115 protein-coding genes and 1 tRNA gene (2 of these 116 running past the window's edge) are annotated in these 112941 nt (G+C 62.8%); 50 read left to right on the top strand and 66 right to left on the bottom strand.

From position 1 onward, the window contains the following. On the top strand, positions 1-144 hold the final stretch of the coding sequence (locus tag GC127_RS13680; protein ID WP_081507963.1) for a MurR/RpiR family transcriptional regulator. The gene continues 711 nt to the left of window position 1, outside the view; the window shows 144 of its 855 coding nt (coding positions 712-855); the start codon falls outside the window, past its left edge; it ends in the stop codon at positions 142-144. Positions 145-505: 361 nt separating this feature from the next. On the opposite strand, the gene GC127_RS13675 is transcribed toward GC127_RS13680, so the two are convergent. Continuing rightward, complete coding sequence (locus GC127_RS13675) at positions 506-1507, bottom strand: AraC family transcriptional regulator (protein ID WP_151978618.1); 1002 nt, start codon at positions 1505-1507, stop codon at positions 506-508. Positions 1508-1693: 186 nt separating this feature from the next. Here GC127_RS13675 and GC127_RS13670 point away from each other — a divergent pair, with 186 nt between their 5' ends. From GC127_RS13670 to GC127_RS13655, 4 genes are all read left to right on the top strand, one after another. Beyond that, positions 1694-2152, top strand: coding sequence for a (2Fe-2S)-binding protein (locus tag GC127_RS13670; protein WP_037297125.1), 459 nt, complete (start codon positions 1694-1696; stop codon positions 2150-2152). Between the two features lie 3 nt (positions 2153-2155). Continuing rightward, a complete protein-coding gene (locus tag GC127_RS13665) occupies positions 2156-4399 on the top strand; it encodes a xanthine dehydrogenase family protein molybdopterin-binding subunit (protein ID WP_151978616.1) in 2244 nt (747 codons plus the stop codon). Between the two features lie 123 nt (positions 4400-4522). Then, positions 4523-5152, top strand: a complete 630-nt coding sequence (locus GC127_RS13660) for an isochorismatase family cysteine hydrolase (protein ID WP_151978614.1) — start codon at positions 4523-4525, stop codon at positions 5150-5152. A 553-nt stretch (positions 5153-5705) separates the two neighbouring features. Further along, positions 5706-7100 carry an MATE family efflux transporter gene (locus GC127_RS13655; protein WP_151978613.1) on the top strand — a complete coding sequence of 465 codons (1395 nt, stop codon included), beginning with the start codon at positions 5706-5708 and terminating at the stop codon, positions 7098-7100. 416 nt (positions 7101-7516) lie between these two features. On the opposite strand, the gene GC127_RS13650 is transcribed toward GC127_RS13655, so the two are convergent. Both GC127_RS13650 and GC127_RS13645 read right to left on the bottom strand, forming a co-directional pair. Next, a tRNA-Leu gene (locus GC127_RS13650) sits at positions 7517-7602 on the bottom strand. Positions 7603-7672: 70 nt separating this feature from the next. After that, positions 7673-8152 carry an Lrp/AsnC family transcriptional regulator gene (locus tag GC127_RS13645; RefSeq protein ID WP_037273900.1) on the bottom strand — a complete coding sequence of 160 codons (480 nt, stop codon included), beginning with the start codon at positions 8150-8152 and terminating at the stop codon, positions 7673-7675. A gap of 104 nt (positions 8153-8256) precedes the next feature. On the opposite strand from GC127_RS13645, the gene putA reads away from it, so the two are divergent. After that, on the top strand, positions 8257-11688 hold the full coding sequence (putA, locus tag GC127_RS13640) for a bifunctional proline dehydrogenase/L-glutamate gamma-semialdehyde dehydrogenase PutA (protein ID WP_151978611.1): 3432 nt from the start codon (positions 8257-8259) through the stop codon (positions 11686-11688). 12 nt (positions 11689-11700) lie between these two features. Here the strand turns inward: putA and GC127_RS13635 are convergent, their stop codons facing one another. Then, positions 11701-12297 (bottom strand): LysE family translocator, encoded by a 597-nt coding sequence (locus GC127_RS13635; protein WP_368074229.1) that lies wholly within the window; start codon positions 12295-12297, stop codon positions 11701-11703. Positions 12298-12428: 131 nt separating this feature from the next. On the opposite strand from GC127_RS13635, the gene GC127_RS13630 reads away from it, so the two are divergent. Together GC127_RS13630 and GC127_RS13625 are read left to right on the top strand one after the other, a co-directional pair. After that, the gene (locus GC127_RS13630) at positions 12429-13175 is read left to right on the top strand and encodes a rhomboid family intramembrane serine protease (RefSeq protein ID WP_151978607.1); all 747 of its coding nucleotides are present in this window, start codon (positions 12429-12431) and stop codon (positions 13173-13175) included. Further along, positions 13172-13540, top strand: a complete 369-nt coding sequence (locus tag GC127_RS13625; protein WP_151978606.1) for a GFA family protein — start codon at positions 13172-13174, stop codon at positions 13538-13540. Before GC127_RS13630 ends, GC127_RS13625 begins: the two co-directional genes overlap by 4 nt. Positions 13541-13549: 9 nt before the next feature. Here the strand turns inward: GC127_RS13625 and GC127_RS13620 are convergent, their stop codons facing one another. The 3 genes from GC127_RS13620 to GC127_RS13610 all read right to left on the bottom strand — a co-directional run bounded on the left by GC127_RS13620 (position 13550) and on the right by GC127_RS13610 (position 17151). Continuing rightward, entirely contained in the window at positions 13550-13915 is a 366-nt protein-coding gene (locus tag GC127_RS13620; RefSeq protein WP_008279957.1) for a hypothetical protein, read from the bottom strand. A 78-nt stretch (positions 13916-13993) separates the two neighbouring features. After that, complete coding sequence (locus GC127_RS13615) at positions 13994-14779, bottom strand: inositol monophosphatase family protein (protein WP_037297120.1); 786 nt, start codon at positions 14777-14779, stop codon at positions 13994-13996. A 65-nt stretch (positions 14780-14844) separates the two neighbouring features. Next, on the bottom strand, positions 14845-17151 hold the full coding sequence (locus GC127_RS13610) for a DNA topoisomerase IV subunit A (protein WP_008279955.1): 2307 nt from the start codon (positions 17149-17151) through the stop codon (positions 14845-14847). Positions 17152-17308: 157 nt separating this feature from the next. Here GC127_RS13610 and GC127_RS13605 point away from each other — a divergent pair, with 157 nt between their 5' ends. The 6 genes from GC127_RS13605 (at position 17309) to GC127_RS13580 (ending at position 21522) form a co-directional block, all read left to right on the top strand. Next, entirely contained in the window at positions 17309-17929 is a 621-nt protein-coding gene (locus GC127_RS13605) for an SH3 domain-containing protein (RefSeq protein WP_151978604.1), read from the top strand. A gap of 39 nt (positions 17930-17968) precedes the next feature. Continuing rightward, positions 17969-18799, top strand: a complete 831-nt coding sequence (locus GC127_RS13600; RefSeq protein ID WP_151978602.1) for an SDR family oxidoreductase — start codon at positions 17969-17971, stop codon at positions 18797-18799. An 89-nt stretch (positions 18800-18888) separates the two neighbouring features. Next, a complete protein-coding gene (locus tag GC127_RS13595; protein ID WP_008279952.1) occupies positions 18889-19095 on the top strand; it encodes a twin transmembrane helix small protein in 207 nt (68 codons plus the stop codon). Positions 19096-19098: 3 nt separating this feature from the next. Beyond that, positions 19099-19671 carry a cob(I)yrinic acid a,c-diamide adenosyltransferase gene (locus tag GC127_RS13590; RefSeq protein WP_151978600.1) on the top strand — a complete coding sequence of 191 codons (573 nt, stop codon included), beginning with the start codon at positions 19099-19101 and terminating at the stop codon, positions 19669-19671. Positions 19672-19837: 166 nt separating this feature from the next. After that, positions 19838-20596: an electron transfer flavoprotein subunit beta/FixA family protein gene (locus GC127_RS13585; RefSeq protein ID WP_008279950.1), complete on the top strand. Its 759-nt coding sequence runs from the start codon at positions 19838-19840 to the stop codon at positions 20594-20596. Then, positions 20596-21522 (top strand): electron transfer flavoprotein subunit alpha/FixB family protein, encoded by a 927-nt coding sequence (locus GC127_RS13580; RefSeq protein WP_037297306.1) that lies wholly within the window; start codon positions 20596-20598, stop codon positions 21520-21522. The genes GC127_RS13585 and GC127_RS13580 overlap by 1 nt, the downstream gene beginning before the upstream one ends. A 48-nt stretch (positions 21523-21570) precedes the next feature. On the opposite strand, the gene GC127_RS13575 is transcribed toward GC127_RS13580, so the two are convergent. After that, complete coding sequence (locus tag GC127_RS13575; protein WP_008279948.1) at positions 21571-22404, bottom strand: DUF6473 family protein; 834 nt, start codon at positions 22402-22404, stop codon at positions 21571-21573. Between the two features lie 160 nt (positions 22405-22564). On the opposite strand from GC127_RS13575, the gene GC127_RS13570 reads away from it, so the two are divergent. Next, positions 22565-23440: a 3-hydroxybutyryl-CoA dehydrogenase gene (locus GC127_RS13570; RefSeq protein ID WP_008279947.1), complete on the top strand. Its 876-nt coding sequence runs from the start codon at positions 22565-22567 to the stop codon at positions 23438-23440. A 3-nt stretch (positions 23441-23443) separates the two neighbouring features. Here the strand turns inward: GC127_RS13570 and GC127_RS13565 are convergent, their stop codons facing one another. The 7 genes from GC127_RS13565 to GC127_RS13535 are packed head-to-tail and all read right to left on the bottom strand — an operon-like array spanning position 23444 to position 28876. Then, positions 23444-24325 carry a lysophospholipid acyltransferase family protein gene (locus tag GC127_RS13565; protein ID WP_037297304.1) on the bottom strand — a complete coding sequence of 294 codons (882 nt, stop codon included), beginning with the start codon at positions 24323-24325 and terminating at the stop codon, positions 23444-23446. Positions 24326-24379: 54 nt separating this feature from the next. Beyond that, the gene (locus GC127_RS13560) at positions 24380-24655 is read right to left on the bottom strand and encodes an HPr family phosphocarrier protein (protein ID WP_008279945.1); all 276 of its coding nucleotides are present in this window, start codon (positions 24653-24655) and stop codon (positions 24380-24382) included. Between the two features lie 16 nt (positions 24656-24671). Continuing rightward, positions 24672-25064 carry a PTS sugar transporter subunit IIA gene (locus GC127_RS13555; protein WP_151978598.1) on the bottom strand — a complete coding sequence of 131 codons (393 nt, stop codon included), beginning with the start codon at positions 25062-25064 and terminating at the stop codon, positions 24672-24674. A 14-nt stretch (positions 25065-25078) separates the two neighbouring features. Beyond that, positions 25079-26008: an RNase adapter RapZ gene (rapZ, locus tag GC127_RS13550; protein WP_008279943.1), complete on the bottom strand. Its 930-nt coding sequence runs from the start codon at positions 26006-26008 to the stop codon at positions 25079-25081. 12 nt (positions 26009-26020) lie between these two features. Continuing rightward, on the bottom strand, positions 26021-26458 hold the full coding sequence (locus GC127_RS13545) for an HPr kinase/phosphorylase (protein WP_151978596.1): 438 nt from the start codon (positions 26456-26458) through the stop codon (positions 26021-26023). Positions 26459-26462: 4 nt separating this feature from the next. Further along, complete coding sequence (locus GC127_RS13540; RefSeq protein ID WP_008279941.1) at positions 26463-28175, bottom strand: sensor histidine kinase; 1713 nt, start codon at positions 28173-28175, stop codon at positions 26463-26465. Beyond that, a complete protein-coding gene (locus GC127_RS13535) occupies positions 28175-28876 on the bottom strand; it encodes a response regulator transcription factor (RefSeq protein WP_037273860.1) in 702 nt (233 codons plus the stop codon). The genes GC127_RS13540 and GC127_RS13535 overlap by 1 nt, the downstream gene beginning before the upstream one ends. A gap of 370 nt (positions 28877-29246) precedes the next feature. On the opposite strand from GC127_RS13535, the gene GC127_RS13530 reads away from it, so the two are divergent. From GC127_RS13530 to GC127_RS13510, 5 genes are all read left to right on the top strand, one after another. Further along, a complete protein-coding gene (locus tag GC127_RS13530) occupies positions 29247-30845 on the top strand; it encodes a phosphoenolpyruvate carboxykinase (RefSeq protein ID WP_151978594.1) in 1599 nt (532 codons plus the stop codon). Positions 30846-30996: 151 nt separating this feature from the next. Further along, positions 30997-31458, top strand: a complete 462-nt coding sequence (locus tag GC127_RS13525) for a RidA family protein (protein WP_008279938.1) — start codon at positions 30997-30999, stop codon at positions 31456-31458. Beyond that, complete coding sequence (locus GC127_RS13520; RefSeq protein WP_151978592.1) at positions 31455-32222, top strand: glycerophosphodiester phosphodiesterase family protein; 768 nt, start codon at positions 31455-31457, stop codon at positions 32220-32222. Before GC127_RS13525 ends, GC127_RS13520 begins: the two co-directional genes overlap by 4 nt. Positions 32223-32277: 55 nt before the next feature. Continuing rightward, positions 32278-33462, top strand: coding sequence for a GNAT family N-acetyltransferase (locus GC127_RS13515; protein WP_151978590.1), 1185 nt, complete (start codon positions 32278-32280; stop codon positions 33460-33462). Beyond that, complete coding sequence (locus tag GC127_RS13510; RefSeq protein WP_008279934.1) at positions 33459-33755, top strand: 4a-hydroxytetrahydrobiopterin dehydratase; 297 nt, start codon at positions 33459-33461, stop codon at positions 33753-33755. Before GC127_RS13515 ends, GC127_RS13510 begins: the two co-directional genes overlap by 4 nt. A 67-nt stretch (positions 33756-33822) precedes the next feature. Here GC127_RS13510 and GC127_RS13505 read toward each other — a convergent pair whose 3' ends face one another. Genes GC127_RS13505 through GC127_RS13485 form a run of 5 tightly spaced genes read right to left on the bottom strand, consistent with a single transcriptional unit; the run spans position 33823 to position 36885 of the window. Further along, positions 33823-34203, bottom strand: a complete 381-nt coding sequence (locus GC127_RS13505) for a hypothetical protein (RefSeq protein ID WP_008279933.1) — start codon at positions 34201-34203, stop codon at positions 33823-33825. Positions 34204-34216: 13 nt separating this feature from the next. Continuing rightward, complete coding sequence (gene flgM / locus GC127_RS13500) at positions 34217-34519, bottom strand: flagellar biosynthesis anti-sigma factor FlgM (protein WP_008279932.1); 303 nt, start codon at positions 34517-34519, stop codon at positions 34217-34219. 60 nt (positions 34520-34579) lie between these two features. Then, positions 34580-35278: a flagellar basal body P-ring formation chaperone FlgA gene (gene flgA, locus GC127_RS13495; protein ID WP_151978588.1), complete on the bottom strand. Its 699-nt coding sequence runs from the start codon at positions 35276-35278 to the stop codon at positions 34580-34582. Further along, positions 35275-36363 carry a flagellar assembly protein T N-terminal domain-containing protein gene (locus GC127_RS13490; protein WP_008279930.1) on the bottom strand — a complete coding sequence of 363 codons (1089 nt, stop codon included), beginning with the start codon at positions 36361-36363 and terminating at the stop codon, positions 35275-35277. The genes flgA and GC127_RS13490 overlap by 4 nt, the downstream gene beginning before the upstream one ends. 3 nt (positions 36364-36366) lie before the next feature. Next, entirely contained in the window at positions 36367-36885 is a 519-nt protein-coding gene (locus GC127_RS13485) for an LPP20 family lipoprotein (RefSeq protein WP_008279929.1), read from the bottom strand. 161 nt (positions 36886-37046) lie between these two features. Here GC127_RS13485 and flhA point away from each other — a divergent pair, with 161 nt between their 5' ends. Genes flhA through GC127_RS13470 form a run of 3 tightly spaced genes read left to right on the top strand, consistent with a single transcriptional unit; the run spans position 37047 to position 41040 of the window. Beyond that, positions 37047-39197, top strand: a complete 2151-nt coding sequence (flhA, locus tag GC127_RS13480) for a flagellar biosynthesis protein FlhA (RefSeq protein ID WP_151978586.1) — start codon at positions 37047-37049, stop codon at positions 39195-39197. Between the two features lie 11 nt (positions 39198-39208). Further along, complete coding sequence (locus GC127_RS13475) at positions 39209-40315, top strand: hypothetical protein (RefSeq protein WP_151978584.1); 1107 nt, start codon at positions 39209-39211, stop codon at positions 40313-40315. Then, complete coding sequence (locus GC127_RS13470; RefSeq protein WP_081507941.1) at positions 40312-41040, top strand: sigma-70 family RNA polymerase sigma factor; 729 nt, start codon at positions 40312-40314, stop codon at positions 41038-41040. Before GC127_RS13475 ends, GC127_RS13470 begins: the two co-directional genes overlap by 4 nt. Before the next feature lie 22 nt (positions 41041-41062). Here GC127_RS13470 and GC127_RS13465 read toward each other — a convergent pair whose 3' ends face one another. The 4 genes from GC127_RS13465 to GC127_RS13450 are packed head-to-tail and all read right to left on the bottom strand — an operon-like array spanning position 41063 to position 45736. Beyond that, on the bottom strand, positions 41063-42067 hold the full coding sequence (locus GC127_RS13465) for a Hint domain-containing protein (protein WP_199861252.1): 1005 nt from the start codon (positions 42065-42067) through the stop codon (positions 41063-41065). 53 nt (positions 42068-42120) lie between these two features. Beyond that, positions 42121-43746: a flagellar filament capping protein FliD gene (fliD, locus tag GC127_RS13460; protein ID WP_151978580.1), complete on the bottom strand. Its 1626-nt coding sequence runs from the start codon at positions 43744-43746 to the stop codon at positions 42121-42123. Between the two features lie 59 nt (positions 43747-43805). After that, the gene (locus tag GC127_RS13455) at positions 43806-44957 is read right to left on the bottom strand and encodes a flagellar motor protein MotB (protein WP_151978578.1); all 1152 of its coding nucleotides are present in this window, start codon (positions 44955-44957) and stop codon (positions 43806-43808) included. A 17-nt stretch (positions 44958-44974) separates the two neighbouring features. Next, positions 44975-45736 (bottom strand): motility protein A, encoded by a 762-nt coding sequence (locus tag GC127_RS13450; protein WP_008279922.1) that lies wholly within the window; start codon positions 45734-45736, stop codon positions 44975-44977. Between the two features lie 249 nt (positions 45737-45985). On the opposite strand from GC127_RS13450, the gene GC127_RS13445 reads away from it, so the two are divergent. Continuing rightward, positions 45986-47464: a flagellin gene (locus tag GC127_RS13445; RefSeq protein ID WP_081507937.1), complete on the top strand. Its 1479-nt coding sequence runs from the start codon at positions 45986-45988 to the stop codon at positions 47462-47464. A 184-nt stretch (positions 47465-47648) separates the two neighbouring features. Further along, positions 47649-48971 carry an RNA polymerase factor sigma-54 gene (rpoN, locus tag GC127_RS13440; protein ID WP_151978576.1) on the top strand — a complete coding sequence of 441 codons (1323 nt, stop codon included), beginning with the start codon at positions 47649-47651 and terminating at the stop codon, positions 48969-48971. A gap of 15 nt (positions 48972-48986) precedes the next feature. Here the strand turns inward: rpoN and GC127_RS13435 are convergent, their stop codons facing one another. Both GC127_RS13435 and GC127_RS13430 read right to left on the bottom strand, forming a co-directional pair. Beyond that, positions 48987-49685 (bottom strand): PDZ domain-containing protein, encoded by a 699-nt coding sequence (locus GC127_RS13435; RefSeq protein ID WP_151978574.1) that lies wholly within the window; start codon positions 49683-49685, stop codon positions 48987-48989. 12 nt (positions 49686-49697) lie between these two features. Beyond that, a complete protein-coding gene (locus GC127_RS13430; protein WP_151978572.1) occupies positions 49698-50390 on the bottom strand; it encodes a hypothetical protein in 693 nt (230 codons plus the stop codon). A gap of 162 nt (positions 50391-50552) precedes the next feature. Here GC127_RS13430 and GC127_RS13425 point away from each other — a divergent pair, with 162 nt between their 5' ends. The 3 genes from GC127_RS13425 to GC127_RS13415 all read left to right on the top strand — a co-directional run bounded on the left by GC127_RS13425 (position 50553) and on the right by GC127_RS13415 (position 54480). Continuing rightward, positions 50553-51119 (top strand): hypothetical protein, encoded by a 567-nt coding sequence (locus GC127_RS13425; protein WP_151978570.1) that lies wholly within the window; start codon positions 50553-50555, stop codon positions 51117-51119. 229 nt (positions 51120-51348) lie between these two features. After that, positions 51349-51843, top strand: a complete 495-nt coding sequence (locus tag GC127_RS13420; RefSeq protein WP_081507932.1) for a hypothetical protein — start codon at positions 51349-51351, stop codon at positions 51841-51843. Between the two features lie 3 nt (positions 51844-51846). After that, positions 51847-54480, top strand: a complete 2634-nt coding sequence (locus tag GC127_RS13415) for an ATP-binding protein (protein WP_151978568.1) — start codon at positions 51847-51849, stop codon at positions 54478-54480. Here GC127_RS13415 and GC127_RS13410 read toward each other — a convergent pair. From GC127_RS13410 to GC127_RS13365, 10 genes are all read right to left on the bottom strand, one after another. After that, on the bottom strand, positions 54466-55536 hold the full coding sequence (locus tag GC127_RS13410) for a sigma-54-dependent Fis family transcriptional regulator (protein ID WP_081507930.1): 1071 nt from the start codon (positions 55534-55536) through the stop codon (positions 54466-54468). The two genes, GC127_RS13415 and GC127_RS13410, sit on opposite strands and share 15 nt — an antisense overlap. 130 nt (positions 55537-55666) lie before the next feature. Next, positions 55667-56443: a transglycosylase SLT domain-containing protein gene (locus GC127_RS13405; RefSeq protein ID WP_151978566.1), complete on the bottom strand. Its 777-nt coding sequence runs from the start codon at positions 56441-56443 to the stop codon at positions 55667-55669. A gap of 50 nt (positions 56444-56493) precedes the next feature. After that, the gene (flgL, locus tag GC127_RS13400) at positions 56494-57732 is read right to left on the bottom strand and encodes a flagellar hook-associated protein FlgL (RefSeq protein ID WP_081507928.1); all 1239 of its coding nucleotides are present in this window, start codon (positions 57730-57732) and stop codon (positions 56494-56496) included. A gap of 8 nt (positions 57733-57740) precedes the next feature. Next, positions 57741-61748 (bottom strand): flagellar basal body rod C-terminal domain-containing protein, encoded by a 4008-nt coding sequence (locus GC127_RS22850; RefSeq protein ID WP_199861251.1) that lies wholly within the window; start codon positions 61746-61748, stop codon positions 57741-57743. A gap of 3 nt (positions 61749-61751) precedes the next feature. Next, a complete protein-coding gene (locus tag GC127_RS13390) occupies positions 61752-62078 on the bottom strand; it encodes a rod-binding protein (protein WP_081507926.1) in 327 nt (108 codons plus the stop codon). A 13-nt stretch (positions 62079-62091) separates the two neighbouring features. Further along, positions 62092-63204: a flagellar basal body P-ring protein FlgI gene (locus GC127_RS13385; RefSeq protein WP_037297111.1), complete on the bottom strand. Its 1113-nt coding sequence runs from the start codon at positions 63202-63204 to the stop codon at positions 62092-62094. Positions 63205-63215: 11 nt separating this feature from the next. Further along, positions 63216-63878, bottom strand: a complete 663-nt coding sequence (locus tag GC127_RS13380) for a flagellar basal body L-ring protein FlgH (protein ID WP_232279161.1) — start codon at positions 63876-63878, stop codon at positions 63216-63218. Positions 63879-63889: 11 nt separating this feature from the next. After that, on the bottom strand, positions 63890-64678 hold the full coding sequence (gene flgG, locus GC127_RS13375) for a flagellar basal-body rod protein FlgG (protein ID WP_008279913.1): 789 nt from the start codon (positions 64676-64678) through the stop codon (positions 63890-63892). A 127-nt stretch (positions 64679-64805) separates the two neighbouring features. After that, complete coding sequence (locus GC127_RS13370) at positions 64806-65441, bottom strand: hypothetical protein (protein ID WP_151978564.1); 636 nt, start codon at positions 65439-65441, stop codon at positions 64806-64808. After that, the gene (locus GC127_RS13365; RefSeq protein ID WP_050775728.1) at positions 65442-65819 is read right to left on the bottom strand and encodes a hypothetical protein; all 378 of its coding nucleotides are present in this window, start codon (positions 65817-65819) and stop codon (positions 65442-65444) included. 119 nt (positions 65820-65938) lie between these two features. On the opposite strand from GC127_RS13365, the gene GC127_RS13360 reads away from it, so the two are divergent. Then, positions 65939-66439 carry a hypothetical protein gene (locus GC127_RS13360; RefSeq protein WP_151978562.1) on the top strand — a complete coding sequence of 167 codons (501 nt, stop codon included), beginning with the start codon at positions 65939-65941 and terminating at the stop codon, positions 66437-66439. Between the two features lie 55 nt (positions 66440-66494). Further along, positions 66495-66641 (top strand): hypothetical protein, encoded by a 147-nt coding sequence (locus GC127_RS22845; protein ID WP_008279909.1) that lies wholly within the window; start codon positions 66495-66497, stop codon positions 66639-66641. An 18-nt stretch (positions 66642-66659) separates the two neighbouring features. Here the strand turns inward: GC127_RS22845 and GC127_RS13355 are convergent, their stop codons facing one another. The 11 genes from GC127_RS13355 to GC127_RS13305 all read right to left on the bottom strand — a co-directional run bounded on the left by GC127_RS13355 (position 66660) and on the right by GC127_RS13305 (position 78018). Then, on the bottom strand, positions 66660-66881 hold the full coding sequence (locus tag GC127_RS13355) for a hypothetical protein (protein WP_151978560.1): 222 nt from the start codon (positions 66879-66881) through the stop codon (positions 66660-66662). Further along, positions 66881-67210, bottom strand: coding sequence for a hypothetical protein (locus tag GC127_RS13350; protein WP_081507919.1), 330 nt, complete (start codon positions 67208-67210; stop codon positions 66881-66883). The genes GC127_RS13355 and GC127_RS13350 overlap by 1 nt, the downstream gene beginning before the upstream one ends. Beyond that, the gene (locus GC127_RS13345; RefSeq protein ID WP_008279906.1) at positions 67207-67605 is read right to left on the bottom strand and encodes a flagellar export chaperone FliS; all 399 of its coding nucleotides are present in this window, start codon (positions 67603-67605) and stop codon (positions 67207-67209) included. Before GC127_RS13345 ends, GC127_RS13350 begins: the two co-directional genes overlap by 4 nt. A 96-nt stretch (positions 67606-67701) precedes the next feature. Next, complete coding sequence (locus tag GC127_RS13340) at positions 67702-71439, bottom strand: chemotaxis protein CheW (protein ID WP_151978558.1); 3738 nt, start codon at positions 71437-71439, stop codon at positions 67702-67704. 34 nt (positions 71440-71473) lie between these two features. Beyond that, a complete protein-coding gene (locus GC127_RS13335) occupies positions 71474-71878 on the bottom strand; it encodes a response regulator (RefSeq protein WP_037273780.1) in 405 nt (134 codons plus the stop codon). A gap of 67 nt (positions 71879-71945) precedes the next feature. Further along, positions 71946-73751, bottom strand: coding sequence for a methyl-accepting chemotaxis protein (locus GC127_RS13330; RefSeq protein WP_199861250.1), 1806 nt, complete (start codon positions 73749-73751; stop codon positions 71946-71948). Between the two features lie 147 nt (positions 73752-73898). Then, positions 73899-74420, bottom strand: coding sequence for a chemotaxis protein CheW (locus GC127_RS13325; RefSeq protein WP_081507917.1), 522 nt, complete (start codon positions 74418-74420; stop codon positions 73899-73901). A gap of 2 nt (positions 74421-74422) precedes the next feature. Beyond that, a complete protein-coding gene (cheB, locus tag GC127_RS13320; protein WP_254700102.1) occupies positions 74423-75550 on the bottom strand; it encodes a chemotaxis-specific protein-glutamate methyltransferase CheB in 1128 nt (375 codons plus the stop codon). Then, positions 75550-76359, bottom strand: a complete 810-nt coding sequence (locus tag GC127_RS13315; protein ID WP_008279899.1) for a protein-glutamate O-methyltransferase CheR — start codon at positions 76357-76359, stop codon at positions 75550-75552. The genes cheB and GC127_RS13315 overlap by 1 nt, the downstream gene beginning before the upstream one ends. Further along, positions 76359-77570 (bottom strand): chemotaxis protein CheA, encoded by a 1212-nt coding sequence (locus tag GC127_RS13310; protein ID WP_008279898.1) that lies wholly within the window; start codon positions 77568-77570, stop codon positions 76359-76361. Before GC127_RS13310 ends, GC127_RS13315 begins: the two co-directional genes overlap by 1 nt. Positions 77571-77709: 139 nt before the next feature. Continuing rightward, a complete protein-coding gene (locus GC127_RS13305; RefSeq protein WP_008279897.1) occupies positions 77710-78018 on the bottom strand; it encodes a hypothetical protein in 309 nt (102 codons plus the stop codon). A gap of 364 nt (positions 78019-78382) precedes the next feature. Here GC127_RS13305 and GC127_RS13300 point away from each other — a divergent pair, with 364 nt between their 5' ends. From GC127_RS13300 to GC127_RS13270, 7 genes are read left to right on the top strand one after another with little or no spacing between them, the layout of a single operon-like run. After that, positions 78383-79519, top strand: a complete 1137-nt coding sequence (locus GC127_RS13300; protein ID WP_008279896.1) for a sigma-54-dependent Fis family transcriptional regulator — start codon at positions 78383-78385, stop codon at positions 79517-79519. Between the two features lie 12 nt (positions 79520-79531). Then, positions 79532-79858 (top strand): flagellar hook-basal body complex protein FliE, encoded by a 327-nt coding sequence (gene fliE / locus GC127_RS13295; RefSeq protein ID WP_008279895.1) that lies wholly within the window; start codon positions 79532-79534, stop codon positions 79856-79858. A 31-nt stretch (positions 79859-79889) separates the two neighbouring features. Continuing rightward, positions 79890-81584 carry a flagellar basal-body MS-ring/collar protein FliF gene (gene fliF, locus GC127_RS13290; protein ID WP_081507915.1) on the top strand — a complete coding sequence of 565 codons (1695 nt, stop codon included), beginning with the start codon at positions 79890-79892 and terminating at the stop codon, positions 81582-81584. Beyond that, positions 81581-82618 carry a flagellar motor switch protein FliG gene (fliG, locus tag GC127_RS13285; protein ID WP_081507914.1) on the top strand — a complete coding sequence of 346 codons (1038 nt, stop codon included), beginning with the start codon at positions 81581-81583 and terminating at the stop codon, positions 82616-82618. Before fliF ends, fliG begins: the two co-directional genes overlap by 4 nt. A gap of 4 nt (positions 82619-82622) precedes the next feature. Further along, positions 82623-83414, top strand: a complete 792-nt coding sequence (locus GC127_RS13280; RefSeq protein ID WP_008279892.1) for a FliH/SctL family protein — start codon at positions 82623-82625, stop codon at positions 83412-83414. After that, entirely contained in the window at positions 83411-84745 is a 1335-nt protein-coding gene (locus tag GC127_RS13275) for a FliI/YscN family ATPase (protein WP_008279891.1), read from the top strand. Before GC127_RS13280 ends, GC127_RS13275 begins: the two co-directional genes overlap by 4 nt. Further along, a complete protein-coding gene (locus GC127_RS13270; protein WP_151978552.1) occupies positions 84742-85158 on the top strand; it encodes a hypothetical protein in 417 nt (138 codons plus the stop codon). The genes GC127_RS13275 and GC127_RS13270 overlap by 4 nt, the downstream gene beginning before the upstream one ends. 13 nt (positions 85159-85171) lie before the next feature. Here the strand turns inward: GC127_RS13270 and GC127_RS13265 are convergent, their stop codons facing one another. Next, complete coding sequence (locus GC127_RS13265) at positions 85172-86035, bottom strand: helix-turn-helix domain-containing protein (protein ID WP_008279889.1); 864 nt, start codon at positions 86033-86035, stop codon at positions 85172-85174. 108 nt (positions 86036-86143) lie between these two features. Here GC127_RS13265 and GC127_RS13260 point away from each other — a divergent pair, with 108 nt between their 5' ends. Further along, complete coding sequence (locus tag GC127_RS13260) at positions 86144-87109, top strand: fatty acid desaturase (RefSeq protein ID WP_151978550.1); 966 nt, start codon at positions 86144-86146, stop codon at positions 87107-87109. Positions 87110-87122: 13 nt separating this feature from the next. Here GC127_RS13260 and GC127_RS13255 read toward each other — a convergent pair whose 3' ends face one another. Then, a complete protein-coding gene (locus tag GC127_RS13255; protein ID WP_151978548.1) occupies positions 87123-88547 on the bottom strand; it encodes an FAD-binding oxidoreductase in 1425 nt (474 codons plus the stop codon). Positions 88548-88674: 127 nt separating this feature from the next. On the opposite strand from GC127_RS13255, the gene GC127_RS13250 reads away from it, so the two are divergent. The 3 genes from GC127_RS13250 to GC127_RS13240 are packed head-to-tail and all read left to right on the top strand — an operon-like array spanning position 88675 to position 90214. After that, positions 88675-89127, top strand: a complete 453-nt coding sequence (locus tag GC127_RS13250; RefSeq protein WP_008279885.1) for a DUF3429 domain-containing protein — start codon at positions 88675-88677, stop codon at positions 89125-89127. After that, a complete protein-coding gene (rnhA, locus tag GC127_RS13245; RefSeq protein WP_008279884.1) occupies positions 89127-89594 on the top strand; it encodes a ribonuclease HI in 468 nt (155 codons plus the stop codon). Before GC127_RS13250 ends, rnhA begins: the two co-directional genes overlap by 1 nt. Beyond that, positions 89591-90214 carry a trimeric intracellular cation channel family protein gene (locus tag GC127_RS13240; RefSeq protein WP_008279883.1) on the top strand — a complete coding sequence of 208 codons (624 nt, stop codon included), beginning with the start codon at positions 89591-89593 and terminating at the stop codon, positions 90212-90214. Before rnhA ends, GC127_RS13240 begins: the two co-directional genes overlap by 4 nt. A 3-nt stretch (positions 90215-90217) precedes the next feature. On the opposite strand, the gene GC127_RS13235 is transcribed toward GC127_RS13240, so the two are convergent. From GC127_RS13235 to def (GC127_RS13215), 5 genes are read right to left on the bottom strand one after another with little or no spacing between them, the layout of a single operon-like run. Continuing rightward, positions 90218-90457 (bottom strand): GlsB/YeaQ/YmgE family stress response membrane protein, encoded by a 240-nt coding sequence (locus GC127_RS13235; RefSeq protein WP_008279882.1) that lies wholly within the window; start codon positions 90455-90457, stop codon positions 90218-90220. A gap of 3 nt (positions 90458-90460) precedes the next feature. Beyond that, entirely contained in the window at positions 90461-90703 is a 243-nt protein-coding gene (locus GC127_RS13230) for a hypothetical protein (protein WP_008279881.1), read from the bottom strand. 4 nt (positions 90704-90707) lie between these two features. Beyond that, complete coding sequence (fmt, locus tag GC127_RS13225) at positions 90708-91616, bottom strand: methionyl-tRNA formyltransferase (protein WP_151978546.1); 909 nt, start codon at positions 91614-91616, stop codon at positions 90708-90710. 58 nt (positions 91617-91674) lie between these two features. Next, a complete protein-coding gene (def, locus tag GC127_RS13220; RefSeq protein ID WP_151978544.1) occupies positions 91675-92169 on the bottom strand; it encodes a peptide deformylase in 495 nt (164 codons plus the stop codon). Positions 92170-92172: 3 nt separating this feature from the next. Then, on the bottom strand, positions 92173-92691 hold the full coding sequence (def, locus tag GC127_RS13215) for a peptide deformylase (protein ID WP_008279878.1): 519 nt from the start codon (positions 92689-92691) through the stop codon (positions 92173-92175). 98 nt (positions 92692-92789) lie between these two features. Between def (GC127_RS13215) and GC127_RS13210 the strand changes: the two genes are divergently transcribed. The 3 genes from GC127_RS13210 (at position 92790) to GC127_RS13200 (ending at position 96140) form a co-directional block, all read left to right on the top strand. Further along, entirely contained in the window at positions 92790-93959 is a 1170-nt protein-coding gene (locus GC127_RS13210) for a MalY/PatB family protein (protein WP_151978542.1), read from the top strand. A 19-nt stretch (positions 93960-93978) separates the two neighbouring features. Next, positions 93979-94992: an NAD-dependent epimerase/dehydratase family protein gene (locus GC127_RS13205; protein WP_151978540.1), complete on the top strand. Its 1014-nt coding sequence runs from the start codon at positions 93979-93981 to the stop codon at positions 94990-94992. A 104-nt stretch (positions 94993-95096) separates the two neighbouring features. Then, positions 95097-96140 carry a patatin-like phospholipase family protein gene (locus GC127_RS13200; protein ID WP_008279875.1) on the top strand — a complete coding sequence of 348 codons (1044 nt, stop codon included), beginning with the start codon at positions 95097-95099 and terminating at the stop codon, positions 96138-96140. A 21-nt stretch (positions 96141-96161) separates the two neighbouring features. Here GC127_RS13200 and GC127_RS13195 read toward each other — a convergent pair whose 3' ends face one another. From GC127_RS13195 to denD, 8 genes are read right to left on the bottom strand one after another with little or no spacing between them, the layout of a single operon-like run. Continuing rightward, on the bottom strand, positions 96162-96929 hold the full coding sequence (locus GC127_RS13195) for a hydroxypyruvate isomerase family protein (protein ID WP_151978538.1): 768 nt from the start codon (positions 96927-96929) through the stop codon (positions 96162-96164). After that, positions 96929-97573 (bottom strand): 3-oxo-tetronate 4-phosphate decarboxylase, encoded by a 645-nt coding sequence (gene otnC, locus GC127_RS13190; protein WP_151978536.1) that lies wholly within the window; start codon positions 97571-97573, stop codon positions 96929-96931. Before otnC ends, GC127_RS13195 begins: the two co-directional genes overlap by 1 nt. Further along, positions 97570-98811: a 3-oxo-tetronate kinase gene (gene otnK / locus GC127_RS13185; protein WP_151978534.1), complete on the bottom strand. Its 1242-nt coding sequence runs from the start codon at positions 98809-98811 to the stop codon at positions 97570-97572. Before otnK ends, otnC begins: the two co-directional genes overlap by 4 nt. Beyond that, entirely contained in the window at positions 98811-99701 is an 891-nt protein-coding gene (gene ltnD / locus GC127_RS13180) for an L-threonate dehydrogenase (protein WP_151978532.1), read from the bottom strand. Before ltnD ends, otnK begins: the two co-directional genes overlap by 1 nt. Next, the gene (locus tag GC127_RS13175) at positions 99698-100984 is read right to left on the bottom strand and encodes a TRAP transporter large permease (protein WP_008279869.1); all 1287 of its coding nucleotides are present in this window, start codon (positions 100982-100984) and stop codon (positions 99698-99700) included. Before GC127_RS13175 ends, ltnD begins: the two co-directional genes overlap by 4 nt. Next, positions 100981-101481: a TRAP transporter small permease gene (locus GC127_RS13170; RefSeq protein WP_151978530.1), complete on the bottom strand. Its 501-nt coding sequence runs from the start codon at positions 101479-101481 to the stop codon at positions 100981-100983. Before GC127_RS13170 ends, GC127_RS13175 begins: the two co-directional genes overlap by 4 nt. 60 nt (positions 101482-101541) lie before the next feature. Next, positions 101542-102510 (bottom strand): TRAP transporter substrate-binding protein, encoded by a 969-nt coding sequence (locus GC127_RS13165; RefSeq protein ID WP_008279866.1) that lies wholly within the window; start codon positions 102508-102510, stop codon positions 101542-101544. A 56-nt stretch (positions 102511-102566) separates the two neighbouring features. Continuing rightward, entirely contained in the window at positions 102567-103550 is a 984-nt protein-coding gene (gene denD / locus GC127_RS13160; RefSeq protein WP_151978528.1) for a D-erythronate dehydrogenase, read from the bottom strand. Between the two features lie 470 nt (positions 103551-104020). Between denD and GC127_RS13155 the strand changes: the two genes are divergently transcribed. After that, entirely contained in the window at positions 104021-105046 is a 1026-nt protein-coding gene (locus GC127_RS13155) for a LacI family DNA-binding transcriptional regulator (protein WP_151978526.1), read from the top strand. Between the two features lie 64 nt (positions 105047-105110). Next, positions 105111-106433, top strand: a complete 1323-nt coding sequence (locus GC127_RS13150; protein ID WP_008279862.1) for an AarF/ABC1/UbiB kinase family protein — start codon at positions 105111-105113, stop codon at positions 106431-106433. A 9-nt stretch (positions 106434-106442) separates the two neighbouring features. Here GC127_RS13150 and GC127_RS13145 read toward each other — a convergent pair whose 3' ends face one another. Further along, a complete protein-coding gene (locus GC127_RS13145; protein WP_254700101.1) occupies positions 106443-107936 on the bottom strand; it encodes a S8 family serine peptidase in 1494 nt (497 codons plus the stop codon). A 99-nt stretch (positions 107937-108035) separates the two neighbouring features. Between GC127_RS13145 and GC127_RS13140 the strand changes: the two genes are divergently transcribed. Beyond that, the gene (locus tag GC127_RS13140; RefSeq protein ID WP_151978524.1) at positions 108036-108542 is read left to right on the top strand and encodes an RNA polymerase sigma factor; all 507 of its coding nucleotides are present in this window, start codon (positions 108036-108038) and stop codon (positions 108540-108542) included. A 27-nt stretch (positions 108543-108569) separates the two neighbouring features. After that, positions 108570-109304, top strand: coding sequence for an anti-sigma factor (locus tag GC127_RS13135; RefSeq protein WP_081507894.1), 735 nt, complete (start codon positions 108570-108572; stop codon positions 109302-109304). A 24-nt stretch (positions 109305-109328) separates the two neighbouring features. On the opposite strand, the gene GC127_RS13130 is transcribed toward GC127_RS13135, so the two are convergent. Next, on the bottom strand, positions 109329-110216 hold the full coding sequence (locus tag GC127_RS13130) for a LysR family transcriptional regulator (protein WP_008279858.1): 888 nt from the start codon (positions 110214-110216) through the stop codon (positions 109329-109331). Positions 110217-110343: 127 nt separating this feature from the next. Between GC127_RS13130 and GC127_RS13125 the strand changes: the two genes are divergently transcribed. Together GC127_RS13125 and GC127_RS13120 are read left to right on the top strand one after the other, a co-directional pair. Next, positions 110344-110940, top strand: a complete 597-nt coding sequence (locus tag GC127_RS13125; RefSeq protein ID WP_037297273.1) for an amino acid synthesis family protein — start codon at positions 110344-110346, stop codon at positions 110938-110940. Then, complete coding sequence (locus tag GC127_RS13120; RefSeq protein ID WP_151978522.1) at positions 110941-111735, top strand: alpha/beta fold hydrolase; 795 nt, start codon at positions 110941-110943, stop codon at positions 111733-111735. 2 nt (positions 111736-111737) lie between these two features. On the opposite strand, the gene GC127_RS13115 is transcribed toward GC127_RS13120, so the two are convergent. Continuing rightward, positions 111738-112253, bottom strand: coding sequence for a GNAT family N-acetyltransferase (locus tag GC127_RS13115; protein ID WP_151978520.1), 516 nt, complete (start codon positions 112251-112253; stop codon positions 111738-111740). A gap of 53 nt (positions 112254-112306) precedes the next feature. Further along, positions 112307-112941, bottom strand: partial view of an acryloyl-CoA reductase gene (acuI, locus tag GC127_RS13110; protein ID WP_008279854.1) — the 3' portion only. 358 nt of this gene lie beyond the right edge of the window; only the last 635 of its 993 coding nucleotides appear in the window; its start codon lies off the right edge, out of view; its stop codon occupies positions 112307-112309.

Raw genomic sequence — 112941 nt, 5'->3', positions numbered from 1 at the left:
TACTTTCCGTCAGCCATCGCTGTGCAACTTGTCGCAGAAATTCTATTGGCGGCCTGTGCCGCAGCCAGCGGTGACGCCTCACGGCATCGGCTACGGCAATTGGATGAGATCCGACGCTCCAGCGGTGCCTATCTCGACGAGTAGTGCAACGACCAGTCTCGGTACTGCTCTCCGGTCGAATTCCGTTTCGATCCTGATCCGCATTTCATCGTCAGTTGGCTCAGGAACCACGCGAGCACGCGTTGCACGACCAGATCAAGGCTGCGCCAAGCTCGAACCGTCAGGTTCGCGCATCAGACCTGTGTCGCGTCACCGGGCAAGCCGCTTGTGGCGCTCGGGTCATCAAGGTCATTCGGCAAGGCTCGACCTTTGAAGGCAAATAATGGGAAATAAAGTCTGATGGTTACGCAGCATGTCAATGTTGCACTGCCTCGCCCCAGAGACGCGATTGCGCCATCAAATCGATCACCGGCGGCGGCCTTGCTTAATGTCACCAAACCCGTGTTCACCCACGGCGTCTTGCCTGACGAAAGGCACCGGGTGCCTGGCCTGTCCACCGCCGGAAGCTTCTCGAAAAGCTACTGGCATCGCGGTAGGCCAATACAAGTGCGATCGCGTCAACGCCAAGGGTTGTCTTGGTCAGATACCTAATCGCAATATCCTGTCGTGTCGCATCTAACTCTGCTTGAAAAGACGTCTTTTCCTGCCGCAGGCGGCGTTGCAGCGTGCTGCGGCTGATCCCAAGAGAGATGGCAACGTCTTCGGCACCTGTGCGCCCAGAGAGCATCAGATCGGCCAATGCTGCCCGCACCCGCGCGGCGGCGGGCAAAGGATCATTCTGGGCCGCCAGTTGAAGCTTCAGGTCAGCCTCTACATCCGCCCAAAGGGCGGGGTTTTCGGAAATGAACCGGCGCTTCGCGTCCTCAGGCGAAAAGGTGACAAAGGTTGTAGCCGACCGCTCGGGCATGATCCCCAGATGGCTCGCGATCTGTCGCCTTTCCTCTTCTGAGCCGTCGAACCCCGCCGCAACCGGGCAAACAAAATGAGCGGTGGCCCCCCGAATGTTTTCCAGCATGCAGACAAGCTGCAAGGCACCAAGGCTGGGTGGCATCGGACTATGGATATCGACGCTGTCATACTCTGCGCGCAAGAGCTGGCCATCCTTGAACACCTGCATCCGGGTCGGACCCAGCAGGGACTTGAATTGTGCCAGGCGCGTCAGGCCAGTTTCCAGGTTTGGGGCACAGGAAAGGGTGAAAAAAACCGGGATCACCGGACCCCGGGAAATCGCGACCCCCAGGTAAGGGACGAAATCGCGACGGGGCGAGAGGCGTGCAATGGTGTTCCAGGCCTCGAAATACTGGCCAGCCGTCACGCGCAATTCGCTGCGGTCCTGCGCAAGTTTGGCCAGACCTGCCGTCTCGAGCATCACTTGCGGATCGATGCCAAGGATCCGGCAAGACACGTCGGTTCCCATGAAAAGGGAATAGGTCTGTGGGCTGTCCATCGGCTTGGTCCTTGAGGAGTTGGCCATTTATGCCACGGGGGAAAGACCAAGACCATATCCGCAGGGCCGTCTGACCCGATTTGCCAGTGATTGACCACATCTGCATGTCGCTCTTGCTAAGTGCTGGATTTACACTCTCAGGGCGCGCGGTGTCACGCCACGTCCACGAACCGATTGGAGTGAAACATGCTACTCACGGTGAACGGTAAAAGTCATGATGTTGATTTACCATCTGACATGCCCCTTCTTTGGGTTTTGCGGGACGGGCTGAACGTAACGAGTGTGAAGTACGGATGTGGCATCGCGCTCTGCGGTGCTTGTACGGTCCATATTGGCGGCGATGCCGTGCGCTCCTGTCAGGTGTCCTTGGGCGATGTCTGGGCAGACGTCACAACGATCGAGGGGCTGGGAAGGCCCGGCGCTCTGCATGCGGTGCAGGTGGCGTGGATCGCGCATCAGGTGGCGCAATGCGGGTACTGCCAATCCGGCCAGATCATGCAGGCCGCCGATCTTCTGGCCCGCAATCCCGAGCCATCCGATGACGATATCGACGCCGCGATGTCGGGCAACCTGTGCCGCTGCGGGACCTACCCGCGCATCCGCGCCGCTGTCCACGCCGCGGCCAGCGCGATGCGGGAAGTGTGAGGGATGGGCCGCGCCAGAACCATCGCCCGCCGCAGCTTCCTGATCGGGTCCGCCGCCATTCTGGGCGGGGTCGCTTTCGGGGCCTATTTCGTGTCTCGCCCGATCGCTAATCCTTTGCTTGACGGTCTGGCACAGGGCGAGGCCGCATTGACCCCTTTCGTCAAGATCACACCGCAAGGCATCACGTTGATCGTGCCGCGCGCCGATGTGGGCCAAGGCATCGCCTCGACCCAAGCCATGCTGATCGCCGAGGAGTTGGACATCGACCCGGCCACCGCCACGCTCGACCCCGGCCAGCCACATCAGGCCTATTTCAACGGCGTCATCGTGGGTGAAAGCATGCCCTTCCCGGCATGGGAGCATGGGGCGGTGGCCAACACTATGCGCGACGTGATGAGGAACGTCGAACGCCTGACCGGCTCTCAGTTCACCGGCGGTTCGTCATCGGTCGCCGATCTGCACGAAACCCTGCGCCTCGCTGGTGCCACTGCCCGCGAAACTCTCAAAGCCGCCGCATCGGCGCGCACGGGCGTGCAGCGCGCCGACCTTCGGACCAAGGCCGGGCAAGTTGTTTTGCCAGACGGCACCCGCATTCCCTACACTGCTCTTGCCGGCGAGGCGGCGGCCATCGCGCCTGTCACCGATGTAACGCTGCGCCCTGCCTCCGACTGGACGCGCTTGGGCAAACCCTATCAGCGCCTCGACATCGTTGCGAAATCAACCGGCACGCAGGATTATGGCATCGACGTGGTGCTGCCCGGCATGCTGCACGCCACTGTGCGCGCGAACCCGGGGCGTGGTGGGGCCATGGCGGGTTATAACGCCGATGCAGCGCTTGCGACGCAGGGCGTGCGCGCGGTCGTTGCGGTAAACGAGGGGCTGGCGGTCATTGCCGACAACACTTGGTTCGCGTTTCAGGCGGCGCAGGCGCTAGAGGTCGATTGGCTGCCCCCCGACCATCCCGCCAGTTCCGCCGAGATGTGGCAGGCGTTGTCAGCTGCCCGCACGGACGCGTTTCGCAACAGCCGCCTGCGCGACGACGGCGATGTCGAGGCGGCGCTCGCCGGGGCCACCGTGATCGAGGCGGAATACCGCACGCCCTTCCTCGCCCATGCCGCGCTCGAGCCGCTTAGCGCCACGGTGCTGGTCGAGGCGCAGAGCGTGCAGATCTGGACTGCAACGCAGATCCCCGGCGTGGTGCGCGATGCGGCGGTGGCGCTGACCGGCCTCGATCCGTCGCAGGTCACACTTCATGCCCTGCCCGCAGGCGGCAGTTTCGGTCGCAGGCTCGACCATGACTATGTGGTGCAGGCGATCCAGATCGCCGCAACCATGCCCGGCACGCCGATCAAGACCACCTGGAGCCGAGAGGAGGACATGACCCATGACTATCCCCGCCCCCTGCACATGGCCGTTGGCCGGGGCGCGGTGGGGAATGGCCGGGTGCTGGCCTATGATCTCGACAGCGTCAGCCCCTCGCTCATCTCGTCCTGGTTCGGGCGCATCTCCAGCGTGCCGCCGGGGCCCGACACGATGCTGGTCTGGGGGGCCTTCGACCAACCCTATGCCATCCCCAACTATCGCGTCACCGGCTATGCCGCGCCGCAGATGATACCGGTCGGGTCGTGGCGCTCGCCCGGGGCCTGCTCCAATACCTTCTTTCACGAAAGTTTCCTGTCCGAATTGATCCATGCCGCCGGTGCCGACCCCTTGGAGGAGCGCCTGCGCCTGATCGCCGACCCTGATAGCCGCCGCGTGCTCGAGGCGGTGGGCGAGATGGCGAACTGGGCGGGCGCTGACATCGGGCCGGGGCGCGGGCGCGGCATCGCCTTTGCCCATACCCACGGCGTGCCCGTGGCCGAGGTTCTTGACGTGACGCTGACCGAGCGGGGCATCCGCATCGACGAGGTCTGGATCGCCGCCGATTGCGGCACCGTCTTCGACCCCGCGAACGCCGAGGCGCAATTGACCGGGGCCGCGATCTTTGGCCTTGGCCATGCGATGAACTGCGAACTGACCTACGAAAACCACGCCGTGCAGCAGACCAATTTCGATGCCTTCGAGGGAATGCGCCTACACCAGACGCCGCGCTTCCACACGCAGCTTTTGGGGCGCGCCGAGCGGGTGCGCGGTTTGGGCGAGCCCGCGACCGCGCCCGCCGCCCCTGTCCTCGCCGATGCAATCTTTGCCGCGACGGGCCGACGCCTGCGCGAAATGCCGTTCAGCAAATTCATCAGGTTCGCATGAGAGCGCTCATGCCCTTGAAGCGGCACCTGCATGCTTGCTGCGCATTCTGGCGGCCCCAACCCTTATCCCAGATCAAATAACGCGCGGGACAGTCCCGCCTGACGCGAACGAAAAGGAAAACCCATGGACGAAACCATCTATCCCCAAGGCCGCACAGCGCTTCTTTGCGTCGATCCCTATAACGATTTCCTCGCCGAGGATGGCAAGATGTGGCCCGCCCTCAGCGAGGTCTCGAAAGCCGTTGATCTGCATGCCAACCTGATCAAGATCCGCGCGGCTGTGCGAGAGGCCGGACATCCGATCTTCATCCTGCCCCATCACCGCCACCGCGCCGGCGATTTCGAGGGGTGGGCACACCTGACGCCGTTTCAGGCGGCGGCGCATGACCACCAGATGTTCGCCGAGGGGAGCAGGGGCGGAGACTGGTATGAGGGATTCGGCCCCGACCACGGCGACATTGTCGTCAAGGAACACTGGGGCGCCTCCAGCTTTGCCAATACCGACCTTGATGTGCAGCTGCGCCAACGCGGGATCACCCATGTCATCTTTATCGGGGCGATCGCCAATACCTGCACCGAAGCGTCAGCCCGATATGCGGCCGAACTTGGCTATCATGTGACCCTTGTTCGCGACGCAACGGCGGCCTTGTCCCCGGATGCGCTGCATGCCGCGCATGAGATCAACGGCCCAACCTATGCCCACGCCATTCTCACCACGGCAGAGGTGGTGGGGAAACTGCGTTCACGGGCATAGACATCATCCGCTTTGATGAGGCTGGCTAGATAGCGGACCTTGTGGTGATGATCCGCCCGATAGCTGCCATCATAAGGCTGGGCGAAGACGCCGCGCGCCGCAGGGCAACCGCGAACCAAGCTGCTCAAGACCAGAGCGCCGAATAGGGTGTTTGAACCGTCGAGATTGCGAGCGTTTCACGAGGCCATGAATGGATTGTTTGGCAAGATATGCTTGGTGATCCTCTTGGTGATCAAAGCGCGCAATCCGACGAAAGACTTTGTTTTCTTCAAAGGACTTACCCATGACAAACAGAAATCTTTGCGCTCACCAGGACAAGCTCGGGTATGTACCCTCGGCCGATTTGGAGCGGCGAAACCAACACTCTCGATCTTCACACCATCGGAGCCCTTCTCTATATCAGCCTTGGCCAGTCAGGCCTTGTCCGATAGGCTTGGGCTGCTTCATTTGCCTATTTCAGATCACGTTTGAATAGTGTTCTGATGGGGCACGGAACTTAGCATCTGGAACGGCTCATTTTCGGGCGGCGATCCATCAATCAATCGGAAGCCCAATGGCCGAAGCACGCGCGGTTTTTCTAGAGGGGAACCTCTTTCGTCATATCACGGTGATGGCGCTGACCTCGTCGGTGGGTCTGATGGCGGTTTTCGCAGTCGATTTCATCGACATGGTCTTTATCGCGATGCTGGGCAACGCGGAACTGGCGGCGGCGGTGGGCTACGCGGGCGCGATCCTGTTCTTCACCACCTCCTTTGGCATCGGCATGGCGATTGCGGCGGGCGCACTGGTGGCCCGGGCGCTGGGACAGGGCGACGCCGAGTTGGCCCGCGCGCAGGCGGCGGCAGCGCTTGTCTGGGGGGTGGTTTTTGGCGCGGTCTTCGCGGCAACGGTCTGGCTGAACCTTGCGGGACTGGCGGCGCTGATGGGGGCTACGGGCGAGACGCTGGATCTCGCGGTGCATTACCTGCAAATCATCGTGCCCAGCCTGCCCTTTCTGATCGTCGGCATGGTGGGCGGTGCGATCCTGCGCGCCCATGGCGACGCACGCCGCGCGATGATGGCGACGATCTGGGGGGCGCTGGTCAATGCGGTGCTGGACCCGATCCTGATCTTTGGCCTTGGGCTCGACCTGACAGGTGCTGCACTGGCCAGCGTGGCAGCGCGGCTGGTGATCGCGGGCACTGCGCTGATCCCGATCTTTCGCCATCACGGTGGGCTGGTGCGGCCCGGTCTACCAGAGATGTCCATCGCCTTCGTACCGATCGTGACCATCGCAGCCCCGGCGATCCTGACCCAATTGGCGACGCCTGTGGGACAGGCCGTCGTCACCCGCGCCATGGCCAGCTTCGGCGAGGCGGCGGTTGCAGGCATGGCCATCGTGGGCCGGATGACGCCGGTGGCCTTCGGCGTGATCTTTGCGCTGTCGGGTGCCATCGGGCCGGTGATCGGCCAGAACTTTGGCGCGGGGCGGATGGACCGGGTCCGGCAGGCCTACCGCGATGGGCTGCTCTTCTGCGCCCTCTTCACCCTTGCGATGACGGCGCTGCTTTTTGCCTTGCGCGGGCCCATCATTGCGCTTTTCGGGGCTGAGGGGGTGACGCGCGACCTGATCCTCCTGTTCTGCGGACCGTTGGCGCTGGCGTTTTTCTTCAACGGGGTGATCTTTGTCTCGAACGCGGCCTTCAACAACATGGGTCACCCGTTCCGCTCTACCTGGATCAACTGGGGGCGGCACACGCTGGGCACCGTGCCCATTGTTCTTGCCGGCGGTGCGCTGTTTGGCGCGTCGGGGGTGCTGATCGGGCAAGCGGTGGGCGGCGTGATCTTTGCCGGTGTTGCGGCGCTGATGGTGCGGCGGATGATGGACGGCAAGGCAGGTGCGCCGCCCTCGGAAAAGCCGTTCGACCGGCAGGCGCGGCTGATGAGCCTGATGCACAGGCGCCGGTGACTCTGCGCGGCGGCCTTTTCGATGTGGTAACCGGGGTTGACCATCCGTTATAGGTATGTCGGCGAAAATGGCCCAGCCGATGCCGCACAGCGCGTCCCAAGACCGATCCCAGTCAGTCCAATCGCCCCCTGCCACCCGGCAGATTACCTGTTGCCAGACAGCTGCATTCCACCCGTCCCACGCGGGACAGCGCGCTCGCGACCATCAAGCCTATGTTTTCGCTAAGCAGGCGTGCATTTGAATTTGGCACCCTCTGCCCGCCAACCGAAATGCCCGCAACGCTGCACAGGCGGCTGGCGCGGTGCGTGCCTAGAACGGGGCGTAAAGCCGCGCGCAGAAGGTGCTTACATTGGGGTATGAGCAGAGAAAGCATGGGCGGCTTTATCCACGCAAAACAACGGCCTATGTTATGATCATGGTGCCCGCGGCCGGACTCGAACCGGCACGGCCATACGGCCGGGAGATTTTAAGTCTCATGTGTCTACCATTCCACCACGCGGGCACGAGGGGCGCGGGCGGACAATATCCGCTTTGACGGAGGTGTAAAGCCATAGCCGGGGCTACGCCACGGATCAGATCACATCCGAGAGCGCATTTTCCTTGACCGCCTGCATCGCCACATAGGTCGAGGTATTGGCCAGATGCGGCAGGGTCGAGATATGTTCGGCAAGCACCCGGCGATAATCAGCCATGCTTTGCGTGCGAATTTTCATAAGGTAGTCGAAATTGCCTGCAATGAGATGCACTTGCTCGATCTCGGGGATCTTTGACACGGCGGCGTTGAATTCTGCCAAGGCCGCTTCTCGGGTGTCGTGCAGGCGCACTTCGACAAAGCTCACGTGGTCGAGGCCGAGGCGGATAGGATCAAAAAGCGCGCGGTAGCCGGTGATGACGCCATCGCGCTCGAGCCGCCTGAGCCGCGCTTGGGTGGGGGATTTCGACAGACCGATCTCGCGCGCCAGCTCGGTGACGCTGATCCGGCCGTCCCCTGCCAGAACTCGCAGAATCGCCCGGTCAAAGCGGTCGAGGTCAAGCTGTTCGTTTTGATCCATCATATGCTCCAAATTCAAACCATCCGACCTGAGATTTCATTCTAATCAGGAAAAGTCACTGGTTCAATGATGCTATGATATGCTATCCAACCATGGGGATCCGCATGCCATACGACACCGATATCCGCCGCGCCATCGAGTTTGCCACCTATGCAGATGAGAGCGAGACATTGGCACGCCTGACCGCTGCCGCAAACCTCTCTGAGGCAGACCGGGCGCGGATCTGCGCGCGCGGTGCCGCGCTTGTTCGGTCCATCCGCGGGCAATCGAGCCCGGGGCTGATGGAGGTCTTTCTGGCGGAATATGGTCTCTCGACAGATGAGGGCATCGCGCTCATGTGTCTGGCAGAGGCGCTTTTGCGCGTGCCCGATGCCGACACGATCGACGCGCTGATCGAGGACAAGATCGCGCCTTCGGACTGGGGCAAGCATATGGGGCATTCCACCTCGCCGCTGGTCAATGCCTCGACCTGGGCGTTGATGCTGACCGGCAAGGTGCTCAAGGACGAAAAGCCCGGCCCCGTGGGCCATCTGCGCGGGGCCATCAAGCGGCTGGGCGAGCCGGTGATCCGCACTGCCGTGGGCCGCGCGATGAAGGAGATGGGCCGCCAATTCGTGTTGGGCGAGACCATTCAAGGGGCCATGGACCGCGCGGCGGGGATGGAAAAGAAGGGCTACAGCTATTCCTATGACATGCTGGGTGAGGCGGCGCGTACTGATGCGGATGCCACCCGCTATCACCTCAGCTATTCGCGCGCCATCACGGCGATTGCCAATGCCTGCACGCAGGCCGACATTCGCAGCAACCCCGGCATTTCTGTAAAGCTCTCGGCGCTGCATCCGCGCTATGAGGTGGCGCAGCGCGAACAGGTCATGGCGGTTCTGGTGCCGCGTCTGCGCAGCCTCGCGCTCTTGGCGAAATCAGCCAAGATGGGGCTGAACATCGACGCCGAAGAGGCCGATCGCCTGTCGCTCTCGCTGGATGTGATCGAGACCGTTCTGGAAGAGCCCGCGCTTGCCGGATGGGACGGGTTTGGTGTGGTGGTGCAGGCCTATGGCCAACGCGCGACCCACGTGATCGACTTTCTCTATGATCTGGCCACGCGGCTTGACCGCAAGATCATGGTGCGTCTGGTCAAGGGCGCCTATTGGGATACTGAAATCAAGCGCGCGCAGGTGGCGGGGATCGACGGGTTTCCGGTCTTTACCTCCAAGGCCGCAACCGATGTGAGCTATATCGCCAATGCGCGCAAGCTTTTGTCGATGACCGACCGCATCTATCCGCAATTCGCCACTCATAACGCCCATACCGCCGCCGCCATCCTTGATATGGGCAGCGACAAGGGCGCGTTTGAGTTTCAGCGCCTGCATGGCATGGGCGAGGCGCTGCATGACATCATCCTCAAGGCAGAGGGCACGCGGTGCCGGATTTATGCCCCAGTGGGCGCGCATCGCGATCTCTTGGCCTATCTGGTGCGGCGACTGCTGGAAAACGGGGCGAATTCCAGCTTTGTGAACCAGATCGTCAACGAAGACGTGGCCCCCGAAGAGGTCGCCCGCGATCCTTTTGTGGCGGTGAACGATCCGCAGCCGCACCTGCCCAAAGGCCCGGACCTGTTTCAGCCCGAGCGGCCCAATTCGCGCGGCTTTGATCTGCGCCATCAACCGACGCTGGACCGGATTGAGGCGGCGCGCGCGCCCTTTGCGCAGCATCGCTGGGAAGCGGCACCGCTGATCGCGGGCACGGCTGCACCGCAAACCCCCGAAACGGTCGAGAACCCGGCAGATCCCGCAGACATGCCGGGCACCGTAGCCTGGGCCAGCAAGGCCGACATCGAGGCGGCGCTGGCCGCCGCAGCGCCATGGAACGCACCCGCCAACGCCCGAGGCGTGATCCTGAACCGCGTGGCGGACCTCTATGAGGAAAATTACGGCGAGATTTTCGCGCTCCTGGCCCGTGAGGCCGGGAAATCCATCCCAGATGCCGTGGCCGAATTGCGTGAGGCGGTGGATTTTCTGCGCTACTACGCTGCCAATGCCCCCGAAGAGGCCCCTGTCGGCACCTTCACCTGTATCAGCCCGTGGAATTTCCCTCTGGCCATTTTTACAGGCCAGATCGCGGCAGCACTGGCCGCTGGCAATGCCGTGTTGTCGAAACCTGCCGAGCAGACGCCGCTCATCGCGCATTTGGCCGTGGGCCTCATGCACAAGGCGGGCGTGCCTGCCACGGCGCTGCAACTGTTGCCCGGTGCGGGCGATGTGGGGGCAGCACTTACCTCTGACGCGCGTGTGGGCGGTGTGGCCTTTACCGGCTCGACCGAAACCGCGCTGAAAATCCGCGCGGCCATGGCCAAGCATCTGGCCCCCGGTGCGCCGCTCATCGCGGAAACCGGCGGCATGAACGCGATGATCGTAGACAGCACCGCGCTGCCCGAACAGGCCGTGCAGGCGATTGTCGAAAGCGCGTTTCAATCGGCCGGTCAACGCTGTTCGGCGCTGCGCTGCCTTTATGTGCAAGACGACATCGCGCCGCATTTCCTAGAGATGCTGACCGGCGCGATGGATGCGCTGAGCGTTGGCACCCCTTGGCATTTGAGCACCGATTGCGGGCCGGTGATTGACGAAGAGGCGCGCGCCGGAATTGCCGCGCATATCCAGACCGCGCGCGCCGAAGGGCGGCTGTTGCACGAGCTGAAAACCCCTAACGCAGGCACCTATATTGCCCCCACGCTGATCAAGGTTGGCGGGATCGGCGAGATTGAGCGCGAAATCTTTGGGCCCGTCCTGCATGTGGCCACGTTCAAATCCGGCGATCTTGACCGGGTGATCGGCGCGATCAACGCCACCGGCTATGGTCTGACCTTTGGCCTGATGACGCGGATCGACGACCGCGTGCAGCATGTGACCGAGGCGGTGCATGCGGGCAATATCTATGTCAACCGCAACCAGATCGGCGCCATCGTCGGCAGCCAACCCTTTGGTGGCGAAGGCATGTCGGGCACCGGGCCCAAGGCCGGCGGGCCGCATTACCTTACCCGCTTTACCGCGCACGCAGCGCCGGAACAGGGCGAAAAGTGGACCGAGGCCATGTCGGCCAATGCCGCGCAAAAGGCGCTTGATGCGGCCAATGCCGCCGCCCGCACGCCACGCGCCGCCCTTGTTCTACCGGGGCCGACGGGGGAATCTAACCGCCTGACCAGCCATGTCCGCCCTGCACTTCTTTGCATGGGGCCGGGGGCAGATCTGGCGGCGGCGCAGGCCCGCGCGGTTGAGGGGCTGGGCGGGGTGGCGGTGATCGCCACGGGCCGCGTTGACCCAGAGGCGCTTGTGACCATGGGCGGCCTCTCGGGCGTGATCTGGTGGGGATGCGAAAGCGAGGCGCGCGCCTATGCCGGGGCCATGGCGCGGCGCGCAGGTCCGATCCTGCCGCTTATCACCGGGTTGCCCGATACCGGCCATGCGCTCCACGAACGGCATGTCTGCGTGGATACCACCGCGGCGGGGGGCAATGCGGCGCTTTTGAGCGGGATGTCCTGAGCCTCGGGTGGATCAGGACAAAAGCATCCACAGGGCCACGGCCCCCAGGGTCACGCCGAAAGCTGTATTCAGTGCCCGCGCGCTTCCAGCGCGGGCAAAAAGCTGGCCCAATCTCGCGCCCATCATGGTCCACAGGGTAAAGGCCACCAGGTTGTTAAGCGTAAAAATCGTGGTTATACCCAGAACCAACACCGTCCGGTTGGTGTCCGAAACGCTCAGGAATTGTGTGAACATCAACGCGATGATCACATAGGCCTTGGGGTTGAGGAGCAAGAGCACCGCCCCATCCCGAAACGAGGCCGGGCGTGGCTCGATCGCGCTGTCGCGGGCCCCGGCACGCAGTAAACCCCAAGCGATCCAGAAAACGTAAAGTGCACCCGCGAGTTTGAGCAAGACGAAGACCCCCGGCGCAGCCTCAAGCGCGCCGATAAAGCCGAAACCTATGGCGGCGGTCACCAGCCATGTGGCGATGTGATACCCAAAGCTTGCCGGAAACGTCGCCCTCATCCCAAAGCGCGCGCCATTGGCGGCGAAAAAGAGATTGCCGGGACCGGGACTATAGGCCAGCGGCAAAAGAAAAAGCACAAGCGCAAATGCGAGCTGGGTCATCGTCATCTCCTATGGATGGGACAACTTTGCGCACCGTTCCCGATATTGGGCGACCCGGTTCTTGCGCAAATCGTGGCCGCGGGTGCAATCACCGGCTTTCCGTCCCCCGTGATCCGCGCTAGCTTTCGCGCATGTTTCCGATCCGCGATCATAATCCTTCGGGGCGCACACCCTATGTCACCTACGGGCTGATTGCGCTCAACGTGGTGATATTCTTGGCCTATTGGCCGCTTTTCTCAGATGAGCGGGCGCTCAATGTCTTTTTCTACGACTGGGCGATGATCCCCGCCAAAGTCACGCAAATCGGTGACTTCACCGGGCTTTTGACCTCGATGTTCCTGCACGGCGGGGTGCTGCACCTAGCGGGCAACATGCTGTTTCTGTGGATATTTGGCGACAATATGGAGGACCGGATGGGGCATTTGCCCTATCTTGTTTTCTACATTGCCACTGGCGTTGTGGCGGGGCTGGCACAGATCTTGGATAGTCCGGGGTCGATGGTGCCAACCGTCGGGGCCTCTGGGGCGATTGCCGGGGTGATGGGGGGCTATCTCTTGCTTTTTCCGCGCGCGCGGGTCGATATCTTGCTGATCTTCATCGTCTTTTTCCGTGTCATCACGATCCCGGCGGCGATTTTGTTGGTGCTGTGGTTTGCCATTCAGGTGATGGCTGGCCTCGGCAGCGATCCCGATATGGGCGGGGTCGCCTATTGGGCGCATGCGGGCGGCTTCGTGGCGGGCGTCCTTCTGACCCTGCCGATATTTATGCGGCTGGGCGGCCCGCTTTTCTGGCGGGCGACAGCAGGCACCCCGCCCAATCCAGAGGCTGATTACCGCTTTCGCCGCAGTTCTATTCCAGCCGTGAGGAAACGCCGATGAATACCCCCCTCAAAGTGACCTGCCACTGTGGCGCGGTTGAGCTACGCGTGACGCTCTCGAACGGGCTCGAGACTGCGCGGCGGTGCGATTGCTCGTTTTGCCGCAGGCGTGGGGCAGCGGCGGTTTCGGCCCCCTTGGACAAGGTCGAGGTGGTTCGGGGTGCGGATAATCTGACGCTTTATCAATGGGGCACAGACACGGCCAAGCACTATTTCTGCAAGACGTGCGGGATCTACACGCATCATCAGCGGCGCTCGGACCCGAATGAATATGGCGTCAATCTTGGGGCTATTGAAGGCGTCAATCCGCGTGATCTGGACCCGATCGGTTGGGTGGACGGGGTCAACCATCCATCAGATCGCTGACCCGGCGCATCAGGGGGCCGACAAAACCCATATGCCATCCATGAGGCAGCGTTTGGTCCGCAGCCCGCGGGCGGGCTCTGCTCCCTTGGGCCTGAAGCGATGCGCAAGCGTGACACAAGCGCCCTCCACCGAGATGATCCGCACCACACCATCAGCGCGCGTGTTGGGGTTTTTCCAACTCACCTCATCGCCGACTTTTCCGCGCCCTTCCGAATAAAGACTGGCCGCACTGCGCATCATGATGTTGACATCGCCTTGCACCATTCCAGAGCGATCCAAATCGCGGAGAATGGCATTAGCCGAAGCTGGGGCTGCCCCCATGAAGACCATGACACCAATGGCAACAGCGTGCGCGAAATTTCTTTTGTGGATCATGGATCGCCTTCCCCGAGTTGTTACACCAATGCTGGAAAGGTAGGTGGCACCCCTCAGGGCGTCAACACAAAGCCCGCCTCAGCCCCGGATCACGCCCGCGAACTTGTCAAAGATCGCCTCGTTGCCGCAGATCACTTCGCCATCGGCCAGAATATTGCCACCAGAGCGCAGCGGTTCGACAAAGCCGCCCGCTTCGCGCACGATGATCACCCCTGCGGCCAGATCCCACGCGTTCAATCGCCGCTCCCAGAACCCCTCATAGCGCCCTGCGGCGACATAGGCCATGTCGAGCGCCGCTGATCCCCAGCGGCGCACACCCGCGCAGGTGGGCATCAGCCGTGCCAAATCCTGCAAGGTTTCGGGCAGGTCGGCCCGCCCGCCAAAAGGCAGGCCCGTGGCAAAAATCGACTCGATCATCTTGCTGCGCCCCGAGACACGCAAGCGGCTCTCGTTCATCCAGGCACCTGCACCTTTTTCGGCAAAGAACGCCTCGTCCTTGCTGGCGTCATAAATGACACCTGCCACGACCTCGCCCTTGTGTTCGAGGGCAATGGAGACGGCCCAATGCGGCAGGCCGTGCAGAAAATTGGTGGTGCCATCCAGCGGGTCGACAATCCAGCGGCGGGTGGGGTCCTGCCCCTCTTCCTCGCCGCCCTCTTCGGCCAGCCAGCCATAGGTCGGGCGCGCGCCCATCAACTCGGTCTTGAGGATCTTTTCCGCAGCAATATCGGCGCGGCTGACGAAATCGCCCGCGCCCTTCATGCTGACCTGAAGGTTCTCGACCTCGCGGAAATCCTTGGCCAGTGCCCGCCCCGCTTTGCGCGCGGCCTTGAGCATGACGTTGAGATTGGCACTACCTACCATGGGACGGGCTCCTTTTGGGTCAGGCCGGGGCTATACGCCGCGCATCCGCAACAGACAAGGCCCGATCAGGTAAAGCGGTTGTCACGCGGAAAGCCGCGCGGGGCCATGCGCCCTGATCCAGCGCGCTTGCCCAACCATTCCTCAAGATTGCTTTCCGTGCGGGTGCGCCCTGCGGGATCGCGCCAAGTCAGACCGGCCGCGAGATCAAAGGTGGTGGCATCGGACAACCCACCGTCCTTGTATTTCTGAAGCCGCACGCCCTTGCCGCGCCCAAGTTCGGGCAATTCATCCAGAGCAAACACCAGCACCTTGCGATTATCCCCAACACAGGCGACGTGATCGCCCGTCACCGGGCGGCAGACCAAGGCGCGCGCCGGTTCTTTGAGGTTCAGCACCTGCTTGCCGCTGCGGGTCTGGGCGATCACCTCTTCCTCGGGCACGATAAAACCGTCGCCCGCGTCAGAGGCGACCAGCAATTTACGCCCCGGTTTATGGATAAGCAGATCGACGATGCCCGCCTCATTGGGCAGATCGACCATCAGGCGCAGCGGTTCGCCCATACCGCGCCCGCCGGGCAGGTTTGATGCGCTCAGCGTATAAAAGCGGCCATTGCTGCCAAAGACCAGAATCCGGTCGGTCGTCTCGGCATGGAACATGAAGCGGGGGCCATCGCCATCCTTGAACTTCAACTCGCGGCTCAGATCGAGATGCCCGGTCATGGCCCTGATCCAGCCCATTTGGCTGCACACCACCGTGATCGGTTCACGGTCGATCATCGCCTCAAGCGGCACGTCTTCGACGCTGCCCGCCTCGGCGAATTGCGTGCGGCGCGCGCCGATGGGATGGGTCTTGCCAAAGGTCTTTTTGACCTCTTTCAACTGATCGGCCACCGCCGCCCATTGCAGGGATACATCGTCGAGCAGATCCTCAAGCCCCGCACGTTCCGCCATCAATGTGTCGCGCTCTGCGCGCAACTCCATCTCTTCCAGACGGCGAAGGCTGCGCAGCCGCATGTTCAGGATTGCCTCGGCCTGCACCTCGGTCAGCCCGGCCTCTGCGGTGGGTGGGGGCGGTACATAGTCCGCCTCAGACATCGCACGCGGCACGGTGCGGCCCCAATCCTCGCGCATCAGCGCCGCCTTGGGATCCTCGTCGTAGCGGATGATGTCGATCACCCGGTCGAGGTTGAGGAAGGCGATAATCAGCCCTTCCAGCACCTCCAGCCGGTGGTCGATCTTTTCCATCCGGTGCACAGAGCGGCGCAACAGCACCTGCTGCCGGAAATCAAGGAAGGCGCGCAGCACCTCTTTCAGCGAGCAGACCTTGGGCGTTACACCATCAATCAAGACGTTCATATTGAGCGAGAACCGCACTTCCAATTCGGAGTTGCGATACATCATGCCCATCAACACCTCGGGGTCGACATTCTTGGATCGTGGTTCCAGAACCAGACGCACGTCATCGGCGCTCTCGTCGCGGACATCGGCAAGGATCGGCACCTTGCGGGTCTGGATCAGTTCGGCAATCCGCTCGATCAGCTTGGATTTCTGCACCTGATAGGGAATTTCGGTCACGACAATCTGCCATTGACCGCGCCCCAGATCCTCCAACTCCCATTTGCAGCGCAGACGGAACGCACCGCGCCCGGTTAGATAGGCCTGTGCGATGCTCTCGGGCGGCTCGACGATGACACCGCCGGTGGGGAAATCAGGGCCGGGGATATACTGCAGTAGCGTGTCGTCGCGGGCATCGGGCGACTTGATCAGATGCAGGCAGGCATCAATCAATTCCGCAATGTTATGCGGCGGAATATTGGTCGCCATGCCGACGGCAATGCCCGAAGAGCCATTGGCCAGCAGGTTCGGAAAAGACGCCGGAAGCACGACCGGCTCGCGCAGGGTGCCGTCGTAATTGTCACGGAAATCCACGGCATCTTCGGCCAGACCATCCAGCAGCGCCTCGGCAAAGGCGGTCATCCGCGCCTCGGTATATCGGCTTGCGGCGGGATTATCGCCGTCGATATTGCCGAAATTGCCCTGCCCATCCACCAGCGGATAGCGCACCGCGAAATCCTGTGCGAGACGCGCCATCGCATCGTAAATCGCCGCGTCACCATGCGGGTGATAGTTGCCCATCACGTCGCCGGAAATCTTGGCGGATTTGCGGAATCCCCCCGAACTGGACAGGCGCAACTCGCGCATCGCGTAGAGAATGCGGCGATGAACTGGCTTCAACCCATCCCGCGCATCGGGCAGCGCGCGGTGCATGATGGTCGAAAGCGCATAGGTCAAATAGCGCTCGCCAATCGCACGGCGGAGCGGCTCTGACACAGCCTCGGGCTGCATATTGGGGTCGTCCAACAAATCACTCATGGATATGGTGATAGCCCTGCCACCCTGCGGCGTAAAGCATCCAGAGGCCACAGGTTTCAATCTTTTCCGATTTCCCCTCATGCGACGGCACGAATCGGATATACTGGATGCGCTGCCAAGCACTTTAATCTGTCGTATGGTACTGGGGGGATGCGCAATGTGGCGCTTTATTCTTGTGAGCTTTGCTTTTCTGGGATGCTCTTTTTATGAATTGAGCGGCGGGGCTGATTATCGCCCGTCGGCCAATTCCATTCAGGCGCGTGCCCTTCTTGACAATCACCGGCCGCAGGCCCGGCCCTTGCGTGTGAATGTGATCGAACTGGCGCAGGATGGCACACCCCGGCAGGATGCCGAGGTCACGCGCACCATCACCTCGCTGCATGATCTGGGCCTCAGCATGGGTGATAAAGTGGTGCTGACGCTGGCCTCTGCCGAAGGGGACGCAACACCTGATCCCATTTCCCTCAACCTGCCGACCGTGCGTGTGGCAACGCCCACCGCCCTGCCCGACACCCCAGAGGTGGCCCAGCCCGTGCAAGCGGTTGCGCTGGACGGTGAGACGCTGGCCGCGGCCTCAGACCTGCGCCGGGTTTCGGGAAATTCGGTCAATCTACGCACCGGGCCCGGCACTGGTTTTGGTCGCGTGGCCAGCCTGAAGCGCGGCACCGAAGTGATCGTGCTGCGCGACCCCGGTGAAGGCTGGATCAAGCTGCGCGTGGTCGAGACCGGGCGCATCGGCTGGATGGCAGAGACGCTGCTTACGCTGGCCTCTGACTAACTCTTGCATCGCGGCGCGGCGCACGCCACAAGGTCGGGCATGACGCAACGCTCCATCCTGATCACCGGCTGTTCTTCGGGCATCGGCTATAACGCAGCCCACGGGTTGCGCGCGCGCGGCTGGCGGGTGTTTGCCGCCTGCCGGCAACAAGCCGATTGCGAACGGCTGCGCGCGGAAGGGTTCGACAGCCCACGCATCGACTATGCCGATGAGGCCAATATTGAGCAGGGCGTGGCCGAGGTTCTGGACGCCACCGGTGGGCGGCTGGATGCGCTGTTCAACAATGGGGCCTATGCCTGTCCGGGGTTGGTCGAGGATTTGCCGCGCGACGCCCTGCGCGAGATTTTCGAAAGCAACTTTTTTGGCTGGCATGACCTGACACGACAGGTGATCCCGGCCATGCGCGCGCAGGGGCATGGCCGTATCGTGCAATGCTCGTCGGTATTGGGTCTGGTCACACTCGGCTGGCGCGGGGCCTACGTGAGCACCAAATTCGCCCTTGAGGGGCTGACCGATACGCTGCGGATCGAAATGCGCGACAGTGGCATTCATGTCTGCCTGATCGAGCCCGGTCCCGTGACCACAAAAATCCGCGAGAATGCCCGCGCGCCATTTGAACGCTGGATTGACTGGGAAAGCGCGCATCGCATGGCCGAATATCGCGACAAGTTGCGCCCGCGTCTTTACGGCCCCTACGCCAAAGACAATTTCGAACTGCCCCCCGAGGCGGTCACCAAGAAACTGATCCATGCGCTCGAAGCGCCCCGCCCAAAGGCGCGGTATTACGTGACCACGCCCACTTACCTCATGGGCACGCTGCGCCGCATTCTGCCCACGCGCCTGCTGGATTGGGTGATCTCGAAAGCGTGACGGGCGCGCGCCCGCGTCATATTTTCCCTTTCGCTTTTCGCCCCGCGCCGCCTAGATGTGCCCCAGCACCAACCCCGAAAGGACACCTTATGCTGCAAGACCCGCTTTTCATCCTCATGGCCGTGGGCTGTATTGCGGTGGCGGTGATCCTGATCCGAGGCATTTCCACCTTTGGCAAAGAAGGCGTGGAGAATGCGAAACGATCGAACAAATTCATGCAGTGGCGGTTGATCGCGCAATTCATAGCGATCATCCTCATCCTAATTTTCGTATATTTCCGCAGGCAGGGAGGATAATCCATGGTCGTTCTCAACAAAATCTACACGCGCACCGGCGATGCAGGGGAAACAGCACTGGGCAATGGCACCCGGGTGGCCAAACATTCGGCCCGTGTGACAGCCTATGGCACGGTGGATGAGGTCAACGCGACCGTGGGTCTTGCCCGGCTCTATGCCAAGGACGAAACCGACGATGCGCTGGCACGCATCCAGAATGACCTGTTTGATTTGGGGGCTGATCTCTGCCGTCCGGATATGGAGCGTGACAAGGATGCCGAATATCCGCCCCTGCGCATGGCCTCCAGCCAAGTTGACCGGCTGGAAGCCGAGATTGACGCCATGAACAAGCATCTGAAGCCGCTGCGCAGCTTCATCCTGCCCGGTGGATCGCCCTTGGCCGCGCATCTGCATCTATGCCGCACCGTGTCACGCCGGGCAGAGCGCCTGACGGTAGAGTTGTCGGCGCTGGAGAACGTCAACGAATCGGCGCTCAAATATCTGAACCGTTTGAGCGACTGGTTCTTTGTCGCCTCTCGCATGGCCAATGACAGCGGGAAAGCGGATGTTCTTTGGGTTCCCGGTGCCAATCGCTGAAACACTCTGGCAACATTCTTGCGCTGAAAACCTGAAACGCGACGTCGCCGGACGATAACGTGACGATTTTGCCCTGTTTCCCGTGCGGCTGAGCCGGTATCAACGCGCTGGAGAGATTATCCGGGGGGCGCACTGCCCCCCTCCACCATTAAGGGAGACCATGCCAATGAAGGTGCTCGTGCCTGTCAAGCGTGTGATCGACTATAACGTGAAAGTTCGTGTGAAGGCGGACGGGAGCGGTGTCGATCTTGCGAATGTGAAGATGTCGATGAACCCGTTTGACGAAATTGCCGTCGAAGAAGCGATTCGCCTCAAGGAAGCAGGCAAAGCCAGCGAAGTCATCGCAGTCTCTATCGGCGTGAAACAGGCGCAGGAAACGCTGCGCACGGCGCTTGCCATGGGCGCGGACCGGGCCATTCTGGTGGTCGCCGCCGATGATGTGCATCAAGACATCGAGCCGCTCTCGGTGGCCAAGATCCTTGCCAAAATCGTCGAAGAAGAGGCACCCGGCCTTGTGCTCTGTGGCAAGCAGGCGATCGACAACGACATGAACGCCACCGGACAGATGCTGTCGGCGCTTCTGGGTTGGTCTCAGGCCACCTTTGCCTCGTCGCTTGACGTGGATGGCGACACCGCCGTTGTCACCCGCGAAGTCGATGGCGGCTTGCAGACGATCAAAGTCAAGACGCCGACCATTGTCACCGTCGACCTGCGCCTTAACGAGCCGCGTTATGCCAGCCTGCCCAATATCATGAAGGCCAAGAAAAAGCCGCTGGATGAGAAAACCGCCGCCGATTACGGCGTCGATGTCACGCCACGGCTGGAAATCACCGGCACCTCCGAGCCCGCAAGCCGCGCGGCGGGTGTCATCCTCGGCTCGGTCGACGAGCTGGTTGCGAAACTCAAGGAAGTGGGAGCCGTATGATGTCTGTTCTTCTTCTCGCCGAAGTCACCGATGGGGAATTGTCGCTGGATGCGACCGCCAAGGCGGTCACGGCAGCGGCCAAACTGGGCGATGTGACCGCGCTCTGCTGTGGCGCCTCTGCGGCGGCGGCTGGTGCTGCGGCGGCCAAAATCGCCGGTGTCAAAAAGGTGCTGGTGGCCGAGGATCCCTCGCTTGGGCACCGTTTGGCAGAACCCACAGCGGCGCTGATCGTCAGCCTCGCGGGCGACTATAGCCATATCGTGGCCCCTGCGACCACGGATGCCAAGAACGTGCTGCCGCGCGTGGCCGCACTCCTGGATGTGATGGTGATTTCGGACGCCTCAGGCGTGGTTGATGCCGATACGTTCGAGCGCCCGATCTATGCCGGCAACGCGATTCAGACCGTTAAATCGCGCGACGGCAAAAAAGTCATCTCCTTCCGGACCTCGACCTTTGACGCAGCGGGCGAACAGGCCGCAGCACCGGTCGAGACAATTTCGGCCACGCCGAACCCCGGCCTGTCGGAATGGATCGAAGACAAGGTTGCGGCCTCTGATCGCCCTGAACTGACCTCGGCGGGCGTCGTGGTGTCGGGCGGGCGCGGTGTCGGCTCCAAGGACGATTTCGCACTGATCGAAGGGCTTGCGGACAAGCTGGGAGCCGCTGTTGGGGCTTCTCGCGCCGCAGTCGACTCGGGCTATGCGCCGAACGACTGGCAGGTCGGGCAGACCGGCAAAGTCGTGGCCCCCAACCTCTATGTCGCCGTGGGCATTTCCGGCGCGATCCAGCATCTTGCTGGTATGAAGGACAGCAAGATCATCGTCGCCATCAACAAAGATGAAGAAGCGCCGATTTTCCAAGTGGCCGACTACGGCCTTGTCGCTGACCTCTTTACCGCCCTGCCGGAACTGACCAAAAAGCTCTGATTTGCGGCAAAGCGAACCCGAAACCCGCGCCTGATCGGCGCGGGTTTTTTATTTGCGCAACAAGGTTTCCAACACCGGCGACAGGGCACGCGATGCCTCGGAATGGGCCAGCAAACCGGGCAGATCGGCGGCGACCCCCTCTTGCATCGGATCAAACCGCATGCCGCGTGTGCCCTGCGCACAGGCCTCGGGGCTGATCACCACCTCAACCACATGGGCCGCCCGGGCCCCCACAGCGCGCAGCATGGCGCGGCTGACAAAGGCAGGATCGTCCGCGATGCCCGCTGCCTCATGCCCAAGGCCAGGCAAATGCCGCGAGAACCACATCAACACGACTGGCGCAGTCAACCGTTCAAGCAACGCCTGCATGCGCGCCACCCAGACCTCTTGCAGACCTTCGCGCAGCACCGCAAACCGGTCAGGCGAAATATCCGCCAAGCGCTGCATCATGTGGCGGGTAAAGTGGAACTCGGTAAAATCGACCTCAGGATAGAGGCGGCGCAAGCGGGGGCTCGCCTCTAGAAAGCGATCGTTGCGGCGCGGATGCACCCGGTAGAACGGATTGCAAAGGTTGATCGCCCCCGGCACCTGCAACACCACGGCGCGCGCGGCTGACACCAAATCAAGCAGGCCCTCATCCTTGAGAAAGGCATCGACACCCGCATTTGGCCAGCCGAAATTGACGCAGGCCGTTCCCAAGGATCGCTCCATCAGATCAGGATAGGGTCGGTCAATAAAGGTGCCGTAGGTTTCAGTGCCGCCAAGGCAGGCCACGAAATCCCCCGTCAAGCGGCGCTGCGGGCCGCGAAATACCAATTTTGACCCGTCATACCGGACAGGCCGATAGTCGAGGGGCCTATGCCCCAAGCGTTCAAATCCCATGTTACCCACCTTGATCTACTCACCCATGGAAAGGGTGGACGATTCCTCTTGCTAAATCGCTAAACGACCAATTCGCGGATTATTTTACCTATCCCATGCCCTTGCGGCCTACGCCCGCTGCGGCCTATGCTGCTGCAGCAATCGGACAGGGATCGGGCGGATGGACATCACGAGAATCGGTGTGGTTGGCGCGGGCCAGATGGGCAACGGCATCGCCCATGTGATGGCTCTTGCGGGCTACGATGTGCTGCTCAACGACATCAGCGCCGAGGCGCTGGATCGTGCCATGGCGGCCGTCCGCAAGAACATGGAACGCCAAGTCAGCCGGGGCAAGATCGCCCAAGACACGATGGAGGCCGCACTAGCGCGGATCACCACCACCCAGACACTGACCGATCTGGGCAAGACCGATCTGGTGATCGAAGCCGCGACCGAACGCGAGGCAGTCAAACAGGCAATTTTTGATGAACTCTTGCCGCATCTGGAGCCGCATACGATCCTGACCTCGAACACCTCGTCGATCTCGATCACGCGGCTTGCGAGCCGCACCGACCGGCCCGAGAAATTCATGGGCTTTCATTTCATGAACCCGGTGCCGGTTATGCAACTGGTGGAACTGATCCGGGGCATCGCCACAGACAAGGACACGTTCAACGCCTGTCTCGCCGTGGTCGAGAAACTGGGCAAGACCGCAGCTTCTGCCGAGGATTTTCCGGCCTTCATCGTCAACCGCATCCTGATGCCGATGATCAACGAGGCCGTCTACACGCTCTATGAAGGGGTTGGAAACGTCAAATCCATCGACGAGTCCCTCAAACTTGGGGCCAATCACCCGATGGGGCCGCTGGAATTGGCGGATTTCATCGGGCTTGATACCTGTCTTGCGATCATGAATGTGCTGCATGACGGCCTGGCGGATACCAAGTATCGCCCCTGCCCGCTGTTGACAAAATATGTCGAGGCTGGGTGGCTCGGGCGCAAGACCGGGCGTGGGTTCTACGATTATCGCGGAGAAGTGCCCGTGCCCACGCGGTGAGCGTTACTTGCTGCTATCACCCAATGAGAGCGTATGGGCGCGTAGCCATTCCATGAAACCGCGCGGGTCGCTTTCCAGCATCGCCATGCGCTCGTCGCTGATCGGCGCACCTACAACCGGCTTTTGGGCATTGTTGCAGCTATGCACGACCTCATGCAAAAGCAAACCTTGCCGCAGGGTGGCGGACGTGCGGTTGGCGATCTGATACCAGCGAGAATTCGCCCCCGGAAAAAAGATCGGCACGACGCGCGCACCGGACCGTCGGATCATCTGCGCGGTGAAGACATTCCATTCCCGTTCTATCGCAGGCCCAAACATCGTATCGCTTGAGGCCACGACGCCCGAAGGAAATACGCTGATAACGCCGCCCTCTTTGAGATGCGCCATCGCCTTGGCACGCATCTCGACCGATTTGCGCTGTGCATCGGGTTCGTGGGGAAACGGGACAGAGATCATGTAAGAGGCCGCCACCTCGTCGATCCCGGTCAAAAGCGCGCGGGTGAGGATCTTGTAATCACTCCGCCGCCGACCGATCAGATCGGCAAGGATCATCCCATCCACCAGACCATGCGGATGGTTGGCCACCACCACCACCGGCCCCTCAAGCGGGATATGCGCCACTTCTTCATCCGGGGTCAGCAGGGGAATACCCATGGTATCCAATGCCGCGCGCCAAAACGCCTGACCGGTTGGCGCACCACGTTTCTCGAATTTGCGGATCATGCGCAGGATGGTGATCTTGCCGGTCATCCATTCCATCACGCGGATGATGAACGAAGTCAGCCCGTTGTCAAAACTATTGGCATAGGTCAGGCTGCGGCGGTCGTATTTAGTATAGAGGACCGTATCGCCCGTCTCTGTGCCGGACTCTGGCTGCGCCTTGATGTTCACTGCTTTGTTCCTGTCCCGCTCGTGTCGCGACTTCCCGATCCCGCGCGCTTACATGCTTTCGCCAAACCTGTCGGCAACCAGTGCCGAAACCGCCTCTGCCAGAGGGGTTGCATCCGGCCCAACGACTTCGACGTCAATAGTGGTTCCTTTGGCCGCTGCCAACATCAAAAGCCCCATGATGCTATCGCCCGAGGCGGATTGGCCATTGCAAGAGACCTCTGCACGAGCGTCAAAACCCTCGACCACCTCGACCAATTTGGCCGCGGCGCGGGCGTGCAACCCCTTTTCGTTGACGATCTCCATCCGGCGGATCACCTTGTCCATGCTCGCCCCTGCCTTCCTACTCTTCTGATACATTATGGCTGTCGATGTATTTGCGCCCTGCCTCAAGCGCGGCGCGCACCGCATCGGGCAACGGCATGTGTCGGCTCTTGGCCAGCTTGATCAGCATCGGCAGATTCGCACCATAAAGTATGCGCCGATCATTCGGGCGACAGGCGCGCAGCGACAGGTTCGAGGGCGAGCCGCCAAAGATATCAGTCACAAGCACAACGCCGCCACCTGTGTCGACCGCATCAGCCGCTGCACAGATCTCGTCTTGTTTGGCGTTGCGATCATGGTCGCCCTCGATGGAAATCGCCATCACCCCGGTCTGGGCCCCCACCACATGTTCGACGGCCCTGAGATACTCATTGGCCAGCCCGCCATGCGCCACGATCACGATCCCGATCAAGACTGCGTCACTCCTCAGACGTCGCGGGCGGGGCCGGGGGCCTCTGCCCCGCTACGCCGCTCCAGTTCTCGGTGCCTTATTGACACTTGCCAGCCATCTTTCGCAAGGGTCGCACCCAAAGTTTCTGCCATCGCCACGCTGCGATGTTGCCCGCCAGTGCAGCCAAAGCCTATCGAGAGATAAGCCTTGCCCTCGGTCTCATAAGCGGGAAGCAGCAGTTCGACAATCTCTGTTACCCGCTGGCGAAATTCTGCAAAGAGCGGATCGCCCGCAATATGCGCCGCCACTTGGGGCACACGCCCGTCAAGGGCCCGCAGGTCTGGCTGCCAATAGGGATTGCGCAGAAACCGGCAGTCAAACACCATATCAAGGCCGCGCGGCAGCCCCCGCTTGTAGGAAAACGAATGCACCGAGACTGCAAGGCTTTCGGCATCGCCCGGCCCATACCAGCGCCCCAATTCTGCGCGCAGGTCATGCGGCGTCATGTCGGACGTGTCGATCAGCAAATCAGCCCGAACACGGACCGGGGCGAGCAGATCGAATTCGCGCGCGATTCCGGCCTCGGCACTCTCGTCCGGGGCCAGCGGATGCCGCCTGCGGGTTTCGGAAAACCGCCGTTGCAGGATTTCGGCGCGGCAATCAAGATATAGCACCTGCAACGGTTGGCCGGGGTGCCAATCACTGCGGTCGATCATCTCGATCAGGGCATTGGTCGAAAAATCACGGTTGCGGGCATCAACACCAAGTGCCAGCGGCTTGTCGGATTTTGGCGCCTCCAAAAGACGCGGCAAGAGCGAGAGCGGCATATTGTCGATCGCTTCATAGCCCATATCCTCAAGCGCACGGATCGCGGTGCTGCGCCCGGCACCAGAAGGCCCCGTGACCAGAACAAGGCGATTGCGCGTCTTTCCGGCCTCTGTTCGAGCGTCAGGCTCGGACGGCATGGTGTGGCTCCTTCAGATCAACGTCCCATGCATGAGATATAGCAGGACCGCAGCCGGAAAATGAGCATGATCCGCTTTTTTTACAAGCGGCAGGCTCTGCCCCAGAAGATCGGCATGTTCGAGCGGTGGCAAGCGGTCCGTGCTTTCGGTGTCCAGATCGACAATCAAAGCAAGCGGCTGTGGCCCGGTCGAGGGTATTTGCAGGATACCCATACCGCGCGCCTCGATCTGCCCGCGGATGGTTTCGGGCGCATCCGCCATGATACGCCCTGCCTCAAGCCAGAGACGGGTGCGGTCATCGGCGACCAACCCCGCGCCAAGCGCCAGAAGTTGCAGGGCAAGGCCGGACTTTCCGCGCCCCGATGCCCCCCGGATCAGCACCGCGCGGCCAGAATGCGCCACGCAGGTGGCATGTAGGATGATACCGTCAGGATGAGGCGCGTCTGTCACCGGCTCAGACCGGCAGACCCACGACAAAGCGCGCGCCCAAGGGATCCGAGGTGGCATCGGCATGGGTGGGACGAATGTTTTCAGCCCAGATCACACCATCATGCGCCTCGACGATCTGTTTGGAGATCGCAAGACCAAGGCCAGAGTTATTGCCGAAATCCCCCTCGGGCCGCTCGGAGTAGAAGCGTTGGAAGACCTTTTCCAGCGCCTGTTCAGGGATACCAGGGCCGGTATCTTCGACCACCACCAGCACGCGATTGGCACGGCGGCGCGCCCAAACGCGGATCGCGTCACCCTCTTCGCAGAAACTGATGGCATTGGTGATGAGATTGACAAACACCTGTGCCAATCGCCCCTCAAGCCCGGTGGTGACGATGGGCTGAGGCGGGAAATCCATGATGAATTCGATCCCGTTCTTCTGCGCCTCTTCGCCCAGATAAGTCCCAAGGTTCTGCAACATCTTGAGCAGATCAAAGGATTCTTGTTCTTCCTTGACCAATTCGCTGTCAAGCCGCGAGGCATTGGAAATATCGCTCACCAGACGGTCCAGACGGCGCACATCATGTTCGATCACCTCCAACAGACGCTCGCGCTGATCGTCGCGCTTGGCAATGCGCATGGTGCCCACGGCAGAGCGCAGGCTGGCGAGAGGGTTCTTGATCTCATGGGCCACGTCAGCGGCGAATTGCTCGTTGCTGTCGATCCGGTGGTAAAGCGCCGAGACCATGCCGCGCAACGCACCGCTAAGACGCCCGATTTCATCGGGGCGCGCGGTCAGGTCGGGGATACGGATACGTCCCTTGGCCCCTTTGCCCTTGTTACGGTCGCGCCCGATTTCCGCAGCCGCCGCCAGATCGGCCAAGGGGTTCGAAATGGTCGAGGCAAGAATGAGGCTGAGACCCACCGATACCAAAGTGGCAATCAGGAACATCTGAAGCACGCGCTCGCGCTCTACCCTTGCCAGCTTGTCAATCTCGCCGCTGGCATTGGCCAACGCCACCACCGCGACAGGTGTATTGCCTTGCATCACCGGGGCGGCCACCGTCAGAACAACGCCCTGCGCGGTCTCGGCGGTGCGCACTTCTACGCCGCCGCCCACTGCCAGATCGACCATGTCGCGGGCCACATCCTCGACCACACGGCTGGCAGAGACCTGATCCACGCCAGAAAACGGGCTTGAAATCCGATCCCACACCCGGCTGAGAAAATCCGTCATTGGCGTTGATGGCAGGGTCGCGGTGCGGTCCTGACCCATCGTATCGCCCTGCTTGCGCCCCACCAACATGCCGGTGCGATCAAACAAAAACACCTCTGTTCCGGTCTGAATATCCAGATTGTCCAGCGTGGTGGCCATATCCACCCCATCGCCGGTTGCAAAACTGACCGGCGCACCGACAGGCAGACGCGCCTCGACCACATCCGCGATCAGGGCTGTCTGCACCATCAGGCTGTTGGCGCGCTGCATCGCGAGATTGTCGCGTGACGAATTGAGATAGAGGATACCCACAACCAGCACGTTGAGCGCAATCAGGTTGAAGGTGATAATCTTGCGCGTCAGCGAGGAGTCACGAAAGCTGAACCAGCCGCGTTTGGCGCGGCGGGCATTCAGCTCTCCTTCGTCCAGACGATCCGGTGCGACAAAATCATCGCCAAGGACAAGGTCGTTATCCTTTCGCGGCTGCACGCTCCGCACCCCTATCCGCTCGACCAGAGCCATTATTCTTCGTTGTACCGATATCCGATACCATAAAGCGTCTCGATTGCCGAAAACTCAGGATCGACCATGCGCAGCTTCTTGCGCAGCCGTTTGATGTGGCTGTCGATGGTGCGGTCGTCGACATAGACCTGATCATCATAGGCCACATCCATCAGCTGATCGCGGCTTTTGACGAAGCCGGGCCGCTTGGCCAGCGCCTGCAGCAGCAGGAATTCGGTCACGGTGAGTGACACATCCTGCCCTTTCCAGCTGACCGAATGGCGCAGCGGATCCATTAAAAGATTGCCGCGTTCGATCACCTTGGTTTCTTCGGTTTCGACCACGACATGCCCATTGGCTGCATCCTGACGGCGCAGAAGGGCGCGGATCCGTTCCACCAGCAAGCGCTGCGAGAACGGCTTTTTCACATAGTCATCGGCGCCCATGCGCAGGCCCAGAACCTCGTCGATCTCATCATCCTTGGAGGTGAGGAAGATCACGGGCATCTGCGATTTCTGGCGCAGGCGTTGCAACAGGTCCATGCCATCCATGCGCGGCATCTTGATGTCGAGCACGGCCATATCGGGCAATTTCTTGCTAAAGGCGTCAAAGGCCTGTTGGCCATCATTATAGGTTTCAACCTCAAAGCCTTCGGCTTCGAGTGTCATGGATACGGATGTCAGAATATTCCTGTCATCGTCCACGAGGGCGATTTTGGACATAGTTCTATTCCTTTTACTGCTCGGTCTGCCTGCATTTTTTGTGCCACTATGCTCTGTTTCCGGTCGTTTGATCAATTCAAATCTGCGAATCAGCCGGGTCGCCATGGTCGATTGACGCAGAAATATCTTGAGAATGGCTAAATTGACTCACTTTACACGCTCTGGCAGTGCAATGTTTGCGCCACCATCCACTTGGTTGCGCTAACCTGCGGCTGGTTGCGCTAACCATATGAATCTGCCCTGTTATTTTTCCAAATCGGCATGTTAAGAGCCGCGCAGCCGGGCATGCTGCCCGACCGACGCCGCCCAAGCGGCGCCCTGAACGATCCCGTAGCAAAGCTGCGGATCTGGCGAACAGGAGCTTGACAATATGACATTCGGACGGGTGAACCCGCATTTCCAGCTTGAGGATCAAGGTATCACGGGGCTGGGAACGGTCCATTACAACCTCATCGAACCGGCCCTGATCGAAGCCGCGCTAAAGGCCGGTGAGGGCACCCTGGGCCAAGGCGGCACACTGCTTGTGACCACCGGCAAATTCACCGGCCGGTCGCCCAAGGACAAGCATATCGTCAAAACCGACAGTGTTGCCGACACGATCTGGTGGGAAAACAACGCCGCCATGTCGCCCGAAGGGTTCGATGTGCTCTATGCCGATATGCTGACCTATCTTAAGGGGCGCGATGTTTTTGTTCAGGATCTGATCGGCGGTGCCGACCCCGCGCATTCCATCAACATGCGGATGATTTCGGAACTTGCGTGGCACAGCCTCTTCAACCGGACCATGCTACGGCGTCCAAAGCGCGACGCGCTGGACAGCTTCATCGCTGATTTCACGGTCATCAATTGCCCGGGGTTCAAGGCAGATCCCGAACGCCACGATTGCCGCTCGGAAACGGTGATCGCAATGAATTTCGACCGCAAGCTGATCCTTGTGGGCAATACCGAATACGCGGGCGAAAACAAGAAATCGGTGTTCTCGCTGCTGAACTACCTCTTGCCGGAAAAAGGCATCATGCCGATGCATTGCTCTGCCAATCACGCTGAGGGCAATCCCGTCGATACCGCCATCTTCTTTGGCCTCTCGGGCACTGGCAAAACCACGCTATCGGCTGATCCCAACCGCACGCTCTTGGGTGATGACGAACATGGCTGGTCGGATCGTGGCACCTTCAATTTCGAGGGGGGCTGCTATGCCAAGACCATCAATCTGAGCGCCGAGGCAGAGCCGGAAATCTATGCCACCTGCGGCATGTTCGGCACGATCATCGAAAATATGGTGTTCGATCCCGAAACGCTCGAGTTGGATTTCGAGGATGACAGCCTGACGCCCAACATGCGCTGCGCCTATCCGCTGCATTACATCTCGAACGCGTCAGAGACCGCGCTTGGTGGGCACCCCAAGAATGTCATCATGCTGACCTGCGATGCCTTTGGCGTATTGCCGCCAATTTCGCGGCTGACCCCGGCACAGGCGATGTATCACTTTCTCTCGGGTTTCACCTCCAAGATGGCAGGGACGGAACGTGGCGTGACAGAACCGCAGCCAGTGTTTTCGACCTGTTTCGGTGCCCCCTTCATGCCGCGCCGCCCCGAAGTCTATGGCAACCTCTTGCGTGAAAAGATCGCCAAGCATGGCGCGACCTGCTGGCTGGTCAACACCGGCTGGACAGGCGGCGCATTCGGCACCGGATCGCGCATGCCGATCAAGGCGACGCGGGCGCTTTTGACCGCTGCTCTCGATGGCTCGCTCAACGATGTGGAGTTCCGCAAGGACCCGAATTTCGGCTTTGACGTGCCGGTGGCGGTTCCCGGCGTGGCCGAGGTGCTGCTTGATCCGCGCCGAACCTGGACCGATCCCACCGCCTATGATGCGCAGGCGGCCAAGCTGGTGCAGATGTTTGCCGATAATTTCGCGCAATATGTCCCCTTTATCGACGAGGATGTGCGCGCGGCGTCGCTGGGCTAAGCCCCCCATTCGGGAACGCCTGGACCCTCGCCTTGACGGGCGGGGGTTTTTCTTTGGGCGCAAATCGCGCGCGTCCTGTCGGATTTCCGATTTCCTTCGCCGCGCTCTGCCGTTAGCGTCCTGCCAATGTAGTCAGAAGGGAGACAAAGACATGAGCCAGTTCGAGAAAAAGCTTGCAGAGATGGGCGTAACCCTACCCGAGGCCCCTGCCCCCGCCGCCAATTACGTGCCCTATGTGCAGGCCGGTGACATGCTTTTTGTCTCGGGCCAGATTGCCAAGGAGGGCGACACGCTCTTGACCGGCAAACTGGGCGATGATCTTGACGTGGCGGATGGGGCCAAGGCCGCGCGCGCCTGTGCGATTGCCCTTTTGGCGCAGGTCAAAGCAGCCTGCGGCGGTGATCTTGACCGGCTGGTGCGGGTGGTGAAATTGACGGGTTTCGTCAACTCAACCGCCGATTTCACCCAGCAACCCGCCGTCATCAACGGCGCGTCCGACTTTATCGGAGAGGCCTTGGGCGATGCAGGCAAACACGCGCGTGCCGCTGTTTCGGCCCCCTCATTGCCTTTTGGCGTGGCGGTGGAAATCGACGGGGTATTCCAAATCAAATGAGAGCGCTGCCCGACGGTTTCCGCCGTATCCCGCTGGCCCATCGCGGCCTGCATGACGTGACCGATGGTCGCCCCGAGAATTCACGCGCAGGTATCGCAGCGGCAATTGCGGCAGGCTATGGGATCGAGATCGACCTGCAACTGAGCCGTGACAATCAGGCGATAGTGTTTCACGACTACGACCTTGGCCGGCTTACGGCGGAAAAAGGCCCGGTGCGCCAACGCGATGCGGCGGACCTCGCGCAAATCCCGCTTTTGGGCGGGGATGAGGGGATACCCGACCTGCCACAGATCCTTGACCTTGTGGCAGGCCGCGTCCCGCTCTTGATCGAGCTGAAGGATCAGCAGGGGCAAATGGGCGCAAGCTGTGGCACGCTCGAGGCCGCCACCGCAGCGGCGCTTGCGGGCTATGTGGGGCCGGTTGCAGTCATGTCTTTCAACCCGGATATGGTGGTGCAGATGGCCCAACTTGCCCCCGATACGCCGCGCGGTATCGTCACCTGCGCCTACACGCCCGAAGATTGGCCGCTGTTGCGCGCAGAGACCCGCGCGCGCCTGCGCGACATCCCGGATTACGAAGCAAGTGGCGCTTGCTTTGTCAGCCATGACATCGACGATCTGACCGCCCCGCGCCTAGACACCCTGCGCGCCAAGGGGGCCGCGATCCTCTGCTGGACCGTGCGCAGCCCAGAGGCCGAGGCGGAGGCGCGCAAACATGCCGACAATATCACCTTTGAGCGCTATTTGCCCGATTACCCGGCTTGATCCGCGCGCCGCGTGACCCAATTAATCCGCCGGGGCAAAGGAACCGTCAGGGCAGATGACGCAAGATCAGATCACCGTCACCCTGCATGAGCGCCTGTCCGACATCGGGCAGGTGGCTTGGGATGCCTGCGCCTGTCCCGAAACCGCCGAAGGCAGGCCAGACGATCCTTTCACCACCTACCGCTTTCTCAAGGCCTTGGAAGACAGTCGCTCGGTCGGCACGGGCAGCGGTTGGCAACCGCATTACCTGAGCGCCGAACAACATGGTCAGATCATCGCCGTGGCCCCGCTTTACCTAAAATCCCACTCTCAAGGCGAATACATCTTTGATCACAACTGGGCGCATGCCTATGAACGTGCGGGCGGGCGCTATTACCCGAAATTCCAGATCGCCGTGCCCTTTACCCCCGCGACAGGCCGCCGCCTGTTAACCCGTCCGGGGTATGAGGACACGGGGCGCGCAGCATTGATTGAGGGCGCGCGCGATGTGGCGCTGCGCAATGGGCTGTCATCGCTGCATATCACATTTTGCACGCAAGCAGAGTCAGAGGCGGGCGCAGCCCTTGGCCTATTGCCCCGGCGCAGCCAGCAATATCACTGGATAAATCGCGGCTATGCCGATTTTGACGCCTTTTTGGCCGATCTATCCTCGCGCAAGCGCAAAGCGATCCGCAAGGAACGCGCCCGCGCTGCAGAGTTCGGCGGCGAGATTGTGACCCTGACCGGCGATCAGATCCTGCCCGAACACTGGGACGCGGTCTGGGCCTTTTATCAGGACACTGGCGCGCGCAAATGGGGCACGCCCTATCTCACCCGCGCCTTTTTCACCCGTGCGCATGAAACGCTGCGCGATGATATATTGCTGATCCTCGCCTTGCGAAACGGGCAACCTATCGCGGGTGCTTTGAACCTGATCGGCGCATCGGCGCTTTATGGCCGGTATTGGGGCGCGATCGAGGATCATCCCTGCCTGCATTTCGAACTCTGTTATTACCGGGCTATCGAATTTGCGATTGCTCAGGCTCTGCAAAGAGTAGAGGCTGGCGCGCAGGGCGAACATAAATTGGCGCGCGGCTATCTGCCGGTGGCCACACATTCGCTGCATTGGCTGCGCGATCCCGGCTTTGCCGAGGCGGTGGCGCAGTATCTCAAGGCCGAGCGTGCCGCAGTTGACCAGGATATAGATATCCTCACCAGCTATGGGCCGTTCCGCAAGACCGCACAGGAGGATCACGAATGACCGAGAAGCTCAGCGACACCGCCCGCAAGACAACGCTGGCACCGCTTTTGGAGAATGGCTGGGCCATGGTCGAGGGGCGTGATGCCATCTCCAAGACCTATAAATTCAGCGACTTTCCCGAAGCTATGGGGTTCATGACCCGTGCCGCGATCTGGGCCGAGAAATGGAACCACCATCCCGAATGGTTCAATGTCTATTCCCGTGTCGAGGTCACCCTGACCACACATGATGTGGACGGATTGAGCAGCCTTGACGTGAAACTCGCGCGCAAGTTCGACGGGCTAGTGGGCTGACGCGCAAAAAAAACGCCCCGGGCTATGGCCGGGGCGTGGTTATCGCAGGTTCGTACTTTGTTTGCGCTTAGTGCTTGCGCAGCTTGCGGATTGCTTCCAGCTCCGAGGCGCTAATGCCGGTGTTGCGGGCGATGCTGTCGGGCTTTTGGCCAAATCGGGCCATGTCGATGGCCTGTTCGATCATGCGGTCACTCACCAGCCAGTCGAAATCGCGGCGCATCTCGTCCATGCGGTCGGCGATGCTCATCAGCGATGCCTCGTCGCTCAGGCCCAGTCTGTGACCCAGACGCCGTGCGATATGGTCAATCTCCGGATCGCTCAACCGCAGGACCTGTCCGCTCAGATGCGCCAACATTCGCGCGATCCGAACCGAGACCGCCACAAGCAGCGGCAGGGTGATCATGCAAAGCACCGCGAGCGCGTAGAGGGTAATTTCAAAGTAGGTCATGCTCTGCCTTGTCTCAGCGCGTCATCGCGCTGTAGTCCTGAAAAATGCTGTCGGCGATGCGCTTGGCATCAACCGGATAGTTGCCGTTGGCGACCGCCTCTTTGATCCGCGAGACACGCTCGGCATCAAAGGGCGGGCCTTGCTCGACCATTTTCTCGATCACCCCGACCGAGGCCGAAGAGCTGAGTTTCACGGAATCCACCGCACTGACGGGCTTGTGTGCCTTGGCACCGCTGGCACCGCCCGGTGAGGCCTCGGTCGAAACCGGCATGAGCCGCGGTCGCGCGGCGTGGGAAGAATTGACTGAATCGACCATCTGATCTCTCCGGTGAGGCGCCATTGGGGCGCTGTTCTTGGAGTGAAAAACGGCAGGTCTTCACCGAATGTTAGGACGCACCGTCACTTTGTTGCGTCCCGTCACGGTGACATGCACCACCTCGCCACTGCCAGCATTGGTCACGCGGATATCCTGCCCCATCTGGCCGGGCTCCAGCGCGACGCCTGCTGCCTCGATCCGAATACCGCCGAGATCGGTGGCAATCGTCACCGGACCACCCACATCGACCTGCCAGTCATGTTCCAGATGCCGCGCCAAAAGCGGCTGACCGGCACCCAAGTTGCTTTTGAGGCGGCGACCGATGGCCGTCTCTGGCGACATCACCAGATCGCCCCGCGCGCGCGCGCCAATCGGGGCTTCACGCAGATGCGTGGCCTCAAGAACGGTGCCGCGCGGCAGGCTTTCGGTCAGCACCAGAGCGGGGCGTTGCGGTGCATCGTCGGCCACCCCCGGCAGGCGTGGCGCGGCGGCCCCGCCTTCGATGCGGATCACCCGGCTCCAGCCACCCGGGCTGGCGCAGGTCACTTGCACCGCCTGCCAGCCGCCCTGATGTGGCGCGACGTTGAGGGGGTCCATACAAGGGGGATAGGGCCGATTGGCCGAGACCACCGGCGCGCCCCCCTGCCCTGCATCACGCAGCGCTTGCGCAATCACCGCCTGCACCGCCTGTCCGTCCAGAGCCGCTGCATCAAGAGGCAAGAGGCAGGCCAAAACCACAGCAATTCCGCCCCGGATCACAGCCCCGCCTCGACAAAATAGACCCGCAAGCCATTGAAACTTGCCGGGGAGCGTGTGGGATCGAGCGGGCGTAACGTGGTATGGCGATTGTCGAGGCTGACCACTTCCAACAGGCCGAAACCGTCATTGGGATCATCGACAAAGGCAAGGCTTGCCCGCGTCAGCCCATGCCGACGCCCCAAGGGCACGCTCAGCCCATCCGCACCCAACGCCAGACGCGCCTCGGCGGGTTGGCAGGCCAGGCCGTCCAAAATGGCGCGCACCTCTTGCAAGAGGCCAGCAGTTAGATCGGTTTCCGCGCGGCTGCGGCTCTGGCCCGCGACATAGCCCGCAAAGCCGCCACGCGGCACCATGGCCTCGCGCTGAAAGCGGCGGGTGACGTTGGTGCCGTCTTGCCCCATCAGCGCAAGGTCAAGCGTGAGGCGCAAGAGCTTGCCTTGCCGGTCCACGGTGATGCTCTGGCTCATGCGGTGATCGCCCGGCGCGGGCAGGGATTGCCCCCGTGTCAGCGCGGTGTAATCCAGCGCCGCCGCAACCGGCGCGGCAGAGACGGGCGCGATCCGTTCCAGATCGGTATCAGGATGGGCGCGCAGTACCTCCATCAGGTCGCGTGCCAGCCCCTGCGCTAGGGGTTCCGCCCAGGCCGAGGCCTCGGGGGTTACCCGGATTTGCGGCGGCGTGGCGCTGACCGTCATCCGCCGGCGCGACGCACAGGCACCCACCGGCATCGGCCCAACTTCCGCCGCGACCCGCACCAACCATTCCCCGTTCTGCAACTGGGCAGACAGGACACGGTGGGTCAGAATACGCCCCGTGGGGCGCAAAATGGTCAGATCGGCGGTGATACGCCCCTTGTCCATCGCGGTATGACCGCGCAAGGACGCGCCACCCGACAGCGCCGCCGTCACCAGCGCCTCGCCAATCGCGCGACGGCGTGCCGCGTCCTGATCGGCGGCAGAGGCGACATAGGCCCGCCCCTCAGCCTCAACCCAGAGCGTTGCCTCTTTCGCCCCAGCCGCGGCACAAAAGAGGCTGCTCAGCAGAACCAGAAACCAGAATTGCGGCCGAAACACATGCCCCCACATGGCCTAGCCCCGCTGCCGCACGGCGCGCAGGATGTAGCGGACCGTATCGGGATCAAGTGCCAGCACCACCTCAAAGGAATCGTCGCCTTTGGGCGTGATCCGCAGGGTGCGCGCCCCCCGGATTTCACCTGCCACCACCGCGCGCACCGTGTCGCTGCGCAGAACCTGATCGTGCAGCGTGCTTTCGGAATTGATGCGGATGCCGTGGATTTGCTCGGTCAGATCGCGGATCGCCTCAAGCCGCGCAGCGCGGATCGCCATCAGGCGCCGCTCGTTGATCGAGGCCCCCGGCTGGGTCGAGACCTGCGACAGGCCAAGCCCGGTGAATTGCACCACCTCAGGTGCCTGCGCCGCCGCAGGCACAGGCAGGCCCGACAGATCATCCCGCAACTGGGCCACGGCCTCGGTTCGGGGGCTGGCATCGGCAGGCAGGGCATCGACCGCACGACCGGATGACATGCAGGCACCAAGCGGCATCAAGGCCAGCGGCAAGAGCAGGGGACGAAGCAATCTGGAGAACATGGGAACCTCTTTTGACGGGGCCAGACAGGCGCGGTTTTCAGCGCCAGACCTGCAAGGTGCGTGCCAGCCCCAAGCCCATTTCCCCCCCCGCCGTGAGACCCGAAAATTGGCACGCGATTTGCACCGATTACCCCGATGTGATGCAACACAAGGGATACCCGATGGCCGCGCTGAGCCGTGCCTCTTACCGCCCGCAACTCGGGGCTGGCCTGCTGCCTGTGGGCATCCTCGCCGTTGTGGCGATGATGGTGCTGCCGCTGCCCTTGGCGCTGCTCGACATTTTCTTTGTATTTAACATCCTTCTGTCGCTTTTGGTGCTGATGGTCGCGCTCTATAGCTACCGTCCGCTTGATTTCTCGTCTTTTCCGTCGGTCCTGCTGATTGCCACCGTGTTCCGCCTTGCGCTCAACGTGGCCTCGACGCGGATCGTTCTGACCTCGGGGCACGAGGGCAGTGGGGCGGCGGGCAAGGTGATCGAAGCCTTTGGCAATTTCGTGATTGCCGGCAATTTCGCTGTGGGTCTGGTGGTTTTTGTGATCCTCGTGATCATCAACCTGATGGTTATCACCAAGGGTGCCGGTCGCGTGTCCGAGGTGTCGGCCCGCTTCACCCTCGATGCCATGCCCGGCAAGCAGATGGCGATTGACGCCGATCTCAACGCTGGAATTCTAACCCCGGAACAAGCGCGCGCACGCCGCGCCGAAGTGGGCGAAGAGGCGGATTTCTACGGTGCCATGGATGGTGCCTCGAAATTCGTCAAGGGTGACGCCATTGCCGGTATCCTGATCCTCGCCGCCAATATTCTGGGCGGTATTGTGATTGGCACCGCACAACACGGGCTCTCGCTGGGCCAAGCGGCGGAAACCTACGTGCTCTTGTCCATCGGCGATGGTCTTGTGGCGCAAATCCCGTCGCTCCTGCTCTCGATCGCCACGGCGGTGATCGTGACACGTGTGGCCTCGACCAAAGACATGACGGGCCATATCGGCAGCCAGATCGGCATGCACCGGGCGTGGCTGCCCGTGGCGGCGGTCATGGCCATCATGGGCCTCATTCCGGGCATGCCGAACCTGCTCTTTCTCATCGCAGCGCTTGCCGCGGGCGGCGTGGCCTGGGCCACCCGCAAACAGCTCGCCCCCGGCGAGACCGCACCTGCGGCTGCCCCCGGCCAAGCGCCGCGTCGCGCAGCACTTCCCGCCCCGGGCGGCGCAAGCGCCGGACAGCCGGGCACGCGCCCAGATACAAGCGGGGCCATCACCGCCGAAGAGGTGACGGATTATGCCCCCATCACCATCCAGATCGGTTTCGGTCTCATTCCGCTGATCGAAGAGGGTGCCGGCGGCGCGCTCGTGTCGCGCATTACCGGCATCCGGCGCGAAGTGTCGACGGCCATGGGCTTTGTCATTCCCGGCGTGCGCATCCGCGACGATATGGGCCTGCCTGCCAACAGCTACCGCATCCGTATCCGTCAGGCCATCGTGGCCGAGGATATGGCCTATCCAGACCGCAAGCTGGCGCTGCCCGGCGGCGGCACCACCCGGAAGCTGCGCGGGATCGAGGTCAAGGACCCGTCCTTTGGCATGGATGCCGTCTGGATTCAGCCGCATCAACAGACCGAGGCCGAGGCGGATGATTACGTCGTGGTTGAACCCGCCTCTGTGGTCGCCACCCATCTCAGCCAGATGCTTTATGCCCATGCCGCCGATCTCTTGGGCGCGGATGACGTGCAGGGGCTCTTGGATAATCTGGAACGCTCGGCCCCGACGCTGGTCGAATCCGTGGTGCCGAAACTGGTGCCACTGCATGTGCTGACCGCCGTTCTGCGCGCGCTCTTGCGAGAGCGGATGCCGATTGCCGACCTGCCACGTATCCTCGAAGACCTGGCAGGCATGTCCGCCCGCCTCAGCGAACCGCAGGATATGGCCGAGGCGCTGCGCCCTGCGCTTGCCCCGCAACTCTTGCAACAGATTGCACCACTCAAAGATAGCCTGCACCTGATCACGCTGGCCCCCGAACTCGAAGATTTGTTGACCCGGTCCAAGCATGAGAGCGCCGGGCTGATCGTCGAGCAGGGGTTAACGCGCCAGATCCTTGGCCAGTTGAACGAGGCGCAGGAAGCGCTGGCCGGTCAGGGCCGACAGGCGGTCGTGGTGGTTTCCGCCGCGCTGCGCCGCGCCTTTGCCGCCTTTCTGCGCACCCATGGTGTCGATGCCATCGTGATGGCCGTCTCCGAACTGCCCGACAATCGCCGCGTCGAGATTGCCGCCTCTATCGGCGGTGCCAGAACCGCCCCGCCAAAACCGTCCAACTGAGGATGTGACCAATGAGCACGATGACCTTTCGCGCCCCCGACAGCGTGACCGCGCTGGAACAGGTGCAACGCCGCCTCGGGCCGGACGCCCTGATCCTGTCCAATGACCTGATCGACGGGCAAGTGGTAATCGTGGCCAGCGATGACGATCCCGAGGCCCTGATCAAACCCGCGCCACGTCTGCGGGCTGTGCCTACGTCGCCGCGCGTCGACGTGGTGATTGATGAGCCGATTGACCCGATCACGCCGCCGTCGTCTGGGCTGATGACCGCTGCGGTCACAGCAGCTGCACCACGCTTGCCCAGCTTTCTGAATGCCCATGCGCCCAAACCCTTTGACCGGATGCTGGGCGAGGCCAAGGCCACTGCGCCTGCCACCGCGCCTGCCACTGTCACGGCCCCCGAGACACCCGAAGCGCAAACCCCCGACCACAAAACGCCAGAGCCCCTGGCCCCGGCCCTGCCTGATCCGCTCATCCTGCGCGATCGCCTGCTCTCGGCCCCCCGGATTGTCCTTGTCGGGCCGGTCGGCGCGGGCAAATCGCAGGTCGCCTTGCAACTGGCCCTGATGCGCCTGACCCGCACACCGGGTCTGACCGTAGAATTCTGCTTTTGTGGCACAGGATCGCATGGGGATGGCGCCGTCTTGGCACAGAAATCGCATCTGTTGGGTATGACAACCCTGTTTCACACCCCCGACACCCTCGCCGCGCCGCAAGCGGGCACTGTCCAGATCGTCGTGATCTCAGGGCGGGGCAGCGATGGCACATCTTTGGCCGAAGTCGCACTGGAGTTGCCAGAGGCCCGCGCCGCGCTGGTCGTGCCCGGCGGCCTGCGCCCCGAGCGCATCGCCGCCCTCCGGCAGCGTTGGGCAGAGCGGATAGACTCTGCGATCCTGTCGGGGTCCGAGGACATGCCTGACGCAACCACGGATGTGGCGGCCTTGCGGGCTGTGGGTCTGGTGCCGCTCTGGTGCGCCTCCAACGACCGGCTGGTCGAGGGCTTGCGCGTGATCGAAGGCGACAGCGCAACCGAACCCGCGACCAACGATGATCCTGCGCCTTTGGCTCAGCCCATGCTCTTTCGCCACCACGGCCCCGATGCGGAGTCCCGGTCATGATCGCCCCCCAAGCCTATGCGGAACAACAACCCAATCCGACCCGTCTGGTCGAACAGCACATGCCGCTTGTGCAGCGCCTTGCGTGGCATTTCCACGGTCGCGTGGGTCGTTTCATCGAGATCGACGACCTGCTGCAGGCGGGTTATCTGGGGCTGATCGACGCCTCGCAACGCTATTCGGTCTGTGATGGGGTCAGCTTTGCCGCCTATGCGGCCATCCGTATTCGTGGCTCGATCATCGACCATCTGCGCCGCAATTCCAACCTGTGCCGCAACTCCATCACCATGCGCCAAAAGATCGAGGCCACCCGCCGCAAGCTGTCGCAAAAACTTGGGCGCGAACCCGAGGTGCCGGAACTGGCGCAGTCACTCGAACTTTCGACCGAGGAATTCCAGGACTGGGAAAACCGCTTTCAGACCAATCAGCTTCAGTCGCTCGACGAGGTTTATACCGATCACTCGCTGCTTTTTAGCGATCATGGGTCTACCCCCGAGGATGAGGTTGAACATATCCAGCTCAAGGCCCTGCTGCAAAGCGCGCTGCAGGATCTGCCCGAACGCTCGGCCTTGGTGCTGCAACTCTATTATGTCGAAGAGCTTAACGTCTATGAAATCGCGGCGATCCTTGATGTCACAACCGGGCGCGTGTCGCAGATCAAGAAAGCGGCCATCGGCCAGTTGCGCGACCTGATGCAGGCGCGGCTGCACAACACCGCAGCAGAGTGATCCGCCAGAGCGCGCGGGTGGATCAACCGGCCAAAAGGATTTCGTTCTCGGGAAGGGCCTCGGGCCAGAGCGCCAGCGCGTCGCGGGTTTGCCAGACGCCCAAGGTTTCAGCCAGCGGTGCATAGGCCCGCCCAGCATGACCCGCCACCGCAAGCGCCGCATGCGCCTCGGCCCGCAGCTCTGGTGCCAGTCGCGCAATCATCGCAGGACAGGGAAAAAGGCTCTCGACCGGGGTGCCATTGGCAAGGATCAGTGCGTGGTGATCAAGCAGCAGATGGTGATAGGCCAGCCGCCCGGCCAGATGCGCCACCCGCACCCCCGGCAAGCCAACAAACCCCAACGCGGGACCAAGGCACAGCGCGCCATCGGCACCCGATTCTGGCACAGGCAGATGATGGAACGGCGACAGTTTGAGCGGGCGCATGGGATGCCCGGCCCCCAGCGCCCCAACCTCGAACCTGACCGGTGCCACCGAATTTGACGTCAGCGGATCAAGATCGACTTCGGTCACTCCCGCCCAGATCACCACCCGCTCTGCGCCCGATGTATCCAGCACCCGATCGCCTGCGACCAGCGTCTGCACATTGCGCTCGCCCGTGGGGGTCAAGATTCCGGTGCCTGCAACCAATCCCAATGGCATGCCCGCATCAAGACGATAGGCGGCAGCGGTCAGATCGACAATAAGCGCCACCATTCCCGGCGCATGTGGCACAGCTTGGGGATAGAGAAAGAGGGTCTCACCCGTGTCTTCCTGCCGCAAAAGAACCAGATCGCGGGCCTCGCCCTTGGCCTCGATCACGTCAAGCAAGGGGATTCCCGGCTGCGCGCGACCTGAGCCAAGCACAGTGCACGCGGCCCCTCTAAGGGTTACCTGCGCCCCTGGGATCAGCAGCACCCCGTCAACGGACAGCGCAGCCTCGCGCAACTCGGCGAACTCTTCCACGCCGACCGCCGCATGCGACAAGGTCGGGCACGCCCCAAGAGGCGCACCGCCAAAGACCTGATAGACCACGTGCCATTCAGCCATGCCGCTTGCCTTTCCTTGGTGCCGCGCCATCGTTCCGCGCGCCGTTTTGCGGATCAGCGATCCGCATTCCAGCCTTCCACCAGATTGGTCAGGTAGTCGCCGGTTGAATTGAGCTGGGTCACGATCATTTCCATTTGCGTGAACTGCCCAAGATAGCGGGTGCGCACCTCTTCAGACCGCAAGTTCAGCGCTTCGAGTGCAGTGGTTTCGGTGACAATCGAGGCACCCAGCGCGTCCTCGCGCTGTGCCAGCGCGTTGCCGTCGGCCAGGATACCCGACAAATAGGATTGCAGGCTGCCAACCATGCTGGGTTGAAAATTGATTTCAGCCCGCTCTGTCCCTGTGCCAACCGTCAACGTCAGGCCGCGCATCGGCCCCGAGGGCACGCGGTAAGTCCAATCGCCATTGGCCTGCGCCGAACCGATCAAGGCCACACCGGCCAGCGTGGCCTCGCCCGTGGCGGCATCGCGGGTCAACGCATAGCGGCCCGCCGTGGCACCGCTGCCGGGTGTTCCACTGATTTGCACAGTCGTACCCACCAGATCGTCACGGATCAGCGGATCAAGCAGCGCCGGATTGGCCGTCAGCGCCGTTGAAAAACGGTCAGCATCAAGCGACAGGCTTCCGTCGCGCTCTGTTCGGATACCAATATCCGACAGATGCACGCCCTTCACGCCAAAGCCACGGGAAAGCACCGATTGCATGCCGCGCAGCACGCCATCGGCCAAGCTGTCACCCGCCAGATCGCCCGCCACGCCACCTTCGCCAAAGCCGCGCGCAGTCAGCGATTTCACAAGGCCCTGCGTGGCGTTGATAATGTCGACAAAGCTTTGCATCACCTCAAGCGCGCCCTCGACATTGGCGCGGCCCGACAGGTTGGCATCGCTCAGGGTCTGCCCCGTCACATTGAGGGTCACACCGGGCAAAAGATCGTCGATCTGATTGCTGGAGCGGGTCACGGCAATGCCATTGAGGCTAAGCTTGGCATCCTGCGCGCCTTGCACCTGCACCGCGCCGGGATCGGCGCTGATGTCGAATTGCGCCATGCGCGGGTCGGCATCCGCCGCCACGCTGAGGCGCAGCGCGTTCTGCGATCCGGTTTCGGAAATGACGCCCAGCGAAAACGTACCATCGCCAAGGTCAATGACCCGCGCCGACAGCCCGTCAAGGCTGCTCAGCGCCTCGGCCATGTCGGCAAGGCTGCTGCCGGGTTGAAAGGTGATGGTTTGCGCCGTCCGCGTCCCGGCGCTGAATACGGGCGGAACATCCGCCGACCAGTTGCCGAATTCCACCGTCAGCGCACCTGCGCCAATCTCGGCCTCGGCCTCGGAAAAGCCAACAAAGCTCAGCACCTGCGATTGCGCCAGTTGCGAGACGCCAATGCGCGCGTTTTGGAGGTCTACCTTGCCCGGATCACTGACCGTGACCGAAACGGCGCTGTTGTCACTGCTCAGACTGCGAGACGAGAGGCCGCGCATCAATTCCAGCGCATCGCCCATCTGTTCGGCCTGTCCGCGCAGACGGTCATAGCCCGACAGGCGCACCTCGGCCCGGTCGATACGCTCGGCGATCAGCGCCCGCCGGGGCGCGATTTCGGCCTGCGTGAGCGAGTCAGCCAGTTCCGCGATATTGATGCCGGTGCCGCCACGATTGAGCGCGGTCAGAATCTCGTTTTCCATGATAAGCCCTCTTCGCCCCTGACAACGGCGCGCAACGCCGGGCTGTTAGCCCCGACGCCTCAATAGGTAATCTCAATCTCGATCCGGCGGTTCTGTGTCCGGCCCGCTGCAGTGTCATTCTCAGCCACGGGCAGGGATTCACCCCGGCTGGTCGCGGTCAGACGCTCGGGTTCGATCAGCCCTGAGCCCGACAATTCACGCACGACCGACGATGCCCGCGCCGCAGCGAGCCCCCAATTGTCGCGATAGGGCGAAGCGCCACCAAGTGGCACCGAATCTGTATGCCCGGTCACGACAATCTCGCTGGCTTCGCCCATCGCGGCAAAGGCCAGACGTGCCATGACATCGCGCGCCTCGTCCGTCAGGTCGGCCCCGCCCGAAGGAAAGGCCCCGCCTTCGCCCACTGTAATCACCACTTTGTCCTCGCGCTGTTCGACCGATACCAGCCCCTCGCCGATTTCTTGCTGCAAGGCGACTTGGAGTTGCGCATCGGCAATGGCGGCGCTGCGCGCGGATTGGCCGGCTTGGGTTTCTGCCTCGGCCTTGCCCTGCATAACCTCGGCCATCTCTTGTATATTGTCCGCAAGCCCTTGCATCATCACATCCGATGTGGATTGCCCGGTCGCCTCTGCGGCCTGTTGCAGGGCCTCGGCGGCCTCGGTCAACTGTCCCGGCAGGCTTTGGGCATCGGGGGCATCAAAGGTCATCACCACTTCACCGTCGCGGGTCTCGACCTTGACCTGACCAGACTGCAACGCCTCTTGCAAAGCCTCGGCCATTTCGCGCGCCTCGGATTGACCGGGCGCATCGGCCCCCTCGCCATCGGCAGCGCCCTTGCCATCCTCTTCCGTCACCGGACGCTGGATTTCGGGCTGCTCTGTCTCGGTCGTGTCTTGCGTCATCTGTTCAGTGACCGACATCTCGGGTGACGGGCTAAAGGACAGATCCAGAATCGTGGTGCCCTTGGGCTGTTCCATCACCGGCACCTGCCGTTGCACCCCAAAGGCCATGCTAAGCGAGCCTGCCACCATCTTGAACTTGGGTTGGTTGAACTCGGCAAAGGACAGGATCAGAACAAAGAACGCCATCAGCAGCGTGGCGATATCGGCAAAGGTCGCCATCCACGCCGGTGCGCCCTTGGGCGGGCATTTCGGGCACTCGTCCTCGGGGTCCTCGACGGGCACCGGCAGGGGAATGGGTTTGCGCGCCATGGCTCAGACCACCTTGCCTAGGCCGCGAGCAGTTTGGTTTGCAGCTTGGGCGGCAACACCGCGACCATCTGCTCTTGAACGTTGCGCCCGGATTCACCCTTGGCGATATTGCGCAGGCCCGCCAGAACCATATCCCGATACGCGGTTTCACTGGCGGTATATCCCTCCAGCTTGGACAGAACGGGGCCAACCATCACATTGGCAATGAAAGCCCCGTAAAGCGTGGTCAAAAGCGCCACCGCCATCGCGGGGCCAATGGCCTTGGGGTCGGCCATGTTGCCCAGCATCTGCACCAGACCAATCAGCGTGCCGATCATACCCATGGCGGGGGCGATGTCGATCCAACCGCGCAGCGCTTCATGCACTTCGCCGTGGCGCACCTTCATCGCCTTGATCTCATCAGAAAGTTGCTTGACCAGCTTGGACTCGTCCGCGCCATCCACCAACATCTGCAATCCCTTGGAAAAGAACTTATCGGGCACTTCCTGATTTTCCAGCGCCATAAGGCCATTCTTGCGCGCGACATCCGACAACTCGACCATCTTGGTGATCAGCTCTTCCTTGCTTGGTGCCTTGGGCATGAACGCCTTGCCCACCGCGCCAAAGCTGCGCAGGAAAATTGGCATAGTGCATTTGTACATGACGGCAAAGAACGTCCCACCGAACACGATCAGGATCGACGCCACGTCGATGAACGGCCCCAGACCGCCTGCAGCCAGCATCGAGCCGACCACCATTCCCAGCGCACCGATCAAACCGATGAGCGACGCAATATCCATTGACGGGACTCCCTGAAAAGCGTGGCAACCGGCACTCTGCCAGGTCTCGCAAGAGAAGGGGCAAGAACCATACCAAGCCGATCAGGGTTAGTCGCAAAAGTATTAATTCATTTAATTACAGAAACTTAAAACGATTTTTGGAAATCTTACTAAACATTTTCCGCCGCCGCCGTTGCTCTTGTCAAGCGCTGGGCAGCGTACAGCCAGCAAGCGCCGGCAAACGTAACAAGCCAACTCAGGAGACTGAAAATGACCACGATCAATACCAACATGAGCGCGATCACAGCGCAGGCCAACATGACCCGCGTTAACGATGACATGAACGCGGCCATGAGCCGCCTGTCGTCGGGCCTGCGCATCAACGCCGCCAAAGACGACGCCGCCGGCATGGCCATCGCGGAAAAGATGACCTCGCAGATCACCGGCCTCAACCAAGCCGTTCGTAACGCCACCGACGGCAAGAACCTGCTGGACACGACTGAAGGCGCGCACGTCGAAGTTTCGAACATGCTTCAGCGTCTGCGGGAACTGGCCGTTCAGTCGTCGAACGACACCAACACCGCGTCTGACCGGTCGAACCTCGGGGCCGAAGCCAAGCAGCTCGTGACCGAAATCAACCGCGTCGCCAAAGACACCACCTTTAACGGTATGAAAATTCTTGACGGTTCTTACACAGGCAAGCAGTTCCAGATCGGTGCTGACGCGGGCCAGGTGCTGAACATCAGCGTGGACAGCGCCGCTGCCACCGACATCGGTGCGCATACTGTGACGTCCAACGTATCGCTGGCCGCAGGGGCAGGCACCAGCGACACCGGCATCACCGCCGCCTCGACCATCAACATCACCGGCTTTGCCGGCAGCGCAGAACTGACCACCAGCGCAGGCCAGTCGGCCGAGGAAATGGCCGCCGCGATCAACAATGTCAGCGCCTCGACCGGCGTCACCGCATCGGCCACGACCAACCTCGAACTGTCAAGCTTCTCTGCCGCCGACACCGTCACCTTTGACGTCAATGGCGTGAACATCGGCACCGTGGCCATCTCGGACACCTCCGATCTGCGCGGCGTTGCCACCGCGATCAACAACCAGTCGGGTCGGACCGGTGTGACCGCGACCATGGGTGATGACAATTCCAGCATCAAGTTGACGGACGCCACCGGTGCCGACATCCTGATCACCGATTTCACCACCGGCACCGGCGGCTCGACAATGGCTGTGACCGCCCAGAACTCGGATGGCACTGCTGCAGGCGCAACCGCAGGCACCCATACGGCCACGCTGGACGACACCGACAACGATGTTGCCGTCAGCGGTCAGGTGGAACTGAGCTCGACCAAGCAATTCTCTGTGGGCACAGACGAGACCACCGCCGGGGAAGTGTTCTTTGAATCGGCTGCCACGACATCCGAACTCAGCTCTGTTGCTGAAATCGACCTGACAACGCTGGAAGGTGCCGCAAGTGCCCTCAAGGTGATCGACGTAGCCCTGCAAAAGGTTAGCCAATCGCGCTCTGACCTCGGTGCCGTGTCCAACCGCCTCGACAGCACGATCTCGAACCTGACCAACATCACGGTCAACGTTCAGGCCGCACGCTCGGGGGTCATGGATGCCGACTTTGCCAAGGAATCGTCCGAGATGGCACGGTCGCAGATTCTGTCCCAGGCCAGCACAGCAATGCTCGCACAGGCCAACCAGTCGGCCCAGGGCATGCTCTCGCTGCTCCGGTAAACGTCGAAATCTCGACAGTATCGAAAGAACCCCAACGGTATCGTTGGGGTTTTTTGATTTTAATCAAAGGGGGTTAGAAGGTTTTTCCGTCAATGGATCGACACCGTCCAAAGCGTCGAATTCCGAGTCTTCAGTCTAACGGCAGGCCAGATAGGTATTTAAGCACGAGATTGGAGAAAAATCGATGAACCTGCAAATTTCTCAGCGCGCCGCCCAGACTCAGGGGCTTGTGATGACCGGCCACATGCAACAGGCGATTGCCCTGCTGCAACTGTCCAACACCGACTTGCAACGCTATATCGAGCAAGAAGCCGAGGAAAATCCCTTTATCGAGGTGGCCCGCTCTGAACGCGCCCTGCCCAGCCTGCCGCATGTTGGCGGCAAAGGAGCGGATGCCGATGACGCGACCGGGCGTATCGCCGATCACCCGCTCTCGCTCTATGCGCATGTCGCGGCCCAGTTCGACCTCATGTTCAATTCTACCCAAGACCGTCTGATCGCGGATCGCTTTCTAGAAGCCCTCGACGAGAATGGCTGGTTGGGTGAGCCGCTGGAAGAGATCGCCTTTGCCTGCGCCCTCGATATGACAGAGGCCGAACATATGCTACACGCGGTACAGGCGGTCGAGCCTGCTGGCCTCTTTGCCCGCACCCTCGCCGAATGTCTGGCCCTTCAAGCCGAGGATCAGGGGCTGATGACGCCGCTTTTTCGCGCCGTGCTCAACAATCTGCCGCGTCTTGCGGCCGCTGATCTTACTGGTCTGGCCCGTCTTTGCGCCTGCACCATGGACGACCTGCGCGCGACGCTGAAACAACTGCGCAGCCTCAACCCCAAACCCGGCGCTGATTTCCACGTCGCCAATCTGGTCGAGCGCGAGCCCGATCTGATCGTCAGCCGTGGCGCATCAGGCTGGAAGGTTGAACTCAACCGCTCGACCCTGCCCGCTGTGCTGGTCGACGAGGAAAGCGCCGCCGTCGCAACCCAAGACAAACGCGCCCGTGAATATGTCGGAGAGCGTCTTGGCGTCGCCCGCTGGCTGCGCCGCGCGGTCGAGCATCGCAATCAGACCGCCCTTGCCGTAGGGGCCGAAATCGTGCGCCGTCAGGCGGCGTTTCTCGAACATGGCCCCGCCAAGATCGCGCCGATGACATTGGCCGATGTGGCGCAGGCGATTGGCGTGCATGAAAGCACCGTCAGCCGCGTGACCACGGGCATCCTGATGGTCACCCCGCAAGGCACCATGGGCCTCAAGCGGTTCTTCAGCACCGCTCTCGCTGGGGATGCTGATGGCGAAGGCGGGGCCTCTGCCGCCGCTGTGCGTTATCGCATTCAAAAGATGGTCGCGGGTGAAGACCCCACCAATCCGCTGAGTGACGATGCCATCGCCCAGATGATCAGCGCTGATGGTCCGGTTCTTGCCCGCCGCACGGTCGCAAAATACCGCGACATGCTGCATATCCCCTCGTCTTTTCAGCGCAAGCGTCAGGGCAAGCTGAACGGCATGTAAGGAACGGTCGGGGCGTCAGCGCGCCTCGACAGGCTTTGGCACCGACCGCACTGGCGCGTGCACAAACCGCAAGTCTGGTGCCAGCGTGGTCATCTGCCGATGCAATTCACGCTCTGAGCGTGCCGCGATGACCCGCCATAGGCGAAAGCCCCGCGCCGTGCGATCCGTGCGCACCAGCATCGGCGCCGCGCGCCAGAAATAGACGCAGATAAGCATCTGAAGCGCTGCCCCAGCGATCCATCCCAAGGGCACAGAGACCAGCGTCAAGGCCGCCCATAGGATGAGTGGCGTCCAGAGCCGCATCTGGATCATGTAAAGCGGCGGAAAGAGCGCGACAACCGACGGCGTCCGGGGCTGCGCATCATAGGTCTCGTCCGGGCCAATCATCACGTCAAAGTTTTGCATCCGGTCCGTCGGGCTGTGATCCGGCAGGGTGACGATCACCTCGGGCTTTGGCATCACGCGCCAACGTCCCAGAATGGCGCTGCGCCCCAGCACCGGCCAAACCTGTCCGTCCCGCCAGATCCACAGCGCGCGCGCGCGATCGGGGTGTTCGCGGAACAGCGCCTGAATATCCTTGGTTTTGCCGTCGACCGCGTGCCCGTCCACCCGCAGCAGGATATCACCGGGCCGCAAGCCCAGCGCCTTTCCTTGCGGATTGACCGACGCCAGCGCGAGCGCACTGGCGCGAGGAGATGGATCAGAAAGGCTCATCCACCGAGCCTCCTAGGGAAAGCCAAAGGGATTCGGCTCGGCCCGGGCCTGTGGTTTTTTGCGGGCGGGGGGCTTGGCGACAGGCTTGGCAGGGGCCGCAGCGCTTTGGGTGACAGGTTGGGTCACTTGCGCCCGCTCGGCCAACATGCGCGTCATGGCCAGTTGCAGATCCGACAGACCCTTGGCAAAGGCATCTCGTGTTTCGCCATGGCTGGCCTCGATCCGGTCCACCAAGCCGCGCAGCATCTGCGGCGCAGCCGGGTCTTCGGTGCCAGATATGGCCTCGGCCAGACGTGCGGTCTCGGCGGTCATAGCCGCCTCCAGCCGCTCAAGCCCTGCGGTTTGTGCCGCCTCAATCGCCGCAACCTGCGCCGACATATCGCCCAAGGTCTCAAGCTGTGCCTGTAAATCCCCCACGGATTTTGAGAACACAGTCAAAGCCTCGATCTGCGTCGCCGTTGCAGTGCGCATATCCGAGAGGGTCCGCAGATAGACCAACCCTGCCAGTGCAACACACAGCACCGCCGCAGCCACCACACCGAACAAAAGCGGCTTCATGCCCTTGGCGAATTTATCCAGCCGCGCGGCGGCGGCCAATGTCTCGGTGGATACGCGCGCCACGTCCTCGGCGCTATCATTGGCGGCGGTTGCCGCCTCCAGCGCCAGTTGAATGCTGTTTTCCAGCTCGGTCGGGGGGGTGCTCATGCGGGAATCCTTTGGATGTTGCGGATTGCCGGGGGGCCCGGCCTTGGCCTTAGCGTGCAGGGTTCATGCCAAGTGAACCACTAACATTCCCCCAAGGTCTGTCGTTGACACAGCTAGACCCGGACCCAAGATCGAGAGCCGCATATGCACAGCCAAACATTCATGACTGACACCGTTGCCCCCCGCGCCGATTGCCGCCCTCGCTGCGCGAGCCATGGCCATGTCTGTAGTGCAAGTGCCCCCTTTGCATTGCTCACGCTGGGCGCGCGAACCTACGAGATCGCCGAAGCGAATGGCGAGGGCGAACGCCTCGCCTTTCGTGCCCAAGGCCAGCAGGAATGGTGCGCACTCGACCGGCGCATTGCCGATGGCTGGATCGAGGTGGGGTCGGATATTCTCTTGCTTGATCCCGATGTCCTCTTTGATTTCCTGATGACCCATGCGGTGCGGACACAGACAGCGCAGCAACCGCCCTATGACATGGCCTTTGATACGCTCGGCATCAAATGGTCGGCCCGGCTGTTGCAAGACCGCGATGGCGAAGTGTGTTTCAGTGATGGCCTATGGCAGCATGCGCGGCTTGGTCTTAAGGCCCCTCAGGATGGGCGCGAACGCGCGATCATGGTCCTGATCGCCGCCCTGCCCGATGCCCGCCAACGATTCGAGCCGCATATCACCAACTGGGCACGTCGCATCGCCCAAGGTGTGCGCGTCATGCCGATCATGTGACGTTACGTCGACCGCTCAAGTCTTGGGCGCAGAAGTAAATATAGGAATAAAACTCACGTTTATGTGAGACACCCCCTGAACAGTGTATGCGTTGATTTCGCTACACTTTTGTCAGGCGTTACTATCTTTAGATATCTCGATACCTTTAGATAGCGCCCCCTCATCCAAAAACTCTGTTAAAACGCAGCAGGCGATCCAGCCCTGTTCCGGTATCCAAAAGAGACACACAATGAACCGTAGATTTTTTCTGACCCTCGCAGCCCTTGGCCTTAGCCTTGCTCAGACCGTCGCAAGCCCTGCTTTCGCCGACGAGGTCATCTTGACCGTCAATGACCTGCGCAGTGGCCAGACCAAGACATTTACCGAGGCGGATCTTCTCGCTTTGCCGCAGCAGAGCTTTGAGACGACAACGATCTGGACAGATACCACGCCCAAGACCTTTTCTGGTCCGTCGCTTATGGCCGTGCTTGATGCCGCGGGCAGCGCGCCGGGCACTCTGCGCGTCTATGCGATCAACGACTATAACGTGACCTTCCCCGAGGCGCGGCTGGAAGAGAACGTGCCGATCCTTGCCGCGCGCATTGATGATGCCGCCTTTTCCGTGCGAGAAAAAGGGCCGCTCTGGCTGGTCTTCCCGTATGATTCCGACACCCGCTACCAGAGCGAAGAGTATTTTACCCTCAGTGTTTGGCAGTTGAACAAGATTGACATTCTTGCGGAATGACCCGTGCTGACCTCTCAACCAACAGGCGCTGGACCCGATAAGGTCTTTAATACGACCAAGCGTCTATCGGCGCAGATTCTGCTGTTCCTGATGCTGGTTGCAAGCATCGCGCTGCTTGTCAGCGCGATGGCCTTTCAGCAGCGCCTTGATGCCATCCGATCCGCCAACACCGACAATGGCGGCTGGGTCGTGGCCCAGCTCGAGGTGGATCACTTGGGCCTCATGCAAACCCTGGACAACGCGGTTCTCGGGACACGGCCCGATATCACCGCCCCCCTCACATCGGACACACTGACCAAGGTAAAGCGCGAGTTTGACATCTTTTACAGTCGGGTGGACATTTTCACCGCGACGCTTCAACGCATGGCCGTGTCTGATGACCTTTTGAACCGGGTTGAACGGCTCAAGGTCGCGCGCGAACGTCTGGCCAACCGGATCGATGCAATCAAAGAGGATGACCCAAAGGCACTCGAGGCCTTTCGTACGGCCGTTGATGCGACCTATCCGATGGTGCGTGACATCACCGTCGCAGGGCTCCAAGAGATCACCATCGAAACCTCGCGCGCCCGCGTTGAGGAGCAGCGCCTCTTTGTGCGCTTTTTCATCCAATCCCTGTTGCTCTTTTGTCTGATGGCCATCGGCGCCGTTCTGGCAGTGCGTCTCTGGCGAGAGCTTGAGCGGCGCACGGCGGAAACCGGGCGCATCGCGGCCATGCTCTCGACCGCGTTCAATTCGACCATGAACGCGGTTATCGTGACCGATCCGCAATCGCGCATCCTCTATAGCAATGCGCGCGCGCAACGGCTTTTGGGGTATACCGCCGAAGATTTGCAGACCATGCGCGCCGAAGACATCCTGATCTTTGATCCCACCGTTCCGCGTGACACCGTTGAGGGCCTCGCGCCGCGCGAAAAGGCTCCTTTTGTCGCCGCCTGCCGCAGCGCGGTTGGGCGAGAGATCCCGGTGGATTTCGCGATGGTCGAGGATCACGATATTTCAGGTCATCCTATCGTCATTCTCTTCATCCGCGACATCTCGGTACAGGTCGAAGCCGAAACCAACCTGCGTGCCGCGCTGGTTCAGGCCGAACAGGCCGCCCGCGCCAAAAGCATGTTTCTGGCGACCATGAGCCACGAAATGCGCACACCCTTGCATGGATTGATGGCCTCGTTGTCGTTGATCAACGAAACCGACATGTATCCCGAAAATCGCGCCTTGCTCAAAACTGCGCGCGATTGCAGCGCCCGCGCATTGGTCCAAGTTGATGATGTGCTCGAACTGACCCGGCTGGGCGAGAGCACGGAAACGCCCGTGCCGTTCAACCCCGCGCGTATCGCTGCCGATATCGTGGATGAATTGCAGCCGCTCGCAAAGAAAGCCCAAAACAGGATCGAGTTGATCACCCACGGCGACTTTGACAGTCACCGGCTGGAAGGGCTGCCCAATGCTTTTTCCCGCACGCTTTACAATCTGGCGGGAAATGCCGCCAAATTTACCAAAAATGGCGTCATTTCCATACGGCTCAGCCTGGGTGGCCATGCCCCCGACAATCTCGATCTGACGGTCGAGGTCGAGGATACCGGCATCGGCATTGCCCCCGAAGATCAGAAGCGCATTTTCGAGAGCTTCGAGACTGTGGGGCGCAGCGAGGTGAATTCTGCCATGGGCACCGGTCTGGGCCTGCCCATCGCCAAACTTGCGATCGAACGGCAGGGCGGCGCGCTCGGGCTCTTTAGCACGCCGGGCGTCGGCAGCCGCTTTTTCTTTACGATCCCCCTGCGCCTGTCACAGGCACCACAGAACCAGCCTGCGCCAGCCCTCTCGACTTTGAAGCGCGCGATTCACGAAACCCCCAAGCGGATCCTCGTGGTTGATGACAATGACATCAACCTGACCTTGATGACCGAAATGGTCCGGCGCATGGGCCATAGCCCAGACACGGCCACCAATGGTCAAGAGGCGCTGGACAAGGCGCAGGCGCAAGCGTTCGACGTGATCCTGATGGATTTCTCCATGCCGGTGATGGACGGGCCCACAGCGGCCAAAATGATCCGCGCCTCTGGTGGGCCATCCGCGCAGGCTGTGATCATCGGCGTCACCGCCCTCATCGGGGCGCATACCGGCGACGAACAGGCGGTTGCGATGGACAATATCCTGACCAAACCCGTTGGGCAGGAACACCTTGCCCGTGCGATCCGCGACACCCGCCGCGACGTGATCCCAGACGTCACGCCACCGGACGAAGGCAAAGACGACGATCTTCTGGCCGAAAGCAGGGATGCCGCGACGATGCTGCATGATCTGGGCGAAATGGTGGGCCACGACACCGCGCTGCGTCTGGTCCGCACCACCCTAAGCGATGCCGAAGCAGCGTTTACAGCGATGATCGACACGGACCTCTCGCTTGAAGACAAGGCGTTGATCATCCACAAGGCGGTCGGATCGACCGGCATCATCGGATTGGAGGAATTGACAGAAACCCTGTCAGAGGCGGAAACCCTCGCACGGGCGGGCACAGACCCGGGCACCAGCGAACTTGTCCCCGCCGCAAAGGCGCTATTGCAAGAGGCGCGCAGCGATTTTGCGCCGCTGTTGCAGGCGCAAAACAGCTCCGATAGGCCCTCAGAGACCGTCTGACTCAAGGCCCAGCTTCTGCATACGGCTGATGAGCGTGGTCCGCTTGAGCCGCAGCATTTCCGCTGCGCGGGTGACACGTCCTTCGCTCAGTTCCAGTGCCGATTGGATCACCTTGACCTCGACCCGCTGCAACATGGTGCGCAGGTCCAGCGATCCGTTGCCGGCCAGCATCCCTTTGAGATCGGTCACCCCTTCCGGCAGCGCCTCGACCGCCGGTTCCGGCGCCGCCGGAGCCCCGCCAGCAAAGCTCAACCGGGGCGCCATTGCGATACGCGCCTCAGCCGCGGTGATTGTCCGGTTGCGAAACAAGATCTGCGCCCGGTCGTGAAAATTGCGCAATTCACGCACATTGCCGGGCCAGTCCTGCGACATCAGCAACGCCAGCGCGCAGGGCGTCAGTTGCAATGTACTGCCGCCCCGGCTGCCCTGTTCCATGGTGCGCAGGATTTGTGGGATGTCCTCTGCATGTTCGCACAGCGCGGGCACACTAAGGCTAAAGACCTCGATCCGAAACAACAGGTCCTCGCGGAACCGCTTTTGGGCGACGTCTTGCTGCAAGTCACGATGCGTGGCGCTTAGCAGGCGAAAATTGACCGGAATCGGCGCGCCACCCCCAACCCGTTGAATGGTCTGGGTTTCCAGCGCGCGCAGCAGTTTGACCTGCACATGCAACGGCGTCTCGCCAATCTCATCAAGAAAGAGCGTGCCGCCCTCGGCCTGTTCGATCAATCCGATCCGTTGGGCTGTGGCCCCCGTGAACGATCCCTTTTCATGGCCAAAGAGTTCGGATTCCAGCAGATCGGCGGGAATGGCACCACAGTTGACCGGGATCATCGGCCCTGTGCGCCCCGACATGAGGTGCATCGCATTGGCAACAACCTCTTTGCCCGCCCCGGTCGGCCCGTTGATCAGAACCGGCACATCGCTGGGGGCGATGATGCTGATCGCCTGTTTCAACCGCCGCATCACGGGCGCGTCGCCCACGAGCACAGCGTCTAGACGCAGGTCGATGGGAAACTGTTCCGTGATGGAAGAGGTGGGCCAATAACTCGTCATGAACTGCGCTCCGGTATACAGAGGGATATACCACCGCTATAGCAGCATCTCTGACGATCCTTGCGCGGGCAAAAGGAGTCTCGAGACTCTCTAAAGATAGATTTCCGACGCAAGGATACGCGCGACACGTTCAGCGGCGCGTCTTTTGCGGGGTCTTGCGCATGGGCATCACCGGCACTGCGCCTTCGGGAAGAGAAGCGGTTTCCCAATACCGCACGTTCTGCACCCGGCTGACAAGCGGCGCGGCCCCGGCAAAACGCCGGTCCTCACGCGGTGCCGGGTCTGCAAGGCGCGGCGCTTCGCGTGGGGGAAGGCTTGGCCCTGTGACCATCGGCGCGGCGCGCGCAACCTCGGACTGTCGTTCCACAGCTGGCATCGCCTCGACCGGGCCTAGCCGCGCCATGACAGCCTGCACGCGCCCCAGATAAGCCGCGCCGCGCCGTGGATCGCGGGAATGATAATAGCGCGTCGCCGCGTCCCAACTGCCGGTTTCCGCGCGCAATTCGCTTAGGTATCGGGCGGCGTATTCTATATTCTGGACAGGGTCGATCATCTCTTCGAGAGTGGCGAAGTTATCGCCATGCCAGCGATAATTGAGCTGCATACAGCCCACATCAAACCCCCGAACCCCGCGCGAAACCAACTGTCGCAGATGGGTCAGCGCCTCGTCTTTGCCCGAGTAGTAATAGCCCTTGCCCCGCACATTCGAGGTCCAGGCCCAGGCCCGTGTCCCGGTGTCGCCCAGTGCCCGTCCCGATTCTGTGCGCGCGATGGCGCGCAACAGGCCCTTGGGCAAACCATGACGCTCAGCGGCCTGCGTCGCCAGCGCCTCGCAATTCGCGGGGCTGGCGGATGAAAGGGACGGCACCCAGAATAGCGCCACACACAGAAGGATAAGATGTCTCATGCCCTCGCGTTGCAAGCGTCGGGCCAAGTTTGGCACAAGGCCCGAAAACCTCAGCGCAGGAAATCGAACAGGCTTTGCTGGGTGATGCGCACATAGGCCTGTTGCGTGGCGTCCCGCGTCAGCATGGATTGCTGAAGCCGCGTCAGCGCATTGGCAAGATCAAGATCCTCCAGCCCTGACACCGCTTGGCTCATCGCCAGCTTGCGGTTGTCGATCACATCCGATTGCCGCGCGGCATCCGCCGACAGCGCCCCCAATTGCGTGCGTTGGTCGATCAGATGCTCTGACGCCCCGCGCAACCGATCAATCACCGCATCCCGCGTACGCGCAAAGGGCACCAGCGCTTGCGTCCCGCCTTCGGCGTCGCGTGCCACCATCAACACCCCGCCTGTATCGGGCGCGCGCGCGATATTCGAGACCTTCACATCGCCCTGAGCCGTAAGCATCAGACCACCCGTCTCGGGATCAAGCGCGGCGCTGATGCCGGTGGCTGCGGTTTGGGCATTGATCGCCTCAACCGCCCCTGACATGGCCCCTTCTGCCGCGACAAACGGAATCGTCGTAGATCCCAACGGCCCCTCCAGCGTCATGGACCACGCAGCCGGCGCACGGCTTAGAGTCAGATCAAGGTCAAGCTGGCCTGCACCCGTGACGCTGGCGCGCGGCGCGCTGCTCGCTGTGCCAAGGCTGGCCAGAAAGTCGTCGATCACGGCAAAGACATCGCCGCCTTCAGACCCGATCGCAAACACCGCATCCCCGCTCAGCCCTGTTGGCAGGCTCAGGGATTCCGAAACCTGCAAGCGCGATTGCCCGCCATCGCCCTGATAGACCACGCCGCCCGGCCCATCGCGAAACGGATCGGATTGCGTGCCATAGCCGCCAAAGAGCGCACGGCCGCTCTCGTCGCGGGCATTAGCAAGGCCCAAGAGGCTGTCGCGCAGCGCCCGCACCTCGGTGCCGATACTGTCGCGCTCGGTCGCCGTCGCCGTGTCCGATGCCGCACGCAGCGCCAACTCGCCCACCCGGCGCATGACATTGCCCGCCTCGCTCAGCACCGTGTCGGCCTGATCCAGCCGCGCCCCAGCGCGTTCAAGATTGTTGGAATAACGATCCAACGCCTCTTGCTGTTCTTTGGCCGCCGACAGGCGCAAGGCGCGCACCGGATCGGCAGAGGGGCGGGGATCATTCACGCCAGAGGAAATCTGCCCCTGCAGATCGGAGATCCGCTCATTGACCTGTGACAGGTTGCGTGTGGTGACGTTGTGAAAAAAACTGGTGCCGATACTCATTCAAACCCTCATATCGCTTGCAGCAGGGTGTCGAACAGGGACCGCGCCACTGAAAGGACCTGTGCATTGGCCTGATAGGCCTGTTGCTGTTGCATCAATTGCGCCGCTTCCGCATCCAGATCGACGCCGCCCAACTCTGACTCGGCGCGTGCGGCGCTCTCAGCCTCGGCCTCGGCAGTGGCGACCCGGCTCTCGCTGGCCGTAACCTGTGCCCCCGCCCGCTGTTGCAGACTGGCAAAGCCGGTGGCATAGCCGCCCCGCCCGGTCAGCCCGTCGCGCTGCCGCAGATTGGCCATCGCCTCGACACTGCGCCCATCCCCGGCCCCGCCTGCGTTGGGCGCAATCAAATATCTGTCACCGGTCACGCGCCCACCGCCCAATGTGATCTCCAGATCGCCAAATCGTGCCGTGCCCGCCGCATCCAGCGTGCGCGACGCCAAATGCGCGCCACTGTCGCGATCGAAAAGCCCGACAAGACCTGTGGTGGCATCAAGCACCCGCACTTCGCGGGCGCGCTCTGTCGCGGGCGTGTCGCTGATCTGTCCTGCCAGACGCAGGGCACCAGTGCCGCCCATCACCACGATCAGATCCTCATCAGGAATAGAGTTGAGGCGCAGCACAGAGCCCCCGCCAGTGGCGACATTCTCAACCCCAAGCACCCGGTCATCCGTGGCCGTCAGACGCAGCGCGCCGTCTTCTGTCACCTCGGCGCGCAGGCCCAAGGTCTCGAACCCGGCCGCTGCCGCCCCCGGCTGCGCCTCAATCATCATTTCGCCGTCAAGGGCGCTGAACTCGATCTCGACCCGGCCAAAGGCGGTGTTGATATAGCCTGTGCCGGGGAACGTAACAGGCAGAACCACCGCCCCCGCCGACACGCTGACAAAATGCTCCTGCCCATTGAGCTTGATGGTAAAGCTGGACGGCAGGCTCCCGGCATCGAACGGCTGTCCGATGACCGTTGTCACCGGCGCATTGCCAGCCCCCATGCCAAAGCGCGCCGCCTCGCCCGCATCGCTGGGCAGACGCAGAGCAGAGCCATCAAGCGTGCCGCCCTCGGTTTCAAGGATGAGGCGGTTGTTCTCGTCAAATCGCGCGGTGATGCGGCCCTCTTCGGGGCCGCTCACCATCGGCGCGCCACCGCTCATCCGAATGCCATAGTCTTGCGCCCCAAGGCTCACGCGCATTTGCGCGCCGTCGGGCGGCAGCGCCGTTAGCGCTGCACCCGTGATCCGGCTGGCCGGAGCCGTGGCCCGCAGATCAGCGGCCAGCGCCCGCGCCATTGCGGCCCCCGAGCCAAGCGCCGGATCGGCCTCAGCCGTCACCACGCGGCCATCGGCCCCGGTCACGGCGATCCGTCTCAGGCTCAGATCCCCCGGTCCCGGCTCTGCCGGGGTCAGGGTCACTTGCGCGCCGGCTGCGCCAGTCTGCCGTGTGATAAGGCCATTCTCGAAGCCATCTGGTGCGGCCACCTGCAAAACACCGTTCTCGGTGACACCAAAGCCAGCGCTACCGCTCAGGCGCACCGTGCCGGAAATCCGCGCCGCATCCGGCCCGCCAGCCCCAAGGCTCACCGTGCCCAACGCCGCCCCATCCGGTGCCAACCGCGTCAACAAGGCGGCCTCGCCTCCGGAGTGGGTGAGGCGCGATAGGGAAATATCTGCACCTTGATCCTCGACCAGCACCAGCCGGCCGCCATTGGGGGACCGCTCGGCGCGGATGCCCGTGGCCCCCGATTGCGCGTTGATCGCCGCTTGCAGCCCTGCCACCCCGACCGCGCCCATATCGGCCGAAATCGTGACGGGCGTCAGGTTCTGCCCGCTCAGCTGAAAGGACAGCACACCGCTTGTTGGCAACGCCAGCGCAAGCCGTGTTTCCGCCTCGGCGCGCACCGGCAGGGCGGTTGTCAGCTCCTGCGCCATCCAGGCCGCATTGGCCCCCTCTGGTAGACGCAGCGTGCTAGATTGCGTCGCCCCCTCATAGCCGACCTCAACGCTGGGATTGGCCGGGGCGGGGATGGTGCCGGTCCAGGCAGCAATACCACCTGCCTGCCCCAAGAGCGCCACGTGATCGCCCCCCACGGATTGCCGCCCAAGGCTGAGCCCGCCATAGGGAGCGGCCCCGTCAAGGTAGTCGGCGCTATAGGCCGCATCAGCGTGAAACCCGTTTTCCTGAGTCAAAAGCGCGGCCGCTTCGGTGGCACCCAAAGGCGGACCAGAAAGTTGCCGCCCGTCGCGGGTAAAAACCGACAGCACCGCCGCCGGGGCCGCATCGGCGACCACCACACCCGCCACGCTGCCAAGATTGGTCGCAAGGCTCGCCGCAAGCGGCAAGGCCCCGTCACGGGCCATAAGGGTCAGCGTATCACCCTGCGCCTCGGCCAAAAGCCCAAAGGCGGCCAGGCGCTGCCCATCAGCGGTTTCTACCGCGCCGGAATTCAGCGCCGCCGCCAGCGCGTCGGTCGTCAGCCCCGCAGGCAGTGCGAATTGCGCGACACCTTCGGGCGTGGTCAGGCTTAGCGCTTGCGGGTTTGCCCCTGCAAGCGGCCCTAGATCCATCGCCGCAAGGCGCGGTTGCACCGACAGCGCGGCATCTGCATGACCCGCCGCGATCACGCCGATCACGCCTGCATTCAGAAATTCGACAGGATTTTCCCCCAGAACCCCCGACAGATCCCGCGGTCCGGTGCCCTGTGCGCTGAGCACCGTGGCGCTTAGCGTGGCAGTGCCGCGATTGCCCGGCACGGCGCTGACTGTCAACGTGCCTGCTGCCGCAATCCCCTGAGGGTCGTTTAGCACAAGTGTCATATGCCGCGCCGAGGCATCCTGCCGTGCCAGCGTGATCCGGTCGCCATCCAGCGGCACGCCACTCATCTCGATCCGCAAACCCGGCAGGCTGAGGGTCTGTTCACCCGTCGCCAGAACCTGCCCAGCCGCATCGCGCGCCTGCCACAGCCCAGAGGGTGCATCCTGCACCAGGGTCAGCGGCCCCGCAGGCATGACAGTTGCATCGGTGATTGTCACACTGGCCGCCCCCGTGCCGCGCATCAGCGCGCCCGGCGTGGCCTCCCATCCCGATACGGAGAAGAGCGCGCCACCACGCCCGCCCGTGGGCGTCAGGCCTTGGGCATGCACCGCGTTGATTTCGTCGGCCATCCGACTGGCCCAGAGATCCAGATCAGAGGCCGCTTGCGCCATGGCCCCGGCGGCATTCGCCAGACCGCCCAGCATTCCGCCGCGCAGCGTGGTCTGCACCTCGACCGCTTTGGTGTCAGCGGAGGTGACAGTGTAGCGCCCCGCCGTGCCAACCTCGATCCGCCCGGCACGACCGCGTTCCAACACCATCGGCCCGCTGCCATCCGCGCCAAGCCGCACGGTCGCGCGGCCAGCATCATCCATCTCGACATCAATCGCCACAAGTTCCGCAAGATTGACCAAGAGCCGGTCGCGCTGATCCAACAGAGGATTGCGCGCGCGCTCATCGGTGACCTGCGCCAATTGTTCCTGAACCTCGGCCAAACCGCTCAAGACGGTGTTGGCCCGCTCTACGGTCTGTGCGGTCTCTTCGCGCACGTTGCGCGTCAGCACGTCGATCCCTTCGGCCAGATCGGCCACACCCCCGGCCAGCGCTGTGCCCGCACTCAAGACCGCTTGCCGCAGCCCCTGATCCTCAGGCACCTGCGACAACCCGTCGAGCGCATCGAAAAATCCATCCAGCAAATCGGGCAAGCCGCCTTCACCCGGCAAAAGGCGATCTTCCAGCGCCTGCACATGGCTCAAATGCGTCTCTGCCGCGCCAAGCGTGCTTTGGGCATCGCGGCTGCGCGCAGCCACCAACCCGTCAAAGGCGCGGCGGATGTCCACCACGTCCACGCCGCCACCAACGCCAACCTCCTGCATCACCGCGTCGCGGCGGCGATACCCGGCCGTATCGACATTGGCGATATTCTCGCCGGTCACGCCAAGCGCTGTGCGATAGGCCAGAACCCCGCCGCGCCCGATGTCCATGAGATCGACCATGGTTTACTCCTGAACCCCACCCAGATGGGCGGAAAACTGGCGATAAATTGCCTCTGATAGGCCCAGACCCGAACGCCCGGCCCCGACTTCGGTCAGCGTGCTGTCAAGCAAGGATTGAGCGGTCTGGGTCGCAGAACTTTCCGTCAACGAATCTCCAAACGACGCAGCGCGCCCCGATTGTAGGATCTGATTGAGAAAAAGCGCCTCGAACCCCTCTGCCGCGCCACGCAGCCGATCCTCGTCGCGCGTGGCCTTGGCGGCAATGCGGTCATCCGAGAGGCTGGCGGTCTGGCGCGCGTCAAACGCTGTGGCAAGCGGGGGCAGGGTCATGGCGGCGCGCTCCTCAGATCACGATCAGTTCGGCGCGCAGCGCACCCGCACGGTGCAGCGCCTCAAGAATGGCCACCAGATCAGCGGCACTTGCCCCCACGGCATTGATCGCATCAACCAGCGAAGCCAGCGACACACCGGGATCGAAAACGAAGGCGGGATTGTTTTCCTGTTCCACGTCAATCTGTGTGTCCGGTGTCACCACGGCATTGCCCGGCACCACCACGCCCCCATCCTGACCATTGACCACCGTCGCGGCCTGATCGACGTTGAAATCCTCGTTCACCCGTACGGTCAGCGACCCATGCGACACGGCGGCGGGCGTCACCCGCACCATGCCCCCGATCACCACCGTGCCAGTGCGCGCATTGACGATGACTTGGGCAGGCGGCGCAGCGGGATCGACCTCGATATCCTGCAAAAGCCCCATGAACGGCACCCGCGCCGCCGGATCGGCAGGCGCACGCACCCGCACCGAGCTGCCGTCAAAGGCCACGGCCACGCCGTCGCCGAATTGCGCATTGATCGCATCGGCCACATTGCTCGCGGTCGAGAAATCCGGGCGATTAAGATTCAGCACGAAATATTCGGTTTCGAGAAACGACGTCTCGACCATACGCTCAACCGTGGCACCGCGCGGCACCCGGCCCACGGTGGGCACATTGACCACGACAGACGAGCCGTCACCGCCCTGCACCCCCAGACCGCCAACCACCATATTGCCTTGGGCGATGGCGTAAACCTCGCCATCGGCCCCCATCAGCGGCGTCATCAAGAGGGTGCCACCTTGCAACGACTTGGCCTTGCCAGCGGTCGAGACCGTCACATCCAGCACTTGACCGGGCTTGAGAAACGGCGGCAATTCCGCCGTCACCATCACCGCCGCCGCATTCTTGGCATCCAGATCATTGGTCCCCACCTCAAGCCCGAGGCGCGAGATGATGGATTGCATGGATTGCCGCGTCAGCCCCGAATTGCCATCGCCCGAGCCATTGAGGCCCACGACCAGGCCATAGCCCACCAACGGGTTTGACCGCACTCCGGCCACATCGGCAAGATCCTTGAGCCGGTCCGCCAGCGCCGCCCCAGGCACAAGGCAGACAAGCAACAGCAGAAACCGCAGCATACCGGGGGCCATCATAGCGGCGACACGGTTTCAAAGGCGCGGCGCAGCCAGCCTTGTTTGGCGGTATCGGCCACGTCACCGGCCCCGACATATTTGATCTCGGCATGGGCGATCCGGTCCGAGCGCACGACGTTATCGGCGGAAATATCGGTAGGCCGCACAACACCGCGCAGGCGGATATATTCCTGACCGTTGTTCAGCGTCAGTTGCTTTTGGCCGATGATTTCCAGATTCCCACCCGGCAGCACCCGCACCACCGAAACCGACACCCGCCCCGTCAGCGAATTGGACTGCGTGGCATTGCCCCGCCCGGCATAGCTGCGGGTGGTGCCGCTGGTCAGGCGCCCATCGTCAAAGCCAAAGGACAGAACGTCGGGCAAATCCAGCTCGAAACTGTCGGTCTTGCTTGATCCCGCGGCCTGCGATTTGCTGGCGGCGAACCGTTCCGAGAATTCGACCGTCAGGATATCGCCCACGGCACGCGCGCGCCGGTCGGCCACGAAAAGACCGTTGGAATATCCGGCATAGATCGAACCGGTGGGCATCAGGCGCGATTGCTGCACCTCTTCGACCGGGTAAACCGGTGCGTAAAGCTCCGATTCCGCTTCCTCGATCTTGGTGGAGCAGCCCGCCAGCGCGATCAGCGCGGCGGCGGTGCAGGTGAAACGGCGCATCATGGTCCCCTTCAGAGGTTGTTGGCGAGATAGCTCATCATCTCGTCCGAGGCCGAGATGGAGCGGGAATTGATTTCATAGGCGCGCTGCGCTTCGATCATTTCGACCAGCTCTTGCACCACATTGACATTCGAGGTTTCAAGCGCGCCCTGAACCAGATCGCCCATGCCATCCTCAAGCGGATTGCCCACAACCGGTGCGCCGCTGGCGGTGCTCTCGACCACAAAGGTCTCGCCCACCGGCTCTAGCCCGCGCGGGTTGGCGAATTGCGCAAGGGTCAACTGCCCCACCTCTTCGGCCTCGACCGCATCGGGCAGGGTCACGCTGATGATGCCATCGCGGGAAATGCTGATGCTGGTGGCCTCGGGGGGGATCTGGATTTCGGGCTGCACGACATAACCGCTCGATGTGGTCAGCACGCCATCGGCATTCTGGGAAAACGTGCCGTTGCGGGTATAGCCGATCCGCCCGTCGGGCATCAGCACCTGAAAGAACCCCTTGCCGTCAATCGCAAGATCAAGCGCGTTGTCGGTCGTGGTCAGGCTGCCTTGGGTATACATCTTTTCGGTGCTGACAAGGCGCACACCCGTGCCCAACGTGGTGGGCGCGGTCTGTTCAGTGGCTTCCGAGGTTTGCGCTCCCGCCGGACGCAGCGTCTGATAGAGCAACGTTTCGAAATTGGCGCGGTCGCGCTTGAATCCGGTGGTGTTGACGTTGGCCAGGTTGTTGGAAATCACCTGAATGCGGGCCTGCTGGGCGTTCAGCCCGGTTTTGGCCACATGCATCACGTTCGAGGACATCGGCGCTGCCTTTCCTGAGGTCTCTGTTCGATCTCAGTCTGCAAGCCGCGTGCCAGCCCAATCAGGTCTTACGACCAATGCGTGGGCAATTTTAGCCCCATGTTCGAAAAATGCGGCCTCGGGCCGTTCAAGGCACACGCCCGCACGCCTCGGGGCGCGCCTCGGCGGGCATGTCTGCACACCATTTGACAAATTCTGCGCCTGCGCGTTCCTGCACCGCCAACCGTGCCTTTGGCTCCAGATCGGCCATCGCCACCTCGCGCAGCGCCACGGCACCCGGCTCTTCAAACGCGGCCCCAAGCGTGAACCACAGCGCCGCCTCGTCCATTTTCGCAGGCGTGCGCAACTGCGCCTCAACCCGGCCAATCGCCGCGAATTGCCCCGGCACGCCGTCCTTGGCCCGCGCGCTCAGATCGGCAATCAGCCGGTCGGCCAGACGGGCGCGCGCCGCCTCTGTCAGCCGCCCCAGCAACAGGTCGCTGACCTCCATCGCCCGCATCTCGCCCGCAAGACGGGCGCGCCACGCCCAATAGGCCGCCGCCTGATCGTCCTGCGGCACACCCTGCCCCCGCGCCAGCATCACCGCCAGATTGACCTGTGCCGCGCGGTGCCCGGCCTGTGCCAGATCCGCGAAAATCGCCACGGCAGCGCCCGCCTGCCCATCCTGAGCCAAGGCCACAGCGCGACCGAAATCCGGCGTGGACCCGGCCATCGCCGCCGCGCCACATAGCCAGAGCGCAGAGACCAGCAGAACGCGCCGCATCTATTTGCCCGCCATCATCACGAGTTGCAGATACATCATGCGCCGCCGCTCGCCATCGGGGCGCTGCTCATAGACCACCAGACGATGCCGCTGCGTCGGGGTCATTTCCACCTCGATACTAACCGCCTCGGGCAAGTGAATGTCGTGCTGTGCAAGCAGCGCCTTGGGATCGGCCAAGAGGGCAGTGCTGAACGCACGATCAATCCAACTGCGCGCCAAGGCCCGCCCAAGGATTTCCGGCAAATGCCGCTCGACCAGTGAAATGTCATGCAGATTGGTGCTTCGCCGCACCAGAGGAAAGGCATCCGGTGTCTGGCCCGGTGTGGCCTGTCCCGCAGCCCGGCGCAGAATCCTGAATTTCGACAAGGCGCCCGCCACTCTGCCCACTCCTTTTGGTTCCTTTGTGTCGCTCGGGCGACACGGCCCCACGCAATCACAACGACAGAAAAGACCGCCAGTTTAGCACCGCTTGGCGCGATCCTTGCTCTTTGCCTTACATGACCCGGATTTCTCCTCGCCAACCGCTGATTGTCTTTGCCGTGACTGCAAGTCTCGGGCCAATCGCGCTTGGTTTGGCCAGTCTCTGGATCCTGAACCAGACGCCTGCGGTGCCACAGCCCACAGCGGCACCCGCGCCCGCATCAGAGGCCCCCACAGGGCCAGAGCCGCGCCGCTATCTGCCGCTCAGCCTGCCTGTGACGGTGTCGCTGCCCGAGGGTGGCGGCACGCTCAGCATCGGCTTGGGCGTTGCCCTGCGCGAGGCAGGCAGTCTTGAACTTATGGCGCGACTGGCTGATCGCCAGCAAGAGGCGCAGGCCGAATTGGCCGATGTCATGCTGCGCGCCGCTGAAACCCTGCCTGCCGATACACGCCTTGCGGCGCTGCGCAGCAGCCTGCCTGAAACCCTGCAAGAGGCGATGAACGCCCGGTTGATCGCCATGGGCGAAGAGCCCGCCATTCTTGAGGTTCTGATCCTCGACTGGGCTCATGCCCCCTGATTGGCAGGCTTCTTGCAGCCCGAAAACAAATACCAAGCCCGAGAAAGGACATCCCATGATCGCCATGCGCCAGACCTTCATACCCGCCCCCGGCACCGATCCGCACAAGGTGGGCGTGGAACTTGTCCTATGTGATGAACATGGCGAACCCCGGCGTCAGCATGTCTGGGGTTTGGTGCGGCTTCTGCGTCGCCTCTGCTGAGGGCGTGCCGGGTTTTCTTTAGCGCTGATGCCGCAGATGATGCCGCAGGCGCAGCGCAAAACCCAGAGTTCCAAAACCGCAGATTGCCCAGCCGATCAACAGAGGTGCCGGCATCAACCCCGCTACCGCCGTGGCCCATCCGGGTTGCAGGTAGAGCCCGGCAATCAACGCGCCCGCAATCGTCAGAAACATGCGCAGCCGCAGACAGGTGCCGCAGGCCGTTTCAGACGCAGGCGCCATCAGCGCGGCCCCACCTTGCGGTCGCAGTTCAGATAGACCAGATTGGCCCGCCCCTGCCCTGCCCGCCGCGCCGCCTTGGCCGATAACATATCGGCGGTGCGACGCACGGCATCCAGCGCCTCGGCCAGGATCGCGATGCGGTCCTGCGCGCCATCCTCTGCGAGAGAGGCACCGCCAACCAAGGCAATGACCGCGCAGCGCAGGGCATGATCCGCACGCGATACCGCCGCGTGATCGCCCGTCTCGGCTGCTGCGACAAGCGCGGTCGTCAAGTTACGGATCTGATCGCCAAGAAGGCTATAGGTCATCTGTTGTACCACACGTGTCATACCGCCTGCGCCTTGACCTGAGATCCGATCTGTTGCCAGGCGTCCAGAATATCGCCCATGGCGGCGGCGGCCTCGGTCAGGCGCGCGCCCTCCTCGCCCCGAAGACCTTTGAGCACGTGGAACCGTGCAAATTCGTACAGCTGGAACAAATCCCCTGCCAGATCGCCACCCGCCTCGAAATCAAGGCTGGATTGCAGGATGTAAATCGCAGTCAACACCCGATTGACGTGATCAGAGGGCAATGGGCGCGCCTCTTGTTGGGTGCGCGCCAAGACACCAAGCGAGCGGTTGAGTTCGCGCAGCGTGACAAAAACGATGTCATAGGGGTCGGTGGCCGCCTCCTGCACGAGGGTCTCGGCCTGACGGTAACGGGAACGGGCGAAGGCGAAACTCATCGAAACTTCCTTTGACATGATTGCCAGATCTGTTTTTCAAAACGGCAAAATGCGTCAGGATGTTAGCCCCGGTGGCATGACCACCGGGGCAGAGTTTCACGCGGCCACGCTCGCTGTGCGCGTATCGCCCGAAACCAAGGCGCTGACGGCCACGACCATGCCCACTTCGCCCCCCGACAGGACGGCGATACCGCTCATGTCGCGCATCCCCGACAGAACGCCCTGCAATGGACGCAGCATCACAAGCTGCTGCCCCAAGAGTTCGTCCACCGGAATGGCGATGCGCGTTTCGTTGCTGCTCAAAATCACATAGAGCCGTGCACCCCGCGCCGCCTCGGGGGCCTCTGGCATCAGCGGATGCACCGGCACCAGCGCGCCCTCATCGATATTGAGCATCCGCGTTGCCCCAGAGGCCGACACAGGCAAAAGCCGGTCGGTCTGAAGGATGCGGTGAATCGTGTCCACAGGCAGCACATAGCGCACATGCCCCACTCGGACGACCATGCCATCGAGGACGATCATATGCTGCGGCACGCGCAGATGGAACCGCACCCCGGCCCCAGCGGGCAGGCTGACGCGGCGCAGCGCACCCTTTTTGCGCGCCATCTCATCGGCCAGCGCAGCATAGGCGGGGGCTGTCGCAGCCTCGGGGCTGTTATCGGTCAGCTCGACGCGCACGTGATCGCTTTCGGCCTCGACCGAGATATGAAACCGCGAGGCAGGGTATTCTCCCGCCAGTCGCAGATTGACCAGGGTCTTGAGCGGGCCGCGCAATTCCTCGATCAACATTTGGTCGAGCATTGCATCGCCGCCCACATAGGTGACAGTTGCATCGACCCCGATCTTGCGCGCGCGTGTGGCGACATAGGCCTTCAGCGGACGCAACAGCACCTCGGCCGGGCGCGACCGCTGCGCCACGCTTTCTTGTTGCAGATGTGACAGCTCTGTAGAGAGTTGCGCACCGGACTCGCTGATTTCCTGAAGCCGCAGATGATGCTGCTCCAAACGGTCGCGCAGGACAGAGCGCACACGCTGCTCCAATTCACCCACCCCGGCGACGCGCAGCGCCTCCAGCACATCCTGCACCAGATCAACCGAGGCCAGCTGCGTCAATTCATGCTCAAGCTGCGCATGGCTGGCGGAAATCGCCCCCACCGCCTCGAGCAACGCGAGGCTGTCGCCAACATCCGACATCGGGATCAGGTCGAGCGTGTCCGGTTCGACGGCATCGCTTTCAGATGCCTCACTTACCCGCAACGCCCGCGCCATCATCAGGCGCGCGCCGGTTGGGTCGAGCATGGCAAGCCGCTCGACCATCCGATCTTCTTCCAACGTCGAGGCGACGAGGAAATCAAACAGGGTTGCCTTATCCAAGAACACCGTCACGTTGGTGATCATGCGGACGACGCCAGTGGTAATCCACTCAAGAAAGCCCTGCGCCAGCGCGTCATCATCATTCAGATCGGCGCGCAAAACGTAGAAATGCAAGCCTTCCTTGATCGCCTCATGGGCAGTCTTGACGCTCTCGGGCGACATCACGCGGTGGAATTCCGGTGGCAGGCCCAACCGCGTCTCGATGCTCTTGGCGGTCATCACGCCACTGGCTACGAAACAGGCGTTGGTCGCCTCTTCAAACATCTTTTCGATCCGCGACGTATCGGGCGTATCGCCCTGATCCAGCGCATCGAACACCAGTTCCATCGTATCGATGAACCCGCGCCCCATCTGGAGCAGGATCACATCTGGTGCCTTTTGATCAACGCGCACCCGCGCGAATAGATCAATCAGCGCCATCGTCAGTTGCGACGCGGTGTCGATCCGATAGTTCAAACAGGCGAAATGAACCTGCCGCATCAACGTGTCGAAGGCCGGGAACCAATTGGCCTCTGCCTCGCCACCGCGCGCCTCCAGACCCTTGCGCAGGCTTTGCAGCGTCTCAAAGATATGATCGGCACACCACATGCTCAAAAGCTTGCTTGGTGCCATCCTTTCGGCATCGAAGACCGAGGCGGGCAGGCTGCGCTCGACGCTGACCAATTCCTCATACAGCGCCAGTTCCGCCGCGCGGTAAGCCTGGCCTGCAGGCTCTTGCGACAGCCTATGGGCGCTATCGACCAGCCGCACATAGCCGCGTGGCGCGGCCAGATCGGCAATCCGTTCCGCCAAATCGCGCCGCTCGTCCATGGTGCAGGGCGTTTGGCCCGCCATCCGTATGCCTTGGTCGGAAATCAGCGGATAAAGCTCTGCAACCGCGTTGAAGAACGCGCGACCATCGCTGATCGCATCGACCGGCTCAGGCGTGGGCGTGGGGATGTGACCGGACGTGAAATCCTTGGCATAACGGGCCCGCAGCGCGGCGACATGGCCGTCGGCGTCGGGGCGGCTCATGCCTGTGGCGTCGGCTATCGGGTCCAGCAGCGCAACCCAGTCCGCCAAATCCAATTGCCGCGCGGCATAGCGCAGGCCATCCGCTTCTTTGCGCAAAGAGGCTGGGCTTGTCGCCTCTGACCAATCCGAGCAAAGCGCGTCTAGTTTCTCGAGCGTCTTGGCCACCATATCGGCAAAGATCTGATGATACGTCGGGTCTGCCCGCAGCTTGCCTTCGGTGATTTCGACAACGGGTTTGGGCCGTGCTTTGGTTTTCTTTTGCGGCGCAGCCTCGGGTTCAGGGGCGGCCGCAACCTCGGGTTCAGGCTCTGGCTCAGGGGCCGCAACCGGGGCCGGCGCTGGCATTGGCTGTGCCTCTGGGGCGGGCATGTCCACCGCTTCAGGCTCGGCGCTCTCTCCGCCCAACAGGCGACGCATCGCCTTGCTCAGATCGCGGGTTGCGGTAAGGTCCGGGGCATCTGCATCTAGAAACGGTCCCAACAGGGCCAGCCAATCGGCAAGGTTCAATTGCCCGGCCGCATAGTGCAGGTTATCCGCTTGTTTGCGCGCAGCACGTGGGCTGCTGTCCTCGGCCCAATCCGCAAGCAGAGCGTCAAGCCCGTCGCACGCCTTGACGGCCATATCGTTGAAAATCTTGTGATGCTCCGGGTCAGGTGCCAAGAGCTTGCCTTCTGTAACCTCGGCTACGGTCTTGACCTGCGGTGCGGGCTCAGGCTCGGGCTCCGCCTCCAGCTCTGGCTCTGGCTCCAGCTCGGGCTCAACGTCAGGCTCTTCCTCGGCCTCTGCCTCGGGGGCTAGGTCTTGGTCAAACTCCGGCTCGTCATCGTCACCTTCGAATTCGTCGAAATCCGCGCCATCGCCGCCATCCAATTGATCCAGCAACCCCGCCAGACCCATATCAAAGGCCGGAACCTTGGGTTTGGGTGCGGGCGCGGGTGGAGCGGCTTCCGGCTCTTCTTGCACGTCAGCGGGCGTAGGCGCTGCCTCATTCTGCGGCTCGGCGGCCTTGTCCTCAGACGGGGCCGCGGGTGCCTCGGCCTCGCGCCCTGTCAGCCGCCCGATCATCGCGCGCAAATCCTGTTTCAGCCCCGCCGTCGGTCCTGGCTCTACATCGGCGCGGGTGTCGGCGGTTTCTTCCAGCATCCCGCGCAGCGCATCGCCGGTGCGCATCAGGATGTCGGTGATCTCACCACTCATCGGCACGCCTTCATCGCGAACCAGCCCGATCAGATCCTCGGCCAGATGCGCCAGCCCCTCGACCTGGGCCAGTCCCAGCACGCGCGAGTTGCCCTTGAAGGTATGGACAGCCCGGAACAGAGCGCCGATATGCGCGCCCATATCGCCTGCGCCCCCTTCAAGGGCATCGAGCGCCGCTTCCATAGCGTCAAGGGACTGCGCGCCGTCATCGGCATACAGCATCCAGATTTCGTCCATCTCGTCCATCATGGTGTCACCCGCCCAGTGGGTTGCATTCCGGCCCTTAGGCCCCGACCAGCGCCCGCATTACGCGCGTCAACTCGTCTCCGGTCTTTTCCTCAAGGTCATGCGACACCGTGCCAGAGGGCTTGGAAACCACCCCATCCGCCCCCAGTTCGCGCGCCTTGGCAGCCAAGGGCGACCCCTGCACCGTCACCGAGGACAGCATGCAGATTTTGGCCCGCGTCTTGAGCTTGGCGTGACGCAGAAATTCCAACCCGTCCATCACCGGCATCTCGATATCGAGCAGGATTAGGTCAAGGTCCGGAAGATCCGGCAACTTGTCCAGCGCCTCTTGCCCATTGGCGGCCTGTGCCACAAGTTTGAAATCCTTGCGGGATTTCAGAAAGCTGGAGATGTAGAGCCGCATCATTGCGGCATCGTCCACCACCATTACATTGTAAACCATCGTCATTACTCCGAATTATCTGGAATTGCGCGGGAATGAGGCGGCACCGGGCCGCCCCCCGCTTGCCTCAGAAGCCGTGAAAGCCGCGTGCGTCGAGATCAAGCGATCCGCCGCCGTTCAGACGTCCGTTGGGCTTGCCGCTCATCATCGCCTGAATCTGCGCCATCATCTCGGGCGTCAGACCGTTGAAGCCGCCCATCGGCATAGCCGCAGCCGTGCGACGCAGCTTGAAGCGGCCGATTTCCTCTTTCATCTGCTGGGTGGCCGCACTCATCTCGGCGGCTCCGGCAGCAAGCTCATCCGCTTGTTGGCTGGAATCGAGCGCGGATTTGGCGATTTCGGTCATCGCCATCGAAATCTGCGCCACGCCGCGTGACTGTTCCGCGCCAGAGCGATCAATCTCTTCGACGATTTCCTTGACCTGCGTGATCTGCTGGGAAATGCCGGTGAAGGCTTCGGATGTCTCATCCGCAATGCGCACACCCGCATTCACCCGGTTCGACGCATCCTCGATCAGATCCGAGGTCTCGCGCGCTGCTTTGGCAGAGCGCCCGGCGAGGTTGCGCACCTCTTGTGCCACCACCGCAAAGCCGCGCCCGTGCTGCCCAGCCCGTGCCGCCTCGACCGCCGCATTGAGCGCCAAAAGGTTGGTCTGGAACGCAATCTCGTCGATCACCTTGATGATCTTGGCAATGTCCTGAGACGAGGTCTTGATGCCATGCATGGCGGTGACCATGTCCTTGATCTTGGCGGCACCCTGATCGGCCAGACCCACGGCGCTGCCCACGAATTTCGACGCTTTCTGTGTCGACTCGGCGTTGGCGCGCACCTGCTGGTCTGTCTGGTTGACCGACGCAGACACCTCTTCGACCGAGGCCGAGGCGACCTGTGAATTGGTCGAGAGCGTCTGGCTCGAATGGGCCACCTGAGTGACCGTTGTCGCCACCTGATCCACCTGCTCTGCAATCACCGCAAAGGCACTGTTGAGGCTGCCAAACGCCTGCTCGAAAGACTCGATCACACTGCGGTATTCACCCTTGAACTTGGACAGGTCGGCCTGCACGTCAAGATTGCCTGCAACAATGGAATCCGACAGCGTGCGGATTTCAGCAACGACCCCCCGGAAGTTGCCGCGCACCTTCTCGATGATGGTGTTGAGAAACACCTTCTTGCCCGGCATCTGCGGGAAGGGCGCATCGAAATTACCTTCGCCGAACTCTTCAAACACACCCATCGCCAGCTTCTTGGTCTCGATATGCGCCAGCACCATAGCGTTGAGCATCTCTGCCGCCTTGCGGACCTCTGCCTTGTCAAAGGTGTTGCTGTCGATGAAGACATCGATATCGCCCGCATCATGCGCCGCGGCCATTTTCTCCATCTCGGAGAGCAGAAGCCGGAATTGATCCAGCGTGCGGTCATTCTCGGCCGTGACGCGCTTGATCTCGGTCACATCCCGCCATTCCACCAGCACGAATTGCGTGCCGCGCTCGACGCCCGGCACGGGCGTCGCGGTGAACTCCAGAGAGATGCCTCCGACGGTAAACGCCCCCTCGTGCGGACCTGTCATGTTGTCCATGATACGCCGCTGGTAATGCGGGTTCTTGTGGAACACATCGACATTCTTGCCGATGATGTCGCGCGCCCGGAAATTCGGCAGATCGCGCCGGATGTCATTCTCGATCCGCTCAAACATCTGGAACCCGGTTTCGTTGCAGTAGAGGATGTTGTAATCCTCATCCGCAACCATGATGGGATTGCCAAGCGAGGCCAACAGCGTGGTGGCCACAACGCGCTTCGAGAAATCCATTTCTTTCATATCGTCCATGGTGTCGTTGGCCTTGGGTTTGCTGTCGCGCGGGGATTGCGAGGTCATTTGTTCTTTCCTTTCGGTGTCGCCGGCGGGCTGGTCCGGCGCGGGCTGGGGGGAGGATGTCTCCGTCGTCGGCGTTGCGGCCGACCGGGACGTGAAAACAAGGTCCGGATCGGTCTCCGGGGGATTGGGTTCTGGGGCAACCATGGATCAGGCCTCGGCCATCATTGGCGGGACAAGCGCGTCATCCTCGACCAGAAGGTTGACATTGAGCAGGATGGCCACCCGCTCTTCCAGACGGCCCAGACCCAACACAAGGCTGCGGCCCTCAGAGCCCGAGAAACTATGCGTCCGGTCAATCTGGTTCGCCGGAATATCGAGCACCTCGTTGACACCATCGACAATCAGGCCCACCGGCGCATCATTGACCTGCAACACGATCACCACGGTGCGGTCATCATAGGCCTTGTCCGGCATGCCAAAGCGCAGCCGCACGTCCATCAGCGGGATCACCTTGCCACGCAGGTTGATCACGCCCTTGATGTAATGCGGCACGTCGGGCACGCTCATGATGCGTTGCAATCCGACAATCTCGGTCACGACGCCAATCGAAACCCCGTAGAGCTCAGAGCCGACCGGAAAGGTCAGATACATGGTCTCAATGGAATCCGACGGCTCGGCCTGAAGCTCGGTCTGCGGTGTCTGCGTATCGGCAAACGCGGTTTTGGTCATGGTCAGACTCCTCTATGGGTCATTCGGGGGGCCGGGGCGGCGGGTGCCCGCTGGGTTGCAGATGTCGTGCCAACCGAAGCCAGCAATTGCGCCGCCATCTGGTCGAGCGGCACTTGCGCCAGCGCAGCCCCTCTCTCCCAGGCGCGTGCAGGCATGCCAAAGACCAGCGATGTTGCTTCGTCCTGCACATAGGTCTGCGCCCCGGCAAGACGCGCAGCCAGCAGGCCATTGGCCCCGTCGCTGCCCATGCCGGTCAGCACAGCAGCACTCAGGCGCGGCGCAGCCACTTGCGCGGCTGATGTCAGCAGCACGTCGACGGAAGGCATCGAAAAACAAACCGGATCGCCCGTCACCAGCTCGACCGCCAAAGTACCCGAAGCGGCGCGGCGCAGCCGCATGTGCCGCTCGCCCCCCGGCGCAATAAGGGCGAGGCCAGGGCTCAGACGGTCGCCATGTTGCGCCTCGCGCACCTCGATGGCGCAGGTCGCGTTAAGCCGTCGAGCAAAGGCCTCGGTAAAACCTGCAGGCATATGCTGAACAATCACGACAGGCGGACAATTGGCAGGCAGTGCTTGCAACAAAGAGCCAAGCGCCTGAACCCCGCCTGTCGACGCGCCAAGCGCGATCACCCAATCGCGCGATAAAACAGGAGCGGCCAGTGTCGGCGACGGCACTGGCGCTGGATCCGAAACCGGCGACTTCATCCGGTGCATATCGACCTGTGCCACCGCCCGCACCCGCGCAGCAATGGTCGCCAACGCGATATTGTCGACCATCCCCGGTGCCACGCCTTGCGGCTTGGGCATCACATCGACCGCCCCAGCCTCGAGCGCCTCGATACTGCGGCGCGCCCCAAGCTGAGTACTTGACGAGACAACGATCGTGGGAATTCGCAGCCGCGCCACAGTCTGACGCAGGAATTGCATCCCGCCCAGCCCCGGCATTTCCAGATCAAGCGTGATCACATCCGGTCGGCGCGCCATGACAAACTCATGCGCCTCTTCGGCACTCGCGGCCTCGCCGATCACCTCTATGCCGGGATCAGCACCAAGCGTCCGGGTCAGAAAACGCCGGAAAAAACTTGAATCGTCTACGACAAGCACCGTGACGGGTGCAGCAGAGCGGGTCATCATGACCTCCTTCGGTAAAGACCGGTGGCGACAGGCTCCCATAGGGTGCCCAATTGGCGCACGGATTCCGTCACAGAGGTGATCAGCCAGCCACCCGGCTCGACCACGTCATAGAGGGCATTCACCGTGGCAACCTGATCGGCCCGGTCGAAATAATAGAGCACGTTCCGGCAGAACACGGCCTGAAACGGAAGGTTGAACGGATAGGGTGTCGCCTTGAGGTTCATGCGCCGAAAGGTGCAGGCCCGACGCAACTCGGGCGCCACCCTGTATTGATCCAGCCCCGCAGGTTCGAACCAACGCTTGAGCACCATCGGATCGGTCTGCGAAAACTGGCGGTGGGAATAGATGCCCAACTCGGCCCGCTCGACCATCGGATCGCTGATGTCAGTGCCCAGAATATGCGTGCGGTTCAGCGCCGCGGGCCCCAACCGGTCGGCCAGCATCATGCCGACGGTATAGGCTTCTTCGCCACTCGAGCAGGCTGCCGACCAAAAGCGGAACTCAGGCCGCTCCTTCAGTTCGGGCAGGGCAAGGTTCATGAACTGATCCAACACCTCGATCTCGCGAAAGAAATAGGTGTGGTTGATCGAGGCCGCGTGCAGCACCGCAAGCTGTAGATCCTGCGCGCCAACGCGGTCCAACTCGCGCGCGAGATGGTTCAGATCGGGCAGATCAAACCGCCGCAACACGCGCTCCATACGCTGCCGCAGCAGATCAGCCTTGGACGGACCAAAGGTGATTCCGCAGCGGCGGCTCAACCAATCGCGCAACTGCTCGAATCCGGCCTGATCCGCATAGACCTGCATCAGCGCCCGCCCCCGTTTGCCAGTCGCTCGCAATCGAGCACCATCGCCACCTCGCCAGAAGACAAGAGAGCAAAGCCCCAGCTCGCGCGCACCCGTGTCAGCGTGCCTTCAAGCGGCTTCATCACCACCTGCTGACGGTCAAGGATTTCATCAACGGGCACCGCAATCGGCCCAGAGGTCGACTCGAACACGATGAACACCATCTCTGACAGCGGCGGCAATTCGCTGCGCATACCGTCAAAGAACTTCTCAAGGCGGCACACCGGAATGAACCGGTCGCGCTGTCGCAACATCTCGCATCCGCCCTCGGCGGACAGGGCCAGATGATCCCCGAGACCCGGTTTGACGATCTCGGCAATATCGTCGATGGGCACACAATAAAGCTGCGTGCCCAGCCGCAGGATCACGCTATCGAGAAAGGCCAAAGACACCGGAATATGCAGCGACACGGTCGTGCCCTTGCCTTCTTCGCTCTGGACCCCGATCCGCCCCCGCAAATCTTTCATGGTGGTGTTGAGCACATCCATACCCACACCGCGCCCAGATAGGGTTGTCACGGCTTCGGCGGTCGAAAAACCGGGCTCAAAGATCACCTTCCACACGGCGGCATCTTCGGGCTCTTCGGTCGGGCCAAAGAGACCCCGCTCGCGCGCCTTGGCCAGGATCTTGCCCCGGTTCAGCCCGCGCCCGTCGTCGATCACCTGAATACGCACCTCGCTGCCCACCTGAGCGGCAGACAGGATAATGCGGCCCGCAGGGGATTTGCCCGCCGCCTCGCGCTCGGCCGGCGGCTCTAGTCCGTGATCGGCGGAATTGCGCACCACATGCAGCAACGGATCATAAAGACGGTCCGCTACCAGCTTGTCGATGGATGTATCCTCGCCACGCATCTCAAGGTCGATCTGCTTGCCGGTTTCACGCTGCAATTCGCGCACCATGCGCTTGAGCCTGCGAAACACCTCATCCACCGGAACCAGCCGCAATTCGCTTGCGGCATCCTGCACCTCGCCCACGATCATCGACAGCCGATGTGCCGCCGCCTCGAACCCCACAAGGTCGAGATTGGCCAGTTCCGGCGCGTTGATGGTTTCAGACACCGACAGCGACAACTCGCCCACGAGGTCCATCAATCGCCCGATCTTGTCCGACGAGACGCGAAGCAACGCCCCGCCAGAGGCCTGCTCGGGCACCTGCTCTGCACGCGCCGTCATGCCTGCGGCCCTCGTTCAGGACACAGCTTGTTTGGGAACACACTCGCCATGTGATCAGGTCTTTCTCAATCTGTCGGCCTGCTAGCCGGTGACATCTGCATGCGCCGATGCAACCGGCGTGCCAGACTAAATCCCGCGCTCAGGCGGCATCTTCGGCGTTCCCATCGAAATTGAAAATACAGACCCCCTCGAACCCGGTAGATCGAAAGAGAAATGTTTTCTTCATCGTCTGGATGAAGCCCCCATGTTTCTTTTCGAAGTTCTTGAGATCCGCGATACTCGGGAAGAACAGGTTGACGGAAATGTCCCCCTCCTTGCCGATCATGACGGTCAGGCCTGAGATACGGCATTCCGGAATCGCATTCCCCAGAATCTCCGTGATGAAAGGGGCCGCGATCTGTGCCGCATCGAGGCTTGGAAACTTGAGATGATACGTTTTCGATAACATTGTTGCCTACCAGTTGAGCTCTTCTGAGTTCCCAAACGGACCCCTGCCCAAAAATGTGAGCGCCCAGACGACATATCTCGCGAGTATCTTTGGTGCGTGCCCGCTCGCTTTTGGCGTGATCCGACGCTGAAAGCGCAACATGATCCAAAGGACAGCGCCACATCTCTACCCGAATGACGAAGCCTCGACAGGTGACAGTCGACACCTCGCGTTTTCGTCGGAGTTGCGACGTTTTCAGGGTCCTGGGACCGAAATTTCCCCACAAAATCGCGACTTTGGGCAATTCCGGGGGTGAATTGCCCCCAAATCCCGCGTGGCACGATCCCTGCTTACAGTTTTCATATCGCAATCAACGAGGTTTCCCATGGCCGACATCTGCATCACCGCCGCGAATTTCCCTCAGGCACAAGCCCTCAAGGCCCTGCTCGACGGGCGTCGTCTGAATGTTCGCATCGGCTATCAGCCCACCTGTCACACCTTGGTGCAGGGGGCGCCCGTGACCGACCAGCGCGCGCTGGTGGAACTGGCCCGCAAGCTGGGGGCGAAACGGATCGTGGTGATCGAAGGTCAGGCCGCAGAATTTGCTCTGCGCGAGGATCTGGGCGGACGCATGCTGACCGTATCGCTGCCCGATAGCGGCCTGCCCGCCCTGCGCGATGCCGCCTTGATGGCAGTGGCCGATCTCTTGGCTGCTCCGTTCGGCACCATGGTCGCCGCCGACCCGAACTCTGGCGCGCTGATCGACATGGCCCGCCGCGTCGCTCGCTTTGACGTCAGCGTCTTTATCAACGGCCCCACCGGCAGCGGCAAAGAGGTGCTCTCGCGCCTGATCCATCAGGCCTCGCCGCGCGCCGACAAACCCTTTGTCGCCATCAACTGCGCCGCCATCCCCGAGAACATGCTCGAAGCGCTGCTCTTTGGTCATGAAAAAGGGGCCTTCACCGGGGCCAACACCGCCAACAAAGGTTATCTGCGCGCCGCCGACGGCGGCACGCTGCTCCTTGACGAGATTTCCGAAATGCCGATGGCGCTTCAGGCCAAACTCCTGCGCGTTATTCAGGAAAAGGTCGTGACCCCGCTCGGTAGCCAGACCGAAGCTCAGGTTGATGTCCGCATCCTCGCCACCTCCAACCGCGATATGGAGGCCGAAATTGCCCGCGGGGCCTTCCGCGAAGACCTCTACTACCGCCTCAACGTGTTCCCCTTGGAAACGCTGGCCCTCTGCGCCCGTCCGCAGGATGTGCCGGTGCTGGCGCAGGCCATGCTGCGCCGCCACACACCCGAGGGCCTGCCCACGCCGCTTTTGTCGCCCGAGGCCTGCGACATCCTCGCCGGTCACGCCTGGCCCGGCAATGTGCGCGAGTTGGAAAACGTGATGCAGCGCGCGCTGGTGCTCGCCGATGGCATGGTGATTGCACCCGAACATATCATGCTCGTTGCCCGCCCCACCTCTTTGACACGCTCGCGTCCCGCAGCCCTTCCCACCTCTCTTGCCGCCTGATCCTGACCTGACATGAGCCTGACCGGCATCTCCTCTTCCGTCAGCATGATGCACGCCTCACAGGCGGCAGCACGCCCTGACCCTATTCAGCGCCCGACCGCCATGGCCGACGCGCAGGGGCCGGGCTTTGCTGAACGGCTGGGCAAGGCGGTCGAGAGCGTGAACACCCAGCAAAGCAAGGCCTCGCAGGCCGCCCGCGATTTCGAAACCGGGCGGACCGAAAACCTCGCCGCCGTCATGGTCGAGCAACAGGTCGCATCGCTGGGGTTTCAGATGACGATGCAGGTCCGCAACAAGGCGCTCACCGCCTATCGCGACATCATGAATATGCCGGTCTGAGGCCCAGACTAGAACCACGGAAGTAGAGACTATGGACGGACAGCAAACCACCCTCCCGGCACAGGCTGGCGCCACCTCGCTTGTGCAACGGGCGCGCCTTGCGCTCTCGGGCATGGATGGGTTCATCGCCCAGCCTGCCCTGCGCCGTGCCCTGCCCGCGATTGGCGTGCTGTTGGTCGTGACCCTTGGTCTGGCCGCGTGGCTGCTTTTGGCCCCGGCCAACCGCGTGACCCTTCACGCAGGTCTGCCCGAGGCGGAAAAATCCCTCGCCCTCGACGCGCTGACTGCGGCTGGCATGGACGCCCGGCTTGATCCCTCTTCCGGCGCGCTTACCGTGGCCGCTGATCAGTTTCACAGCGCCCGCATGCTCTTGGCCACCCAAGGTTTGCCCGAAGGGGCGACCGACGGCATGTCGGCCATTGACGAAATGCCCATGGGCACCTCGCGCCAGATCGAATCCGCGCGCCTGCGCCGGATGCAGGAACTCGACCTTGCCCGATCGATCCAGGAATTGCGGCCAGTGCGCGCCGCACGCGTGCACCTTGCCCTGCCCGAGCGCAGCGCCTTTGTCCGCGACAGCCAGCCGCCCCGCGCCTCTGTGTTTCTCGAACTCGCCCCGGGCATGGCCCTGGACCAAGCACAGGTGCGCGCCATTGTCAGTCTCGTTGCCGCCGCCGTGCCCGATATGCCGCGCGGCAATGTCTCGGTCGTGGATCAGACCGGCACGCTTCTGACCAGCCCCGAAGAAGACCCGGTGCAGGCCGAAGCCGACCGCCAGATGCAGCACCAGCGCCGGCTTGAAACCCTCTACCGCGACCGCGTGCTGTCGCTCCTGACCCCCATCGTGGGCGCGGGCAATGCCGCCGTCGAAGTAACACTCGATATGGATTTCACCCGCTCCGAGATCACCAGCGAAGAATACCTGCCCGACACCGCCCTGCGCAGCGAGCAAAGCAGCAGCCAGCAAACCAGCGGCGCGCAGGCGGGCGGCATTCCCGGTGCCGTGGCCAACACGCCCCCGAATGAGGCGCAAATGGCCGAGGCCGCCACCCAAGGTGCCAAGAGCGGCACCACCAACAGCGCCACCTCCTCGACCCGCAATTACGAGGTCAGCCGCCGGGTGGAAACCCGCCAGCCGCAGACCGCTCAGATCAACCGCGTGCATGCCGCCGTGCTTTTGCACCGCCTGCCAACCCCCGCCGCCCCTGCCGAGGGTGAAGCCACCTCTGCCGCCCCCGAGGCCGTGCCCCTCGCGGAAATCGAGGCGCTGACCCGCTCCGCCATCGGCTATAACGCAGAGCGTGGCGATATCGTCACCGTGGCCAGCGCCCCGTTTGTGGTGGCCCCCTCCGTCATTTCGGCAGAGCGGTGGTATGACGCGGCTTGGCTGCCGACGCTGGGGCGCACGCTTGCTCAACTGGCGCTCTTTGGCATCATCGTGCTGGGTGTCGTGCGCCCGATCCTCAATCGCCTGCTGCCCCCCGTCGGCGCTACCGCCGCCACTGGCATGACCTATGGCGATGCCATCGAAGTACCCCGTGGCGAGAGCCTGTCAGCCCTGCGCCAGCGCCTTGAAACCGCCGCCCCGAATGCCGAGGACCTCAACGGTGCCATCACCTACGAGGAAAAGATCGACCTCCTCCGCCAGATGGCTGGGTCCGAGACCAATCGCATCGCGGGCGTCTTCAAATCCATGATCACCCCCACTGGTGAGGACCGGCCATGACCCTCGCGCTCCCTGCCCCCTCTGGCACGCGCCCCGGCGCGGACCTGACCCCGGTGCAAAAGGCCGCCATCCTTATGATGATCTTTGGTGAGGAAACCGCCGCACAAATCCTGCGCGCCCTTTCCCCCTCCGAAGTGCAGGTTCTGGGCGAGGCCATGTTCACCGTGCAGGGCGTCGATCACGATACGGTCGATGCCGTGCTCAACGAGTTTCTGGGGCTGGTCAGCAACCAGACCGGCATCGGAATCGGCGCGGGAAATTACGTGCGGCAAGTGCTTGATCAGGCGCTTGGCGCACATAAGGCGCAATCTGTGCTCTCGCGCATCGTGCCCTCCAACAGCGAACGCCCGATCGAAATCCTCGACTGGATGGACCCCTCTGCCGTGGCCGAGCTTATTCAGGATGAACATCCGCAGATCATGGCGCTGGTCATCGCCTCGCTCGACTATGCCCAAGGTGCCGAAGTGCTCAAGCTGCTGCCCCCCGAGGCACAGCCCGAAATCATCCGCCGCATCGCCACGCTCAACACCGTACAACCCGAGGCGCTGCGCGACCTCGAAGAGGTGATGCGCGCCAAGTTCAAGGCCAACACCACACTGCGCGCCTCGCAGATTGGCGGGGTCAAGGCCGCCGCACGGATCATGAACTTCACCCGTCAGGACATGGAAGAGCGGATTATGAAAGACATCCGCAAGGATGACAAATCGCTCTCCGAGGATATTCAGGACAATCTTTTCGTGTTCGATTACCTCATCAAATCCGACGAACGCGCCCTGCAAACCGTGCTGCGCGAGATCGACAGCGAGATTCTGATCCTCGCCCTCAAAGGGTCCAACCCAACCCTGCGCGACAAGCTCTTGGGCTGTGTTTCGGCCCGCGCCGCCGCCAATATCATGGACGAGATGGAGGCCATGGGCCCCGTACGCCTGAGCCAGGTGCAGGAGGCCCAGAAACAGGTCATCACCGTCGCCCGTCGCCTGTCGGACGAGGGCAAGATCACGCTCGCCGGACGCGGCGGCGAAAAGATGGTCTGAGACCATGACCGCCATGCCTGCCCCTGACCTTCCCCCCGCGCCCGGCGCACTCACGCCCGAGGATCTGCTGGCGCTGGTGCGTCGGTCTTCGCAGCAATTCCAGCGCCGCGATCCTGCCATCCCTGAAACGCAAGCCGAGAGCAGCTTTGCCCCGCAGACCGTGGTGCGCCCCCTGCGCGCGCCCGCGCCAGAGGCAGAGCCCGCGCCTGTCACCGCAACGCCCGAAGAGAAACCCACCGCCAGCTTCACCCCTGCGCCACCCCCGGCCACTTTTGACATCGAGGCCGAGCGCCGTGTCGCTTGGGCCGAAGGCCACGCCGCCGCCCTGCAGGACATCGAGGCCGCCCGCGCCGCCGCCCGCGCCGAAGCACTGGAAGAGGCGCGCGCCACCGCCGCGCAGGATATCGCTGAGACGCGCGATGCTTTCACCGCCGCGATCACCCGCCTCACCAGCGCCGAAAACGAACGTTTGGCAGACCTGAGCACCAAGCTGGAGCTGGCCGTGCGCCAATTGGCCACCCAACGGGCCGGGCAGAAAATCGACGAGGCCCCCCGCCCCTTTCTGCGCCGCATCGAAAAAATCACCCATCAAATCGCCGCCGGGGCCGAGAATACCGTCGTGTTGATGAACCCCGCCGACCTTATGGCGATCAAACCGCATATCAAGGATTTTAGCCCATTGGCCAAGGGGCGGCTGTCGCCCGACACCACCTTGGGGCGCGGGGATCTGCGCATTCGCATGGAAGATATCACCTTCTCCGATGTGATCGCCGAACGCGACGGGGGGCTGGCATGACCGATCTTCTGGCGCGTCTCGCACAGGCCACCGAGGCCATGACCGAGGTGCCACCCCCCGGCTATTCAGGTCAGGTGCTGCGCTATGATGGTCTCATCCTCGAATGTGCGGGCTTTCCTGCCAGCCCCGGCACGCGCTGCCGCATAGACACCGAGGATGGCAAGGGCGCCACCGGCGAAATCGTGGGCTTTGCCAATGGCCGCAACCTGCTCTTTCTCGATCAACCCGGTGCGCGCATTACCCATGGCTGTCAGGTGCACAAGATGCGCGGCGGTCACAACGCCGCCATGGGCGACGCCCTCTTGGGCCGCGTGCTTGATGCGGAAGGCGCGCCGCTTGACGGCTATGGTCCGCCCGATTGCCCGGAAACCCGCCCGCTCTCGGGCCGCGAACAAAACCCGCTTGCGCGCCAGCCCGTCGATGCCCCGCTTGATGTTGGCGTGCGCGTGATCAACGCCGCGCTCACCGTCGGGCGCGGTCAGCGCGTGGGCATCATCGCAGGCTCGGGCGTCGGTAAATCCGTGCTCATCGAAATGATGACCCGCTACACCTCAGCCGATGTGATTGTCGTTGGGTTGATCGGCGAACGCGCCCGCGAAGTGGGCGATTTCGTCTCCAAGGTCATGACCGGCGAGAACCGCGCCAAGACCTGTGTCGTCGCCGTGCCCGCCGACCGCTCGCCGCTTCTGCGGCTGCGCGCGGCACATCGCGCCACCGCGATTGCCGAATATTTCCGCGATCAGGGCAAGCAGGTCATGCTGATCATGGACAGCCTCACGCGCGTGGCGCATGCCCGCCGCGAAATCGGTCTGGCATTGGGCGAGCAACCCACCGCCAAGGGCTATACGCCCTCTGTCATCTCTATGATCCCCGGCCTGATCGAGCGCGCCGGTCCGGGCCTGCCCGGTCAGGGCAGCATCACCGCGTTCTATACCATTCTGGCCGATGGCGACGACACCACCAACGATCCCGTTGTGGACACGGCCCGCGCCATTCTCGACGGGCATTTCGTGCTTTCGCGCAATCAGGCGCAGATGGGCATCTATCCCGCCATCGACCTCACCCAATCGGTGAGCCGTGTGATGAAGGACATCGCCGAGAAACCCCACCACGCAGCCGCCATGCGCCTGCGCCGCCTCATTGCCCTGTATATGGAGAACCGCGACATGATGCTCATGGGTGCCTATTCCCCCGGCCAAGACGCCACGCTTGACGAGGCCGTCACCCTCTGGCCCCGGATCGAGGCCTTTATCCGGCAGGATATCCATGAACCCGCCAGCCTTGAGGATAGCATCAGCGCCCTTTGCGCGCTGACAGGCGGTGCCGCATGAGCGCGCGCCAACACCGGATCCTGACCCTGATGGCCCGGCAGGAAAACCGCGAGTTGGGGCACCTCTCCATGCAGCTTGGCCATTTGCGGCGGCAGGAAATGCAGCAATTCGACATGGCCGACCGTCTGGGTCAAATGCTCGACCAGAGCGCACAGGCCCCGGCCGAGCCGATGACCCCCGGCCAACTGAGCACGGCGCATTTCATGGGGCGCACCCTTGTGCAGCAGCTTGAGGCGACGCGCAGTCAGATGGCCCGCACGCGGCAAGAGCGCGCCGCCGTGGAACAGGACCTCTCGCAGCACCAACGCCGCCAGCAGATCCTGCAAGAGCGCGCGGACCTTAGCCGCCGCGCCCTGCACGCGGCCCGCGCCGAGGCCGAAGATAACGCCACCCTGCCCCGCCGCACGCGGTAACGCGATAGCGCCGCTATCGCACCAGCCCGTCACGCAGCGCACGCAGATGCGCGGGGATCTCCCGCGCCGTCACCCCTGCCTCGCGCACCAGCCCGTCGAAATGCAATGTGATCGCCTCGATACGTTCGGTGTCGCGAAACACCATATAGTTGCGCCCCAGATAGAGCACCGCCAGCAGCGGCCCAAAAAGCGTGATCGGCGCGGAATAAACCCGCCGCGCATCAAAGAGATAAAGCCGCAGGCGCGGATAAAGCTGCGTCGTCGTGGCAATCAGGTGATCAAGCTGCGCGCGGCGCAGATCTGCAGGCAACCCGCGATAATAGCCCTCGCCGCGCGCGAAACTCTCGATCTCATACAGCGGCAGAGCAATCTCGTAATCCGACCGCGCCGCCCGCATCCAGGCCATGCGATCCTCTGATGCGCCAATCGCCTGATCAGTGGAACGGCCCAGATGCGGCGCATATTCCCATTCCAGCATCGCGCGGGTCTTGAGCATATCGGGCAGCGCGGCCGGCACATGGCGGATCTTGTATCCCGCCGCCTCCTTGTGCCACGCGAAAATCTGTTCATCGACAAGGGCGCGTGGGGCCTCGGTCAACGACAGCGTGTTGGCCAGCATGTCGGCAGCGGTTTCGGGTCGGTCGGTCAAGCCCAACAGCCAATCGGCAGAGACCCCTAGCGCCGAGGCGCATTCCCCCACCACCTGCGCATTGGGCAGCCGCGCGGCATCGCCCTTGAGCAATTGCGACACGGTCGAGCGATCCACCTCAATCGCCCGCGCCAAAATGCTCTGATTGCTGCCCCGACGGCGCATCGCCTCGGTCAGCCGGTTTCGAAACAGGGTGGCCCGCAGGCGTTTGTCGATTTTTTTGGACATGCGGTGACTATAATCACAGTTGCGGAGAAATGTTAACCATTTCCGAAATGGCGCACTCAGAAGATTAAAACGACTGTCAGGGGAAGATGCACATCAAAAGGACCCAGAATGCACGCCCCATCGCAGCTGAACGCGCGCCCCGAAGCAGGCAGACAGCCGCCCAAGACGCGGCAGGCGGCTCGCGTTGAATGGCCCACGCTTGGCCTGCTGGCGCTCTGCTACGCGATGTGGATCTTTGGCACCACTGCGGCGTCGGCCCTCGCGTTGCCGCTTGGCATTGTCGTCACCGGCCTCGCCATCGCCCTTCATTCCTCGCTCTGCCATGAGGCGCTGCACGGGCACCCGTTCCGCTCTCAGCGCCTGAATGAAACGCTGGTCTTTCCCGCCCTCTGCCTTGCTATCCCCTATGCAAGGTTCCGCGACACCCATCTTGCGCATCACCGCGACGAATTTCTCACCGACCCCTATGATGACCCCGAGGCGAATTACCTTGATCCGACTGTCTGGGTGCGGCTGCCGGGTTGGGTGCGGGCGGTGCTGCGGTTCAACAACACGCTGGCGGGGCGGATGCTGATCGGGCCAATGGTGGCGCAGATCTCTTTTCTGCGCAGCGACTGGCGGGCGATCAAGACAGGCGACCGTGCCGTGCGCGATGCTTGGCTCTGGCATATCCCGGCAGTGGCGCTGGTGCTGGCTTGGCTGTGGTTTGTGCCGATGCCGGTCTGGGCCTATCTGCTGGCGGTCTGGCTGGGCTTGGCGATCCTGAAAATCCGCACCTTTCTAGAGCATCGCGCCCATCTGCGCGCCAGCGGCCGTACCGTACTGATCGAGGATCGCGGCCCCTTGGCGTGGATTTTCCTCAATAACAATCTGCATGTGGTGCATCATATGCACCCCGAGGTGGCATGGTATCGCCTGCCCGCGCTCTATGCGGCGCGGCGCGACCATTACCTGCGGCGCAACGATGGCTATGTCTATCGCTCCTACGCCCAGATTTTCGCTGCGTATTTCTGGCAGGCCAAGGACCCGGTGGCGCATCCGCTCTGGCCCGGGCGCTCTGACGGCGACGCATAAGCAGCAGCACGGGTTAACCCCGCAGCACCGCCCCCGGATTCATGATCCCCAGAGGATCGAGCGCCGTCTTGATCGCGCGCATCGCGTCCAATTTCACCGGATCACCATAGCGTTCCAGATCCTCGACCTTGAGCCGCCCGATGCCATGTTCGGCGCTTACCGATCCGCCCATCTCATGCACCAGATCATGCACCGCGCGCTTGATCTCGTCGCGCTCCGCCACATGATCCGCACGTCCCCGCCCCGGCATGGGAAAGACGTTGTAATGCAGGTTGCCATCGCCCAGATGCCCAAAACAGTTGATCCGGAACGCGCCGATCCCGGCGATGACCGCATTCGCCTGCACGATAAAATCGGGGATCAGCGACATCGGCAGTGAAATGTCATGCGAACTGATGGATCCGATGCGCCGATTGGCCTCTGGAATTTGCTCACGCACCTCCCAGAACTGATGCCGCTGGGTTTCGGATTGCGCGATCATGCCGTCGCTGACCAGCCCCGCCTCGAACGCCTCGGCGAATAGCCCCTCCAACACCGCCGCCGGATCAAGCCCACTGGCCAGCCCAACGTCGATCAGCACGAACCATTCAGGCATCTTGGCAAAAGGCTGGCGGATATCGGGCAAGGTCTCGGCCAGAAACTCGAGCCCGGCCCGGTGCATGATCTCGAACGCGCTGACCCCCTCGCCGATGCGCGCACGCGCCAGCGCCAAAAGGTCAAGCGCGGCGCGTGGTCCCTCGACCACCATCAGCGCCGTGCCCTCGCCCATGGGGCGCGGAGAAAGCTTGAGCGCCGCAGCAGTGATCACCCCCAAGGTCCCCTCGGACCCGATCAGAAGGTTGCGCAGATCATAGCCTGTGTTGTCCTTGCGGAGGCGTTTCAGACCGTGCCAGATGCGCCCATCGGGCATCACCGCCTCTAGCCCCAGACACAAATCGCGCGCATTGCCATAGCGCAGCACATTGACGCCGCCCGCATTGGTGGCAAGGTTGCCGCCGATCCGCGCCGATCCCTTAGCGGCGATGCTGAGCGGGAAGAGCCGGTCCACTTCGGCGGCGGCGGTATGGATATCTTGCAGGATCGCCCCCGCCTCGACCACGATCACGTTTTCCGCCGGATAAATGCCGCGCACCGCGCGCATCCGCTCAAGGCTCAGGATCACCGGGGTCGGGCCACCGGGGGCGATCTGCCCCCCCACAAGGCCGGTGCCGCCGCCATAGGGCACCACCGGCACGCGCGCAGCGGCACAGGCACGGACAATCTCGGCCACGTCTTCGGTATTGCCGGGGGCCAGAACCACGCCCTGCCCCTGCCAGCGGCCGCGCGGCTCCTCAAAATAGCCGGGCGTGGCCTCGCGGAACGCGGGCGCGGGCAGGCGCGCGCGCAGCGCGTCGATAAAAGCGGGGGTGGCTGGGGCCAAGGTGGGAGTCTGGGTCATGCGCTGTACCTATCACGTTGCCCGCATCGGTCCAGCCCTTCGTGAGAGGCTAAGAAGCGGCGCATGGAACGCGAATGCACGGCTTTCCCCCTTGTCTCTGCGCGCCCCTCGGGTCATTTTGCGCGCCATGCAGATGATACCCCGCGCCCCGCTCTTTCTTGGCCTTGCCGGCCTCTTGCCCTTTCTCTGGGGGGCACTGACCGTGGTCCTGCCCGACCTCGGCCTCTGGACCGCGCAGACCATCGGGCCGCGCTTTGCCGGACCCTATGTGATGCTTTTTTACGGCGCGGTGATCCTGTCGTTCATGTCGGGCGTGCTCTGGGGGTTCGCCACGCGGGCGACAGGCACGATGGCAGGCATCTGCTATGGCCTTTCGGTCATTCCGGCCCTTTGGGCGTTTTTCATGACCGGCGGCGGGCCAACCTCGGCGGGAACAAGCCTCATCTTCGGTTTTGCAGGCCTTTTGGCGCTGGATTGGCAATTCTGGCGATGGGGCCTCACCCCACCTTGGTGGATGGCGTTGCGGATGCTGCTGACGGCGGTGGTGATCGGCTGCCTTGCGGTGGGGGTGCTGCTCTGATGCCCGCGCTTTTCGCCTATACTGACGGGGCCTGTTCCGGCAATCCCGGCCCCGGTGGCTGGGGGGTGCTGATGCGCGCCATGGACGGCGATGCCATTCTCAAGGAGCGCGAACTCTCGGGGGGCGAGGCCGATACCACCAACAACCGGATGGAGCTTTGGGCCGCCATTGCCGCGCTTGAGGCGCTGTCGCGCCCTTCAACCATCACCATCGTCACCGACAGCGCCTATGTCAAAAATGGTGTGACCGGCTGGATGCATGGCTGGAAGCGCAACGGCTGGCGCACCGCCGACAAAAAGCCGGTCAAGAATGTCGAGCTTTGGCAACGGCTGGACGAGGCGCAGAAACGCCACACCGTCACGTGGGAATGGGTCAAGGGCCATGCAGGCCACCCCGAGAACGAGCGCGCCGATGAACTGGCCCGCGCCGGGATGGCCCCCTACAAGCCAAGCAAGGCCAAAGGATGAGCGCGCTCATCCTGCTTGATTACGCCTCAGTGCTGATCTTTGCGCTGACCGGCGCGCTTGTGGCCTCGCGCCAACAACTCGACATCGTGGGCTTTGCCTTTATCGCCTGCCTGACGGCGGTCGGCGGTGGCACGCTGCGGGATGTGCTTTTGGATCGCAACCCGGTCTTCTGGCTGGGCAATCCCAACTATATCCTCATTGCCTGCGTCGCCGCCCTTTTTGTGTTTTTCACCGCTCATCTGGTCGAAAGCCGCTATCGTCTCTTGCTCTGGCTCGACAGTTTCGCGCTGGCCGTCGCGGTGCCTGCGGGCGTAAGTGCGGCGATGGTGATGGGGCAAAGCCCGGTGATCGTGGTGCTGATGGGCATGGTCACGGGCTGTATGGGCGGGCTGATGCGCGATGTGGTCTGCAACGAGGTGCCACTTGTGCTCAAACAAGGCGAGCTTTACGTGACCGCCGCCTTTGCCGGAGCCTTGGGCGCGGTGATTGCCGCAACGCTCACCAACGATCCGCTTGTGATCTTGGGCACCTGCGCCGCCCTGACGTGGGCGCTGCGCGTGGGCTCTCTTACGCTTGGCTGGCGGCTGCCGGTCTACCGGGCGCGCCCGCCACGGCAATAAACCTCAGCGCCGCTGACCGATCATCTTCCACAGCCAGACCAGCAGCATCGCGCCCAGAACCGCACCGATCAGCCCGCCAAGAAAGCCGGTGATCATCAGCACCATGCGAATGACCACCGCCCCGATCAGCGTTCCGGCAATGCCAATGAGGATTGTCGGCACCACGCCGACCTCAACCCGCATCAACCGCGTCGCCAGAAACCCGGCCGCAATCCCCACGATCAAAAGCCCGATGATGCCCATGTCCTACCTCCGATTGCGCCAATGGGTCGGCACGATGATCAGCGCCCCGATTGAGGATAGGATCGCATCAATCCCCGGCGCGCCAAAGCGGATACCGAACATGATCCGGACAAAGTAAAACAGAAACGCGCCGCCGATGCAGATGATGATCGAGGGCAAATAGCCATTGCGGGTGAACCCGCTCTTTTCGCTGGCGTAACCCACGATGCCCGCGATTACTACCGTACCGAATAGCTGCATGAACATCGCGTCACCCCAATTGCGTGCCACGCGGCAAGGGCATGCCGCGCAAGAACTCGTCAGCATCCTGCGCCGCGCGCCCGGCCCGTTGCAAGCGCAAAAGCCGCACAGATCCCGTGCCGCAGGCTACGGTCAACCCGTCCGCCAAAACGACACCCGGCGCGCCGTGCGCCTCTGCCATGGCAGAACAAAGCAGCTTGATCCGCTCGCCCCCCACCTCGCACCAAGCCCCCGGAAAGGGCGAGAGGCCCCGGATCAGCCGGTCCACCTCTGTGGCAGGGCGCGTCCAATCCACCCGCGCCTCGGATTTGTCGATCTTGGCGGCATAGGTCACGCCCGCCTCGGGTTGTGGCTCTGGCGTCAAGGCGTCGAGCCGCTCCAATGCCGCGACGATCAACCGCGCGCCAAGGGCAGACAATCGGTCATGCAATTCCCCTGTGGTTTCTTGGGGGCCAATCGCCACAGCCTCGCGCAGCAGAACCGGCCCGGTGTCGAGCCCCGCCTCCATCTGCATGATGCATACGCCTGTCTCGGTATCCCCCGCCATGATGGCGCGGTGAATGGGCGCGGCCCCCCGCCAGCGGGGCAAAAGGCTGGCGTGAATGTTCAAACACCCGCGCGTGGGCGCATCGAGCACGGCTTGCGGCAGGATAAGGCCATAGGCCACCACCACCGCCACATCGGCCTTGAGTGCTGCAAACTCTGCCTGCGCCGTGGCCTCTTTCAAACTCACCGGATGGTGGACCGGCAGGCCAAGCGCCTCGGCGCGCGCCTGCACCGGGCTGGGGCGGTCTTTTTTGCCGCGTCCCGCCGGGCGCGGCGGCTGGCAATAAACCGCCGCCACCTCATGGCCTGCGGCAACCAAAGCCTCAAGCACCGGCACAGAGAAATCCGGCGTTCCCATGAAGATCACACGCATGCCGCCCCCTGTCCCTGTTCCCAGAATACTCAAATCCGCCGCCGCCCCAAACGCTGCCTCAGCCGATCTTGCGCGCCCGCCTGAGCAGCATATCCCGCTTGACCCGGCCCAGACGGTCAAAATACATCCGCCCCTGCAAATGGTCGATCTGATGCTGCACGGACGTGGCCCAGAGACCCACGAAATCGCGCTCCTCAACCTCTGCGTCGGCATTCAGGAACCGCACCGTCACCGCACGTGGCCGCTCGATCATCGCCGAGACACCGGGAAGACAGGGGCTGGCCTCTTCATGGGGGCGCAATTGCACGCTCGCGTGCAGGATTTCGGGGTTGGCCATACGCACCGCTTGGCCCCGCGCCGTGCTGGCATCGACCACGGCCAGCGCTTGCATCTCGCCCAATTGCGTGGCGGCCAACCCCACGCCCGGCATTGCCTCCATCACCGCGATCATCTCATTCCAGAGGGCGCGCGTTTGGTCGGTGATCTCCGGAACCGGTGCCGCTGGCATCCGCAGCCGCTTGTCAGGCCAGCGCAGGCAGGGGCGCGGCGCCACGGCTTAGCCCCGCGCCAGTTCGCGCTTGAGCTTTTGCATGCGCCGGGTGATGAGTTGCCGCTTCATGGCGCTGAGGTAATCAATAAAGAGCTTGCCATCGAGATGGTCGATCTCATGCTGCACGCAGGTGGCCCAGAGACCGCCAAACCCTTCCTGATGCTCAACCCCATCCAGATCCATCCACCGCATCTCGACCTCTGCAGGGCGCGTGACATCGGCGAATTGATCCGGAATCGACAGGCAGCCTTCCTCATACACGCTCTTTTCCTCGGAAAAGGCGGTGATTTCGGGGTTCAACATCACGATCGGGCGCGGGGTCGCCCCCTCATCCTTGACGCAATCCAGCACGATCAGACGATCCATGACGCCCACCTGCGGCGCAGCAAGGCCGATGCCCGGCGCGTCATACATGGTCTCAAGCATATCCTGCGAGAGTTTGCGCAACGCATCGGTCACGTCCTTCACGGGCGTGCAGACCTTTCTCAGGCGCGGGTCGGGATGGATCAGAATGGACCGTTTCATGGCGGCTATTTAGGCGATGACCGGGCGTTCTGCAACGCCCCTTGCGCTCGGGCCGTGATCGGTTAGCCTGCGCGCCAAACTCAGAGCCGGAGACCCCTATGAATTTCGACGAGATCATCGACCGCCGCGGCACCCATTCCGACAAATGGGACATGATGCAGGCCAAATATGGCGTCTCGCCCGAGGATGGGATTCCGATGTGGGTGGCGGATATGGATTTCCGCCCGCCCGCCTGTGTTACAGAGGCGCTGATCGGCATGACGCAGCATGGCGTCTACGGCTATTATGGCGACGATGCCGCCTACCGCGCCGCGATCCAGTGGTGGATGCAGACACGCCACGGCTGGACGGTCGAGGCGGATGCGATCTTTACCACCCATGGCCTTGTGAATGGCACCTCGATGTGCATCGACACATGGACAGCACCGGGGGATGCGGTGGTGGTCTTCACCCCCGTCTACCACGCCTTTGCCCGTGTGATCCGTGCTGCGGGGCGCGAGGTGCGCGAATGTCCGCTCGTCAACACCGCAGGCCGCTACGAGATGGATTTCGACGCCTATGATGCGCTGATGACGGGCAATGAAAAAATGCTCATCCTCTGCTCGCCGCATAATCCCGGTGGCCGGGTCTGGACCAAGGCAGAACTTGAAGGCGTGGCCGATTTCGCCCGCCGCCATGACCTCATCCTCGTGTCGGATGAAATTCACCATGATCTTGTGATGCCCGGTCAGCGCCATACCGCCATGCCCCATATCGAGGGTATCGCTGACCGGCTGGTGATGATGACCGCCACCACCAAGACCTTCAACATTGCAGGCGCGCATCTGGGCAATGTGATCGTGCCCGATGCAAAGCTGCGCGCGCAGTTTGCCGCCCGCATGGGGGCGATGGGGATGTCGCCCAATTCCTTTGGTCTCTTCATGGCCGAGGCCGCCTATAGCCCCGAGGGCGCAGAATGGGTTGATGCGCTCTGCCTCTATCTCGATGGCAACCGGCAACTTTTTGAGGCTGGAATGCAGGCCATTCCCGGCGTGCGCGCCATGCCGCTCGAGGCCACCTATCTGACGTGGATCGACTTTGCCGGCACCGGCATGACGGCGGCAGAGTATACCGGCCGGGTCGAACGGGACGCGCGCGTTGTGGCCAACCACGGCCCGACCTTTGGCACCGGCGGCGAGAGCTTCCTTCGATTCAACATCGCCACACCGCGCGCCCGCGTCGCAGAGGCGGTCGCGCGTATTCAGACCGCCTTTGCCGATCTGCAATGAGCGTCCGGGGCGCGGGCCGATGAAGCGGGTTTTTATCACCGGCACCGCCGGGTTTATCGGCTATCATCTGGCAAACCTGCTGCTAGATGAGGGCATGGTGGTGCATGGCCTCGACGGCATGACCGACTATTACGACGTCCGCCTGAAACAGCGCCGCCACCAGATGCTGATGCAAAAGCCGGGGTTTGTCGCGACCGAGGCCATGCTAGAGGATCAGACAGCGGTGGACGCCGCGATTGACGCCTGCGCCCCTGACATCATCGTGCATCTCGCGGCGCAGGCAGGCGTGCGCTACAGCCTTGAAAATCCGCGCGCCTATATCGACGCCAATATCGTCGGCACCTTCAACATCATGGAAGCGGCCAAGCGCCATGCGGTGCGCCATCTCCTGATGGCCTCCACTTCTTCGGTTTACGGCGCGAATACCGACATGCCCTATGCCGAGACGATGAAGGCCGACAGCCCGATGACAATCTACGCCGCCACCAAAAAGGCGACCGAGGCCATGGGCCATGCCCATGCCCATCTGTGGAACCTGCCCACCACGATGTTTCGGTTCTTTACCGTCTATGGCCCATGGGGCCGCCCCGACATGGCCTATTTCAAATTCGTCGAGGCCATTCTGGCGGGTCGCCCCATCGACATCTACAATCACGGCGAGATGTATCGCGATTTCACCTATGTGGGTGATCTGGTGCGCGGTATCCGTCTGCTGATGGATGCCGCCCCCGTGCGCCCCATGACGCCCGAGGATATCGCCCCCGGTGACAGCCTCTCGCCCGTCGCCCCCTACCGGATCGTCAATATCGGCAATTCCGAAAAGGTGCGCCTCTTGGATTTCGTCGCCGCCATCGAAGACGCGCTAGAACGGCCCGCCATCCGCAACATGATGGAGATGCAAAAGGGCGATGTGCCCGCCACTTGGGCGGATGCCCGCCTGCTCGAAACACTGACCGGATACCGCCCGCAAACCAGCGTGCGCGACGGGATTGCCCAATTCGTGCGCTGGTATCGCAGCTATTATCAGGTCTGAGCGGGAATCTAAGGGCAGAGGGCGGCAAGGGCCATGGCGTCGCGCGACCGGCGCTGCTAGCGTGCGCCTGAACTCAGCCCCCCAATGACGGAGACAGCCCGCCCATGAGCAAGACCGGCAAACCGATCAATCTGGCGCTTCAGGGCGGTGGCGCGCATGGGGCCTTTAGCTGGGGCGTGCTGGACTACCTGCTCGAGGATGGGCGCCTGCATATCGCGGGGGTCTCTGGCACATCAGCCGGGGCCATGAACGCCGTGGCTTTGGCAGATGGCTTTACCCGCGCCGGGCCCGACGGCGCACGCGCGGCGCTTGACCACTTTTGGCGCAGCATGAGTGGCAGCGTCAAACATTCACCGATGCAACGCACGCCGCTGGACCGTCTGACCGGCAACTGGGGGCTGGAAAACAACCCGTTTTACCATTTCATGAACGCGCTCACTGGCGTTGCCTCGCCCTATCAACTCAACCCGATGAACATCAACCCGCTGCGCGATCTGGTAGAAGAAAGCATTGATTTCGAGATGGTGCGCAAATGCACGGCGTTCGAGCTCTTTGTCTCGGCCACCAATGTTGAAACGGGCCGGGTCAAGGTCTTTGCCCGCGAAGAATTGACCGCCGATATGGTGATGGCTTCGGCCTGCCTGCCGCAGATGTATCAGGCGGTCGAGATCGACGGCGTGCCCTATTGGGATGGCGGCTATATGGGCAACCCGTCGCTTTTCCCGCTCTATGGCAAGACTGGCACCGATGACATCGTGGTCATCCAGATCAACCCGATCGAGCGCAAAGGCGCACCGCGCTCGGCGCAGGAAATCCAGAACCGCCTGAACGAGATCAGCTTTAACGCGAGCCTGCTCAAGGAGCTGCGGGCCATTGATTTCGTGGACCGCCTGATTGCTCAGGACAAGCTCTCGACCGATCACTATCGCCCGGTCAAGGTGCATCTGATCGAGAATGAAGCAGCGCTGAAACCGATGGGGGCCTCGTCCAAGATGAATGTCGAATGGGCGTTTCTGACCCGCCTGCGCGACATCGGGCGCGAGACGGCAGCGGCATGGCTTGATGCGAATTACGACCATGTCGGCGTCAAAAGCACGGTGGACCTGCGCGCCATGTTTCAGGGCATCGGGGCCGAGCATCAGGGCTGAGAGGTGCTGCTGCGTGCAGTTTCAGGCGAACCGCGTCAACCATCCCAAACTTGCCTCTGTGCCCGCCTCACCGGGCCGGTACTCCGCCCCGAACGGCCCTGGCCAGCCGAGCGCCGCAATCTGCGGCAAAAGCCAGCCATAATCCACCTCGCCTTGGTCCGGCGCGCCACGGTCCGGCACGCCGGCAAACTGCACATGACCGATGATAGGCTGATAGCGGGCGAAGCGGCGCAGCAAATCCCCCCCCATGATCTGCAAATGATAGCAGTCGAACATCATCCGCAAATTGTCCCGCCTCAGCGCTGCGATGACAGAGGCAGCATGAGCCGTCGACGACAGGTGATACCCCGGCACATCGCGCTGATTGATGGGCTCGATCAGGATCATCAGCCCCACAGGCGCGGCCAGATCACAGGCATAGGCCAGATTGCTCCGAAATACCGCCTCTGCCTCTGCTCCGCCATCGGTGCATCCGGCCATGACATGCACAGCCCCTGCGCCAATGGCCTGCGCATAGTCCACCGCCTGCCGGATCGCTGCGCGGGCCTCGTCCTCGCGGCCTGCAACAGCAGCCAGCCCGAAATCGCCCGCCGCGCGGTCGCCCGGCCATGTGTTCAGCCCCAGCATCGGCAGCCCGGTTTCCTCCAATGCCGCGCGCACCTCATCTGCGGCAAAGTCATAAGGAAAATGGCATTCCACCGCCGCAAATCCCGCCCGCGCCGCGGCATGAATCGCCTCGGGCAAAGGCCGGTCGGTGAATAGAAACCCCAGATTGGCCGAAAACCGCATCAGTCCCAATCCACCTCGAATTTGCGCACCACCTGCGCGATCTGCCCGGCATCAAGCGGACGCGCCCCGGTGCCCCGCAAAATCAGCGCCAGCTTCGCGGTTTCCTCTAACTCTTCCATCGCGAACACCGCCGCCTCCAGATCCTTGGCCGCCACCACCGGGCCGTGATTGGCCAAAAGCACCGAGGCACGCCGCCCCGCCAACCCCCGGATCGCCTCGGCCATCGCGGCGTCGCCGGGCACATAGAAGGGCAAAAGCGCCACCTTACCCACCCGCATCACCGCATAGGCGGTAAGCGGCGGAATGGCATTGTCAGGATCCGTATCGGGCAGGATCGAGAGGGCGACGGAATGCGTGGAATGCAGATGCACCACTGCCCCCGCACTCTGCCGCGTCTCATAGAACGCCGCGTGCAGCGGCATTTCCTTGGTCGGCGGATCGCCCGAAATCAGCCGCCCGCCCGCGTCAAACCGGCTCAGCCGTGCCGGATCGAGCCGCCCCATGCTGACCCCCGTCGGCGTGACCAACAGCCCGCCATCCTCGGTCCGCACCGAGATATTGCCCGAGGCCCCGCCGGTCAGCCCCCGGTCAAACAGCGACTTGGCCCAGAAACACAGGTCTTCGCGCAGGCGGTTTTCGCTCATGTCGAGGTCTCCATCCTCTGCGCCGCTTCGATAAAGAAATCCGGCCCGCCGAAATTCCCCGATTTGAGCGCCAGCACAAGGTCATGCCCCGCCCGTATCACCGGCACGCCGGGGGCAATCTCGGGTCCGATCTCAAGCTCTTTCAATCCCAACGCTTCGACCACCGCGCCCGAAGTCTCGCCGCCTGCAGTCACAAGCCGTGTCACACCACGCGCCACCAATGCGCGCGCCAGTGCCGCAAAGAGCGCCTCAATGGCCCCCGCCACTGCCACAGCGCCGAACTGCGCCTGATCCTGCGCCACCCGTGCCGGATCGGCAGAGGAATAGATCATCGCAATCCCTTCCTGCGCAGCGGCCCAATCCGCCAGATCCTCCGCCGCAATCCGGCCCGCCATGACGTCAGCCGCAGAGATTTCCCGCGCCGGATGCGCGGTTGCATGCCGCGCCACCTGCCCGCGCGTGGCCTCGGAACAGGACCCGGACAGAACAACCACCGGACCAGACTGCCCGTGCCACGCACCAACCTTGCCCGCCAACTGCCCCCGCGCCCGAAAATTGTCAGGCAGGCCCATGGCGATCCCTGATCCCCCTGTGATCAGCGGCAACTCTGCCGCCACGTGGCCCAAGGCCACCAAATCCGCATCGCTGACCGCATCCGCGACAATCAACCGATGCTCCTGTGCCGCAAGGGCCGCCTTGATCGCCTCTGGCCCCTGCCGCACGATCTGAGCGTCCAGATGCCCGACCGTGCCGCGCACCTGTGCGCCCAGCCAGCGGCGAATATCAGGATCGGTCATCGGCGTCAGCGGATGATGCTGCATCCCGCTTTCGCTCAGCAGGCGATCCTTCACAAAGAGATGCCCTTGATAAACCGTCCGCCCCGCCCCCGGAAAGGCCGGGCAAAAGATCACCTGCCGCGCGCCCAAGGCATCGGCCAAGGCCTCGGCCACCGGGCCGATATTGCCCTCGGGCGTTGAATCAAACGTCGAGCAATATTTGAACAGGATTTGCTGGCAGCCCTGCGCGCGCAACCACTCTAGCGCCGCCAGCGCGTGCGCCACCGCCTCGGCCACAGGGATAGATCGGGATTTGAGCGCGACCACCCCCGCCTCAACCCCCGTATCGGCAGGCGCATCCGGCACACCCACATATTGCACCGTGCGCATGCCCGCCTTGGTCAGCGTATTGGCCAGATCACTTGATCCGGTGAAATCATCGCCGATACAGCCCAGCAGCATCAGGCGTCCCCCGGCAAGCGCAATCCGGCGCGGGCCGCGATGTGTTTGGTGATGGCCGCATCATCCTCGCGCCCCAATCCCGCGCCCGACGCCGCGCGATATTCCGCCAGCGCCGCCGCAACCAGCGGCAAAGGCAGGGCCACGCGCGCGGCCATCTCTGCCACGATACCCAGATCCTTGGGCCAGATGTCGATGGCCGAACGCGGGGCATAATCCGCCTCGATCACATGCGGCGCGCGGTTTTCGAACATCCACGAATTACCCGCTGAAACCTTGATCACCTCCAGCACACGGGCCAGATCCAGCCCCTGCGAGGTGGCAAGGCTTAGCGCCTCGCCCATGGCCGCGATATGCACGCCCGCAAGCAATTGATTGACCGCCTTCATCGCCGATCCCGGCCCGGCGCAATCGCCCAAGCGATGCACCGTTTCGGCCAATGCCGCCAAAACCGCATCGGCCCGGTCAAACGCCTCGGCCCGGCCTGACGCCATGATCGAGAGCCGCCCCTCGGCCGCCTTGACCGCCCCACCGGAAATCGGCGCATCCAGATAGAGCAGCCCCCGGCGCGAGGCCTCTTCTTCCATCTCGCGGGCAAACTCCGGCGCGACCGTGGCACAGCCAAGGATCACACCGCCCGCCTGCGCCCCTCCGGCCCAGCCTTGCGCCCCAAAGAGTGCATCGCGCGTCTGCGCGGCATTGAGCACAACACAAACCAGCACCGCCGCCTTGGGCGCACCTCGGTTCAGCGCGCACCCCCCCGCAGCAACCAGCAAATCGCGACGCCCCGCGTCCGGATCATGGCCATAAACCTCGAACCCCGCCCGCAGCGCCGATTGCGCCATGCCAAGGCCCATCGACCCCAGCCCAACAAAATGCACGATCTCTGTCATTGTCCCACCGAAAGAATGGTCTGCATCGGCCAGAGCGTAATGGCCGGAATATAGGTGATCAGCATCAAGGCCCCGAACACGGTCAGCACAAACCAGAAAAGATGCGGAATGACCTTTTCAATCGAGAGATTGGCCACTGCACAGGCCGCGAATAGATTGACGCCCAGCGGCGGCGTGATCATCCCCAGCGCCAGATTGACCACAAGGATCAGCCCGAAATGCACGGGATCAACCCCGTAAGACACGGCAATCGGGGCCAGAATTGGCGCCAGCACAAGGATCGCCGCCGAGGTCTCGATGAACATGCCCACCACCAGCAGCATCAGGTTCACCACCAAGAGAAACGCAAAGCGGCTCTCGAAAATATCCTTGAACCAAGCCGCGATTTCATTGGGCAAGCCCGAACGCGTGATGAGAAACGAGAAGAGCGCCGCCGCCGAAATGATGAGCATGATCGCTGCCGTCGCCAACACTGTCTTTTTCAGGATCTCGGGCAGGTCCGCAAACCGCAACTCGCGGTAGAACACCATGCCCACGATCACGGCGGCGGCCACCGCGGCGGCGCTCGCCTCGGTCGGCGTGAAAACGCCCGAATAAATGCCGCCCAAGATGACCACCGGCACGATCAACGCGGGCAAGGCAGACCAGAGCGCCGGGCCAACCCTTGGCCGGTCGCGCCCATCCTCAAGCCCGATACCCCGCACGCGGCACAGGATCAGGACCAGGGCCATCAGCGACCCCGCCACCAGAAACCCCGGTCCTATGCCTGCAAGGAACAACTGCCCAATCGAGGTATCCGTCGACACGCCATAAAGGATCAATGGAATCGACGGCGGAATAAGCACGCCCAGTTCGGCGGAACTCGCCTGAACCGAGGCCGCCATCGGCGCGGGGTATCCATGTTTCACCATCGCCGGTATCAGGATCGCACCAATCGCAAAGGTCGTTGCCACCGACGAGCCAGAGACCGAGGCGAACATCATGCACGTCAGCACGCAAGAGGCCGCAAGCCCGCCTTGGATACCGCCCACGATGGATTTCGCCAGTTCCACCAAACGATGCGAAATCCCCCCCGCCGACATGAGATTGCCCGCCAGAATAAAAAGCGGGATCGCCATCAGCGGAAAGCTGTCGATGCCCGTGAACATGCGCTGCGCCACCAACAGCAGCGGCAAGCGCCCATTGGCCTCGATCCCGATGACCGAAGCCAGACCAATCGCCACCGCAATCGGCACGCCAGCCAAAAAGAATATCGCAAGGGATAGCGCCAGTGCCGCGTTCATTGCAAATCCGCCGAGAACGCAACCGCGCCCTTTTGAACCGCCCGCAACATGCAACCCAGAATGGCCAAGAGAATAAACACCGACCCCACCGGCAGCGCCGCATAGACCCAAGCAATCGAGATTTCCAACGCCGCCAGCTTTTGCGACATGACCCGTTCGGTCATCGCCCAGCCTTGCCAAAAGAGAATGCAGAAAAACACCACCGACAAGCTCATCGACACTAGGTAAAGCGCAAAGCCCAGACGGGGCGGCAAGATCTTTTGCACGATTTCAACCGCGATCATCGCCCCCTCACGGAACGCCGGGGCCACGGCCAGAAACACGCACCAGATCATCGCCGAGCGCGTGATCACCTCGGACCATGTCGACGGGTGCCCGAACACAAACCGCGTCGTCACCTGATACAGCGCAAGACCGACCGCAATCAGCAAAAAGCCAATCGCCAACCGCAGGGCCAGTTGCGTGGTGATGGCCTCAAATCTCAGAAACAACGTCATGCGCGCCCTTCCGTCCGCCCCGGTGCGTGGGACGCACCGGGATCAGCTTCGTGCCTTGGATCACTCGACGGCCTTGATCCGTTCGATCATCTCGCCACCGTATTGATCCGTGTAGACGGAATACGAGGCCTGTTCCGCCAGCGCGGCAAAGGGGGCCTTGTCGATATCGGTGATCACCTCCATGCCGTTTTCCCGCAAAAGCGCAACACCCGCCTCTTCCAGCCGGTTGACCTCGGCGCGCGTCGCCGCTGCCGAGGCCTTGGCCGCCTCATCGAACCAGCCGCGCTGCTCTTCGGTCAGACCGTCCAGCAGAACCGGCGAGGCCAGAACAGCGGCAGGCGAATAGACATGCCCGGTGAGCGAGACATATTTCTGCACCTCCCAGAATTTCGACGCCGTGATCACCGTGACCGGGTTTTCCTGCCCGTCGACCACACCTTGTTGCAGGGCCGAAAACAGCTCGGGGAAGGCCATCGGCGTGGGGGCCGCGCCCATACCTTCGAACGCCGCCATATGCACCTTGTTCTCCATCGTGCGCAGCTTGAGCCCCGCCAGATCCTCGGGCGTGCGCACGGCGCGCTGCGAGTTGGTCACATGGCGAAACCCGTTCTCGGACCAGGCCAGCGCCACCAGATTATTCTTGCTGATCTCATCCAGCAATTCCTGCCCGATCTCGCCATCCAGCACAGTGCGGGCATGGTCATAGTCGCGAAACAGGAACGGCAGATCGAGCGCATAGACCTGCGGCACGAAATTCCCCAAAGGGCCGGTCGACGTGATGACCACATCCAGCGAGCCGATCTGCAAGCCTTCGATCATATCCCGCTCGCCGCCCAACTGCCCGGCGGGGGCCTGCTCGCCGGTAAAGGCACCACCCGACAATTCGGTCAGCGTGTCGATAAAGGCCTGCGCCCCCACCCCGTAATGCGACGTGGGCGACAGCGCATGCCCCACCACGATATTCTGTTGCGCCTCTGCCGCCGTGGCCAAACCCAGCGCGGCAAACGCTCCGAGTGCAAAATGTTTCATGTGATCCTCCTCCTTTGTTTTCGTTGGTTCAGTCCACCGGGGCCTCCCGCACCCCGTTAGCCTGTTGTCAGACTCTCCATATACTCGCGAACAATCTCGGCAAAATCCCGGTTGGGTGCAAATCCCAGCGCCTCGGCGCGTGGCGTTATGATCTGCCCCGGCCATGTGGTCACGATCCGCTCGATCGCGGCATCGGGCCGCTCTGTCACCCGCGCCGCCACCTCTGCGCCCGCCACGGCCTCTAGCGTGTCGAGCATCGCGCCCACTGTCACCGAAATCCCCGGCAAGGTGACCGTAGTCTCCAGCCCCAGATCGGCTTGCGCCAGCCCAATGGCGGTCAGCGTATAGTCAAGCGCCTTGGCAGGCGAGGCCAGATGCATCCGCAATCCGCGCCCCACCGGCAACTCGGCCGCAACACCGGCCAACGGCTCGCGGATGATCCCGCTGGCAAAGCCTGATGCGGCGCGGTTGGGCTTGCCCGCCCGCACCGCTATGGTCGGATAGCGCAGCGCGCGGCCCTTGATAAATCCCTTGCGGCTGGCATCACGCACCAGCAACTCGCCCATCAGCTTTTGCGTGCCATAAGAAGACAGCGGCGCAGGCAAGGTCTCTTCTGAAATCGTATCATTGTCGGCGCAGGAAAACACCGCGACCGACGAGGAAAAGACAAAGACCGGCGACTTGCGCAGGCTACGGCAGGCGTCGATCAGGGCAATCGTGGATTGCAGGTTAACGGCCATGCCCAGCGCGTAATCCTCTTCTGCCTGCCCCGAGACGACACCGGCCAGATGGATCACCAGTTCGGGCGCATCCTCGACAATCCGCGCAAGCACGTCGGCACTGTCCAAGGGGCCGGGCACCGCATGCACCCGTCGGCAGGACTGCGCCAGATCAGCCAACGGGGCCTCGGCAATATCGGTAGCCAGGATGGCCGCGATCCGGCGGTCCTGTCCGTCCACGATCAGGCTGTCACGCTCAGAAAGCGCGCGAACAACGCGCTGACCGATAAATCCCGCCGCTCCGGTAATCAGAATACGCACGCCAAATCCCCCTCGACCCAGACTGAACCAAGTTATGACAGCGCTGTCAACATGGTTCTAACCCACCGCCTCATTGCCGCAAGATCGGGGCGCGCGCCAATTTGCAAACGATAGCGATCTGGCCTGACAGGCACCTTGGCCCCTATCCCCAAGGTGCGGCCTCAAAGCGCCACAGGCACCGCCGCGCAGCACCCGCCTGCCCCTCGGACGGGCGCTGTAACTTCAAATCAAAACACTGATAATTATCATATATTTTCAGAAACGAAATGCCCGCCCACCAAATCACAGCGCCTATGCAACGGACGATCACCGCGCGGTTCATCGCTTGGGGTCAAGGTCTATTTCTGCCCGAACAGAACCTGCCCCGCCATTCCTCTCAGTCTCAAACATTAGGTGCCACCAGCCCCAAAAATCATTCCTCTGCTACAGATTCTCAATGACAGCGCCGTCATTTTGCGCAATCTGGGGATATGGACCCGAACGCGCCCGAACCCCCTGTCCGTCGGCCCACCCTCTCTCAGGTGGCCAAGGCCGCAGGCGTCAGCGAGATCACCGCCAGCCGCGCCTTGCGGGGCGGCAGCGCCGTGGCCAAATCCACCCGCCAAAAGGTCGAGCGCGCCGCACAGGCCCTAAACTACATGCCAAACCGCCTTGCCGGAACGCTCGCGGGCGGGGCGTCGCGCCAGATCGCGGTGGTCCTGCCCTCGCTCTCCAACATCGTCTTTGCCGATGTGCTCAAAGGGCTGGAGCGTCGGCTTGAGGATGATGGCTATCATCCGATCTTGGGCATTTCGCATTACGACGCCAGCCGCGAAGAACACCTGCTGCGCGATCTTTTGTCATGGAGGCCAGCAGGCCTCGTTCTTGCGCCCACCTCTGGCAACGCGGCCACGCGCGCACTCTTGCGTGCCGCCGAACTGCCCGTGGTCGAGGTGATGGATACAGACCCAGACCCCGCCGATCTGGCCGTGGGCTTTTCGCACCGCGCCGCAGGCCGCACCATGGCGCATTACCTGATCGGGCGCGGGTATCGCCGGATGGCCTATATCGGCCATGACATCGCCACAGATTTCCGCGCCCTTGCCCGGCTGGACGGCTTCAAGGATGCGCTAAGCGACGCGGGCCTCACCCTATCCGACACGCTTATCCTCGATGGTCCCTCCTCTGTGCCTTTGGGGCGAGAAGGGCTGGCCCGGTTGCTCAGCCAGAGTAAGGCAGCCCCCGATGCGGTCTTTTTCTCCAATGACGACATGGCTGTCGGTGGGGTCTTTCATTGTCAAACCGCAAGCCTCGCGCTGCCCCATGACATCGCCTTGGCCGGTTTCAACGGGCTGAGCATCGGGCAGGCATTGCCCACGCCGCTGACCACCATCGCCTCGAACCGCGAACATATCGGCTATGTCGCCGCCGACCACATCCTGCGCCGCCTCAAGGGCGAGGCCCCGCCCCGGATCACGCAAATTGACTTTCGCCTTGTACCCGGTGCCACGGCCTAAGGCTGGCAATCGCGCGCGCCCGCCCCATCTAGCCCCTCACCAAGGCTGAGCAGAGGCAGGCGGCATGACCGAACAGAACAATCAGACCCGCACCGCCCCCGTGCCCGGCCACCGCATTGGGCGCATGCTGCGGCTGGGTGGCATGACCACCGGCATCATGGGGGATATGCTGGCCGGTGGCCTGCGCCAGATGGCGCAGGGCCAGCGCCCGCATCTGCCCGGCCTCTTGCTCAGCCCCGCCACGGCCCGCCGCGTCACCCGCGATCTGGGTCAGATGCGGGGCGCTGCGATGAAACTGGGGCAGATGCTCTCGATGGATACAGGCCTTGTGCTGCCGCCCGAGATGACCGCAATCATGGCGGCATTGCGGGCCGAGGCCCCGCATATGCCACCCAAGCAGTTGCAATCCGTGCTCAACACCGCATGGGGCACAGGCTGGTATGGCCGGTTCAAGCGCTTTGATTTGCGCCCCTTCGCCGCCGCCTCTATCGGACAGGTCCACCGCGCCCAAACGCCCGATGGTCGCGATCTGGCCATCAAGGTGCAATATCCCGGCGTGCGCGCCAGCATCGACAGCGATATCGACAATCTGGCAACGCTCCTGCGCGTTCCGGGCCTTATCCCGCGCGAGATGGACCTTGCCCCGATGCTGCACGAGGCCAAGGCGCAACTGCATCAAGAGGCGGATTATATCGCAGAGGCCCGCCATCTGACGGCGTTTCAGACGCTTCTGTCTGGCTCAGATGCATTCCGCCTGCCCGAGCTGCACCCCGACCTCAGCACGCCCGAGGTGCTGGCCATGACCTATATCGACAGCCAACCCATAGACGCACTGACCGATGCGCCCCAAGATCTGCGCGATCACGTGGCGCAACAGTTGATCGACCTGACCTTGCGTGAACTGTTCGAGTTTGGCCTGATGCAGACCGATCCCAATCTGGCCAATTACCGCTTTGATCCCGCCACCGGGCGGATCGTGCTTTTGGATTTCGGGGCGGTGATGGCGATTGATCCGGCCCTCACCGAGGAGTTTCGCACCCTGCTCAACGCGGCACTGGACGAGGATGCCGCACGCACCCGCGCGGCCATGCTGCGTATCGGCTATTTCAGCGCCGCCACCGCCCCCCGGCATCAGGCCCTGATCCTCGAGATGTTCAACACCGCCATGGCCCCGCTGCGCCAAAGCACAGCGTTTGATTTCGGGGCCTCCGATCTGGTTCGCACCCTGCGCGACATGGGGATGGCCATGGGCTCAGAGCGTGAGTTGACGCATGTGCCGCCCCCCGCCACGATGTTCCTGCATCGCAAGATCGGCGGCATTTACCTTTTGGCCAGCAAATTGCGTGCCCGCGTCGCACTGCGCCCACTGCTTGAGCGCCACCGCTGAGAACGGTGCCTAGTCGGCCAGAACCGGCAAGATTGCCGCGTCTCCCAGCACCGGGCAACGCCCACCCAGATCCAGCAACCCATGGCCAAAGATGTCATCCACGCCCGGCGCGCCCAGATCGGCGGCGCTCTGGCTAAGCGCCGCGCGCAGCTCTGCCGGGGTCATCCCCGGATTGCCCTGTTGCCAGAGCGCCACCGCCGCCGTCACGTAGGGCACCGCAAAAGAGGTGCCGGTTTTCCACCGCGCCCCCTGAACCGACGCCGCAGTCCAGACCTCGACCCCCGGTGCCGCCAGATCCACATGCGGCCCCCGCCCGGCGCGGCGATAGATCCCCCCGGCCTTGTCCACCGCTGTCACGGCAATCACGCTGTCATAGGCGGCGGGATAGGCGGGCGGCGCGTTTGGCCCGCCATTCCCCGCCGCTGCCACCACAACGACAGTCTGCGCCGCCTCAAGCGCTGCCAAAGTCTCTTGCAAAACGCTGTTGGGCGGCCCCGCAAGGCTGAGGTTAATCACCGTAGCCCCGGCCCCGACCAGCTGATCAAGGCCCCGTACCAGCGTAAAGGCATCGGCGCGCTCATCCCCAGACTCCTTGTGAAACGCATCCACCGCCACCAGCGGCACCCCCGGCAAGAGCCCCGGCGCACGGGAGGCCGGATCGCCCACCAGCAGCGCCGCCACCGCCGTGCCATGAATGGCACTCGAGGCATTGTAATCCTCAGGTGCCACCCGCGTCAGTGCCACCTGCGCCCCCGCAAGCGCGCTGTGATCGGTGTTGATTCCAGTGTCGATCATCCCGATCGTCACCGGCGCACCGCATCCCTGCGGCCCCAGAGGGTTGGGCCAGTCAATCAGGGCCCGCGCCGGACAATGCAGCCCCTCACAAGGCAGGGGATCACTGGTCTCCTCATCCGGCGCGCGGCTTTCCTCGGCTTCGACCCGGTAATAATGGTTGAAATCCGCCGTCTCGCCGGTGGGCAGCGCCTGCACCGCCGCCCGCGCCTCGTCCAGCGTGGTGCCCTCTGGCACCGAAAGGCGTTGGATGTTCACACCAAGGCTAACCAGGTCAATGCGGTCAATAATGCCATAGCCCTGCGCCACCAAAGCGGCGGCATCCGCATCATTCAGCCCGCGCGCGATGATTTCGTTGGGGGCTTCGGTTGGGCGTGGCGCTGCACGGGGGGCTTGGGCGCGGGCGGCCTGCAGCGCAGGTTCTGGCAACGCGCCCCGAAAGAGCGCACGCAGATTGCGGCGATAGTCGCGAAGCGTGGTCTCACCCGTTCCAATCCCGCCAGACTTGCCACCGCTTCGGCTGCCACTGCTGCTGCTACTGCTGCTGCTCCCGTCATCCCCATCATCCCCGTCGCCGTCGCCGTCACCATCACCGCCGTCGCCGTCATCGGCCCAAGCCATCGAAGCAGAAAAGCCCCCCTCAGGCCAAGGTCCAAGAGGCACAAGCCCAAGGATCAGAACCCAGACCAGTATCGCTCGTAACACGCGCACGGAATTTCCCCTCTTGTCGCCTTGCCTCAACATGCCATGTTACACAAAACGCTGTAACCCCGGTTTTATTCCCGCCCCCGTTTCAAAGGCCGCGCCGCAATGCCAGACAAGTTTACCGAGGATGTCGTGGCCTTGCTGCCTGCCCTCAAACGCTTTGCCCTCTCGCTCTGCCGTCGGGGCGATCTGGCCGATGATCTGGTGCAGATCACCGCCGAACGGGCGTTTCGCGCCCGCGACCGGTTTGACCCCGCGACCCAATTGCAACCCTGGCTCTTTCGCATCCTGCGCAATGCCTGGATCGACACGCTGCGCCGCGATGCCACCCGTGGCGAGGTAGTGGACATCCACGAAAGCCCCCAGCCCGATCCCGTGGACAGCGCCGCCCAAACCGATGATCGCCTGACCCTGAACGCCGTGCGTCGCGCGATGGAGGATTTGCCCAACGACCAGCGGCAGGTCTTGCACCTCGTCTGCATCGAAGGGCTCAGCTATGCCGAAACCGCCGCCACTCTCGAGATTCCCCAAGGCACCGTGATGAGCCGCCTCAGTCGGGCGCGCTTAGCGCTTGCAAAATCCGTGGGAATAGATCGAGACCCCAGCCGTTAACCCCGTGTCAGGGGAAGGATCACACCGATGCAGATGGATGACGACAGATTGATGGCCCTCGCCGATGGCGAGATCACCGGCAGCGAAGCCGAGGCGTTGCACGACCGCATCGCCGCAGACCCGGACTTGGCCGAGCGCTATGCGCTCTTTGTCGAGACCGCGGAATTGGCACGCCAAGCGATGCAGGACCTGCCCGAGGCGCAGGTTTCCGACGCGCTCGTCGCACGCATCCGCGCGATGGGCGCGGCCAGCGCCCCACCAGAGGCCTCTAACGTGGTGCCCCTTCGCACCGCGCCAGCGCCCGCCGCGCCAACCCGCTGGCAGCCGATGGCACTCGCCGCCAGTCTTGCGCTTGCCGTGGGTCTGGGCGCGGGGCTGATGCTGTCAAACGGGGCTGAAACGCCGGTTGGTGCGCCCTTCAGCACCGCCCTGACCGAACATTTGGACAGCCTGCCTTCGGGCAATGCCGCGCAACTGCCCGATGGCACCGCCCTGACGGTGGTCGCCTCCTTCACCGATGCCGCAGGCCAGTTCTGCCGGGAATATGAGGCGGCAACGCCCGGACGCGGTGGCTTTGTCGCCGTCGCCTGCCGCGAGGATGCCGGATGGCAGCTGCAATTTGCCATGGCGCAAGCCGGTAACGCAGGGGCCGAGGCCGGATATGCCCCCGCCTCCGCGCTCGAAACGCTTGATGCCTATTTCACCGCCACCGGCGCAGGCCAGCCGATGACCCCGGACCAAGAGCGCGGCTTTCTGCGGTAAGGGGGCTGCGGGGCGCAAGGCACCCTAACCCGGAATGACAAACCGCCGGTCCGGATGCTCCAGCCAATCCGCAGATCGCGCCCTCAGCGCGCCCACCAAGGGCGCGAACCAATCCCAATTGGCCGCCGCACTGTCATTCACCACCAGCATCTTCTTGCGGCTATAGATCGGGGCCTCGCGCAACTCAAAAAGCCGCCCCTCCGACACCAGTGGTGCCGCCAGCGCACGCGGCAGATAGGCCGAGCCCCCCCGCTCCAGCAGGAATTGCAGCGCCCAAAACGAACTGTCAAAACTCACCCGCGCGATTCCGGCATCGTGATACGTCTCGCCATGGGCGCGGCGATACTCTTCGCCATGATCCACGAAAATATACTTGGGATCAGCCCGGATCGAGGTCACTTCGCGGTCAGAATAGAGCACCAATTCCTCGGGCGGCAACGCATGCGCGGTCTGATTGCCCCGCGCCGAGGCCCCATAGGTCAGGATCACATCCACCAGCCCCGCCGCCAGCCAATCCTCCAACTCACGCCCGCCGCCCTGCTGCACCGACACCGCCATATCAGGATGGCCCTGCACCACCCCGTCAAAAAACGCCCGCCCCGGCCCGTGCCACAACTCGCGGTCACAGCCAAAGGTGCAGACCGAACTCAACCCCGCAGGCAGGCCCGTTTCATAGCGCGCCTGCCGCCAAAGCCCGGTCATGATCCGCGCATAGCGCAACAGCTTGGTGCCTGCAGGCGTCAGCGTCGTGCCCGATTTCTGCCGATTGAGAAGCTGTTGGCCCAACTCCTCCTCCAGCGATTTGAGCCGCGCCGTCACCGTTGATTGCGTCACGTTCAGCTTTTGCGACGCCCGCACCAGATTGCCGGTCTCGACAATGGCCAGAAACGTCTGCAGGGCGGTGATGTTCATAGGGGTGCGCTCTCAATTCGAATTTCCCGCATATTTGCAGCAAAACAATTCGTTTTCAAGAATGCTGCTTTTGTGCGAATTTCCCCCGACCCGCCGCCTCGGCACCCCAGAACACGCAGGACAGACCATGACCCTAGAGCTTCGCCGCAGCCTTACCCTCGTGCAACGCACCCACCGCGAAGGCGGCAAGGACGTCGCCGACCCCACGCTGCTGGTCGCCGCCCTGGCGATCATTCGCAACCCGTGGTTCGGGCGCGGCCATGTCGAGGATCTCGGCCCCGAAATCCGCGATCAAGGCCCGGTTCTTGGCCGCCTGCTGACCGACATGATCCTTGATGTCACCGGCGACCGGCTTGAGGGATATGGCAAGGCCAGCGTCGTGGGTATGGGTGGCGAATTGGAACATGCCATGGCCCTCACCCATACGCTTTGGTTCGGCAACCAGTTCCGCGATGCGGTCAAGGCCAAGACCTATCTCGCGTTTACAAACACGCGCGGTGCCGCAGGCGCAGCGCTGATGATCCCGCTGATGGACAAGGACGACGCCGGGCGGCGTTCGCATTACCAGACCATCCACACCGTTGTGCCGGACGCGCCCGCCGAGGATGAAATCATCCTCGCCCTTGGCGCCTCGGTGGGCGGTCATCCGCATCACCGCATCGGCAACCGCTACGAAGATCTGCGCGAGATGGGCCATGATGTCGACAATCCGGCGGGGGTCTGAATGACCATGACACCCGAGGGCACGGCCTATGACCTGACCGGGCCTTTGGATGCACCTCACGTGGTGCTGATCCACGGCCTCGGCCTCTCGCGGAACAGCACATGGGGGGTGATCGCCCCTCTGCTTGCCCGACACTTTCGCGTGCTTTGCTACGATCTGCCCGGCCACGGTCAAAGCACGCCGCACCCTGGCCCGCTTACCCTCACCGCGCTCTCAACCCAACTCATCTCCTTGATGGACCGGCTCGACATTCCGCGCGCGGCCCTCGTGGGGTTTTCGCTGGGGGGCATGATCAACCGGCGCGCAGCGCTTGATCATCCTGCCCGCGTGACCGCCCTCGCGATTCTCAATTCCCCCCACGAACGCGCCCCCGATCTTCAGGCGCGGGTCGCGGCGCAGGCGCGGGATGCCGCTGCGGGCGGTCCGGCGGCCACGATCGACGCCGCGTTGGACCGCTGGTTCACCCCAGAGTTTCGCGCGGAAACCCCCGCCAAGGTAGACGCCATCCGCCAGACCGTGCTCGCCACCGATCCCGCCAGCTATGCGGCGCATCGGTTGGTGCTGGCAGAGGGCGTGACCGAATTGATCCGGCCCCAGCCACCTCTGACACCGCCCGCGCTTGTCATGACTTGCGAGAATGACAGTGGCTCGACACCTGCCATGGCCGAGGCGATCGCGTCAGAGATCGCAGGCAGCCAGAGCCATATCCACCCCGCCCTGCGCCACCTCGGACTGATTGAGGCGCCACAGGCTTTCGCGGGCAGGCTCACGCAATTCCTAAGCCGACATGCCTGAGCTTAGTCAGCCGCGTCGCCCAGCCATTTATACATGACGCGCGCATCCACCAGACCGGCCTCAGGATGGCGAAAGGCCCGTGGCAAATGGCCGACTGTGTCAAACCCAAGGCTCTGCCAAAGCGCAATCGCGCCCCGGTTGGTTTCGACCACGAAATTGAACTGCATCGCCAGATAGCCCAATTCGCGGGCCTCGTCCTGCGAATGCACACACATGGCCCGCGCAATACCCTGCCCGCGCGCGGCCTCAGAAACCATATAGCCTGCGTTGCACACATGCGCCCCGCCACCGGCCTGATTTGTCTTGAGATAATAGGTGCCCAGCACCTCGCCACCGCGCTCAGCCACATAGGTGGCGCGCGGCACCTCCATCCAGAGAGAACGCACCGCCTCGCGGGTCAGCCCCGGTTCGATGGCATAGGTATCGCCTGCCCGGATCACATCCCGCAGGATGGGCCAGAGCGCTGCGAAATCCGCCTCGCGCGCCAGCCTGATGATGATACCCGCCTGATCTGTCATACCATACTCCCCCGCCCGCCATGGCTAGCGGCGGGCGCAGGGTTTGGCAAGCCTCAGCCGTTCAGATCAACCACAACCCGGCCCTTGACTTGCCCTTTCAGGATATCTGCTCCCAGACGCGGCAAATCCTCCAGCGTGGCGGGCGTGATCATCGCCTCCAGCTTGTCCATCGGCAAATCCCGCGCGATCCGCTCCCAGGCGCGGACCCGGTTGGCATAGGGCTGCATCACGCTGTCGATGCCCAACAGGTTGACGCCGCGCAACAGAAACGGAATGACCGTCGCTGGCAGGCCCGCGCCCCCCGCCAAACCCACGGCTGCAACGCTTGCGCCGTATTTCATCTGGCCCAACACCCGCGCCAGCATGGCCCCGCCCACGGCATCGACGCAGCCGGTCCAGTTCTCGCTCTCCAACGGTCGCTTGACGGTCTCCGCCAGGTCCTCACGCGGCACGATGCGGCTGGCCCCGAGCCCACGCAGGTAGCCTTCTTGCTCAGGGCGTCCGGTCACGGCAGCCACCTCATGCCCGAGATGCGCCAGAATGGCCGTGGCCACAGATCCCACACCACCTGCGGCACCTGTGACCAGCACTTCGCCATGCCCCGGTTTCAGCCCGTGATCCTCAAGCGCCATCACCGCCAACATGGCGGTAAAGCCTGCGGTGCCCACCGCCATCGCCGCGCGGGTAT

Origin of the sequence: Roseovarius sp. EC-HK134 (genome assembly GCF_902498815.1) — a bacterium.
In the GTDB taxonomy this organism is placed as follows: Bacteria; Pseudomonadota; Alphaproteobacteria; order Rhodobacterales; family Rhodobacteraceae; genus Roseovarius; species Roseovarius mucosus_A.
The sequence above is the reverse complement of the archived record's forward strand: the minus strand, read 5'-3'. Positions and strand labels throughout refer to the sequence as shown.

Bases quoted from the DNA above. Each gene is read 5' to 3' on its own strand.
- GC127_RS13675 (WP_151978618.1), bottom strand. From the start codon at position 1,507: ATGGACAGCCCACAGACCTATTCCCTTTTCATGGGAACCGACGTGTCT.
- GC127_RS13670 (WP_037297125.1), top strand. From the start codon at position 1,694: ATGCTACTCACGGTGAACGGTAAAAGTCATGATGTTGATTTACCATCT.
- GC127_RS13665 (WP_151978616.1), top strand. From the start codon at position 2,156: ATGGGCCGCGCCAGAACCATCGCCCGCCGCAGCTTCCTGATCGGGTCC.
- GC127_RS13660 (WP_151978614.1), top strand. From the start codon at position 4,523: ATGGACGAAACCATCTATCCCCAAGGCCGCACAGCGCTTCTTTGCGTC.
- GC127_RS13655 (WP_151978613.1), top strand. From the start codon at position 5,706: ATGGCCGAAGCACGCGCGGTTTTTCTAGAGGGGAACCTCTTTCGTCAT.
- GC127_RS13645 (WP_037273900.1), bottom strand. From the start codon at position 8,152: ATGGATCAAAACGAACAGCTTGACCTCGACCGCTTTGACCGGGCGATT.
- putA (WP_151978611.1), top strand. From the start codon at position 8,257: ATGCCATACGACACCGATATCCGCCGCGCCATCGAGTTTGCCACCTAT.
- GC127_RS13635 (WP_368074229.1), bottom strand. From the start codon at position 12,297: ATGACCCAGCTCGCATTTGCGCTTGTGCTTTTTCTTTTGCCGCTGGCC.
- GC127_RS13630 (WP_151978607.1), top strand. From the start codon at position 12,429: ATGTTTCCGATCCGCGATCATAATCCTTCGGGGCGCACACCCTATGTC.
- GC127_RS13625 (WP_151978606.1), top strand. From the start codon at position 13,172: ATGAATACCCCCCTCAAAGTGACCTGCCACTGTGGCGCGGTTGAGCTA.
- GC127_RS13620 (WP_008279957.1), bottom strand. From the start codon at position 13,915: ATGATCCACAAAAGAAATTTCGCGCACGCTGTTGCCATTGGTGTCATG.
- GC127_RS13615 (WP_037297120.1), bottom strand. From the start codon at position 14,779: ATGGTAGGTAGTGCCAATCTCAACGTCATGCTCAAGGCCGCGCGCAAA.
- GC127_RS13610 (WP_008279955.1), bottom strand. From the start codon at position 17,151: ATGAGTGATTTGTTGGACGACCCCAATATGCAGCCCGAGGCTGTGTCA.
- GC127_RS13605 (WP_151978604.1), top strand. From the start codon at position 17,309: ATGTGGCGCTTTATTCTTGTGAGCTTTGCTTTTCTGGGATGCTCTTTT.
- GC127_RS13600 (WP_151978602.1), top strand. From the start codon at position 17,969: ATGACGCAACGCTCCATCCTGATCACCGGCTGTTCTTCGGGCATCGGC.
- GC127_RS13595 (WP_008279952.1), top strand. From the start codon at position 18,889: ATGCTGCAAGACCCGCTTTTCATCCTCATGGCCGTGGGCTGTATTGCG.
- GC127_RS13590 (WP_151978600.1), top strand. From the start codon at position 19,099: ATGGTCGTTCTCAACAAAATCTACACGCGCACCGGCGATGCAGGGGAA.
- GC127_RS13585 (WP_008279950.1), top strand. From the start codon at position 19,838: ATGAAGGTGCTCGTGCCTGTCAAGCGTGTGATCGACTATAACGTGAAA.
- GC127_RS13580 (WP_037297306.1), top strand. From the start codon at position 20,596: ATGTCTGTTCTTCTTCTCGCCGAAGTCACCGATGGGGAATTGTCGCTG.
- GC127_RS13575 (WP_008279948.1), bottom strand. From the start codon at position 22,404: ATGGGATTTGAACGCTTGGGGCATAGGCCCCTCGACTATCGGCCTGTC.
- GC127_RS13570 (WP_008279947.1), top strand. From the start codon at position 22,565: ATGGACATCACGAGAATCGGTGTGGTTGGCGCGGGCCAGATGGGCAAC.
- GC127_RS13560 (WP_008279945.1), bottom strand. From the start codon at position 24,655: ATGGACAAGGTGATCCGCCGGATGGAGATCGTCAACGAAAAGGGGTTG.
- rapZ (WP_008279943.1), bottom strand. From the start codon at position 26,008: ATGCCGTCCGAGCCTGACGCTCGAACAGAGGCCGGAAAGACGCGCAAT.
- GC127_RS13540 (WP_008279941.1), bottom strand. From the start codon at position 28,175: ATGGCTCTGGTCGAGCGGATAGGGGTGCGGAGCGTGCAGCCGCGAAAG.
- GC127_RS13535 (WP_037273860.1), bottom strand. From the start codon at position 28,876: ATGTCCAAAATCGCCCTCGTGGACGATGACAGGAATATTCTGACATCC.
- GC127_RS13530 (WP_151978594.1), top strand. From the start codon at position 29,247: ATGACATTCGGACGGGTGAACCCGCATTTCCAGCTTGAGGATCAAGGT.
- GC127_RS13525 (WP_008279938.1), top strand. From the start codon at position 30,997: ATGAGCCAGTTCGAGAAAAAGCTTGCAGAGATGGGCGTAACCCTACCC.
- GC127_RS13520 (WP_151978592.1), top strand. From the start codon at position 31,455: ATGAGAGCGCTGCCCGACGGTTTCCGCCGTATCCCGCTGGCCCATCGC.
- GC127_RS13515 (WP_151978590.1), top strand. From the start codon at position 32,278: ATGACGCAAGATCAGATCACCGTCACCCTGCATGAGCGCCTGTCCGAC.
- GC127_RS13510 (WP_008279934.1), top strand. From the start codon at position 33,459: ATGACCGAGAAGCTCAGCGACACCGCCCGCAAGACAACGCTGGCACCG.
- GC127_RS13505 (WP_008279933.1), bottom strand. From the start codon at position 34,203: ATGACCTACTTTGAAATTACCCTCTACGCGCTCGCGGTGCTTTGCATG.
- flgM (WP_008279932.1), bottom strand. From the start codon at position 34,519: ATGGTCGATTCAGTCAATTCTTCCCACGCCGCGCGACCGCGGCTCATG.
- GC127_RS13490 (WP_008279930.1), bottom strand. From the start codon at position 36,363: ATGTGGGGGCATGTGTTTCGGCCGCAATTCTGGTTTCTGGTTCTGCTG.
- GC127_RS13485 (WP_008279929.1), bottom strand. From the start codon at position 36,885: ATGTTCTCCAGATTGCTTCGTCCCCTGCTCTTGCCGCTGGCCTTGATG.
- flhA (WP_151978586.1), top strand. From the start codon at position 37,047: ATGGCCGCGCTGAGCCGTGCCTCTTACCGCCCGCAACTCGGGGCTGGC.
- GC127_RS13475 (WP_151978584.1), top strand. From the start codon at position 39,209: ATGAGCACGATGACCTTTCGCGCCCCCGACAGCGTGACCGCGCTGGAA.
- GC127_RS13470 (WP_081507941.1), top strand. From the start codon at position 40,312: ATGATCGCCCCCCAAGCCTATGCGGAACAACAACCCAATCCGACCCGT.
- GC127_RS13465 (WP_199861252.1), bottom strand. From the start codon at position 42,067: ATGGCTGAATGGCACGTGGTCTATCAGGTCTTTGGCGGTGCGCCTCTT.
- fliD (WP_151978580.1), bottom strand. From the start codon at position 43,746: ATGGAAAACGAGATTCTGACCGCGCTCAATCGTGGCGGCACCGGCATC.
- GC127_RS13455 (WP_151978578.1), bottom strand. From the start codon at position 44,957: ATGGCGCGCAAACCCATTCCCCTGCCGGTGCCCGTCGAGGACCCCGAG.
- GC127_RS13450 (WP_008279922.1), bottom strand. From the start codon at position 45,736: ATGGATATTGCGTCGCTCATCGGTTTGATCGGTGCGCTGGGAATGGTG.
- GC127_RS13445 (WP_081507937.1), top strand. From the start codon at position 45,986: ATGACCACGATCAATACCAACATGAGCGCGATCACAGCGCAGGCCAAC.
- rpoN (WP_151978576.1), top strand. From the start codon at position 47,649: ATGAACCTGCAAATTTCTCAGCGCGCCGCCCAGACTCAGGGGCTTGTG.
- GC127_RS13435 (WP_151978574.1), bottom strand. From the start codon at position 49,685: ATGAGCCTTTCTGATCCATCTCCTCGCGCCAGTGCGCTCGCGCTGGCG.
- GC127_RS13430 (WP_151978572.1), bottom strand. From the start codon at position 50,390: ATGAGCACCCCCCCGACCGAGCTGGAAAACAGCATTCAACTGGCGCTG.
- GC127_RS13425 (WP_151978570.1), top strand. From the start codon at position 50,553: ATGACTGACACCGTTGCCCCCCGCGCCGATTGCCGCCCTCGCTGCGCG.
- GC127_RS13420 (WP_081507932.1), top strand. From the start codon at position 51,349: ATGAACCGTAGATTTTTTCTGACCCTCGCAGCCCTTGGCCTTAGCCTT.
- GC127_RS13410 (WP_081507930.1), bottom strand. From the start codon at position 55,536: ATGACGAGTTATTGGCCCACCTCTTCCATCACGGAACAGTTTCCCATC.
- GC127_RS13405 (WP_151978566.1), bottom strand. From the start codon at position 56,443: ATGAGACATCTTATCCTTCTGTGTGTGGCGCTATTCTGGGTGCCGTCC.
- flgL (WP_081507928.1), bottom strand. From the start codon at position 57,732: ATGAGTATCGGCACCAGTTTTTTTCACAACGTCACCACACGCAACCTG.
- GC127_RS22850 (WP_199861251.1), bottom strand. From the start codon at position 61,748: ATGGTCGATCTCATGGACATCGGGCGCGGCGGGGTTCTGGCCTATCGC.
- GC127_RS13390 (WP_081507926.1), bottom strand. From the start codon at position 62,078: ATGACCCTGCCCCCGCTTGCCACAGCGTTTGACGCGCGCCAGACCGCC.
- GC127_RS13385 (WP_037297111.1), bottom strand. From the start codon at position 63,204: ATGCTGCGGTTTCTGCTGTTGCTTGTCTGCCTTGTGCCTGGGGCGGCG.
- GC127_RS13380 (WP_232279161.1), bottom strand. From the start codon at position 63,878: ATGCGCCGTTTCACCTGCACCGCCGCCGCGCTGATCGCGCTGGCGGGC.
- flgG (WP_008279913.1), bottom strand. From the start codon at position 64,678: ATGTCCTCGAACGTGATGCATGTGGCCAAAACCGGGCTGAACGCCCAG.
- GC127_RS13370 (WP_151978564.1), bottom strand. From the start codon at position 65,441: ATGCGGCGCGTTCTGCTGGTCTCTGCGCTCTGGCTATGTGGCGCGGCG.
- GC127_RS13360 (WP_151978562.1), top strand. From the start codon at position 65,939: ATGACCCGGATTTCTCCTCGCCAACCGCTGATTGTCTTTGCCGTGACT.
- GC127_RS22845 (WP_008279909.1), top strand. From the start codon at position 66,495: ATGATCGCCATGCGCCAGACCTTCATACCCGCCCCCGGCACCGATCCG.
- GC127_RS13355 (WP_151978560.1), bottom strand. From the start codon at position 66,881: ATGGCGCCTGCGTCTGAAACGGCCTGCGGCACCTGTCTGCGGCTGCGC.
- GC127_RS13350 (WP_081507919.1), bottom strand. From the start codon at position 67,210: ATGACACGTGTGGTACAACAGATGACCTATAGCCTTCTTGGCGATCAG.
- GC127_RS13345 (WP_008279906.1), bottom strand. From the start codon at position 67,605: ATGAGTTTCGCCTTCGCCCGTTCCCGTTACCGTCAGGCCGAGACCCTC.
- GC127_RS13340 (WP_151978558.1), bottom strand. From the start codon at position 71,439: ATGATGGACGAGATGGACGAAATCTGGATGCTGTATGCCGATGACGGC.
- GC127_RS13335 (WP_037273780.1), bottom strand. From the start codon at position 71,878: ATGGTTTACAATGTAATGGTGGTGGACGATGCCGCAATGATGCGGCTC.
- GC127_RS13330 (WP_199861250.1), bottom strand. From the start codon at position 73,751: ATGACCTCGCAATCCCCGCGCGACAGCAAACCCAAGGCCAACGACACC.
- GC127_RS13325 (WP_081507917.1), bottom strand. From the start codon at position 74,420: ATGACCAAAACCGCGTTTGCCGATACGCAGACACCGCAGACCGAGCTT.
- cheB (WP_254700102.1), bottom strand. From the start codon at position 75,550: ATGACCCGCTCTGCTGCACCCGTCACGGTGCTTGTCGTAGACGATTCA.
- GC127_RS13315 (WP_008279899.1), bottom strand. From the start codon at position 76,359: ATGCAGGTCTATGCGGATCAGGCCGGATTCGAGCAGTTGCGCGATTGG.
- GC127_RS13310 (WP_008279898.1), bottom strand. From the start codon at position 77,570: ATGACGGCGCGTGCAGAGCAGGTGCCCGAGCAGGCCTCTGGCGGGGCG.
- GC127_RS13305 (WP_008279897.1), bottom strand. From the start codon at position 78,018: ATGTTATCGAAAACGTATCATCTCAAGTTTCCAAGCCTCGATGCGGCA.
- GC127_RS13300 (WP_008279896.1), top strand. From the start codon at position 78,383: ATGGCCGACATCTGCATCACCGCCGCGAATTTCCCTCAGGCACAAGCC.
- fliE (WP_008279895.1), top strand. From the start codon at position 79,532: ATGAGCCTGACCGGCATCTCCTCTTCCGTCAGCATGATGCACGCCTCA.
- fliF (WP_081507915.1), top strand. From the start codon at position 79,890: ATGGACGGACAGCAAACCACCCTCCCGGCACAGGCTGGCGCCACCTCG.
- fliG (WP_081507914.1), top strand. From the start codon at position 81,581: ATGACCCTCGCGCTCCCTGCCCCCTCTGGCACGCGCCCCGGCGCGGAC.
- GC127_RS13280 (WP_008279892.1), top strand. From the start codon at position 82,623: ATGACCGCCATGCCTGCCCCTGACCTTCCCCCCGCGCCCGGCGCACTC.
- GC127_RS13275 (WP_008279891.1), top strand. From the start codon at position 83,411: ATGACCGATCTTCTGGCGCGTCTCGCACAGGCCACCGAGGCCATGACC.
- GC127_RS13270 (WP_151978552.1), top strand. From the start codon at position 84,742: ATGAGCGCGCGCCAACACCGGATCCTGACCCTGATGGCCCGGCAGGAA.
- GC127_RS13265 (WP_008279889.1), bottom strand. From the start codon at position 86,035: ATGTCCAAAAAAATCGACAAACGCCTGCGGGCCACCCTGTTTCGAAAC.
- GC127_RS13260 (WP_151978550.1), top strand. From the start codon at position 86,144: ATGCACGCCCCATCGCAGCTGAACGCGCGCCCCGAAGCAGGCAGACAG.
- GC127_RS13255 (WP_151978548.1), bottom strand. From the start codon at position 88,547: ATGACCCAGACTCCCACCTTGGCCCCAGCCACCCCCGCTTTTATCGAC.
- GC127_RS13250 (WP_008279885.1), top strand. From the start codon at position 88,675: ATGCAGATGATACCCCGCGCCCCGCTCTTTCTTGGCCTTGCCGGCCTC.
- rnhA (WP_008279884.1), top strand. From the start codon at position 89,127: ATGCCCGCGCTTTTCGCCTATACTGACGGGGCCTGTTCCGGCAATCCC.
- GC127_RS13240 (WP_008279883.1), top strand. From the start codon at position 89,591: ATGAGCGCGCTCATCCTGCTTGATTACGCCTCAGTGCTGATCTTTGCG.
- GC127_RS13235 (WP_008279882.1), bottom strand. From the start codon at position 90,457: ATGGGCATCATCGGGCTTTTGATCGTGGGGATTGCGGCCGGGTTTCTG.
- GC127_RS13230 (WP_008279881.1), bottom strand. From the start codon at position 90,703: ATGTTCATGCAGCTATTCGGTACGGTAGTAATCGCGGGCATCGTGGGT.
- fmt (WP_151978546.1), bottom strand. From the start codon at position 91,616: ATGCGTGTGATCTTCATGGGAACGCCGGATTTCTCTGTGCCGGTGCTT.
- def (WP_008279878.1), bottom strand. From the start codon at position 92,691: ATGAAACGGTCCATTCTGATCCATCCCGACCCGCGCCTGAGAAAGGTC.
- GC127_RS13210 (WP_151978542.1), top strand. From the start codon at position 92,790: ATGAATTTCGACGAGATCATCGACCGCCGCGGCACCCATTCCGACAAA.
- GC127_RS13205 (WP_151978540.1), top strand. From the start codon at position 93,979: ATGAAGCGGGTTTTTATCACCGGCACCGCCGGGTTTATCGGCTATCAT.
- GC127_RS13200 (WP_008279875.1), top strand. From the start codon at position 95,097: ATGAGCAAGACCGGCAAACCGATCAATCTGGCGCTTCAGGGCGGTGGC.
- GC127_RS13195 (WP_151978538.1), bottom strand. From the start codon at position 96,929: ATGCGGTTTTCGGCCAATCTGGGGTTTCTATTCACCGACCGGCCTTTG.
- otnC (WP_151978536.1), bottom strand. From the start codon at position 97,573: ATGAGCGAAAACCGCCTGCGCGAAGACCTGTGTTTCTGGGCCAAGTCG.
- otnK (WP_151978534.1), bottom strand. From the start codon at position 98,811: ATGCTGCTGGGCTGTATCGGCGATGATTTCACCGGATCAAGTGATCTG.
- ltnD (WP_151978532.1), bottom strand. From the start codon at position 99,701: ATGACAGAGATCGTGCATTTTGTTGGGCTGGGGTCGATGGGCCTTGGC.
- GC127_RS13175 (WP_008279869.1), bottom strand. From the start codon at position 100,984: ATGAACGCGGCACTGGCGCTATCCCTTGCGATATTCTTTTTGGCTGGC.
- GC127_RS13170 (WP_151978530.1), bottom strand. From the start codon at position 101,481: ATGACGTTGTTTCTGAGATTTGAGGCCATCACCACGCAACTGGCCCTG.
- GC127_RS13165 (WP_008279866.1), bottom strand. From the start codon at position 102,510: ATGAAACATTTTGCACTCGGAGCGTTTGCCGCGCTGGGTTTGGCCACG.
- GC127_RS13155 (WP_151978526.1), top strand. From the start codon at position 104,021: ATGGACCCGAACGCGCCCGAACCCCCTGTCCGTCGGCCCACCCTCTCT.
- GC127_RS13150 (WP_008279862.1), top strand. From the start codon at position 105,111: ATGACCGAACAGAACAATCAGACCCGCACCGCCCCCGTGCCCGGCCAC.
- GC127_RS13140 (WP_151978524.1), top strand. From the start codon at position 108,036: ATGCCAGACAAGTTTACCGAGGATGTCGTGGCCTTGCTGCCTGCCCTC.
- GC127_RS13135 (WP_081507894.1), top strand. From the start codon at position 108,570: ATGCAGATGGATGACGACAGATTGATGGCCCTCGCCGATGGCGAGATC.
- GC127_RS13130 (WP_008279858.1), bottom strand. From the start codon at position 110,216: ATGAACATCACCGCCCTGCAGACGTTTCTGGCCATTGTCGAGACCGGC.
- GC127_RS13125 (WP_037297273.1), top strand. From the start codon at position 110,344: ATGACCCTAGAGCTTCGCCGCAGCCTTACCCTCGTGCAACGCACCCAC.
- GC127_RS13120 (WP_151978522.1), top strand. From the start codon at position 110,941: ATGACCATGACACCCGAGGGCACGGCCTATGACCTGACCGGGCCTTTG.
- GC127_RS13115 (WP_151978520.1), bottom strand. From the start codon at position 112,253: ATGACAGATCAGGCGGGTATCATCATCAGGCTGGCGCGCGAGGCGGAT.